This is a genomic window from Gordonia pseudamarae (assembly GCF_025273675.1).
In the GTDB taxonomy this organism is placed as follows: Bacteria; Actinomycetota; Actinomycetes; order Mycobacteriales; family Mycobacteriaceae; genus Gordonia; species Gordonia pseudamarae.
This window is the reverse complement of record NZ_CP045809.1, coordinates 57,672-173,014: the sequence shown is the minus strand read 5'-3', so window position 1 is coordinate 173,014 and position 115,343 is coordinate 57,672. Positions and strand designations below refer to the sequence as shown.

At 65.1% G+C, this 115,343-nt stretch carries 91 protein-coding genes, 3 rRNA genes, 1 pseudogene, 1 CRISPR repeat array and 1 riboswitch (1 of these 97 only partly in view); of the genes and pseudogenes, 48 read left to right on the top strand and 47 right to left on the bottom strand.

The window, feature by feature from the left end:
• The 4 genes from GII31_RS00735 to GII31_RS00720 form a co-directional block, all read left to right on the top strand.
• Positions 1-266: the end of an LGFP repeat-containing protein gene (locus GII31_RS00735; RefSeq protein ID WP_213245889.1), read on the top strand. It extends 349 nt beyond the left edge of the window; 266 of the gene's 615 nt are visible here — the last part of the coding sequence; the start codon falls outside the window, past its left edge; it ends in the stop codon at positions 264-266.
• Between the two features lie 190 nt (positions 267-456).
• Positions 457-1,002: a hypothetical protein gene (locus tag GII31_RS00730; RefSeq protein ID WP_213245887.1), complete on the top strand. Its 546-nt coding sequence runs from the start codon at positions 457-459 to the stop codon at positions 1,000-1,002.
• A gap of 264 nt (positions 1,003-1,266) precedes the next feature.
• A complete protein-coding gene (locus GII31_RS00725; RefSeq protein ID WP_213245885.1) occupies positions 1,267-2,040 on the top strand; it encodes an SDR family oxidoreductase in 774 nt (257 codons plus the stop codon).
• A 91-nt stretch (positions 2,041-2,131) separates the two neighbouring features.
• Entirely contained in the window at positions 2,132-2,947 is an 816-nt protein-coding gene (locus tag GII31_RS00720) for an SHOCT domain-containing protein (protein ID WP_213245883.1), read from the top strand.
• Positions 2,948-2,997: 50 nt separating this feature from the next.
• Here GII31_RS00720 and GII31_RS00715 read toward each other — a convergent pair whose 3' ends face one another.
• The 4 genes from GII31_RS00715 to GII31_RS00700 all read right to left on the bottom strand — a co-directional run bounded on the left by GII31_RS00715 (position 2,998) and on the right by GII31_RS00700 (position 6,573).
• The gene (locus GII31_RS00715; protein ID WP_213245881.1) at positions 2,998-4,533 is read right to left on the bottom strand and encodes an MFS transporter; all 1,536 of its coding nucleotides are present in this window, start codon (positions 4,531-4,533) and stop codon (positions 2,998-3,000) included.
• Positions 4,530-5,075, bottom strand: a complete 546-nt coding sequence (locus GII31_RS00710) for a TetR/AcrR family transcriptional regulator (RefSeq protein WP_246222039.1) — start codon at positions 5,073-5,075, stop codon at positions 4,530-4,532. Before GII31_RS00710 ends, GII31_RS00715 begins: the two co-directional genes overlap by 4 nt.
• A gap of 271 nt (positions 5,076-5,346) precedes the next feature.
• A complete protein-coding gene (locus GII31_RS00705; protein ID WP_213245877.1) occupies positions 5,347-5,988 on the bottom strand; it encodes an MspA family porin in 642 nt (213 codons plus the stop codon).
• Positions 5,989-6,030: 42 nt separating this feature from the next.
• On the bottom strand, positions 6,031-6,573 hold the full coding sequence (locus tag GII31_RS00700; RefSeq protein ID WP_246222038.1) for an MspA family porin: 543 nt from the start codon (positions 6,571-6,573) through the stop codon (positions 6,031-6,033).
• Between the two features lie 235 nt (positions 6,574-6,808).
• Here GII31_RS00700 and GII31_RS00695 point away from each other — a divergent pair, with 235 nt between their 5' ends.
• The 5 genes from GII31_RS00695 (at position 6,809) to GII31_RS00675 (ending at position 12,358) form a co-directional block, all read left to right on the top strand.
• Entirely contained in the window at positions 6,809-7,522 is a 714-nt protein-coding gene (locus tag GII31_RS00695; RefSeq protein WP_260840219.1) for a response regulator transcription factor, read from the top strand.
• A gap of 41 nt (positions 7,523-7,563) precedes the next feature.
• On the top strand, positions 7,564-8,991 hold the full coding sequence (locus GII31_RS00690) for a sensor histidine kinase (RefSeq protein WP_213245875.1): 1,428 nt from the start codon (positions 7,564-7,566) through the stop codon (positions 8,989-8,991).
• A 99-nt stretch (positions 8,992-9,090) separates the two neighbouring features.
• On the top strand, positions 9,091-10,035 hold the full coding sequence (locus tag GII31_RS00685) for a polyphosphate polymerase domain-containing protein (protein ID WP_213245873.1): 945 nt from the start codon (positions 9,091-9,093) through the stop codon (positions 10,033-10,035).
• Between the two features lie 87 nt (positions 10,036-10,122).
• Entirely contained in the window at positions 10,123-10,800 is a 678-nt protein-coding gene (locus GII31_RS00680; protein WP_213245871.1) for a DUF4956 domain-containing protein, read from the top strand.
• Positions 10,801-10,804: 4 nt separating this feature from the next.
• Positions 10,805-12,358 (top strand): CotH kinase family protein, encoded by a 1,554-nt coding sequence (locus tag GII31_RS00675; RefSeq protein WP_213245869.1) that lies wholly within the window; start codon positions 10,805-10,807, stop codon positions 12,356-12,358.
• Between the two features lie 14 nt (positions 12,359-12,372).
• On the opposite strand, the gene GII31_RS00670 is transcribed toward GII31_RS00675, so the two are convergent.
• Both GII31_RS00670 and GII31_RS00665 read right to left on the bottom strand, forming a co-directional pair.
• Positions 12,373-12,573, bottom strand: coding sequence for a hypothetical protein (locus GII31_RS00670; protein ID WP_213245867.1), 201 nt, complete (start codon positions 12,571-12,573; stop codon positions 12,373-12,375).
• Between the two features lie 659 nt (positions 12,574-13,232).
• Positions 13,233-15,086, bottom strand: coding sequence for an ABC transporter ATP-binding protein (locus GII31_RS00665; RefSeq protein WP_213245865.1), 1,854 nt, complete (start codon positions 15,084-15,086; stop codon positions 13,233-13,235).
• A 147-nt stretch (positions 15,087-15,233) separates the two neighbouring features.
• On the opposite strand from GII31_RS00665, the gene GII31_RS00660 reads away from it, so the two are divergent.
• The gene (locus GII31_RS00660) at positions 15,234-16,295 is read left to right on the top strand and encodes an ATP-binding protein (protein ID WP_213245863.1); all 1,062 of its coding nucleotides are present in this window, start codon (positions 15,234-15,236) and stop codon (positions 16,293-16,295) included.
• A 37-nt stretch (positions 16,296-16,332) separates the two neighbouring features.
• Here GII31_RS00660 and dnaB read toward each other — a convergent pair whose 3' ends face one another.
• From dnaB to GII31_RS00645, 3 genes are all read right to left on the bottom strand, one after another.
• Entirely contained in the window at positions 16,333-18,546 is a 2,214-nt protein-coding gene (gene dnaB, locus GII31_RS00655; RefSeq protein WP_213245861.1) for a replicative DNA helicase, read from the bottom strand.
• 462 nt (positions 18,547-19,008) lie between these two features.
• Entirely contained in the window at positions 19,009-19,656 is a 648-nt protein-coding gene (locus GII31_RS00650) for a GNAT family N-acetyltransferase (RefSeq protein WP_213245859.1), read from the bottom strand.
• Positions 19,657-19,668: 12 nt separating this feature from the next.
• Positions 19,669-21,204, bottom strand: a complete 1,536-nt coding sequence (locus tag GII31_RS00645; RefSeq protein ID WP_213245857.1) for a hypothetical protein — start codon at positions 21,202-21,204, stop codon at positions 19,669-19,671.
• A gap of 113 nt (positions 21,205-21,317) precedes the next feature.
• On the opposite strand from GII31_RS00645, the gene GII31_RS00640 reads away from it, so the two are divergent.
• The 5 genes from GII31_RS00640 to rplI all read left to right on the top strand — a co-directional run bounded on the left by GII31_RS00640 (position 21,318) and on the right by rplI (position 23,680).
• A complete protein-coding gene (locus GII31_RS00640) occupies positions 21,318-21,824 on the top strand; it encodes an SRPBCC family protein (RefSeq protein ID WP_260840218.1) in 507 nt (168 codons plus the stop codon).
• 148 nt (positions 21,825-21,972) lie between these two features.
• Complete coding sequence (gene rpsF / locus GII31_RS00635; protein ID WP_213245854.1) at positions 21,973-22,254, top strand: 30S ribosomal protein S6; 282 nt, start codon at positions 21,973-21,975, stop codon at positions 22,252-22,254.
• 137 nt (positions 22,255-22,391) lie between these two features.
• Entirely contained in the window at positions 22,392-22,901 is a 510-nt protein-coding gene (locus tag GII31_RS00630) for a single-stranded DNA-binding protein (protein WP_260840217.1), read from the top strand.
• A gap of 57 nt (positions 22,902-22,958) precedes the next feature.
• Complete coding sequence (rpsR, locus tag GII31_RS00625) at positions 22,959-23,213, top strand: 30S ribosomal protein S18 (protein ID WP_213245849.1); 255 nt, start codon at positions 22,959-22,961, stop codon at positions 23,211-23,213.
• 14 nt (positions 23,214-23,227) lie between these two features.
• Positions 23,228-23,680 (top strand): 50S ribosomal protein L9, encoded by a 453-nt coding sequence (gene rplI / locus GII31_RS00620; RefSeq protein ID WP_213245847.1) that lies wholly within the window; start codon positions 23,228-23,230, stop codon positions 23,678-23,680.
• An 86-nt stretch (positions 23,681-23,766) separates the two neighbouring features.
• Here the strand turns inward: rplI and GII31_RS00615 are convergent, their stop codons facing one another.
• The 4 genes from GII31_RS00615 to GII31_RS00600 all read right to left on the bottom strand — a co-directional run bounded on the left by GII31_RS00615 (position 23,767) and on the right by GII31_RS00600 (position 29,237).
• A complete protein-coding gene (locus tag GII31_RS00615) occupies positions 23,767-24,210 on the bottom strand; it encodes a hypothetical protein (protein WP_213245845.1) in 444 nt (147 codons plus the stop codon).
• Positions 24,211-24,558: 348 nt separating this feature from the next.
• Complete coding sequence (locus GII31_RS00610) at positions 24,559-26,196, bottom strand: glycosyltransferase family 87 protein (protein ID WP_407649866.1); 1,638 nt, start codon at positions 26,194-26,196, stop codon at positions 24,559-24,561.
• A 143-nt stretch (positions 26,197-26,339) separates the two neighbouring features.
• Positions 26,340-28,637 carry a transglycosylase domain-containing protein gene (locus GII31_RS00605; protein WP_213245843.1) on the bottom strand — a complete coding sequence of 766 codons (2,298 nt, stop codon included), beginning with the start codon at positions 28,635-28,637 and terminating at the stop codon, positions 26,340-26,342.
• A gap of 210 nt (positions 28,638-28,847) precedes the next feature.
• Positions 28,848-29,237, bottom strand: coding sequence for a DUF5318 family protein (locus tag GII31_RS00600; RefSeq protein WP_213245841.1), 390 nt, complete (start codon positions 29,235-29,237; stop codon positions 28,848-28,850).
• 276 nt (positions 29,238-29,513) lie between these two features.
• On the opposite strand from GII31_RS00600, the gene GII31_RS00595 reads away from it, so the two are divergent.
• The 3 genes from GII31_RS00595 to GII31_RS00585 all read left to right on the top strand — a co-directional run bounded on the left by GII31_RS00595 (position 29,514) and on the right by GII31_RS00585 (position 32,720).
• On the top strand, positions 29,514-30,260 hold the full coding sequence (locus GII31_RS00595) for a PadR family transcriptional regulator (RefSeq protein WP_213245839.1): 747 nt from the start codon (positions 29,514-29,516) through the stop codon (positions 30,258-30,260).
• Entirely contained in the window at positions 30,253-31,347 is a 1,095-nt protein-coding gene (locus GII31_RS00590; RefSeq protein WP_213245837.1) for an inositol-3-phosphate synthase, read from the top strand. Before GII31_RS00595 ends, GII31_RS00590 begins: the two co-directional genes overlap by 8 nt.
• A gap of 419 nt (positions 31,348-31,766) precedes the next feature.
• Positions 31,767-32,720: an NADP-dependent oxidoreductase gene (locus GII31_RS00585; protein WP_213245835.1), complete on the top strand. Its 954-nt coding sequence runs from the start codon at positions 31,767-31,769 to the stop codon at positions 32,718-32,720.
• On the opposite strand, the gene GII31_RS00580 is transcribed toward GII31_RS00585, so the two are convergent.
• Positions 32,713-32,877: a hypothetical protein gene (locus GII31_RS00580; RefSeq protein WP_213245833.1), complete on the bottom strand. Its 165-nt coding sequence runs from the start codon at positions 32,875-32,877 to the stop codon at positions 32,713-32,715. The genes GII31_RS00585 and GII31_RS00580 overlap by 8 nt on opposite strands.
• Before the next feature lie 74 nt (positions 32,878-32,951).
• Positions 32,952-34,331 carry a hypothetical protein gene (locus GII31_RS00575; protein WP_213245831.1) on the bottom strand — a complete coding sequence of 460 codons (1,380 nt, stop codon included), beginning with the start codon at positions 34,329-34,331 and terminating at the stop codon, positions 32,952-32,954.
• 216 nt (positions 34,332-34,547) lie between these two features.
• Here GII31_RS00575 and GII31_RS00570 point away from each other — a divergent pair, with 216 nt between their 5' ends.
• From GII31_RS00570 to GII31_RS00520, 12 genes are all read left to right on the top strand, one after another.
• Complete coding sequence (locus GII31_RS00570) at positions 34,548-36,347, top strand: Cas10/Cmr2 second palm domain-containing protein (protein WP_213245829.1); 1,800 nt, start codon at positions 34,548-34,550, stop codon at positions 36,345-36,347.
• Positions 36,344-38,644, top strand: a complete 2,301-nt coding sequence (locus tag GII31_RS00565; RefSeq protein WP_213245827.1) for an RAMP superfamily CRISPR-associated protein — start codon at positions 36,344-36,346, stop codon at positions 38,642-38,644. Before GII31_RS00570 ends, GII31_RS00565 begins: the two co-directional genes overlap by 4 nt.
• Complete coding sequence (locus tag GII31_RS00560; protein WP_213245825.1) at positions 38,641-40,275, top strand: RAMP superfamily CRISPR-associated protein; 1,635 nt, start codon at positions 38,641-38,643, stop codon at positions 40,273-40,275. The genes GII31_RS00565 and GII31_RS00560 overlap by 4 nt, the downstream gene beginning before the upstream one ends.
• A complete protein-coding gene (gene csx19 / locus GII31_RS22545) occupies positions 40,268-40,861 on the top strand; it encodes a type III-D CRISPR-associated protein Csx19 (protein WP_353735611.1) in 594 nt (197 codons plus the stop codon). The genes GII31_RS00560 and csx19 overlap by 8 nt, the downstream gene beginning before the upstream one ends.
• Positions 40,803-43,001: a TIGR03986 family type III CRISPR-associated RAMP protein gene (locus GII31_RS00555; RefSeq protein ID WP_407649865.1), complete on the top strand. Its 2,199-nt coding sequence runs from the start codon at positions 40,803-40,805 to the stop codon at positions 42,999-43,001. The genes csx19 and GII31_RS00555 overlap by 59 nt, the downstream gene beginning before the upstream one ends.
• Positions 43,002-43,036: 35 nt before the next feature.
• Positions 43,037-43,462, top strand: coding sequence for a hypothetical protein (locus GII31_RS00550; RefSeq protein WP_213245821.1), 426 nt, complete (start codon positions 43,037-43,039; stop codon positions 43,460-43,462).
• A gap of 2 nt (positions 43,463-43,464) precedes the next feature.
• Positions 43,465-44,205 carry a CRISPR system precrRNA processing endoribonuclease RAMP protein Cas6 gene (cas6, locus tag GII31_RS00545; protein WP_213245819.1) on the top strand — a complete coding sequence of 247 codons (741 nt, stop codon included), beginning with the start codon at positions 43,465-43,467 and terminating at the stop codon, positions 44,203-44,205.
• A 6-nt stretch (positions 44,206-44,211) separates the two neighbouring features.
• The gene (gene cas1, locus GII31_RS00540; RefSeq protein ID WP_213245817.1) at positions 44,212-46,086 is read left to right on the top strand and encodes a CRISPR-associated endonuclease Cas1; all 1,875 of its coding nucleotides are present in this window, start codon (positions 44,212-44,214) and stop codon (positions 46,084-46,086) included.
• The gene (gene cas2, locus GII31_RS00535; RefSeq protein ID WP_213245815.1) at positions 46,077-46,361 is read left to right on the top strand and encodes a CRISPR-associated endonuclease Cas2; all 285 of its coding nucleotides are present in this window, start codon (positions 46,077-46,079) and stop codon (positions 46,359-46,361) included. The genes cas1 and cas2 overlap by 10 nt, the downstream gene beginning before the upstream one ends.
• Before the next feature lie 173 nt (positions 46,362-46,534).
• A CRISPR array of direct repeats spans positions 46,535-47,291; the repeat unit is 37 nt; unit sequence ATCAAGAGCCATGTCTCGCTGAACAGCGAATTGAAAC.
• A 614-nt stretch (positions 47,292-47,905) separates the two neighbouring features.
• Positions 47,906-50,791 carry a CHAT domain-containing tetratricopeptide repeat protein gene (locus tag GII31_RS00530; RefSeq protein WP_260840214.1) on the top strand — a complete coding sequence of 962 codons (2,886 nt, stop codon included), beginning with the start codon at positions 47,906-47,908 and terminating at the stop codon, positions 50,789-50,791.
• A 188-nt stretch (positions 50,792-50,979) separates the two neighbouring features.
• Positions 50,980-51,720, top strand: coding sequence for a hypothetical protein (locus GII31_RS00525; RefSeq protein WP_260840213.1), 741 nt, complete (start codon positions 50,980-50,982; stop codon positions 51,718-51,720).
• 120 nt (positions 51,721-51,840) lie between these two features.
• Entirely contained in the window at positions 51,841-52,455 is a 615-nt protein-coding gene (locus GII31_RS00520; protein WP_213245809.1) for a hypothetical protein, read from the top strand.
• A gap of 71 nt (positions 52,456-52,526) precedes the next feature.
• Here GII31_RS00520 and GII31_RS00515 read toward each other — a convergent pair whose 3' ends face one another.
• Positions 52,527-54,479: a type IV secretory system conjugative DNA transfer family protein gene (locus tag GII31_RS00515; RefSeq protein ID WP_246222034.1), complete on the bottom strand. Its 1,953-nt coding sequence runs from the start codon at positions 54,477-54,479 to the stop codon at positions 52,527-52,529.
• Positions 54,480-55,213: 734 nt separating this feature from the next.
• Positions 55,214-55,831: a helix-turn-helix transcriptional regulator gene (locus tag GII31_RS00510; RefSeq protein WP_213245807.1), complete on the bottom strand. Its 618-nt coding sequence runs from the start codon at positions 55,829-55,831 to the stop codon at positions 55,214-55,216.
• Between the two features lie 229 nt (positions 55,832-56,060).
• Here GII31_RS00510 and GII31_RS00505 point away from each other — a divergent pair, with 229 nt between their 5' ends.
• On the top strand, positions 56,061-56,798 hold the full coding sequence (locus GII31_RS00505) for an MSMEG_1198 family transcriptional regulator (protein WP_213245805.1): 738 nt from the start codon (positions 56,061-56,063) through the stop codon (positions 56,796-56,798).
• Between the two features lie 4 nt (positions 56,799-56,802).
• Here the strand turns inward: GII31_RS00505 and GII31_RS00500 are convergent, their stop codons facing one another.
• Complete coding sequence (locus tag GII31_RS00500) at positions 56,803-57,810, bottom strand: ThiF family adenylyltransferase (protein WP_213245803.1); 1,008 nt, start codon at positions 57,808-57,810, stop codon at positions 56,803-56,805.
• A gap of 39 nt (positions 57,811-57,849) precedes the next feature.
• Positions 57,850-59,280, bottom strand: coding sequence for a phenylacetate--CoA ligase family protein (locus tag GII31_RS00495; RefSeq protein ID WP_246222033.1), 1,431 nt, complete (start codon positions 59,278-59,280; stop codon positions 57,850-57,852).
• A 109-nt stretch (positions 59,281-59,389) separates the two neighbouring features.
• On the opposite strand from GII31_RS00495, the gene GII31_RS00490 reads away from it, so the two are divergent.
• A complete protein-coding gene (locus tag GII31_RS00490; RefSeq protein WP_213245801.1) occupies positions 59,390-60,781 on the top strand; it encodes an acyl-CoA synthetase in 1,392 nt (463 codons plus the stop codon).
• A gap of 159 nt (positions 60,782-60,940) precedes the next feature.
• Here the strand turns inward: GII31_RS00490 and GII31_RS00485 are convergent, their stop codons facing one another.
• The 5 genes from GII31_RS00485 to GII31_RS00465 form a co-directional block, all read right to left on the bottom strand.
• A complete protein-coding gene (locus GII31_RS00485; protein WP_213245799.1) occupies positions 60,941-62,239 on the bottom strand; it encodes a TrpB-like pyridoxal phosphate-dependent enzyme in 1,299 nt (432 codons plus the stop codon).
• A gap of 244 nt (positions 62,240-62,483) precedes the next feature.
• Positions 62,484-62,600 (bottom strand): 5S ribosomal RNA (gene rrf, locus GII31_RS00480).
• Between the two features lie 107 nt (positions 62,601-62,707).
• A 23S ribosomal RNA gene (locus GII31_RS00475) occupies positions 62,708-65,870 on the bottom strand.
• A gap of 476 nt (positions 65,871-66,346) precedes the next feature.
• Positions 66,347-67,868: ribosomal RNA gene (locus GII31_RS00470) — 16S ribosomal RNA — on the bottom strand.
• Together the 16S, 23S and 5S rRNA genes form the textbook arrangement of a ribosomal RNA operon.
• A gap of 745 nt (positions 67,869-68,613) precedes the next feature.
• Positions 68,614-69,774, bottom strand: a complete 1,161-nt coding sequence (locus GII31_RS00465) for a MalY/PatB family protein (RefSeq protein ID WP_246222032.1) — start codon at positions 69,772-69,774, stop codon at positions 68,614-68,616.
• Between the two features lie 70 nt (positions 69,775-69,844).
• On the opposite strand from GII31_RS00465, the gene GII31_RS00460 reads away from it, so the two are divergent.
• Together GII31_RS00460 and GII31_RS00455 are read left to right on the top strand one after the other, a co-directional pair.
• Entirely contained in the window at positions 69,845-70,642 is a 798-nt protein-coding gene (locus GII31_RS00460; RefSeq protein ID WP_213245795.1) for an LLM class F420-dependent oxidoreductase, read from the top strand.
• Positions 70,643-70,716: 74 nt separating this feature from the next.
• Positions 70,717-72,735, top strand: a complete 2,019-nt coding sequence (locus GII31_RS00455) for a TPM domain-containing protein (RefSeq protein WP_213245793.1) — start codon at positions 70,717-70,719, stop codon at positions 72,733-72,735.
• A 156-nt stretch (positions 72,736-72,891) separates the two neighbouring features.
• Here the strand turns inward: GII31_RS00455 and ggh are convergent, their stop codons facing one another.
• Positions 72,892-74,235 carry a glucosylglycerate hydrolase gene (gene ggh, locus GII31_RS00450; RefSeq protein WP_213245791.1) on the bottom strand — a complete coding sequence of 448 codons (1,344 nt, stop codon included), beginning with the start codon at positions 74,233-74,235 and terminating at the stop codon, positions 72,892-72,894.
• Between the two features lie 122 nt (positions 74,236-74,357).
• Entirely contained in the window at positions 74,358-74,759 is a 402-nt protein-coding gene (locus GII31_RS00445) for a nuclear transport factor 2 family protein (RefSeq protein WP_213245789.1), read from the bottom strand.
• Positions 74,760-74,939: 180 nt separating this feature from the next.
• Between GII31_RS00445 and GII31_RS00440 the strand changes: the two genes are divergently transcribed.
• Genes GII31_RS00440 through GII31_RS00420 form a run of 5 tightly spaced genes read left to right on the top strand, consistent with a single transcriptional unit; the run spans position 74,940 to position 80,383 of the window.
• The gene (locus GII31_RS00440; protein WP_213245787.1) at positions 74,940-76,259 is read left to right on the top strand and encodes a glycerophosphoryl diester phosphodiesterase membrane domain-containing protein; all 1,320 of its coding nucleotides are present in this window, start codon (positions 74,940-74,942) and stop codon (positions 76,257-76,259) included.
• Entirely contained in the window at positions 76,256-76,924 is a 669-nt protein-coding gene (locus tag GII31_RS00435) for a DUF4129 domain-containing protein (RefSeq protein WP_213245785.1), read from the top strand. Before GII31_RS00440 ends, GII31_RS00435 begins: the two co-directional genes overlap by 4 nt.
• A gap of 8 nt (positions 76,925-76,932) precedes the next feature.
• Positions 76,933-78,117, top strand: coding sequence for a DUF4350 domain-containing protein (locus tag GII31_RS00430; RefSeq protein WP_213245783.1), 1,185 nt, complete (start codon positions 76,933-76,935; stop codon positions 78,115-78,117).
• Positions 78,114-79,091 carry an AAA family ATPase gene (locus tag GII31_RS00425; RefSeq protein WP_213245781.1) on the top strand — a complete coding sequence of 326 codons (978 nt, stop codon included), beginning with the start codon at positions 78,114-78,116 and terminating at the stop codon, positions 79,089-79,091. The genes GII31_RS00430 and GII31_RS00425 overlap by 4 nt, the downstream gene beginning before the upstream one ends.
• The gene (locus tag GII31_RS00420) at positions 79,091-80,383 is read left to right on the top strand and encodes a DUF58 domain-containing protein (protein ID WP_213245779.1); all 1,293 of its coding nucleotides are present in this window, start codon (positions 79,091-79,093) and stop codon (positions 80,381-80,383) included. The genes GII31_RS00425 and GII31_RS00420 overlap by 1 nt, the downstream gene beginning before the upstream one ends.
• An 8-nt stretch (positions 80,384-80,391) precedes the next feature.
• Here the strand turns inward: GII31_RS00420 and GII31_RS00415 are convergent, their stop codons facing one another.
• A complete protein-coding gene (locus GII31_RS00415; RefSeq protein WP_213245777.1) occupies positions 80,392-81,384 on the bottom strand; it encodes a stage II sporulation protein M in 993 nt (330 codons plus the stop codon).
• 82 nt (positions 81,385-81,466) lie between these two features.
• Here GII31_RS00415 and GII31_RS00410 point away from each other — a divergent pair, with 82 nt between their 5' ends.
• Positions 81,467-82,282 (top strand): RDD family protein, encoded by an 816-nt coding sequence (locus GII31_RS00410; protein ID WP_246222031.1) that lies wholly within the window; start codon positions 81,467-81,469, stop codon positions 82,280-82,282.
• Positions 82,283-82,334: 52 nt separating this feature from the next.
• Here GII31_RS00410 and GII31_RS00405 read toward each other — a convergent pair whose 3' ends face one another.
• The 9 genes from GII31_RS00405 to leuS all read right to left on the bottom strand — a co-directional run bounded on the left by GII31_RS00405 (position 82,335) and on the right by leuS (position 93,014).
• Positions 82,335-83,522 carry an acyl-CoA dehydrogenase family protein gene (locus GII31_RS00405; protein WP_213245773.1) on the bottom strand — a complete coding sequence of 396 codons (1,188 nt, stop codon included), beginning with the start codon at positions 83,520-83,522 and terminating at the stop codon, positions 82,335-82,337.
• A gap of 277 nt (positions 83,523-83,799) precedes the next feature.
• Positions 83,800-84,225, bottom strand: coding sequence for an HIT family protein (locus GII31_RS00400; RefSeq protein ID WP_213245771.1), 426 nt, complete (start codon positions 84,223-84,225; stop codon positions 83,800-83,802).
• A 31-nt stretch (positions 84,226-84,256) separates the two neighbouring features.
• On the bottom strand, positions 84,257-85,963 hold the full coding sequence (locus GII31_RS00395) for an ABC transporter permease subunit (RefSeq protein ID WP_213245769.1): 1,707 nt from the start codon (positions 85,961-85,963) through the stop codon (positions 84,257-84,259).
• Positions 85,960-86,721 carry an ABC transporter ATP-binding protein gene (locus GII31_RS00390; RefSeq protein ID WP_213245767.1) on the bottom strand — a complete coding sequence of 254 codons (762 nt, stop codon included), beginning with the start codon at positions 86,719-86,721 and terminating at the stop codon, positions 85,960-85,962. The genes GII31_RS00395 and GII31_RS00390 overlap by 4 nt, the downstream gene beginning before the upstream one ends.
• Positions 86,718-87,407, bottom strand: a complete 690-nt coding sequence (locus GII31_RS00385; RefSeq protein ID WP_213245765.1) for an ATP-binding cassette domain-containing protein — start codon at positions 87,405-87,407, stop codon at positions 86,718-86,720. The genes GII31_RS00390 and GII31_RS00385 overlap by 4 nt, the downstream gene beginning before the upstream one ends.
• Before the next feature lie 40 nt (positions 87,408-87,447).
• Entirely contained in the window at positions 87,448-88,917 is a 1,470-nt protein-coding gene (locus GII31_RS00380) for an ABC transporter substrate-binding protein (protein ID WP_213245763.1), read from the bottom strand.
• A gap of 56 nt (positions 88,918-88,973) precedes the next feature.
• Positions 88,974-89,151, bottom strand: a riboswitch (cobalamin riboswitch).
• 76 nt (positions 89,152-89,227) lie between these two features.
• Positions 89,228-89,650 (bottom strand): type II toxin-antitoxin system VapC family toxin, encoded by a 423-nt coding sequence (locus GII31_RS00375; RefSeq protein ID WP_213245761.1) that lies wholly within the window; start codon positions 89,648-89,650, stop codon positions 89,228-89,230.
• Complete coding sequence (locus GII31_RS22540) at positions 89,647-89,940, bottom strand: hypothetical protein (protein ID WP_213245759.1); 294 nt, start codon at positions 89,938-89,940, stop codon at positions 89,647-89,649. The genes GII31_RS00375 and GII31_RS22540 overlap by 4 nt, the downstream gene beginning before the upstream one ends.
• A 206-nt stretch (positions 89,941-90,146) precedes the next feature.
• Positions 90,147-93,014: a leucine--tRNA ligase gene (gene leuS / locus GII31_RS00365; protein ID WP_213245757.1), complete on the bottom strand. Its 2,868-nt coding sequence runs from the start codon at positions 93,012-93,014 to the stop codon at positions 90,147-90,149.
• A gap of 100 nt (positions 93,015-93,114) precedes the next feature.
• On the opposite strand from leuS, the gene GII31_RS00360 reads away from it, so the two are divergent.
• On the top strand, positions 93,115-93,630 hold the full coding sequence (locus tag GII31_RS00360) for an SdpI family protein (protein WP_213245755.1): 516 nt from the start codon (positions 93,115-93,117) through the stop codon (positions 93,628-93,630).
• A gap of 87 nt (positions 93,631-93,717) precedes the next feature.
• On the opposite strand, the gene GII31_RS00355 is transcribed toward GII31_RS00360, so the two are convergent.
• Positions 93,718-94,350: a YqgE/AlgH family protein gene (locus GII31_RS00355; protein ID WP_213245753.1), complete on the bottom strand. Its 633-nt coding sequence runs from the start codon at positions 94,348-94,350 to the stop codon at positions 93,718-93,720.
• 49 nt (positions 94,351-94,399) lie between these two features.
• Between GII31_RS00355 and GII31_RS00350 the strand changes: the two genes are divergently transcribed.
• A complete protein-coding gene (locus tag GII31_RS00350; protein WP_213245751.1) occupies positions 94,400-95,710 on the top strand; it encodes an MFS transporter in 1,311 nt (436 codons plus the stop codon).
• 24 nt (positions 95,711-95,734) lie between these two features.
• Here GII31_RS00350 and GII31_RS00345 read toward each other — a convergent pair whose 3' ends face one another.
• Positions 95,735-96,271 (bottom strand): hypothetical protein, encoded by a 537-nt coding sequence (locus GII31_RS00345; protein WP_213245749.1) that lies wholly within the window; start codon positions 96,269-96,271, stop codon positions 95,735-95,737.
• Between the two features lie 122 nt (positions 96,272-96,393).
• Here GII31_RS00345 and GII31_RS00340 point away from each other — a divergent pair, with 122 nt between their 5' ends.
• Both GII31_RS00340 and GII31_RS00335 read left to right on the top strand, forming a co-directional pair.
• Positions 96,394-97,485 carry an aminotransferase class V-fold PLP-dependent enzyme gene (locus GII31_RS00340; protein WP_260840212.1) on the top strand — a complete coding sequence of 364 codons (1,092 nt, stop codon included), beginning with the start codon at positions 96,394-96,396 and terminating at the stop codon, positions 97,483-97,485.
• A gap of 281 nt (positions 97,486-97,766) precedes the next feature.
• The gene (locus tag GII31_RS00335; RefSeq protein ID WP_213245745.1) at positions 97,767-98,243 is read left to right on the top strand and encodes a hypothetical protein; all 477 of its coding nucleotides are present in this window, start codon (positions 97,767-97,769) and stop codon (positions 98,241-98,243) included.
• A 131-nt stretch (positions 98,244-98,374) separates the two neighbouring features.
• On the opposite strand, the gene GII31_RS00330 is transcribed toward GII31_RS00335, so the two are convergent.
• Together GII31_RS00330 and GII31_RS00325 are read right to left on the bottom strand one after the other, a co-directional pair.
• Positions 98,375-99,871, bottom strand: a complete 1,497-nt coding sequence (locus GII31_RS00330) for a glycerol-3-phosphate dehydrogenase/oxidase (protein WP_246222030.1) — start codon at positions 99,869-99,871, stop codon at positions 98,375-98,377.
• A gap of 69 nt (positions 99,872-99,940) precedes the next feature.
• A complete protein-coding gene (locus GII31_RS00325; protein WP_246222029.1) occupies positions 99,941-103,897 on the bottom strand; it encodes an nSTAND1 domain-containing NTPase in 3,957 nt (1,318 codons plus the stop codon).
• Positions 103,898-104,373: 476 nt separating this feature from the next.
• Between GII31_RS00325 and GII31_RS00320 the strand changes: the two genes are divergently transcribed.
• Both GII31_RS00320 and GII31_RS00315 read left to right on the top strand, forming a co-directional pair.
• A complete protein-coding gene (locus tag GII31_RS00320; RefSeq protein ID WP_213245743.1) occupies positions 104,374-105,117 on the top strand; it encodes an ABC transporter permease subunit in 744 nt (247 codons plus the stop codon).
• A complete protein-coding gene (locus GII31_RS00315; protein ID WP_260840211.1) occupies positions 105,114-107,549 on the top strand; it encodes an ATP-binding cassette domain-containing protein in 2,436 nt (811 codons plus the stop codon). The genes GII31_RS00320 and GII31_RS00315 overlap by 4 nt, the downstream gene beginning before the upstream one ends.
• Before the next feature lie 33 nt (positions 107,550-107,582).
• Here the strand turns inward: GII31_RS00315 and GII31_RS00310 are convergent, their stop codons facing one another.
• From GII31_RS00310 to GII31_RS00280, 7 genes and pseudogenes are all read right to left on the bottom strand, one after another.
• Complete coding sequence (locus GII31_RS00310; protein ID WP_213245739.1) at positions 107,583-107,876, bottom strand: hypothetical protein; 294 nt, start codon at positions 107,874-107,876, stop codon at positions 107,583-107,585.
• Positions 107,877-107,899: 23 nt separating this feature from the next.
• Positions 107,900-108,589: a lysophospholipid acyltransferase family protein gene (locus GII31_RS00305; RefSeq protein WP_213245737.1), complete on the bottom strand. Its 690-nt coding sequence runs from the start codon at positions 108,587-108,589 to the stop codon at positions 107,900-107,902.
• An 84-nt stretch (positions 108,590-108,673) separates the two neighbouring features.
• Complete coding sequence (locus tag GII31_RS00300; protein WP_213245735.1) at positions 108,674-109,765, bottom strand: DUF308 domain-containing protein; 1,092 nt, start codon at positions 109,763-109,765, stop codon at positions 108,674-108,676.
• Positions 109,766-109,928: 163 nt separating this feature from the next.
• Positions 109,929-110,417 (bottom strand): MarR family winged helix-turn-helix transcriptional regulator, encoded by a 489-nt coding sequence (locus GII31_RS00295; protein WP_213245733.1) that lies wholly within the window; start codon positions 110,415-110,417, stop codon positions 109,929-109,931.
• 26 nt (positions 110,418-110,443) lie between these two features.
• Complete coding sequence (locus GII31_RS00290; protein WP_213245731.1) at positions 110,444-111,598, bottom strand: CE1758 family FMN-dependent luciferase-like monooxygenase; 1,155 nt, start codon at positions 111,596-111,598, stop codon at positions 110,444-110,446.
• A gap of 105 nt (positions 111,599-111,703) precedes the next feature.
• Positions 111,704-112,751 (bottom strand): annotated as a pseudogene (locus GII31_RS00285) (pirin family protein).
• A 241-nt stretch (positions 112,752-112,992) separates the two neighbouring features.
• A complete protein-coding gene (locus tag GII31_RS00280; protein WP_246222028.1) occupies positions 112,993-113,253 on the bottom strand; it encodes a carboxymuconolactone decarboxylase family protein in 261 nt (86 codons plus the stop codon).
• Positions 113,254-113,369: 116 nt separating this feature from the next.
• Here GII31_RS00280 and GII31_RS00275 point away from each other — a divergent pair, with 116 nt between their 5' ends.
• Together GII31_RS00275 and GII31_RS00270 are read left to right on the top strand one after the other, a co-directional pair.
• Positions 113,370-114,620 carry an oxidoreductase gene (locus GII31_RS00275; RefSeq protein WP_213245729.1) on the top strand — a complete coding sequence of 417 codons (1,251 nt, stop codon included), beginning with the start codon at positions 113,370-113,372 and terminating at the stop codon, positions 114,618-114,620.
• Positions 114,621-114,674: 54 nt separating this feature from the next.
• Positions 114,675-115,316, top strand: coding sequence for a class I SAM-dependent DNA methyltransferase (locus GII31_RS00270; protein ID WP_322973044.1), 642 nt, complete (start codon positions 114,675-114,677; stop codon positions 115,314-115,316).
• Positions 115,317-115,343 lie beyond the last annotated feature (27 nt).

The following is a 115,343-nucleotide window of genomic DNA, read 5'->3' as shown; positions in this document are numbered from 1 at the left end:
GCGGCGTGATCTCTTCCACCGGGGACAGCGCCTTCATCACCTGGGGCAAGATCCGCGACGCCTGGAACGTCAAGCGCGACGACACCGGCGTGCCGTCGGAGTCGGGCAAGGGCGGCTCGACCGGCCCACTCGGCGCACCGACGAGCGATGAGACCGACGAAGGCGGACTCAAACAGTCGACATTCGAGAACGGCAAGATCACCTGGGACCCCGCGACCGACACCATCGAGGTGACGGTCAAGGACAAGGTTGTCGCGGCGGAATAGCCTACGCCACAACAACTTCACACCGCACAAGGCCACACCCCCGCGACCGCCGGGGTGTGGCCTTGCGGCCTTCGGAATCCTCAGCCACCCGAAACGACGGAATGGTCTTGCGCTGCTGAAAGTGATACGAAGATGAACGCTGTTTTGATCGACGACACAGTGTGATCCACGACAACGGGAGGTACAGACGATGGCGTCACGTTTCCGAAAAGCAGTGGTCCCGGTGGGGCTCGGATGTATCATCGCCGCATCATTGACCGCCTGCGGAAGCGACGATTCGGATTCCGACTCGACCGGGAACACCTCAGCAAACTCCACCCAGTCGTCGAGTGACGGCCAGGCTTCCCTGGAGTCCGCGTCAAAGGCACTGTCCGCCATGGGGCTGAATTGCGTCGGGCCCGCCGCACTCGACACCGAATCGGCCGTCTCGCTGCAGTGCACCGACGGCCCCCAATCGACCGACATCCGACTCAACCTCAAGAAGGATGTGCCCAACGCCACCGAGGCGGCCCGCACCTGGTTCGAAAGAATCGAGGGCGGGAAGGTCGACGACGAGTCGCTCCTACAACGACTGATCGACAACGACGGCACGATCGGTGTTCTGGAAACCGCTGACGTCGTCGGCTCCTGCTACGCCGCCGGCGCCGACCAGTGCACGTCAATTGCCACGGAGAACGGCTGGACCTACACCTCCGCCGCGGACCTGGCGAAGGAACTGAACGAGTCCACGGGTTAGATAGAGCCACGGGTTAGATAGAGCCACGGGTTAGATAGAGCCACGGGTTAGAAGGGCATCGGCGGCGACGCTGAACCGGATCGACATCACGTGCGGCAGCAAGCCCGAAGAGATCTCCACGGATTCGGCGGTCGACTGCGACAACGCCCTGCTCACCGTCGGCAACAACATCGGCGACGTCAAATAACCCCTACCGGTGGGTTTCGCATGCGGCGGCCGTCGACTAACTTGAAACCAGGTTCAGGTCAGTCGAAAGGGCACCTCATGGATACAACAACGCTGTTTTCACTCGAAGGCCGGAGCGCCCTGGTGACCGGCGGCTCCCGCGGCATCGGAAAGATGATCGCCGAGGGACTGCTGCGCCAGGGTGCCCGCGTCTACATCACCGCCCGCAAGGCGGAGGCTTGCGACGAGGCCGCCAGGGAACTGTCGGCGATCGGGCCGTGCGTCTCGCTGCCGGTCGACGTGTCCACAACCGAGGGCATCGACGAACTCGTCAAGGCGTACTCGGCACACGAGAAATCCCTCGACATCCTGGTCAACAACGCGGGGGCCGCCTGGGGCGCGGGGTTCGACGAATTCCCCGAAAGCGGCTGGGACAAGGTGATGGACGTGAACGTCAAGGCACCGTTCTTCCTCACCCAGCAACTCAAACCGCTGCTGCTGGCCGGTGCCGCCAACGGGCATCCGGCCAAGGTCATCAACATCGCCTCCATCGACGGTCAGTCACTGAACCCGATGGAGACCTACTCCTATCACGCCAGCAAGGCCGGTCTCATCCATCTCACCAAGCGGATGGCGGTGCGATTGGCACCCGAGGGCATCATCGTCAGCGCAATCGCGCCCGGCGCCTTCGCTTCCAACATGAACAAGGAGGCGCGCGACCACGCCGACGTGGTGAAGGACTTCATCCCATCCGGTCGCGTCGGGGTTCCCGAGGACATGGCAGCTGCCGCGATCTACCTGTCCTCGCGCGCCGGTGATTACGTCGTCGGGTCGACGATCACCGTCGACGGCGGCGTGAACGTGGCGCGCTGACCACCGCGCTCAGAGCGCTCCCACCCGGCAAAACCGGCCGGCGGGCCTAGAATGACTGAAGTCCCTGTCTGCCGGCGAAAGAAGCACACCCATGACTGCCGCCCTCACCCCGGAAGCCGAGCAGTCGGTCGACGACATCGCCCGACGGTACGGATTGTCCACCGACGCGGTTGTGGCCATGCTGTATGCCGTCAACTCCGGCGGCGGCACCATGGCACAGTTCTCCATACCCGAGCTCGGCGGTTCCGGCCAATGGATGCGCGGTGGAATGACCATGGTGGGCAACATGTTCGACAACGCGCTCAAAGCCCGCGTGGACGGCCTGTGCAATGAGCTGTCACAGCTACTCGCCACCACCGTCGTATTTCCGCCCGCCGCCACCTCGCCGGCCGGCGGGTTCACCGCCAACAACTGGTGGCCGGCCGACCTCGGGGTTCCCAGTTCAACGGGGGCGCAGAACGGGTCGCGCTACGCGGTCTTCCCGTCAACAGCCCGACTGGCCGTCGAATCCAATGGTGTGACGAGGGTGTACGACACCGGTCAACACCAGATCGGCGGCGTCCAGCAGCAGCAGGGCGGGCCGGCCGGAACGGTCTCGTTCACCAGCCAGTTCGGCACCTTCGACACCACCGGCCTGGTCGAGGTGACCGGCGGTCAGGTGGCGGCGGCACCGGTCGCGGCATCTGCGCCCGAACCTATCCCGTATGCCGAACCCGGGACATACAGCGAACCCGGGACATACAGCGAACCCGCACCACAATCGGTGGCCGGTACCGCGACCGCTCCGACAGGTGGTCCGGACGACATCTTCACGGCCATAGAATCGCTTGCGGGACTGCATCAGCGGGGAATCCTCACCGACGAGGAGTTCGCGGCAAAGAAATCTGAACTGCTCGGCCGGCTGTAGACGCGTCGAGGGCAGATTACCCTCGGGGAACGCTATTTCACCGGGTTCCGTCAGTGGCCGGCATCAAGGTCGAGGGAACTGGGGGTGAGGAGGTAGACGAGGGCGCCGGCCAGGGCCAGGATCACTGCTCCGGCCAGGCCGACCTTGCCGACGGCGTCGTTGAACGCGGTAATCGCGGTGGCGGCCAGCTCAGGTGAGCCGGTGGCATGGGCGATCTCCAGCGCCCCGGCCAGCGATTCGTCGGCGCCGGGGACGTCGGTGCCGACCTTGGCGCTGAAGGCGACCGCGGCGATCGTCCCGAGCACCGCGACGCCCAGGACATTGCCGATGTCGTAGGCGGTTTCGTCCATCGCGGCGGCGTTGCCCGCCCGGTCGGGCGGGCTGCCGCCCATGATCATCGCCGACGCGATCGCCAGCGACCCGGCACCCGCGCCCTGCAGCACCATCGCCGCGACCACCCAGGGATAGCTGATCGGGTCCGGCGCCAGCCACATCATCAGCAGCCCGATCGCGGGCAGCCACAGTCCAAGCGCGATCACACGGCGAGCACCGAGCAGGTCGACCAGCCATCGGGAGATCACGGAGGTGATCACCGCACCACCGGCGAACGGCAACAACCTGAAGCCGGCCTGCAGCGGGCTGTGTCCTTCCACCAGTTGCAGCCACTGCGCCAGGACCAGTAAGCAACCACCCATCGCCAGCATCGAGAACAACGCCGCCAGGACGCCCGCAGAGAACTGCCGGTTGAGGAACAGCCGCACCTCCAGCAGCGGGTCCTCGCGGGTGCGGCAGCGCTGCACGAACCAGCCGAGCAACGCGAAGGACACCAGCAACGCCGCCCACGCCGCCGGGTTGGCGAGCCCGTCTGCCACGAACTTCTTGCCGAACTCCTTGATCGCCCACACCAGCGACGCCATACCGGCGATCGACAACAGCGACGCGAGCAGGTCCCAGCCGCCCACGCCGGCAACACGCGATTCCGGCATCAGGAACAGGGCCGCGACAATCGCGATCACCATCGGAGGCACGTTCACCAGGAATGCGGCATGCCACGAGAAATGTTCCAGCAGAAAACCACCCACGATGGGGCCGACCGCGGCGCCCGATGCGGACACCCCCGCCCAGATACCGATGGCCAGGGTGCGTTCACGCAGATCGGTGAACACCACCCGCAACATCGACAGGGTGGCGGGCATGATCATCGCGCCCCCCACCCCGAGCAGGGCCCGTAGGGCGATCACCGCCCCGGGCGAGTTGGCGAACAGGACCAGCAGCGAGATCAGCCCGAACAGGGCAAAACCACTGATCAGCATCAGCTTTCGACCCACCCGGTCGGCGAGGGCGCTCATCGTCACCAGCAGCCCGGCCAGCACAAGCGAGTAGGCATCGACCATCCACAGCTGCGCCGTCGACGACGGTCGCAGGTCGGCACTGATCGAGGGTAACGCCACGTTGAGTACGGTCAGATCCATCACGACTGTCAGCAGGGCCACCGACAGCACCGTCAGCACCAGCCACCGCCGCCAGGGCGGTAGTTCGGCGGTGAGCGAACCGTCGTCGTGGTATCCGATACGTGTCTCGTTCATCGGTGGTCTCCTTCGGAGATGATGCGGACCAGGTGCTCGATCCAACTGACCGGAAGTCGCCGATCATGCAGTGCCGCATAGAGAATTGCGCCGTCGGCAAAGACCGCGAGCATCGTCGCCGCCTGCGGTCCCGTGTAGGGGGTGAGAATGTCGACGAGGCCGTTGAACCAGGTCCGGCTCAGTTCGCGCAGTTCGGGTCGTTGCAGGCCGGCGGTATAGATCGCGGTCTCGGTCGCGACGTTGTCGGTGTCCTGCAGGTAGGTGTCGAAGTACGCGGCCAGCCCTGCCGGTGAATGATCACCGTGGGCGAGTTCGTCGGCGAGGTCCGCCAGGTCGTGTTCCACCTTGGCGGTCAGATACTCGATTGCCGCCGTATTCAGGTCGTCGAGGGTGTCGAAGTAGTAGGTGGTCGACCCCAGCGGGACACCGGCCTTCTCTGCGACCATCCGATGGGTGAGTTTGCCGGAATGCCCGCCGCACATGAGTTCGGCGGCCGCTTCGACGATCCGTTGTCGCCGACCTTCCCGGTCACGTACCACCACTGATGCCCCTCTCCGGTCTGTACAAATGTACATGTACGTTTGTACAGAACAGCTCCGGGCATGGCAAGGGCTCACCCGAGATGACCCCCGCGGTACGACCTACGCCGCCGCGCCCGCTGAGTACGGGCGGGAAGCGCTACGTCGGCGACCACACGGATCGTCCACGCACTATTCGGATACTCGGACCAATGCCGTCCCGGGCGCGGATGTCACCTGGTCCGGTGTCAAAATGCCGTACGAGGATATGAATCCGACCCCGACGCGGATCACATCAGCCGATACTGAACGGTTTGCCGTAGACGGCGACCTTCGTCTTCGAGGACTTCTCGTAAGCGGTGACGTTGGCATACAGTCGCGCCTGCGCGTAGCCGGCACACCCGGTCAATCCGAAGGTTTTGTCGGTGAACGTCAGGCTCGCCGAATGTCCGTCGAAAGTGTAGTAGCCGACTCTTTCTGTGTCCCCGTTATCGTCTTTCTGAGTGAACGACAGGACCGGCTGTCGTTCCACGTCACCAGGACCCAACGTGATCTCGCCGCCGGCAGATGCGTCGACTTCCACTGCACTGTCACCGGCTTCGGAGGTGCTCTCGCCATCGGCACCGGCCCCGAATGCAACCTGGCACCCGATGATGTACCCGACCTCCAACCGGCCCTTGGTCATTGTCCTGCTTGCTTTGACCCGCACCGTTCCGGAAACCCAGACATTGCGGTGCAAAGGCGTGCCCCCCATGGACGGTGAGATCCGCGCACGATCATCGGCTGTGACAGTGATGGCGCTACCGTCGGACAGTCGGCTGACGGTCTGCACTCTGGGCAGATCCACCCGGGTGTCGGCGGCGGCCGGAGACGTACCGAGGGACAATCCTGCGACAAATACGGCTCCCGACGCCGAGATGACCATCGGTCGCTTCATGAAAGGATGCATTTTGTGCCCTAATGTAGACGGTGGCGGGGATCAGCCGAGACTGAAGGGTCGGCCATAGAGCCAGCCCACGTATCGGTGCGCGCCCTCGCCTGTTTCGATCTTGGTGACGGATCGGGCCTGCGCGTAGCCCCCGCATCCGGTGATCTCGAGCCCTTGACTCGCGTACCGGATGCTGGCGCGGCCATCGACGAGATCGATATCGGTCACCCTGCTGTACTTGACCTCACCGACCTTCAACGGGATCGACAGTCCTGCGGACAACGCCGACGAATCGAGTGTCAGCTCACCGCCGAGACTTCCCGCCAAGCCGGAGATGTCGACCTGGCAACCGACGATGTAGCCGACCTCCAACTCGGCGTCTACGCCCTTGGGTGCGGTGCCGGAGACGACCCCACTCACCCAGGCGGTCCGTCCGGTGCCGTTCGCATTGAGGGCCGGCGAGATCACGGCCCGTTCGTTGCTCCGCTTGATGGTGTAGCCGTTTTCGCTTCGCCAGCCGCCGGGCAGCCGCACCGTCGTGTCGGCGTTCGCAGACGCAGGACGCGACATCGCCAGCAGACTCGTCGCGGCCACACCCACGATCGTCGCGGCAAGGACGCATTTTCCGGAGAGCCCGAGGCTTGATCGATCATCGAACAATGCAGTCAGTCCTTCGTCGGCGGGCCACACCCGCGTTGCTACATGAATGCATCCACGACACCAGGCGAAACTCTGGTGAACTGATGGTGAATCTGTGAGTTCGCTGTGCAGACCTCCCGCAACTCCCGGGGAGGCCGGTACCGCGCTCATCAGGGCCTATCCTCGGCGTGTGCGTCAGAACCCGGCCCAGGCATTGCCAACGATCCTTGTCGTCGACGACGAACAGTCCATTCGCAACCTGCTGTGCATGTCGTTGCGGATGAGCGGGTTCGAGGTTCTCGAAGCGGCTGACGGCAAGACCGCGCTGGGCGTCGCGATCAGCACCGATCCCGACCTCATCGTGCTGGATGTCATGCTGCCCGATCTCGACGGGTTCGCCGTGGCAAGAACACTGCGCTCCCGCGGCGACGATGTCCCCATCCTGTTCCTGACCGCTCGCGGTACCCAGCAGGACCGCATCGATGGGCTCGAGTCCGGTGGGGACGACTTTGTCGTGAAGCCCTTCAGTATCGCTGAGATCGTCTTGCGCATTCGTGCGATCCTGCGGCGGACGCGCGGCGAGGACACCGGGAGTTCGCGACTCGTCTATCGCGACCTCGAGGTCGACCTCGACGCTCATCGGGTGTTTCGCGGTGGAGACGAGATACGGCTGTCGGCCACCGAGTTCAATGTTCTCGACTACCTGCTCCGGAATGCGGAGAAGGTGATGAGCAAGAACCAGATCTTCGAGCACGTATGGGGATACGGCGAGGGACAAAACGAACGAGTGGTCCAGACTTTCGTCAGTCAACTCCGGCGCAAGATCGACGATGGCCGGACCCCTCTCATCCAGACCGTCCGTGGAATCGGCTACACGATCCGCAGCGAGCCTCCGCGAACGTGAAAGCGATTCGGAGACCGGCAAAATGGAGTATCAGAGGCCGATTGGTCGCCGCGCTCATGGTGGTCACCGTCGTGGGGTTCGTGATCTTCGGGGCTATCAGCACACTCGTGCTCGAGAGGCTCCAGGAGGTTCGGCTCGATGGGCAACTCGACGTGATAGCCACCGACATCAGCGGCACAAGTCAGCCACCACCGAAGTCGCTGCCGGAGGCGGACCAAGCGCCCTCGGAGTTCCGGCTGATGTACTTCGACGGTGACGGCAGACCGATGATCCGACTGGGTGCTCCCGTCGGGAAGAGCACCTACCCCCATCTGCCGGACATGAACACCGAGGCCGTGCGCACGCGGGGGCCGAAGCCGTTCACGGCTCCTGACGAGAAGTCCGACGTACGCTGGCGCGTGCGCACATTCGTGCGTACGGGAGCTGCCGCCGAGAACTCATCGGAGACCGCGGCAGTGGCCATCTCCATGGAGACCGTCGACGGCACCGTCGCGTGGCTGCGATCAATCGAGCTCATCGCCGGAGCCATTCTCCTTCTGGTGATGACCATGGTCGCCATTGTCGTGGTGCGAATAGGCTTGCGCCCCCTGACGAGTATCGAGATCGCTGCGACGTCCATCGCGGACGGCGATCTGGAACGGCGGGTGAGCGTCGACGGTCACACCGAGGTGACTCGCCTCGGCGAGGCATTCAACACGATGCTCGATCGCCTGGCCGACGTGATGCAGCAACTGGCCGGCTCCGAACAACGGATGCGTACTTTCATCGCTGATGCCTCGCACGATTTACGGACACCCTTGACGGCGATCCGCGGATACGCCGAACTGTATCGCCACGGGCCCGGCGATGAAGCGACGCGCCGCGAGATCGTCGCGCGAATCGAAACGGCTGCGCAGCGTATGGGCAGGTTGGTCGACGATCTGGTGGAGCTGGCCGAATACGACGAACGGCCCGCACTCCGCACTGTCGACGTGGACATCGCACAACTCGTCCGCGACACAGCCGACGAGGCGAGATCGGGGGCGCCGACTCGTGACGTCACGGTCACCGGCGCCGAGACGCCCGTGATCGTGCGTGGTGACGACCGCGCCTTGCGGAGGGTGTTCGGCAACCTGATCGGGAACGCGCTGGTCCACACGAATGGTTCCGTTCGCATAGTGATCGCGGAGCCGCACCGATCTCCCGACGAGCGTGCGGCGCTGCCGGCCAGGGCAGTAGCCGGAGCGGCCGGTTCCGCCGAGGATGGCGTGAACGTCTACGTCATCGACGACGGCCCGGGTATTCCGCCGGAAAAATCGGCGCACGTGTTCGAACGCTTCTACCAGGCCGACGAGTCTCGTGAGCGTGGTGTCGGATCCGGGCTCGGACTGTCCATCGTGGCGGCGATCCTCACCGCGCACCGCGGCCGGGTGGAGTTGCTCGACACCGATCGAGGCGCGACGTTCAGGGTCACCCTCCCCTTGGGCTGACAGCAAACTCCAAGCCTCCCCAGACAGTCACCGAATGTTCACCATCTGTACTGATCGTCGTGATGTGGTGTTCATCCGGCCACGACGAGAGAGGTATGTATGGGTGTGAGGGACTGGTTCGCGCGAACTGACGAGCCTTCGACGACGCAGGCCGAAGACTCACCCGTCCCGGCGCGTCCAGCCGGATATCAGCAGACCGCGAGCAAACTGCATGCCTTCAACCGCTACGAGATCAAGTACTTCGTCGACGAGCTTCGCGTGCCGGAGTTGAGGAGCGAACTCACGGCGCGAATGAACTCCGACCCATATTCGCCCATCGGTGGATACCCCGTTACGTCGCTCTACTACGACACGCCGGATCTGCGCTTCTACTGGGAGAAGATCGAAGGTCTCAAGTTCCGCCGGAAGCTCCGGATCCGCCTCTACGGAGATCCTGCCGACTGTACCGAGGAGACCCCGGTTCAGATCGAGATCAAGCAGCGGGTGAACCGCGTCACGCAGAAGCGTCGGACCGCGATGCCCTACGGCATCGCCCGTCGATGGCTGGACGATCGCGAACCCATCGACTGCGATCCGTCGCAGCGTCCGTTCGTCGAGGAGGTCACGACGCTGATCGGCAATCTCGACCTGCGACCGACGGTCACCACCGGCTACCTCCGCGAGGCATTCGTCGGCCGGGACGCCGACCTGGGTCTCCGGGTGACCATCGACCACAAGGTCCACGGCCGCGACCGTGACTTCTACTTCGGCGCACCCGCGGAGAATCGCTTCACGATCCCTCCCAAACTGGCGATCGTCGAGGTCAAGGCAAATGAGCGCGTCCCGTACTGGGTCACCGACCTCACCGCACGGATGGACATGTCCGTTATCCGGGTGTCCAAGTACTGCCAGTCGGTGCAGGCGTTCGGCCTTGCTCCGCGATCCCGGCTCGGAGCACCCGAACTCATCGTGCCGCCCGAGGGATATGACTATGTGCCGACCGATCTGCTGAGTTCCCACCGCGATCTGTCGACCACGTCCGGCACCACCTCAACCACGACATAGCGACCCCGGGTGCCAACGGGTAGTCCGGCACCCGGGGCGTAAGGCCGTCCACGACAATAAAAGAAAGCCGATAATGAAAGAAGGCCCATGAACTTCGATATCCAAGACCTGAGCGGCACATTCACCACCTTCGACATCATCGCCTCGCTGTCCCTGTCGTTCGTGCTCTCGGCGATCATCGGTTGGGTCTATCGGGCCACTCACAAGAATGTCTCGTACAGCCAGTCCTATGTACAGACGTTGGTGCTGTGCGGCATGGTCGTCTCGTTGATCATGCTGGTGGTCGGCTCGAACATCGCGCGTGCCTTCGCCCTGGTCGGTGCACTGTCGGTCATCCGATTCCGTAACGCCGTCAAGGAAACTCGCGATGTCGGGTTCATCTTCCTCGTGATGGCGATCGGTATGACAACCGGCACACGCTTCTACGTTCTCGCCATCGCGGCGACTGTCGCGATCTGCCTCGTGCTGGTACTCATGAGCAAGTTCAACTGGTTCAAGCTCGATGTCCAGCGACAGGTGGTCAAGGTACAGGTGCCACCGGAGCCCGAGTACACCGCACGGGTCGAGGACGTGATGATCGAGAACTGCAAGGAGTACGAGCTGGTGTCCACCGAGTCGGTCCGCTCCGGGGCGTTGTCCGAGTTGTACTACACCGCCCAGCTCAAGAAGGGAAAGAAGCCCGGCGAACTCATCGCGGCGCTCAGCGGGGTCAATACGGGCCAACGGGTCACGGTTCTGACCGGATACGACCAGACCGACATCTGACGCGATGGAGCACGCCGAACAACCGTCGCCGAACCGGCCTCCGCGCTCCCGGCTGCGCCATCGGATACCGAAATCGGTTCGCCAGCACTGGAAGATCCCTGTCATCCTGGCCGCGTTCGTCGCGCTGTCGGCCACGGTCGCCGGCGGCTGGAAGATCAGTCCGATCATCACCGGCGATGAATCGACCATTGCCTCCGAGATCACGACCAACATCGCCGGCACGGTCGACTTGTTCGACACCTCCAGCGAACACCGTCTGACAATAGACATTCCCGATGCCGAATATCGGGATCTGCTCGATTCGTACGAGAAGAACGGCGATAAGGATTGGGTTGCCGCGGATGTGGTCATCGACGGCACGTTCATCAACGACGTAGCAGTCCGCCTCAAAGGCAACTCCACACTGATGGGACTTCGTGGCAACGGATTCCGGCCCGGGGGCGACAAGGGGGACGCGGGTCCGCCGGACGCGGGTCAAGCGGACGGTGCACCGAACACCGCCCAGTTGGAGCGGATGCGCAGGACCATGCCACAGGTGTCGAAAGACGATCCGACGTCGCTCCCGTTGCTGTTGAGCTTCAACGAGTACTACGACGGACGCGCCTACCAGGGTATGACAGAACTCTCGGTCCGACCTGGCACCCCGGTGCTGAATGAGGCCACCGCGTTGTCGGTGACCGCTCGGACCGATCAGCCCACACAGCGCTACTCGTACGTGACCTACCGGATCAACGGCAGTGAGACGGCCTCGAAATTGATCCTGGAACATCCTGATGAGGCATACGCCGACAGCTTGTTCGAGTCGAATGGGTACCTGTACAAGGCCGACGCCAACTCTCGGCTGACGTATGTGGGTGATGATCAGTCCGACTACTCTGAACAGTTCACGCAGATCAACTCTAGTGATGCGGGAAATCTGCAGCCCATCATCAACCTGGCACGTTGGCTCGACCGGGCCGACGACGAGGAATTCGATTCCGACCTTGCGCAGCGGGTGGACGTCGACTCCCTCACGAAGTACGTCGCCACGCAGAATCTGCTGGGTAACGGTGACGACATGAGCGGGCCCGGACAGAACTACTACCTCTGGTACGACCTCGCGACCAAGAAGTTCACCGTCATCTCCTGGGATCTGAACCTGGCCATGAACGGAGACGTCAACGCGGGTCCGTTCGACAAGACCTCGATCGGCCCCGGTGGAGGCAACCGGCAGCAGCAGGAAAAGGCGCAGACTACGGACGCCCAGACCGACACGCGCGCCGGCGCACCGCAGGGACAGGGCGCCGGTCCGGGCGGTGCGATGCGGGACACACAGAATCCGCTCAAGACCCGATTCCTGGCCTCGACCGCGTTCAAGGCCACCTACGAGGAAACCTACTGGAAGCTCTACGAGCAGATCTACCGGGACGGGATGGCCGACTCGATCCTGACCGAGGTGGCTGATCGTGTGCCGATCACCGCCAAACTGTCCGAGAGCGATCGTGACTCGGCGGTGGCGGATCTGCGGTCGTGGATCGCACAGCGGTCGAAAGCACTGGCGGCCAAGCGTTCCGCATGAATAACCAATGACGATCAGCGATGAGCGGTATTGCTCCCCCGGCAACGCCTCCGCCGCCACGCAACATCGCTCACGCCGACGATCAGGCAGATCACGCCGATGCCGACCCAGATCACGATCGTCATACGGGTGCACACGTCATCGACGTCCGCATCGGGCCCGAGTAGTTGGGACAGGATCTTCGTCGCGGTGGCCAGTTTCTGCGCCGACGACACGAACAGTGATCCGGACCGATTCGTTCATGATGTGATCGGACTCCGATCGCTGCAACATGAGCGCGGCTCTGCGATCTCGACCGCGGGGCCGCGCTCCTATCTGTCCGCAACACGATGTGGAGCACTCGGCATAGATTCACAGTAAGTCAGCAGCTTCGCCGCGGTATTCACAGCAAACCGACAGAATCACAGATCAGCGGGATTTTATTTGAAGATTCCGTGCGGCGGATAGTCCGGATATTCCGCCCGAATCGGCAGCTGACGCCATTCGGGCCGGTCGATGCTTGAAGTACCTTTGATTCCGGGGATACCGTCCTTCTCAGTACCGATACTCATCGGCGCTTTCAGTTGTGATGACGTCATCTGACGGTGTCACCGGACGAAGGAGAAATGCCATGCCTCCACTTCGCGGACCCGGCGGACCCGGCGGGCGTCCCGGACCACGTGGCCCTGTCGGCCCTGCCCCTGGTCGTGGCCCTGTCGGCCCTCCCGTGCGTCGCACGCCGATCGCACCGTTTCCGCAGCCCCGCAGGCCACGCCCGTGGTCGTTCCCCTGGGGTAGCTGACCCCGGCAACCGGAAATCGATGGTTTCGAGTCCCCGTCGCAGCAGCGACGGGGACTCGTCGTCATGTCCGGGCGACAATGGCCGTGACCTGGCTCAGCGCCGCCGCAACCGGCCGCTGTCAACCTCCACGGTGTAGTCGGCCAGTGCCGCGACGTGGGGATCATGGGTGATCAGGAGCGTCGTACGGGACTGTGCCAGCCTGCACATGGGCTCGATGACACGTGCGGTGGTGGCGGCGTCGAGGCCGGTGGTCGGTTCATCCAAGATCAGCAGCGGAGTGTCGCGCAGGAACGCCCGCGCCAGGGCGATGCGCTGTCGCTGCCCGCCGGAGAGGTTGGTCCCGCGTTCGGCCAGCCGGGCGTCGAACCCGCCCGGCAGTCGTTCGATGAACTCGGTCGCGTCGGCTGAGGCGGCCGCCCGCCGGATCTGGTCGTCGGTGGCCTCGGGACGGCCGTAGGCGATGTTCTCGGCGACCGTTCCACCGAAGAGGGCCACCTGCTGCGGCAGCATCGCCACATGGGCCCGCAACGTGGGTATGCCCAGCGATCGAATATCGCTGCCGTTCAACAGGATTTCTCCGGTGTCGGGATCGTAGAAGCGCAGCAGCAAGTAGGCCAGGGTGCTCTTGCCCGCGCCGCTGGCACCCAGCACCGACACGAAATCACCATCGTTGATAGTCAGGTCCGCGTGTTCGAGGACGGGGTGTTCGGAATCGGGGTAACTGAAGCCCACATCGCGGAAGACGAGGGACGCCATATCCGCGACGGGACCCATCACCGGCCGGGTGAGCATTGCCTCGGCGGCACCGTCGGAGGCGTCGGCGACAACGGTCGGGTCGTCGAGGGCGGGATCATCGGCGTCGACGATCCCCATGGGCTCGTCGAGCACCTGCGCGACGCGTTCGGCGCTGGCCGTCGCGGACGTGACTTCCACGACCAGCCCGCCGAGCGTCTGGATTTGCGGATAGAGATAGCCGAGATAACCGGTCAGCGCGATGAGCGTACCGATGCTCGCGCGACCGGTGGAGATCTGCCACGCACCGAAGAACAGGACGGCGATCATGCAGAGCACCTCGGCGGTACTGACCGCCTCGGCGAAGGCGGCGTTCGCCTTGATCTCCGCCATTCGGGCATCACGCCACCGTCGGGATTGCCGCAGCACGCGCAGCCGGTCGCTACCGACCTGGTTGTCCGCCTGAATCGCCAACGAGTTGGTCAGGCCTTCCTGGATGAGGGTGCTGATCTTGCCGTTGGCATAGCGTTCCCGGCGGGAGGCACGTTTGACCACGACTCCGAACCATCGTGCGATCACCCACAACAAGGGTGCCAGGACAATCGCGAACAGCGCGAGATCCCACTGTGTTACGAACGCCGCGGTGGCATAGATCACGAGGCTGACGACGGCGACGACGGCGGAGATGATTCCCGACGAGAGGAGGCTGTCGATGGCCTCGACGTCGGAACTGTGGCGTGCGATGAGATCGCCGGTACCGAAGCGGGACCGCGTATGCGGAGCCAGCCGCTGAGTATGGGCGTACAGCTGGTCACGCAGGCGCAGCAATACCTTCTCGGTTACCGCACCACCGATCACGTTGCCGACGTACGAGAACACAGCGCCCAACAGTGACACCGTGACCCAGATCAGCATCGGCCGGGTCAGTGCGCCGAGATCCCCGGCGACCAGCACGTTCTCGACGATGTGGGCGAATAGGGCGACCGTGATGACGGTGGTGCCCACCTCCAGGAGGTACAGCACGATCGCCAGTGCCAATTTCCAGCGTTCCCCGGCAAGCAGCGGCGAGAACCGGCGGATGGTCGTCAGGACGTTGAGTGAATCCGGACGGTCGTCGGCGGGCCCGGTCTCCCTCTCGCCGGGTCTGTTCGCCGTCTCGTCGGCTTCCTCCGGTTCGGGAGCGGCACTCCATCGTGACCTCCGCAATCCGGCCATATCCCCACCCTCTGCCCTACTGTTCGGTCGAACCCCGGCCGTTCGACGGCCCTGGCAGCAGGATATCCATAGTCGGTCCCCGAACCAGGGGTTCCGGGTGCGGACGTTTCGACAGCATCATCGAGATGGGACTGCCGTCGGATCACTATGGCGATCAGAACCGCCATTTATACCAAGATGCCCTACTGTGGCGATTACAATCGCCACAGTAGGAGCTCTCGTGGAACTTGTCGACCGCCCGCTCTACCTGGATCGGATAGAACCGCTCATCGATACCCCTGGGAGAAGCTCGTCAACTCCCTGGTCGCGGAAGGACGAGCCGACCTTTACATCACCGGTTCCAACTCCCATCTGCTGTCCGGTGAGCTCGCAACCTATATCGCCGGCCGCTACGTCTCGATCGAGGTATGGCCGCTTTCGTTCACCGAACATCTGGCCTTCGGCGAAGCATTCTCCCAGCGTGACATGACCCGAATCGACGACGAGTTCGCGAGATACCTGCGCTTCGGCGGCTTCCCGGGCGTTCACGTTGTCTCGTTCGACGAGCCGGATGCCCGGTCCGTCGTCACCGACATCTTCCGGTCGACGCTCGTCCGTGATGTCCTCACCCGGCACAAGATCCGCGATGCGAACATGTTCGAACACGTGGCCACCTTCGCAATCGACAACGTCGGCAACCCCTTCTCAGCTCGACGGGTGGCCGGTTTCATGAAATCCCAACGCCGGTCCATCAGCCACGAAACAGTACTCAACTACCTGTCGGCGCTCGAAGAAGCCTTTGTCATCGCGCGGGTGCCACGATATGACCTTCGCGGACGAGCCTTACTGAGTACAGATGAAAAGCACTATGTCGGCGACCATGGCATCGTCCACGCACTCTTCGGATACTCCGATCAACGACTCCCCGGCGTCCTCGAGAACATCATCTGGATGGAACTTCGGCGCCGGGGATACGACGTCACCATCGGCAAGGTAGGCGCCACCGAAGTGGACTTCGTTGCCACCCGTCAGAACGATGTCCGCTACGTCCAAGTCGCCACCACCATCGCGCTCTCACCGGAAACCCGCCGACGCGAGTACGCCCCGCTCGAAGCGATCAACGACAACCATCCCAAGTACGTGCTCACCCTGGACCCGATGGCCGGCGACAACACCGACGGAATCCGCCACCTGCGAATTCCCGATTTCCTGCTATCCGCCGAGCAATGAGTGTTCTGAACTTGAAAGGCCCGGCGACGACCTGACCCTACCCCCGCGCCATATCGACGAAGCGGCTGAGGTGGAGCTGGTGGGCGACGGTGATGGTGGCGGTCGGGCCGTTGCGGTGTTTACCGACGATAATGTCGGCTTCGCCGGCGCGCGGGTCGTCGCGTTCGATGGAGTCGGGGCGATGGAGCAGGATGACCATGTCGGCGTCCTGCTCCAGTGATCCCGATTCACGCAGGTCCGAGACCTGGGGACGCTTGTCGGTGCGCTGTTCGGGGCCACGGTTGAGCTGCGAGATCGCGACGACGGGGACTTCGAGTTCCTTGGCCAGGAGTTTCAGCGAACGGGAGAACTCGGAGACCTCCTGCTGACGGGATTCGACCTTCTTACCGGAGGTCATCAGCTGCATGTAGTCCACGACAACGAGTTTCAGATCGTGGCGCTGTTTGAGGCGGCGGGCCTTGGCACGAATCTCCATCATCGTCAGGTTGGGTGAGTCGTCGATGAACAGTGGGGCTTCGGAGATCTCGCCCATCCGCCGCGCCAGGCGGCTCCAGTCGTCGTCGCTCATCGAACCCGAACGCATGTCGGCCAGTTTGATCTTCGCCTCCGCCGACAGCAGGCGCATAACAATTTCGATCTTCGACATCTCCAGCGAGAACATCGCCGACGTCAGTTGGTGGCCGATCGCCGCGGACCGAAGGAAATCCATTGCGAGCGTGGAGTTGTGGGTGGGCACCATCGCCTCACCGGCCAGGTACATGGCGTCGTCGTTGTCGACCTGCACGCACCGCACCGGCACGCTCGGCACCGGGCGCACCGACACCACCCGACGCACACCGGCCTTGCGGCGCAGCTCCTTGTGCCGGATCACCTTGTGGTGCAACGTGAAAACGTCGTCGTCCGCATCCACACGAAGCCAGCCGGTGGCCGAGCGCTTGTAATTGTAGCCAAGTCCGGCAACAAGATCAGCCACGACAGCCGTCATGTGGCGGGTGGCGGCCGGAACGATGATCCAACCGTCGTCGTCGACGGTGGCGCGGGCATCGAGCAGTCCGGCGAGCAGCGCTCGGCGCTGGGCGATCGAACCGCGCAGATACTCCAGCGGGATCAGACCACCGAGATCGGCCATCAAGGTCATCACGTCAACCGGGCCCTCGGCGTCGATGCGCATCGCGATCTCGGGGTCGTCGAAAGCCATACCGGCAAGGGCGGCAACCGTATACGGACCGTACGCCACATTCTTGCGGGGTAGCTCCAGCGGTTTGGTGTTGCCGACGATCGCACACCCGACGTGCCCCCGCAGCGCCTCGGTGGTCATCGTGACCCGCTCGCCGTCGACCTTCACCACCCACTGGTGCTGTTCGTCGGCGACGAGCACCGCGCCGTCGTTGAACTCCACCTCGAAACAGGGGCGTTCGGTCATCACGTCCGTGGCCGCGACCACCCGGGTAGGGCGGCCGTCGGCGTCGAGCAGATAATCGCCCACCGAGACCCGGCCCATCGTCGTCCAGCCGTTCGGAGTGGGCAGCGGGGTGTCGAGCGCGAGCGCCTTGCCGACACCCGGTCGAGCCGCGACGATGATCATCTGCCCCGGGTGCAGACCGTTGGTGAGTTTGTCCAGATCCGCGAAACCGGTGGGCACGCCGAGCGAAAGGCCACCTCGGGAGGCTATCGAGTCGATCTCGTCCATCGTCGGTTGCAGCAGCTCTTCGAGGGGCACATAGTCCTCGGCGGTGCGCCGCTCGGTGACCTCGTACACCTCGGCCTGCGCACGGTCGACGACCTCGGCGACATCCTGGCCATCCGCCCCGGCGTAGCCGTACTGGACGATCCTGGTGCCCGCCTCCACCAGCCGGCGCAAGATCGCCTTCTCGGCGACGATCTCGGCGTAGTAGCCGGCGTTGGCCGCCGTGGGGACCGTCGAGATGAGCGTGTGCAGATACGGGGCGCCGCCGATCTTGCGCAGCTCGCCGCGGCGTTCCAGCTCCGCCGACACGGTGACCGCGTCCGCGGGTTCACCCTTGCCGTAGAGCTCCATGATGGCCTCGTACACCGACTGGTGTGCCGGCCGGTAGAAGTCACCCGAGCGCACCCGCTCGATGACGTCGGCGATCGCGTCCTTGGACAGCATCATGCCGCCGAGAACCGACTGTTCGGCCGTCAGATCCTGCGGGGGCTGCCGACCGAAGTCCCGCTCCGGGGGAGCATCGTCCGACCCGGGTACCTGCCCGTGATCATCGATAACTGCCACGTGTGAAACCCCTCAGTACTGCCCGCCGAACTCGCATCCGACCTGTCCCGATCATTCCGACATCCACCGGAACTACGTGTCCCGACATAGATCGCACGGCTCTGAAGATCGCCGCCCCGATCGATCACTACGCGGTCGGTCGAGACACTTCGGGAGACACTAGGCCCTATGGTGCGGCGCTCTCAACCGGGCCTGTGGACAGGGTTGTTGACTGCCTGTGGAGTTTCTGTGCAGACCGTGGGGATGGTTGTGCACACAGTGGGGAAAACCTGGGGAATTCCCTGGGCCAAAATCTTGTTTCAGCAGGTCAGAGCGTCAACGACTTTCCACAGTAGAAAATTCTCGATCGCGCGGCGTGTCGGGATAACCTCGCCGGGCGTGTCTTGCACCGGTCTGGACAACCACACGAGAGCGACCCGGCGGTGAACTCATGACGCCCGTAGTGCCCGCACAACCGAGCGACTACGGCGAACCGCTCATCCGGCCCAGCAACACCGCACGCGCCGCCGGCCAGTCGTCATCGGTCATCGCATACTGCGCGGTGGTCCGCCAGCCGGTTGTATCCCTCGTCGCTACGCCCGGCTCGGTTATATCCCCCGTCGCTCCGCTCGCCCCGGTACCGAACCGCCGGTGCTTGCGCAGCAGGCCCTCGAAGGTGGCACCCAGCTTCGCGATCGCCGCCCGCGATTGCGCGTTCGACTCGTGTGTATGCCACACCACGCGCACCGCGCCGCAATCCTCGAAGGCGTGCGTGAGCAGAAGGTACTTGGCGGTCGGGTTGACCGTCGTGCCCTGCACCTCGGTGGCGTAGTAGGTGTAGCCGATCGACGTCGACAGGTTAGCCGGATCGATCTCGTAGAAACTCGTGGAGCCCAGGATACGACCGCTGTCGTTGTCGACGACTGCGTAGGCGACACGGTACTCAGGGTCGGCCAGTGCCTTCTCGATCCATTGCCGCGCCGACCCGACATCCGTGGGGACACCGCTGGTCCAGCGGTAGGGACCGGGATCGTCGACGACCCGCGCCAGTTGCTCGGCATCGTCGAACGTGAATGGGCGCAGAGTTATTCGCTCCGCAATCAGTTTCTCGGTGCCCAGCCAGCCGCTCACCACATCCCCCGTTCAACGCCTCGACGCAACAATATCCATATCGGAGGTGTCAACGGATTTCCGGGTGAGCATCGACCGGAGTGGTTCGCGGGGCGGGGCTTCGATGAAGGCGAAGATGGCATACGCGAGCACCATCGCATGGACCCACACACCGAAGTTGACGCCGCCGATCACCCACCACTTCATGTCCGAACCCGACGTGTAGATACCGAACAACCGGAAAATGGTGGTATCCAAGACGAAATCGGCGACCAGGTAGGCCACGATGACCGGCCACCGGATCTGCAACAGCACGAAGAACGGCAGGATCCACAACGTGTACTGGGGTGAATGCACCTTGTGAAACAGCATGAAACCGGCCAGCATCGACGCCGCCACCCCGATCCATGGGAACGTGCCCACCCGTTCGTAGTAGCGCAGTCCCAAGTAGATCGTCAGCGCGAACGCCGCCAGGATCAGCATCGGCGACAGGACACCCACGAGACTGTTGTAGGTACTGTTCTGGCCGCCGGTGACATGCCGCAGACCCCAGTACCAGATCGAGTTCGTGTCGACGTCGGCCTTGCGCTGCCCCTGGAACGACAGCGCCGCCTTCCAGCCGTCGAAGCCGAGGATCATGAACGGGAGTTGGACGACGATCACCGTGATGATCGCGGCGGCGGTGACCCAGGCGGCGCCGATCCAGTCGAGGGGGCGGAAATCCTGGGTGTACCGATCCGGTGTCGTCTCACCGGGTTTCGAGGCTCGTCGCTTGCGCTCCTCACACCTCAACCGGCGGGGTTGGACACCCTCGACCGTAGAAGCGTCCCCGGCCTCACCGCGGGTGAGGACGTAGAGGGCCAGGGGGAGGACGAACAGGCCGGGGTAGATCTTGAGGCAAAAGCCCAGGGCCAGCAGGATCGAGGCCAGGATCGCGCTGGTACGCAACGATAATCGCCGTCGGGACGTTTTCGGATTGGTGCCCGCACCCCAGGCCATGACGGCAACCGCGGCGACAGCCGTTGCGGTGACCGGCAATTCCCAGTTATGGAACGAGTACAGCACCAAAGGTGGTGTGGCGGACCAGAACAGCACCCACCAGCGTACCATCAGGGCCAGCATGACCGTGATCGCCAGGCCGAACGGGACCAGCAACAGCACCGAGTGCTGAAAGAACTCGGTATCGGTGTGGGCGCCGATCGCACCGAGCCACATCATCATCCCGGACAGCACCGGATATTCGACGACACCACCGAACAGCTTGCCGTCGGCGTTGATCCCACCGTGGATGTACGGGAAGATGTGCTCGTCGATCCCACGTCCCTTCCACAGGTACATCAGATCCGAGTAGCAGGGCACCACCGCATCGGGGTCGCCGACCGGCCAGTGTGAACTGCGCCCGCCCTCCAGGAACGGTGGGCCACCGCATGTGACCTTGACCCGATACGACCAGTACATCAGCAGCGAGGTCAGCAGCAGCGAGGTCGCAACGATCACGGCGGTGTCGCCGCGACGCGACAATGAGGTGCGCCCGACTCGCAGAACAGGGTGGAAGCTCACGTCGAGCATGCGTTACAGGGTATGTGGTGGCCCGGCGACGGGCAGCACGCACCCATGCCCGCGAACGCCCACACCCACGAAGGCGGCGACATACCCAGGCGCACATCGATAAGGTGGCCGTCATGGCTCAACCACTGGTCCTGAGCAGTTCCCGCGCGGTACCCGTCGACATCGTCACGGCGTTTCAGCACACTCTGCCGGCACCGCTGTCATCGATCTTCCGACGCTGGTACGGCCCGATCGCACCCGTGAAGTCCACCTCAGGCGACGAACCGTGGGGGCACATCGGGCAGATCCGGACCATCACCCAGACCGGTGGCGGCACGATGCGCGAGGAACTCGTCGACGTCGACGCCCCCTACTCGTTCTCCTACCAGCTCACCGTTATCACCGGCCCACTGTCGGTGCTGATCTCGCACATAGGCGGCCGGTGGTCGTTCACGAGCGTCGGCACCGGCACCGAGATCACCTGGCAGTGGCGGCTGCACCCGCGGTCCAGGGTGGCGTCGTACGCGTTTCCCGTGATCGCCCGGCTCTGGCAGGGATACGCGCGCCAAGCCCTCGAAGAACTGTCGACGGTGCTGCTGGCCGACCCGGGCCACGGGGAGCCCGTACCGCACGACCAATAGCCCCCTGTGGCAGTGGCAATAGCGCACCCTGCGGCGATTTCGCAGGTCAACGGTTGGTCGTGTATCTTGGAGCGGTTGCCGACGCAGGCGACCCTCCTGCCACGGACAGTCCGTGGCCGACCTAGCCCATAGGAGGTGATGTGGTCATATGCGTCACTACGAATTGATGGTCATCCTCGATCCCAGTCTGGACGAGCGCACCGTCGCCCCTTCACTCGAAACCTTCCTCAACGTTGTTCGCAACGACGGTGGAAAGGTTGACAACGTCGACATCTGGGGCAAGCGCCGTCTTGCCTACGAGATCGCCAAGCACAGCGAGGGCATCTACGCCGTCATCGATCTCAACGCCGAACCCGCAACCGTCAACGAGCTCGACCGTCAGCTGAAGCTGAACGACTCGGTGCTGCGGACCAAGGTTCTGCGCAAGTAATCCTGGGCGCGGCCTTCCACAGCCGCACGATTGCACCCAGGATTGTCGCAGTCTGGTTCTAGGGTGGAGATCAACTCCACACGGAACCAGGTGCGGCTCGACCTTCGAGTACACACTCACGACACGAGGGGACTCCCATGGCAGGCGACACGGTCATCACCGTCATCGGCAACCTGACCGCCGACCCGGAACTGCGGTTCACACCGTCCGGCGCGGCAGTTGCCAACTTCACGGTGGCATCCACACCGCGCACCTTCGATCGTCAGACCAACGAGTGGAAGGACGGCGAAGCGCTGTTCCTCCGCTGCAACATCTGGCGCGAAGCCGCGGAGAACGTCACCGAAAGCCTGGTCAAGGGCTCCCGCGTCATCGTGCAGGGACGGCTCAAGCAGCACTCCTACGAAACCCGCGAGGGTGAGAAGCGCACCGTCGTCGAACTCGAGGTCGATGAGATCGGTCCCTCCCTGCGGTACGCCACCGCGAAGGTCAACAGGGCCTCGCGCGGCGGAGGCGGCAGCGGAGGCTTCGGATCCCCCGCAGGCGGAAGCCGCGGCGGTTCGAGCCAGCCGGTGGCCGACGATCCGTGGGGCTCCGCCCCCGCGAGCGGATCCTCGTTCAGCGGCGGGGACGACGAACCCCCCTTCTGATATTCGGCGGGCGCCGGGTACACCCGGCCCACCCGCAATGCATAACTGGAGCATCCATTGGCTAAGCAAAAAGGCCGGAAGGTCCGCGTCGAGAAGGTCACCAAGACCAAGGCGTGCACCTTCTGCAAGGACAAGAAGACCGACATCGACTACAAGGACACCGCGCTCCTGCGTCGTTTCCTGTCCGACCGCGGCAAGATCCGTTCGCGGCGCGTGACCGGCAACTGCGTGCAGCACCAGCGCGACGTCGCCGTGGCCGTGAAGAACTCGCGTGAGGTGGCCCTGCTGCCCTTCACCTCGACCAGCCGATAAGCGGGAGGGCTGACATGAAACTCATCCTCACCGCCGCCGTGGAAAACCTCGGCGAAGCAGGCGACACCGTCGAGGTCAAGGACGGCTACGGCCGCAACTACCTGCTGCCCCGCGGCCTGGCCATCAAGGCCACCCGCGGTGCCCAGAAGCAGGTCGACGACATCCGTCGCGTCCAATCCGCCCGCGAGGTCCGCGGCGTGGAACACGCCAACGAGCTCAAGCAGGCCCTCGAAGGCCTCGACAGCGTCTCGCTGACCGTGAAGACCCACGACTCGGGCAAGCTGTTCGGCTCGGTCACCGCGGCCGATGTCGCCGGTGCCATCAAGTCGGCCGGCGGACCCGCCGTGGACAAGCGCAACCTGCAGCTTCCGAAGGCCCACATCAAGGCCACCGGAAACTACCCGATCGCCGTCAAGCTGCACCCGACCGTCACCGCGAAGGTTCAGCTGACCGTCGTCGGTGCCTGACACCCGGCTTTCTCGACAAACGATTCCGCCGGTCGCCCTTTCCGAGGGTGACCGGCGGAATCGTCGTTTCGGGGTACTTCGACATCTCAGAACGTCTGGATCGGACCGGACCCGGTCACGTCCTCCACGACCTCGATCACGCACCGATCGACGCCGGGCCGCACGTAGACGGTACCGGTGAGCGTCCCCGATGTGGAGGCGGACTCCGTCTTGGTGGACACACCTACCGAGTAGTGCACCGGAACACGATCACCGGTCGCCTCGTCGGACATCACCTCCACCGAGGGCGTGCTGGTGGTCTCGGACGACACCCGCATCTCCTCGATGATCACAATGCCCCTACGTGCGTCGCGCTTGTCGGCGGCACCGTCGCAGTAGGTGTCGACGGCCTGCTCGTATCGAGACAGGTTGTCCGGTGAGAACGTGCTGCTGTTGACGATGAACTCTCGGACAAACGCCTCGTGGTCCTGCGGCGGCGTCTTCGCGGCATCCTCGCCACCGGCGAACACAACCACAAGTGTCACGGCCATCGCGACCAGCGCCGCCCCTATCCCCAGCCCGAGCCAGAGTGCGCCCCGGCCTCGGTTGGGCGACGGGGCAGGTGGATAGCCGGGACCGGGTGCATAATACCCGGGTATCGGCTGCGAGATCCCGTACTGCGGCGGCATACCGTACTGCTGGGTCGGCCCGTACTGTTGGGGTGATCCGTACTGTTGGGCTCCGGCCGCTGGGGGGATGTATCCCGACCGACCAGGCGGACCGGACGGTCCCCGGCCATACTGTTCCGGTCCGGTGAAACCAGTCATACCCGCAAGCCTAACCGCGAACCGCCACCGCACCGGCAGCCGACTACACCGGTTGAATGGTCCGGCGAAGTCCTACGGCCGCCCGGACGGTGTGGCGGCGTCCATCATCGTCCATGGCTCGACGACCGGCGACCGACGCCGTGGTGCCCATCTGCCCAGCCGGTCCGCGGCACCATCGAGGATTCCGCCCGCCGGATCGTCGTAACGGACCCCTCCGGCGCGGTCTCGATTCGGTCCGCTCGCCACACTCCCTGCGCCGGTTCTCACCGGGTCGTCGGCCGGGTGCCAGATCTGCCAGAGAACAACGACGCACAGCACGATGACCATCACGGCGCGGACCACGACGGTCGCGGTGAACCACTCGTCCGGGAGCCAACGACGCTCGGAGTCGAGAAACAGAGACATCCGGGGAATCCAGACGAGCGCGTCAACGATCATCCAGGTGAACAGAAGCCGGGTATGCGGGATCGCCAGAACCGCCAGCGGCACCAACCACAGCGAGTACTGCGGACTCCACACCTTGTTGATCAACAGGAATCCCGCCACCGCGAGGAAGGCGACCTGGGCGAGCCGTGGTCTGGTGGGTGCGCGCAGCACGATGATCGCCAACGCGATCGCGAGCAGCACCATACCCAGCAGCGACACCGCGTTCAGAAGGTCGATGTTCCACGTGAAACCAACGGAATCCGAGATGATCCGGTACACCGAATCGGGATCGGCCCCGCGATCGGCGTTGAAGCGGATGAACTCCAGCCACCCCGACGGGTAGAGGATCGCGATCGGCAGGTTCACGACCGCCCAGGTGGCCACCGCGGCAAGCGCCGTTCGTGTGAACTCCCGCACCGCACCCGCACGCCAGCACAGCAACAGCAGGACCAGTAGCAGAATGAGCGGATACAACTTGGCCGCCGTGCCCAGTCCGATGAAGATGCCGGCGAGCCACGGTTTCCGACGCGACCAGGACAGCAGCGCGAGGGCGAGTAATCCGGTGGCGATCGCGTCGAAATTGGTGAATACGTGCACCACGGCCAGCGGTGAGAGCGCCACGATCCACGCCGACCAGATCCTGGTCCGCGCCGTGAGCGCCGTCGCCCAGATGGTGATCAGCCAGAACGCGAGCAGACCCAGCGCGGCGATGTTGAAGTAGCCGACGGAGACGTAGGGAGCGGGAACTCCCCAGTTCTCGTGTGCGGCCTCCCACCACTGGGCGAGTTTGGCGGCGCCGTACATGTAGATCCCGGTGAGCACCGGGTACTCCATGTACCGCTTGACCTGCTCGCTCTGGCCGTCCTTCGCTCCGCCCTCATTCCAGAAGGTCTTGTACGGGAAGGTCTGGCCGCGATCGAGCTTCTCCGCCTGATAGAGCACCAGAACATCTGAGTAACACAGGTTGGTGAACTGACGCTGGTTGTCGTTGGTCAGTCTCGTCTCGGAACCCGCCGAGGTGGTGGTGGTCGTCGTGGTCTGCAGGCAGGCGGACTTGCCGAACCAGCCCAACGCCATCGCGCACAACGCCAGCGCCAGGACCACCCGCAGCGGGGTCACCCACCGACTTCGTCCCACGGCGGCGTGACGTCCCAGGCCACCACCGATCGCCGTCGCGGCGCCCGCCACAACGTCGTCGCTCCACGTGGGCACGACGCGATCGAGCAGGGTTCGGTCGTCCACCGCATACGGCCGTGGTGAGACGAAGCCTCCACCCGCGTCCACGTCGCCGGGCTGCCCGGGAACCAAATCCGTCGCCGAGGGATCCGCAGAAGGGATCCGTTCTGAACCAATCCCCGCGGGCCCGGACCCGGAACCGTCGTCGTGCGCGTCCGTCACCGCGCCGCTGTCCGTGTGGCCGTCATCGATCAGGGAAAGGGTGCCTCGACACCGTCATCGCCACCGGAGTTCTCGTTGCCCGAATTGCCGCCGCCCGAATTTCCGCCACCCGAATTTCCGTTGTCTGGGTTATCGGCGCTGGTGCCGTCATCACCACCAGCGCCTCCCCCGTTTCCCGAATCACCACCACCGGGAATCGTCAGGGTCACACCCGGCGCCAAGGTGATACCACCGTTGTCGTCGACCGTGGGAATCTGCGGTCCGCTGTTGCCGCGGTCCGGTCCACGCGGACTGGTGGTCGACGGGGCGTACGTCTCGGCGGGCGCGGTGTAGGTCACCGGTGGTGGTTCGTAGGGCACGCCTGCCTGGCCACCGACCGCCCCCGGTTCGGGGAAGTCCTCGAGCGGCTCACCCTCGAGCGCGCCGTCCATCGCTGCTTTCCAGATCTGCGACGGAAGACCACTGCCGTAGATGTTGGCGCCGCCATAGTTCAGCAGGGCCGTGCCCTTGTCCGTACCGACCCACACCGCCGTGGACAGCTGCGGGGTGTAGCCGACCATCCAGGCGTCCTTGTTGTTGCCGGTGTCGCCGAGCTGCGCGGTACCGGTCTTGGCCGCCGACTTGCGCGCACCCAGGTTCGGATCGGAGAGCGAGTTTCCGTTGGAGTAGCCCGCGATCGGTTCGAGAGCGGCGGTCACATTGTCGGCGACCTTGGCCGGGAACGCCCGCTTGCCCTTGTTCTTCTCGTGTTCGTAGAGCACCACGCCGTCGGATGTCTCGACCTTTTCCACGAAATACGGTTCGCGGTAGATCCCGGATGCGGCGAGGGTGGCGTACGCGGACGCCATATCGATGACTCGCGACGGATACTGACCGAGAACCACGCCGCCCTCAGGTGTCCCGTTCTCCTCCTGCAGCGTGTGCTCGATGGTGCCGAAGCTCTCGGCGACGCCGGCCCTGTGGGCGGCATCGGCCACATCCTCGGCGCCGTTCTTGAGGTCCATCATCAGCCGGTAGTACACGGTGTTGAGGGACATCTTCATGGCCGTGGCCAGGTTGCAACTGCCGCAGCTTTCGCCGTCGGAGTTGTTGACCGTGAGACCGCCCGGCGCGTTGTACGGCGAGGAATCGTAGATCTGGGACAGCGGAATCCCCTGCTCTAGGGCCGCGACCAGGGCGAACACCTTGAACGAGGAGCCGGTCTGCAGACCGGCCTGCGCGTAGTCCCAGCCCTGACCGTCGTTGCCGCCGAAATAGCCGCGCACCCCGCCCGTCTGGGGATCGATCGACACCACCGCGGTGCGTAGATCGTCCGGTTCGCCTTCGAGCTTGCCGTTGGCGGACTTGACCAGGGAAGTCTGCACCTGCGGGTCGATGGTGGTGGTGATCTTGAGACCCTCGGTGCGGATATCGTCATCGGAGACGACGCCGAGGCGGGTGAGTTCCTCCAGGACCTGCCGTTTGATCAGGCCGTTGGGCCCGGAGGTGGTGTCACCGTTGCTCTTGGGCTGGGACTTGGTCTTGGGAAACTTCTGCTCCGCGCGGTCCGACGGCGACATCGCACCGATATCGACCATGCCGTCGAGGACGTAGTTCCAGCGGATTTTCGCCGACTCCTCGTCGACGGCCGGATCCAGGCGCGACGGTGAGCGGATGATGCCGGCGATCAGTGCGCCCTCCGACGGGGTCAGCTTCTGGACCGGCTTGCGGAAGTACGCCTGCGATGCGGCGGAGATACCGTAGGCGCCGCGACCGAAGTAGATGGTGTTGAGGTAGGCGGCCATGATGTCGTCCTTGGACCACTCATTGGACATCTTGGTCGCGATCGCGAGTTCTTTGAACTTGCGCTTGTACGAGACCTCGTCACCGACGAGGGCGTTCTTGACGTACTGCTGGGTGATGGTCGAACCGCCGCCCGCCGAGTCGTCGCTGGTCACCTTACCCATGACGGCCCGGGAGAGGCCGCGGACGGAGAATCCCGAGTTGGTGCGGAATTCGCGGTCCTCGGCGGCGATCACCGCATCTTGCACCCAGGTGGGCACATCGGAGATCTTGACGTCGGTCCGGTTGCCCTCCTCCGGCACGATCCGCGCGATCGTCCGGCCCTTGGTGTTGACGATCGTCGCGACCTGCGCCTGCTTGATGTCTCCGGGGGCCGGCACGTCGGTGCCCACGTAGACACCGAGAAAGGCCACCACGCCGATGATCAACGCGACCGGGATCATCGCTCCGAGGAGACCGACGGCCCATGCCAGATACCGGTAGCCCGGCCGGCGATTGCCGCCTCCTGAAGCCGATGGACGCGCCGGTCCACTCGTGCTGCTCATGTCAACCTTCCCGACCGGTCGGCACCTCGCCGCCAGTTGTCCATCTCCCCGGCGTCTTCCACACCGTTGCCGTCTATCGCCCGGCCAACACCGATCAGTTACCACTGTGACGCACCGGACCGGCACAGGGCAAAGACCTGTGTACCGGGTCACGGCCGGACGACCACTCCGTCGTCCCGCGTGCGTCGTCCGCTGTTCGGCGATCCGCGTCTATTTGGCGACCCGCCGCCTGCGTGTCGACCGCGGCGGCAAACCCGCAACGTACGACTGCACCAGATGGTTCCAGCTACAGGTTCGGCAGACCTCTACGACATGTACGGAGAACTCCTCGGCGGAGGTGTCGAGGCGGGCGATCTCCTCGGCCGAGCGGGCCGAACCCGATACCTGGCCGAGTGTGTCACCGAACACCCAGGAAACCAGAGTGACCTGCTCTTTTCGGCAGATCGGACACATCGTCGACGACGGGCGTCCGTGAAATTTCGCGGCACGCAGCAGATACGGACTCGCGTCGCACACATCGGCCACGGCACGCCGGCCCGAGTGGACCTCCGCGAGCCTGGCCTTGCGCTGCAGAGCGTAGTCGATGATCTGGCGTTGCACGGCTTTCAGCGTACGTGGTCGGCCCACGCGTCGCCCCGGTACGGGCCCGCGACCGGCGGCTTCGGCGGTGATGACTTCCGCGCACCGACACCCGACCCGCACCCGTTCGGAGCCGCCACGGGGCGGCCGTATCGAAGACCTACGACACAACACGTCGAACCGATGTGGACGTGAACTATATCGGTGCGATACATTGAGCATTACATCGACACGAGCTGTTGTAGCGAGGTGTTGTGCCGACACGACACCGCGGGATCCATGAGATGGGGTGACACGATGCTCGAACTCGCAATACTCGGTTTGCTCATCGAATCCCCGATGCATGGCTACGAGTTGCGCAAACGGCTGACCGGTCTGCTCGGCGCATTCCGCGCCTTCTCGTACGGATCGCTGTATCCCACGCTGAAGCGGATGCAGGCCGAGGGACTGATAGACGAGGCCGTCGGACCGCTCGGACCCAAGGTCCGTCGGGCGCGCCGCGTCTACCAGCTCACCGACAAGGGCCGTGTACGCTTCGCCGAACTCGTCGCCGATACGGGTCCGCAGAACTACACCGACGACGGCTTCGGTGTCCACCTGGCGTTTTTCAGCCGGACACCGGCCGTCGCCCGGATGCGGATCCTTGAGGGCCGGCGCCGGCAGGTCGAGGAACGCCGCGAAGGGCTCCGTGAGCTCATCGGACGTTCCAGCCGATCCGGCGACCGTTACACCCGCCAGCTCCACGAACTGAGCCTGGAATCGAGCGAACGCGAAGTGCGCTGGCTCAACGAACTCATCGCGGCAGAGGCGTCGGACATGAACGATCCCGACACCCAGTACGCCGCGACGCAAGACCGGAGGCCTGCCGACCATCCCGAGGGACGCTCCCCGAGCGCCGACCCCGGCCTGGTCATCGCCGACTTCCATGAAACGGACTCACAGGAGAGCCGTGTCCGGGGCGTTGCCGCCCCATCCCAGAAGGAACCGGTTCCGCAGCAGTCCGCTGTGGCACCGCGAGAAGAAGGAGAACCCGACCGTGGGTGAGCCCAATAAGGTGCGCGTAGCCATTGTGGGCGTAGGAAACTGCGCTTCATCCCTGGTGCAGGGCGTGCAGTACTACAAGGATGCCGACGAGAACTCGACCGTTCCCGGTCTGATGCACGTCAAGTTCGGCCAGTACCACGTGCGCGACGTCGAATTCGTCGCCGCGTTCGACGTGGACGCCAAGAAGGTCGGCTTCGACCTCTCGGACGCGATCTTCGCGAGTGAGAACAACACCATCAAGATCGCCGACGTGCCGCCCACCGGTGTCACCGTCTCGCGCGGCCACACCCTCGACGGTCTCGGCAAGTACTACCGCGAGACCATCACCGAGGCCGACGGCAGCGGTGTCGACGTGGTGCAGGCGCTCAAGGACGCCGAGGTCGACGTCCTGGTCAGCTACCTGCCGGTCGGCTCCGATCAGGCCGACAAGTTCTACGCCCAGTGCGCCATCGACGCCAATGTCGCGTTCGTCAACGCGCTGCCCGTCTTCATCGCCTCCGACCCGGAGTGGGCGCAGAAGTTCCGCGACGCCGGTGTGCCGATCGTCGGCGACGACATCAAGAGCCAGGTGGGCGCCACCATCACCCACCGCGTGATGGCGAAGCTGTTCGAGGATCGCGGTGTGGCCCTCGACCGCACCTACCAGCTCAACGTCGGCGGCAACATGGACTTCAAGAACATGCTCGAGCGTGAGCGTCTGGAGTCCAAGAAGGTCTCCAAGACCCAGGCCGTCACCTCCAACCTGACCGGTTCGCTGGCCGGCAAGGTGCACGACAAGAACGTGCACATCGGCCCGTCGGACCACGTCGAGTGGCTCGACGACCGCAAGTGGGCCTACGTCCGACTCGAAGGCCGCGCCTTCGGCGACGCCCCGCTGAACCTGGAGTACAAGCTCGAGGTGTGGGACTCCCCCAACTCGGCCGGCATCATCATCGACGCCGTGCGCGCCGCCAAGATCGCCAAGGACCGCGGTCTCGGTGGCCCGATCCTCCCGGCCTCGGCCTACCTGATGAAGAGCCCGCCGGAGCAGATCGCCGACGACGTCGCGCGTGCGCAGCTCGAAGCGTTCATCATCGGCGCCGAGTAGATTTCGGCAGCCGCGGGACGACCACAGTCGCGCGGGATCGATCCGAGGGTTGGGGTGCCTTCGGAGAGATTCCGCGCGACTGTTCTGTTCGGGGCGGGTGTTTCCAGCCAGTCGCGTCATCGGAAATCGGCGACGTGCCCGGGCACCGTGCGGTGTGAACACGCACGTGCGCCATCCACAGGCGACGGCCGCCGTCATCGTTGTTTGACAGCCCCGTCACCTGATTTCCGGGATGCACCAGCCGCGCTGTTGACGGCCGACGAGGAATGAGCACTGCCGACCGTCGACGATGCCGACGACGCGGACCAGTTCGGAGCTGTGACGGAAGACCCGGAACCCGGCGCATCCCAAGGGCCTGTGATACCGACGAGACAAGCGAAACGGCGTTCGGGCAGCGGACCAGCCGCTACCGTAGGAGGGTGGGGTGCAAACGCTGGATCGCTACGGGACCTGCCGGAGTGGCCGACTTCGCGTTCGTCGATGCCGACGTGCCGCAGCCCGGACCCGGCGAAGTCACAATCGAAGTCCGTGCCGCCGGCGTGAATCCTGCTGATCTCAAACATGTTTCACGCGCAGCCAAATTTCCGGTACCGATCGGGTACGAGGTGTCCGGGGTGTTGTCGGCGATCGGGCCCGGCACCGAGATCGCCTCCGGCGGCGGCGCTGTCGGCGATGAGGTGCTGGCGTTCCGGGTGAGCGGCGGCTACGCGACGGCACTCACTGTCCCGGCCACGACAGTGTTCGCGAAGCCTCCGACGCTCGACTTCCCGGACGCGGCGGGTCTGCTGCTGGCCGGAGCGACCGCCGCCGACCTGCTGCGCGTCGCCCGGGTCACCAACGGCGACACGATCCTGTTGCACGCGGCGTCAGGGTCGGTGGGCGTCGCTGTGCTGCAACTGGCCCGCAGGCTCGGTGCCACGGTGATCGGCACCGCCGGACCCACCGGTCTGGCGCGCGTCGAGCGGTTCGGCGGGATCGCGATCCCGTACGGTGACGGACTCCTCGAACGGATCGAGACTGCCGCACCACAGGGACTCTCCGTCGCGCTGGACGCCGCCGGCACCGACGAGGCGATCGACGCATCCCTGTCCCTCGTCTACGACCGCTCCCGGATAGTCACCATCGCCGCCCAGACTCGGGCCGCGGCCGACGGATTCGTCGCCATCGGCGGAAACCAGCCCGACTCGATGGCCTTCCGTGACGAGATCCGAGGCGAACTCGTCCAACTCGCCGAACGAGCCGAACTGGTGGTGCCTATCGCCCGCACCTACCCGCTCAGCGAAGCCGTCGCCGCGCTCGCGCTGGTGGCCTCGGGCAAGGCGGGCGGCAAGGTCGCTTTGCTCGCCGGCAACGACACCGGTTCCGTCAGCTGAACACCTCTTCGACTGTCGTCACCGTAACGGCCTGGATGATCCACGTGCTCAATGGTGTGGTGTCCATAGTGATTGTTACCAGGTCACGGATGGCCGACAGCAACGCCAGATCAGCGTCGGCGCGCACCGTGTCGAGGTCGCCGAAGACCGGCAACATCGACGAACCCAACGCAGATGTCCGAGTGGACGCGGGTACTGACTGACTTCGGATCGCCAGGCAACCGATTCCGACTACGGTGATAATTCTAGGCCAGAGACGCCGGCCGGATCGACCTGGTCCCAACGCACACGCATGGGCACCAGTCGATTTTCGGCGAACGCGACCGGAACCAACCGCTGCCACGGATATCTGGCTGCAGAATGCGTTGAACTTAACGGCGCATTGGCAAGATACCAGCCAATTCCGAAGGTAACTGTTTTTGGCGCCTGAATCTGCAGCACAATTGCCGCTTCGGGGTATTCGCTGATTATTCTACGGATGTGGAGTGCCGACTCCTCACAGACACGCTGAAGAGAAATTCCGGCGCCCGAGTCCGCCACCAGCGGCCTTCCGCCACCTGGATCGATATGCGCGAACATCACCTGCCCGTCTTCGACGACCTTCGCAGGGGCCAATTGACCGTTGCGGCCGAAGCCGACCACTTGTGTCACTTGAGATCCAAGCTCCTGCTTAACATTTCGAACCTGGTCCGAAACATTGATACATAGGTGGGCGATCTTGACCGAATCGGGCGGCAGCCGCCTGCCCGGACCGAACTCTTTGACAATTTCGAGGTGCACTCCCATGTTCTCACGAGGGTCGGCCATGCGACCGGGAGTGCACGGATTGTAGGTTGTGGAGTCCCCGTGAAGAATCTTTTCCCACTTGGCTCGGAGGAGGTACCTCCACCTCGGTTTACGTTCGAGCGGAAACTCAAAGTCATGTAATTCCAACCGGCCCTCGCGCCGGTTCATATCAACAAGGACCGCTCCCCTCTCGGGAGACCAACCGTATCCGAGACCTACTGAGGCGGGAGCAAGAATATTGGGCGCATAGCGCGAGCCCGAGTCAGATCGGTCGTCATTCGCCGCGCGCTCCAGTTCAACGGAAATACGCTCAACTTGCCGGCGGACATCAATGATCCTCTCACCTTTGGCGATGTCGAAGGCCTCGGTTGCGCGGCGGTAGTCCATGTGGTCCGCTTCGGCTCGCCGGACGGCTTCTCGGTGGAAGTCGCGTACACCCTCAGGTAGGAGGCGAACGTGATACAAAGTGCCCGTTCCATGTTCGCGTCTCGATCGAGCTGTGATCGCGACGATGAGTAGCATCAGCATCGCGACAGCGACCACGACACGCATGCCATTGGTGACCGGCTGCGCCTCCCAGACCCAGGTCCTGCCTGCTTTGTCACTCTCCTCGGGAGCGGGAAACCAGTCCTCGAGGACCAGGGAGACCAGCGCGATCGTTGCTGCACCCAGGATCGAGATTGCCGCGGTGGACAGTGCTGGCGAATAGTAGCGATAGAACCTCCTGCGCACCCTGTTCGAGCGCCAACAGGCAAGGGCCAGTAATCCCACGACAACCAGAAGTGCAGTCACCGTAGCGAGGACCCACATCTCGCCTGTTCGCATACAACGCCTCCTCGGTTACGACATCGCCCCGTACGCCAAACGCAATGCCACTCACTGCACTGAATCCTCCACCCATAGTGGCGAGATCTGGAACTGTACCGTCCGATTCGGCCTTTTGGGCTACAGCGGCGCCCCCGATACGCGAATATTATGGCCGGGTCGGAGCACAACTGGACACATCTACCCTGAACGGACAGCGACTGCGCGATGTATTGGGTGATCATAGAGACCGGGTCCAACCAACGATACATCTTCGCCACCAACAAGCAGCGGCTACAGGTGGCGGCCTCGGCTGCGGTGTGGCAGCTCGGGTTCGTGTGGATCGAAGAGGCCATCAGGGGAGTCGCCCTCTCCTACTGCCGCGACCTCGCCGAGTTCGAGTACAACGCGCGGGACAAGCGAAGCGTGATGCACGTGGTGAAGGCGTCCGGCCGCGCCGTGCTGCTCGTCCACACCGCCGAGGACGGCAGAGCCATCATCACGGCCGTCACTCGCCGGGCACTCGAGGAGAAGACCGGTATCGACGTGTGGGGACGTGTCAGCGAGCCGATAGACGCCGGGTTCGAGACCGCCGGAGACAGATTTTTTGAGACGGACGTATTACTACGTGAGCAGCGGACCAAGCGGCTGCCCCCGACGGTCCGGTTCCCCACGTTGCCGTTTCATGAGCAGTGCGCGTACACCGGCCTGCCTGCGGCGACCGTCGGGAAGGAGGTCGTCGGCGAGAATCCGAAGGCCCGCTCTGATGTGACGGAGTTCTTATTCGAGAAGGCCACCGGAGCACGGCAGCGTCTGCTCAATGAACTGCACGGCGAGGAGGTCGGCCTCACATCCGAGGAGCAGACCACTGCAAAACGGTGCACCGTGCAGATGGACCAGATGTGGGACGGTGTGCGCAACAACGGCTGGGTGGCGGCGATCCATGCCGACGGCAACGGTATCGGCAAGATCTTCGCCAACCTGCGGATTACGTATCCGGATGGTCGCACCTTCGTCGAGAAGCAGAAGGAGCTGTCCGACGCGCTGGAAAAGCTGACGTGGAAGGCGCTCCGCGACACCGTGCTCGGTATCGACCGGACCGATCAGAACAAGGGACGCACGGTGTGGCCGAACAGGTCGATCCTGCCGATCATCGTAGGCGGCGACGATATCTCAGCAGCAGCCCATGGGGGAATCGCCTTCGAGTTCGCCGCGCTGCTCGTCGCCAATTTCGGCCACTACGCACGGGCCGACGAGCTAGGACTACCGTTCATCACGGCCTTTGACGATATCCGGGCGAAGCTGCCCACCCTCGACGATGTTCCCAAACAGCTCAGCCTCGCAGTCGGTTTGGTGTTCACCAAGCCAAATCATCCGTTTTCCCATTCGATTTCCTTGGCCGAGGAGCTGACGTCCTCGGCCAAGAAGCATTCGAAACGCCGGACGGGGGCCATCGACAGTCTCGTGCTGTACGAGTCCGCCGTACGTGGCCTCGCCGACATCCGCGACCTGATGACGATCCCGGAAGGACGGACCGAGGACGATGACACCAACCCGCCGACGACTGCCGAAGCACCGGGCAAACCTGTGTTCAGCTACGCAGGCAAGCCGATCATCGTGAACGACGAACACGGCGAACTGATGACGGTCGGTGAGGTCCGGAAACTCATCGATGAATTGAGTCCGCGCCCCGACGCGGATCGGCCCGCTGAGCAGCTACCCGGTCAACACCATGCGGCCGACTCGGTAAAGACACTGTCACGTCGGCAGATTCAGGATCTCCGCCCGGCACTGACCGAACCCAGGACCCTCGCCGGGGTCACCGATCAGCTCAGGTTGGTCCGCGCGCGAATCGACCTGTCCGGAAACCAGATCCCCGGCATCGTCGCCGAAGAACTGCGGATCGACCCCGCCGCGGGTAAGGATTCGACGATGTTCGTGACCGCATTGGATCTTGCGGTGGTCCGTGCGGGAACCGTCGAGGGTAACGCCCGGGCGAACGACGACAACCCCGTACCTACGGCGGCGACGACATGACCGGTACGGCAGTGCTCAACGTGTCGATCACGTTTGAGTCCGACTGGATTATCGGAGCCGGCTACTCCCGCAGCAAACACCTTGATCAGTCGGTGCTCGTCGATGACCTCGGTCTGCCCTATGTTCCGGCGAAGACGCTGGTGGGCTTGCTCCGGCACCGCGCTGCACAGGTCGCCGACGCACTCGACGAAGGCACCGCCGGAGTATGGCATCGGTGGCATACGTTCGTTTTCGGCAGCAAGATCCCCGACAACGAGACCGCGGCGTCGCATAGTCGCAATCGGCCGATTCCGGCAGCGCTGTTCTCACAGCCGCTCACGATGACAGCGGCATTCCACAAAGAATTCGAGGCCGGTTCCTTCGGTGAGCTGACGGCCAAGGAGTTGGCGCAATACTCGACCGTCATCCGGGCCTCGTCGGCTATGGATCGGGAGTCGGGAACCGTCAAGGCAGACATGTTGCGATTCGAGGAACGCGCACGCGGCGGCCTGACGGTGAGCGCCATGTGGGAACTGCAGGATTCCACAGTCGACGGGAACTGGCCCGCGCTGCTACTACTGGGGAGTGCGGCCAAGCTGGTGTTCGCGGTCGGCGGCAATCGGCGGCGCGGCGCCGGCCAGGCGACGGTGGACGTCGGTGTCACCGATGACGACCTCAAGAAGTACTTCACGAAAGTCGATAACGTCCCGCGACCGGAACGCAGGCCGATCGCTGCCGGCACAGCGTCCGGCGCGGCACAAGGTCGGAAATTCGATATCCGGATCACACTGTTGCAGCCTGCCATCATCGACGCGTCGGCAACCGCGAACAGCATCACGTCGAAGGCGGTGCTTCCCGGCTCGGTGTTGTTACCGATCGTCCTCCCGCTACTGACCGACGGTGACGACGTCGTGCGCGATTCGCTTCTGTCGGTGTCGGATGCGACGATTGAGGTCGATCGCTACCGTTCAGTGCCTTGGCCGGCGTCGTTGGCGATCGACAAGACAGCCGACGATCCCAAAGCCGAGAACATAGCCCGACTTCACGTCTCCAATCCCAAGAACAAGCCTGAACAGGACCACTATGTGGCCGCCGACGGTGCGTCGATATCTGCGGAGAAGGTGGAGCTGCGGCAACGGCTGCACGCTGTTGTCGGCGACGAGACGCAGGGTCCGGAGAACTTATTCTCCACCAATGCGTTACAAACGGGAACAGTACTTCGTGCCGAGCTGGATCTCAGCGAGGGCGTTTCCCTGCGAGACGATGTTCTCAGCGCGGATCGTCCGGTGCGGCTGGGCCGATCGAGCAAGGACGACTACGGCTCGGCGACCCTCACGGTGACACCCGCGGAGCGTCCCGACGAGCATCGGACCGCGGTCGACGCGGGTGAGAGTTTTCCGGTCTACCTTGAATCCGACGCGATTCTGACCCGGGACGGCGCCTATGCGCCGACCGCCGGGCAGTTGATCGCCGAGCTCAACACCCGGTTGACCGGCACGACACTGGCCATCGCCGAACCGGAACACGAAGCCGGACAAGGTGAGGCAAGCTTCCCGAATTGTGTGTCGGTGATCCGCATCGACGGCTGGCAAACTCGTTGGGGTGTACCGAAACCGAGCGTGCTGGGGTTGGCCGCGGGATCGGTGATCAGCGTGAAGGCCGACAGGGCCCTCACCGTTGCCGATCTGGCCACGCTCGACGCGGCGCCGGTAGGTGTTCGTACGGTGGAAGGCAAGGGCCGGATACGTGTCGCCCCGCAGTGGCTGCGAGCAGCAGCTGTGGACGTCCCCCTGCGAACCAATCGACCCACACCGGCCGAACCTTGGGGTGACGCCGCAGGCACCGTGAATATCGGCCCGATGGTCAGTTCCTGGCTACGCGCCAAGATCGACGACGCGGCTCTCCGCGCGGCACTCGACGACGGCATCAGCAACACCTATATCCCCAATACCGTCACCAATACACAGCTTGGTGCCCTGCGCGCGCTGGTGGCGAACCTCCATACGCGTGAGGGACGTACCGCCTACGAGCGATGGTTGGACGATGACAAGCGAACCAAGGACTGGCCGGGTATCCCGGCGAGACTCCGTGCCCTTGAATCGGCAGCCGATGACTCCATATGGAGGGTCTTGTCCGAATCGTCCAACCCCGGCGCCACCGATACCGCGACGGCGCCCGGGACCGCACCAGCGCTACCGGTTCCCCACGATTCGCCTTTGCTCACCGACGATCTCAAAGTCACAGCGATTCAGGAGTTTCTGATCTACGCGATCCGTAAGCAAGCCCAGCTCAATCAGGCCCCCGAAGAGGTGTTATGAGCACCACTATCTTTGAACTCGACGGTGTGCTGCGCACACAGAGCCCGATGCACATCGGTGCCGACGCCGACGGCAATGCGGTTGATATGGTCCAGTTCGTCGATGGCCAGGGCCGGATCACCATTCCGGGTACCTCTCTTGCGGGAGCATTGCGGTCGGCGATGGGTTCCGACGCCGACGACACCGGGTGGGGCTCCGGGGGTCGAACCGGTGTCCATTCTCTCGACGGCCGGGCCAGCAACATCACCGTGTTCGACGCACCCGCCCGAAACTCTCCGACGCTGATACTGCGCACTCAGGTGGCAATCGACCGCAACCTCGGTACTGCTGCCGATCAGTATCTGTACACCCGCCAGTTGGTTCCGTCAGGCATCGACTTCGATGTACGAATCATCGTCGAAACCCGGGCCGGGTACTCCGCGGCCGACGCGTTGGACGATCTAACCCGGATAGTGCACCAGTTGTCGAGCAACGGATTCAGCCTCGGGGCGGCGACGTCTCAGGGCCTGGGTGAGGTGAAATTGCTGTCCTGCTTCACAGTCAAGGAACGTTCGCTGACCAAGGATTCGATCCAAGCGGCGGTCTTCGGGACGATGACCCGGAATATCTCGCACGCCAATGACGACCCGATTCCGGCGGGCACCTTACGGATCACCGTACCGTGGACTCCGCTGGGCGCGGTAATGAGCAAGGTGGAACTCGACGGAGGTGTCGTCAACGCATGTCCCCTCGCCGAGAAGGGTGCCGACGGCAAGATCCACATGGTTATTCCGGGTTCATCGGTCAAGGGAATGCTGCGGTCACACGCCGAGCGAATTGCCCGAGTCGCGGCCGGCATCAAGGATATCGATGAAAAGTTCATTGACCAGATGAAGGACCGTAGGCTTGCATGCATCGGCGACCTGTTCGGTCTGGCCGCTGATGAGCAAAGACCCGAGCTGCCCGGCCGGCGGGGGGTTCTCACCTGCCGGGAGGTTCGGACTGCCGCCGGTGCCGAGCCGTCTCTGTGGAACGCGATCCGCGGTGCCGCTGCCGACGCCATGCAAGGTCCGGCACCTGCCACACACAACGTGCAGGCCGGGGCCACCCATGGCGCCAACCTCCTTGAACTCGCCAACAAGGTCACCGACTTCAACAACGCCTGTCACGAACACGGTCTATGGCTGGACGTCATATCGCGAAACAGTATCGATCGTTGGACGGGTGGCACCGCCGACGGACGACTCTTCTCTACCATTGAACCTCACGCCGACTGGACACCGATCGTCCTCGACGTGGACATCGCACGCCTCCGGAGTCGCGCACGCGATCAGCCGGGCCTGGTTGATGCGGCACTCGCATTGGTTCTCTTCACCCTCATCGACGCCTGCTCGGGTCTGCTCTCCCTCGGATTCGGAACGACCCGGGGACTCGGCGCGTTCACCGTTGACCCCGAACAGGTCGCGTTCGCGAACGGCAGCACCGCGTCGACCGAACAACCCGATCCCGGCCTGTCGCCACCGGGAGACCACGCGGACGGCTTCAATGGAAAATCGCTCAGCGACGTGCTCGGTGATCCGGGACTCCTGGATACCTTGTCGGGGTCCTGGACCCGCATAGTCACACTATCGCAGGAGACTATCGATGCCTGAATCCGCCAAGCGCCTCACGATCACCGAACATCCGGGGCTCACTGCCGAGGAGTCCGCCGGTCTCTTGGCCGCCGATGGCGCCGTAGGCTTCATCTACTCACCCCGGGCGGCGCGGTTCGTGAAGCACCGGGACGGCGGTTGGCGGATGGCACGCCACACGTCCCGGTCGCATTCCACGTTCATAGAGTCGACCGCCGATTTCACAGACGTCTTCGAACTGTGTTGTTTCACCGCCGACAGCGAAGTCAGATGGGCACAGCACCGTGAGGGCAGGGGCACCGCGTATGTGCGTACCGAAGCGACCTCCGAATCGGGACCTGCCCCGTTCGGTCAACCGTCTGTGCACATGATCTGGGGGCAGGTGAATGCCGCCCGGGAAGTTCCCGAGGGCTGGACCAGCACCGAAAGTGGCCGGGTCGGGCCAGTTCTCGTTCCGGTCGCTACCAATACCGCATCATGTGACCACCTGTACATCCTGTCCCAGGAGTACAGCGATACTGACGACCAGGGGAACGTCTTTGTCTGCGATGTCCGGTACATCGGACTTTCCGCAACGATCAGCGACGGAGGAAACACCCATGGTTGAGATCCCCAACCCTCCGACCCGACCGGCCCCTGGCAACAACAACAATCAATTCGTCAACCCGTACAACTTTGTCTCAACCCCGACACGAAACCTCGCAGGCCAGTTCGGGGATGGACCGTCGGCATCTCACGGCACTGTCACTCCCGGCACGTACTCCGCCCGCATACCCGTCAGACTGACCACCAAGAGCCCCTTGCTCCTACCGGATCATCCCAGTGCCGTCCGGCAGGAAGGGGAACCGGCTACGTTGTCGACGCGCACCGACCCGGCGGGCACACCTATCCTCACCGGCTCTACAATCAAAGGCGTTCTGCGCGCATCCTATGAGGCTATCACCAATTCCAGGTACGGCGTCTTTGATAGCCGACATGAACTACCCGGTGCTATCCGGGCGTTGCCCAACGAGGCGCTGGGGCTGAGACCCGCCGTAGTCATACGTGGTTCCAACGGACTGATGGCAATGACGGTCAAGTCGTTGGTCCCACTCGGTGAGGATGGAAATCCCTATCCTGACATCACTCCTCAGCCCGCGGCATGGCTGCCAATCAGCAAAGGCCGATCATTTGCGCAGCGAATCCACCGTGCCGCATGGACGTTGGACAAGATGCCTGTCGTCGCCTGGATTCACCTGCAAAGGCACACGAACCCGAATTTTTACATGTGGCGTGTGAGCAATCTGGCCTCCGACTTCGATGCCCTGCCGGAATATCCGGACCCACCACCGCAGGCGCATCTGAACGAGGGCTTCGAAGCTGTCCGCGTTCGCGGCTACATACATTGGACCGGTGGCACCTTTGATGGAAAAAATGACGAACGACTGGTTGTCACAAAGGTATTCGAGGAAGACCATGCCTTCGCACGGGTCGACTTGGACCCGAAGACCATCAGCTCCGATAATGTTCGTGAATGGAAAGCAACAATTGACTCGTACGCACGTGCGAACGAGCATCGTTCCGAGGAGGCACAACAGGGCCTCGCCTCGTATATTCTGCGCAAAGACCAATGGAAGCTCGAGGTCGGCAGAACTCTGCATGCACGCGTCGAACGAGACCGGATCACCCAGGTGACGCCGGCGATGGTGGGACGTTCTGTTTTCGGAAATTCCCCACACGATCTCACTGCCGCAAATCATCTACCTGCCCAGACGCTCGGTGAATTATCGCCGGCCGACCGTGTTTTCGGCTGGGTTGCCGATGGTCGCGAGGAGCGGAGTGCGGCAGCAGTCAAAGGGCATCTGCGTATCGCACCGCCGCGTGTCACCCACTGCCCCGCCGGCGGTGCTGTCGAACACATCCCCGGTGGCCCGCTGCCGTTGACGGTTCTCAACGGGCCGAAGTCAAGTCAATACCGCTTCTACACCTCCGCCGCCGACAATGCGCCAATTGGAAGCGGTCCCCGCCGAGGTGTGAACGGATTCCGCGATACTGACAAGTTGCGTGGTCGCAAGTTCTACCTGCCCCATCGCGATGTGATCGGCGAAGCGCAGCGGGTGAATGACTACTGGCGCAGCAGGACGCCACAACAGAGGGTGCAGGTGCAAGGCCGCCATCGTTACCCAGAACATGTGGCGGTGGAGGGAACTCCGGCAAATGTCTCGGTATCGGTCACCGATTGGGTGGCGATCGGAGTCCAGTTCGCGACCGAGATCATTGTTGACAATCTCACCGCCACAGAACTGGGTGCGCTGCTGTGGCTGCTGGCGTTACCAGAGGACGCCGTGTACACGGTCGGGATGGGTCGGCCCCTCGGTTTCGGGGCGACCCGCATCGAGGCCATATGGGAACGTGTCCGCATCGAGGGCCCCGACGATATCACCGAACGCTATCGCTCACTGACGCGGGCGGCAACTCAGCTCGACGCCGCTCCCGACAGTGGCGCCACCGCGCAGGACCTCATCAATGATTTCGATCGCCTGCTGTTCGCGGACCAAGATTTGCGCGCAGTTCGGACCGAGTTCCTCAATGCCGTGATCGGTTACCGTGGCTTCCCTGTTCATTACCCGCGCGTTCGCACAGGAAATACCACACCACCCCGCAACAATGGCTACGAATGGTGGACAAATAATGAGACGCCGACCAACCGGAAGGCGTTGAAACGCATGCACACGAACCAGCAAGCACCGACGCTTCCCTACCTATAAGCGACCGACCCGGTTAGGAGGCCCTGATAGTGCCAATGTCGCTGAGAAACCTCACCCCTCACGACTTCGCTCTCTACGACGGCGACAACGCGGTACTGGAAGTACCGCGTAGCGGTCTCGTGTGCCGGATCGGGGAAGTATACACCCGCCGATCAACATTAGATATTTCCGGTGTCACAGCACCGGTCGGCGACATCGTGCAGAACACCACGTCATCGAACGTTCCGGACACGTCGGGTGGGATCATCCCCAGCGCGCACCTCACCGACCTGGCGGGCAATTACGTAACCGCGTTCCCCGACCCGGAACCCGATGTGCTGCTGCTGGTGTCTCGGCTGAGTGCGATGACACTCACAGACCGCGTAGATGTGGTGTTCCCCGCCGACGAGGTCCGGGACGGTGGGCGGATCGTCGGTTGCCGGACACTCGGCCGAATTGTTGTGTTACCGCAGGAGGATTGAGGATGATCACGCATTGGGCTGTTCCGGTTGGTGGCATCGACGCCAGGCATGTGAAAGACATCCATGTTCATGCGGTGGTCACATCGTGGCTCGGTCATGATCCGCTGGTTCCGTGGACGTCGGCGACGATGGTGAATATCGACGGTGTCGACGCCATTCACGTGGTCGGATTGTCCGACCGGGCAGATCAGATGCTCGACTCGGTTGCGGTGGCAACACGACCGGTGCGGCTGGGTTCACAGACCGGACATTTTCTGACCGACCCGATTCCGTTGGAAACGCGTAGTTACGAAGAACTTTTCGACTGTCCGGTGGAGGCCGCGCACTGTGTCCGTTTCGTGACACCCACATCGGTACGTGACGGGAATATTTCGTCGCCGTTCCTGGAACCTTCGCGGCTGGCGAAATCTGCGGTGAAGCGGTGGAACAAGCTCGTCGACAATCCGACGCTGCTGCTCGATCATAGACATGCCGCCGGGACGTGGGTCTCAGATCTGGACGGCCGTAACGGCATCGTCACACGACACCGTATCACCATCTCCGGCTTCGTAGGACGGATGCGATTCGTCTGCCCCACAAAGGATTCAGCACGACTGTTCAGTACCGTCTGGGCGTTCGCCGAACACGCCGGAATCGGCTCCTACACGACTTCCGGGCTTGGGAGGATTCTACGTGAACCTACCTGGCAGCCGACCAACGCTACTACGCCGCCGCGGTCGACGGAACCGGCGCCGGTGAGGTAGCCGACGATGCCGCCCACGTCTCTACGACAACGCGCGATCGCCCCTGACCAGTTAATGGCGGCGTGGCGGCGCATTCTGAGCAAACCCGGCGACAGGCCATCTGAGAAGGTGCAACGTTTCGTCGACGACGGCAAACTCGACATCCTCGCGTCCGAACTGGCCGCCGGAACGTACGAGCCGGTCTCGTTGACCCTGTTCGACGTCCCGAAAAAGGACGGGACCACCCGGGAACTGAATGTGCCGGCCCTGCGTGACCGGATCGCCGAACGTGCAATCCTCGACGTGGTCTCCCCATATGTCGATCCTCATCTGGGTCCGGCGTCGTACGCGTACCGGGAGGGGCTCGGTGTGGTGGACGCTGTTGCCGCTGTTGTCGGCCTGCGCGACGAAGGTCTCCACTGGGTGTTGCACGCCGACATCGACGACTGTTTCAACACCATTCCCCGTGACACGGCCGTCCGCCGGCTCAAAGCGCTACTGCCCGATGATTCACTCGACCCGCTGATCGATTTGCTCACTCATCGGCTCGTCGCCACCCGACGCGGCCTCAAGGAAACGCGCGGTGTTCCGCAGGGCACCGCACTCTCACCGATGCTCGCGAACCTGATACTCGTCGATCTCGACGACGCGCTGCTCGACAGGGGCCTACCGGTGGTCCGCTATGCCGATGACTTCGTTGTTCTCGGCGTTTCCCGCGACACGGTGCTGGAGGCGGCACGGGTCGCGACCGACGCATTGGAGGGGATCGGCATGTCGCTTGGTGAGGACAAAACCGAAGTGATGAACTTCGATGACGGATTCTGCTTTCTGGGCGAGGATTTCGGTAGCCGATACCCTCCGAGTACCGACAGCCACCGGGTGGAGGTACCGACAAGGCGCATACTGTATTGCGGCCGCCAAGGCAGTCGTGTGTTCACCAAGAATGGGCGCGTCGTCGTAGAGTCCAAGGACAACACCACGTTGGCGGACGTTCCAAAAAATCTTGTGTCACGGATAGTGTGCTTCGGAGCTGTCAGTCTTGCAGCCGGAACGCGGTCGTGGACTCTCGATGAGGGCACCGACGTGGTGTTTCTGTCACGGCGCGGAAACTATCAGGGGCAGCAACTCGCCGCGGCCGACGGCAGTCGCGTCGCTCGGCTGTGCGCACAGTTGAAGTTCGTCTCCGATCCCGCTCTGACTTTACCTGTCGCCCGTCGTATCGTCGACGCCAAGATCAGCCACCAGATCACCCTGTTGCAGCGGTTCACCCGACCCGAAGATGCGGAATCGGTCGAATCAGCGTTGCGGACCGCGCGGGAGATGCGGCGAATGCTGGTCGACGCGTCCACCGTCGACGAGGTTTTCGGTCTCGAAGGCGCGGCTGCCGGCGCCTACTTCAAGGCGTACGGGCAACTGCTACCCGATGACCTGGCATTCACGGTGCGTAGCCGCCGGCCACCGATGGATGTCGCGAACTCGGCGCTGGGGTACGGCTACGCCATACTGGTATCCGAATGCGTTTCGGCGCTCGTCGCAGCCGGTCTCGACCCCAACATCGGGGTGCTGCACAAGGCCAGTGGCCGCCGTCCCGGCCTGGCACTGGACCTGATGGAAGAATTTCGGCCCCTCATCATCGATCAGGTGGTGCTTACCGCCGCACGGCAGTTCGCGCTGACCGCCGAACACGGCTCGGCCATCACCGGTGAACGGGGTATTTACCTGACGAAGGCGGGAAAGAGCTCACTCGTACGCGCTTACGAACGGCGAATGCTGCAGGTCACAGCAGGAGCAATCCCAGGCTTCCGGGGCAGTTGGCGCCGGCACCTGTATCGGCAGGCGAAACTGCTGATGCGAACAGTCATGAACCCCGACGAGCAGTGGACCGGCCTGTCGTGGCGGTAACCGTTCTCGTCGCCTACGATGTCACCCAGGACCGGCGACGCGCCCGACTCGCCGCACTCCTCCAATCGTGGGGTGACCGCATCCAGTACTCGGTGTTCATCTGCCGGATCGGCACCGAACAACTCGGTCCCCTCACCGACGAAATCACCCGCATCGTCGACCTCGACGAAGACTCCATCTTCATCGTCCGCCAATGCAAAACGTGCTGGTCAGACATCGCCACACTCGGTCAAGGCGAACCCCCACGAACCGACCTCTGCTGGGAGGCGTTCTGACCGCGGAGGATGGTGCGCGGTCCGCCACACCCCCCGAGGTGTGTGCATTCGCTCTGACATGCGAAAACACGCTAATTAGGACCGAATATGTCCCCATTCGAACCAGCCCCTCGCAGGGGTGTGTGCAAACCCGCCGCATCGTGGCTGGTCAGACCCGCCAATTGCCTGGTACCATCAAGAGCCATGTCTCGCTGAACAGCGAATTGAAACCAGACGTAGCGGAACATCACCGTCGAATTTGAGTTCGAATCAAGAGCCATGTCTCGCTGAACAGCGAATTGAAACTGTATCGATTTCTTTTCCGTCGGCATCACGTGATCAAGAGCCATGTCTCGCTGAACAGCGAATTGAAACCCGAGTTGGCGCGCCAGATTTTCGAGTTGCTGCTGCAATCAAGAGCCATGTCTCGCTGAACAGCGAATTGAAACAGTCTGCGGGTCACTGACGTATTGCAGATTGATATCAAGAGCCATGTCTCGCTGAACAGCGAATTGAAACTTGAACACTTGTATGACACGAGCATCGATTTCTTCCCCGTCGATCAAGAGCCATGTCTCGCTGAACAGCGAATTGAAACGGTGTCACGGGTGATGGTGATCTTGTGTTTTCATCAAGAGCCATGTCTCGCTGAACAGCGAATTGAAACACAGTCACAGTGACATCCACCTTCAAGACCCCATCAAGAGCCATGTCTCGCTGAACAGCGAATTGAAACGTCCGAGAGGAAACGTACGACCTCTCTGTCTGGTATCAAGAGCCATGTCTCGCTGAACAGCGAATTGAAACAGTACCGCACCTGGTCTTCAATGCACTTGAGGAGTGATCAAGAACCATGTCTCGCTGAACAGCGAATTGAAACGCGCTCCGTAGACGAATCCTGAAAGCAGTGCGAGATCAAGAGCCATGTCTCGCTGAACAGCGAATCGAAACAGCTTGCTCGGTGGAGTAACCCGTGAGTTGGCCCACGAACTAAATATTTATGTCCTGTTCAATCGAGAGTCGAGACAAGAACAATACTTGAATACCTCCGTCGTCATCGAGTTTCAGGTAATATTCTTTGGGACGCGAAATTGGGTTGCACTTGTTGACGACGGCGATGGTCCACGGACCGTGACGGTGGCGTGCGAGTAGTGCCCCCATAGAGTGGTGTAGCACCGGCGTGCGGGATCGCGTTCGACCTCGCTGCCGCGGTCGCGTCCGGTGGCCAGCGCCTGGCCGACATCAATCGTGCCCCGACCGATCCGGGAGTGTTCGGGCCGGTAGCCTCGGACCCAACGGTGTCGCGGCTGGTCTCGACGCCGGCCGCCGATACACCCGCAGCACTGTCGGCGATCACCACCGCACGGTCCGCGGACCGCGCACGGTGCTGAATCCGGGCCGGCGCCAAGGTGCCCGAGCACGCCCGAGACGCACGTCATCGGCCGATCGTCAATCTCGACGCTACCCTGATGACCGCGCACTCCGACAAAGAGCAGGTAACCCCGAACCGGACGATGGACTTCGGGTTCAACGACGACCGCAAAACACATGGCATAGTTCTCTGAATGACGACCGATGACACGCTGCTGATCCGGGCTTTTGATGCCGGTGACACATATATGTCGTTTCGGTGGCTGGACCAGCCCGATGCTCCGGTGGTACATCGGGTGACCGCGGATGCACGGGATCGGTGCCTGGCGATGCTGAATCGGGCGCTGATCGCCGAGACCGACGAGGCTGCCGGTGCGGAACCGGTACGGGCGGCGGTGTTGGGACTGTTCTCCCAGCTGGAAAGCGAATTGGCGCTTGCGACGGAACTGGGCAGTCTGCTGCTGCCGGGTGAGGTTCTCAGGAAGTTGCTTGCCAGGGCCGAGCATTGCCCGATTCGGGCTCGGATCATTCCGAGCAAGCTGCTGGCACGGGTGCCGTTCGAACTTCTCGCGGTCGACGGTGATCGGCGCCTCATCGAAGTCGCCGACCTGTGTTACGAGCCGCCGGCGGCTATCCATGTCCGGCGGGCGCGGATTCCCGAGCCGTGGCAGGCGGAATCGACCGGACGCCCCGTCCTGTACGTCATCGACCCGCATGTGAATGAGGCTTCCGGGCTACAGAGAATTCTGTCTCACGACGAATTCCAAGGTTCGGTAACAAACACCGATCTATTCGTCCGCAGGATGGCTAATCGTGCAACCACCAGGCATTCTGGCGTCGGCGAGGTGATCAGCCGGCGAGATCTGAGTTCGGCCCTGCAATCGGGTCCCCGGCGGTTCGTGTACTTCGGGCATGCGTCATCGACCATCGATGAACCGGGGTCGGCGTCACTTCATCTGTCCGACGATGCCGCCGAATGGGGACTGGCCGAAGTGGTCAACCAGGCCCACCGCCCACTGTCGGCACTGGACCTGTTCCTGGGAACCGAGTACCCGCACCTCGGGCCACGCGGCGCGGCAACACTTCGCCACAAGGCACGTGGTCATCAGTTGTGGCCGATGCCGGCGCGGGTCGCACTCATCGCTTGCGAAAGTGGCGTCGACTTCCGTAGTTCGGAGACGTTCGGCCTGGTCACGGCCATGTTCCATGCGGGTGCGCAGGTGGTTACCTCCACTCGGTGGGTGCTGCCGTCCGACGCCGCGTTCACGATGTACGCCGGCATCACCGACATCCCCGGACCTACTACGGAATTGGCGCTCGCGGTCGACGAAACACATGAGCAGGACGATCCGGTGCGCGCCCTTGCCGAGTGGCAGCGGCACAAACTACGGATTTGGCAATCGGATCCGGGTCCGGCCACCTCACCGCTGACGTGGGCCACCATCGTCTGCAACGTGTGCGAACCCCGTAGGGTGCGACCATCGCGGCAGATCACCCGTGATCGGATCGACATGGTCGAGTCGTTGAGTTGGCCGATGACGAAACATCATCGCGCCGCCGCTGACGAGCGGTTCCCCGATGATGACAATGCGGAGGGTGACGCCGACATCGACGATTCGCCGCGCGCCGATGTCGACGACAGGTTCGCTCGCTGGGAACAGCGTTGGGATGAGCTCGACGCCCGATCCGAAGCCGCCAACGACAGTGGTGATCGGCAAGCGATCGGCTCGGCGTATGCCGTCCTCGCCGACCACCTCGTCGACGTCGGTGCCGCCGAGGACGTCATCGGTCTCCTGCTGATCGCGTACGACGCATATCACGGTGTCGACCGGGGCGCGGCAATTCGCTGCCTGATCGCGGCGGGACTCGTCGCCCTCGATGACGGCGAATACGACGAGGCACAAGACCTGTTCGAAGCCGCCAACGAAGAATCCACACAGTTTCAGGACAGCGCACTGATGGCCATCACCGGCAACTACCTCGGCGTGACCGCGATCCAGACCGGTGAATACCATGTGGCCGAATCGTCCCTACAGGCGGCGATGACGATACTTCTCCCAAATAATTCGAAGGATCTGACCGATCTGCTCGCCGATATCCGTATCAACCGTGCCAACGTAGACCGGTTGATCGGCCGCCGGGGCCGTGCCGAACTCCATCTACGCACCGAACTCGAACAGGTACCACCAGAAACCCTGGTGGCCGCTAAATGCGCTGCATCCCTGGGGTTTCTGTACGCAGACAACGTACAATACGCCGATGCCCTAGCACTACTGGAGGAGGCCCGATCGGCTTTCGAGAATCTGGGCGCTGCCGACGACGCGACCGACTGCGAGATCGTCCCCGCCCACGTGCGGGCGCTGAACGATGACATCGACGGAGCCATCCGAAGCACACTGGACCTGCGCGAACTACTTGTCGCCGACGACCGACCAGACAAGGTCGCCTACTGCGACTACAACCTGGCGAACCTGTACGGACTCTCACACAAGTTCACGGACGCCGACGATGCGTACGACAGAGCGCTACGCGGACTGGCAGACACCGGGCAACACCACCGGATCCCGTATCTGCTCCGGAATCGCAGTCAACGGCTTCTGCTGGAGGCCAAGACCCACCCACAGTATCAGAACGCATTGACGCAGGATGCGCTCGATATTTCCATCGTGGCATTAATAGTTCTGTCCCATAAGCGCTTTCAGTTTCCCGATGCTCGCCGCCGCTCGGACTGGTCCGGCGCCTTCGCCGAACTGCTGACCACCATCTTCGAAATGGCGTTCGACTTCGGCGGTGACGACCTGGTCGCCGACCTCATCGAGTCCGGAATCAACGAGGGCGTGTACGGCCATACCCACGGTGTCCGCCCGAACGGACCGATTCAATACCCGATGGCCGCCGCACCGATCGTGCGGCGTGGTGGCCATCGGGACGTCGCAATCACGCTGGGCGCAGCCGCGGCCCTGCTCACCAGTGCCGCGCTGCCGCTCACCTCACCCCCCCCCCCGCACTCATCGCCGACACCGACCGCATCCTGTTCCGCCACCACCGCGCCCACGCGGCGATCACCGACCCCGATCTGACCGATATTCTCGCCAACAGCCCCGAGGTCCCGCTGTGGTAGGTCCCACTGTGGTGAGCACTCAGATCCTCGTACCCGATCGCTGTTCGCGCACACTTGTGAGGAAACGGATATTCCGGTGAACGGTTGACGCCGACGATTCAGCCAAACGGCCGCTCTCATCGCGCACCGTGAGCCAGTACCATCCGGATGAGCGCACTCACCACCAGGAGGACACCAGTGGAACGCCTCACCCCGCCGGTGATCCCCGCACCCGGTCAGGTGCCGCCGTCGATCGACTCGTTCACCATCCCACCGGAAGGCATCCGGCGCAACGCACTGCTCGACCAATGGCGTGAACGAATGATGACACCCAGGCCTGAGAAGAAGCTGCTGGACAACGAACTCCATTCATGGTCGAGCCAGCTCGGCTACCTGGACTGGGTTGTCCGTGAATACCACAGTGGCGCAATGATGATGAGGTCATCGCAAGTCGACCTCGCCGACCCCACCGAAATTGAGCACGTATTGACCGCACTCACACGGCTCATCGAACCACTCAGCCGCTACTCGGGCGGCTGGAGTGCTGCGGTTGCCGCGGTCCGCCCGCCCCGTGCCGCCAAAGACCTGTACACCTCCATCCGCGAGGGTGCCCGTAGAGCCCCTAGAGAGGTCCGGTTGTCGATCATCACCGACGGCGATGTGCTCGGTGACGCCGAGAGCGCGCGGGCCTTTGTCCAGGACCAAAGCCGGCGACATGCCAAGGACACCCGGGTCGCACTCGAAACCTACCTCGGCCACGTCCGGAAGTTGCTGCACAGCCGGAACCTGACGACCAAGGAGACCGACGAACTCGCCATCTGCGACGGCAAAGTACGGCATTGTGCTGCCCGACGTCCGCTCCGACAGCACACTCGCGGAATTGGACAGATACGCCCAAGGTGTCCTTGATGAGGTTCTCTCGGATACGGGCAGCCGGCTGCCACTCTCGGCGGCGGGTCGTCGGTAATCGGCCAGCTCAACGATCTGGGCGCATTCCTTCCCCGGACGCTCCGTTTCACCAAACCCGACATGCCCGACCTGGTGATCACCGCAACAGAGGGCGCGATCTCGCTGCGAGGGCCGTTGCGCGAGGACGTCATCCCCGACACAATCGAAATACAGGAAACGCTTGCCGTCGCCGCCGATGCGTCGACCGGAACAATCCTTGCCGTCTCACCATGCACAGTCTCCAGTGACGTGATCAGCGCTGAACTGTACCCCGGAACCAACGATCCGGCGGAACTTCGGTTCGCATTGATCTCCGCTGACACGCCACTGGAGGCGCTGAGACTCGACTGGCTGGGCGTGGGGCTCACCCTCGTCGACCGCTACTGCCGATACGCCTGGTCACTATACCGCGAATCGGGAGCGCTGCTCGCCAGCGCCGCCCTCACCGACGACGAAGCCGAATTGGCGTGGCGGCAAGCACAATCCCATACAACTCGGACCAGGACGATCGCGGCCGCCAGGGTGGCAGTGGGCCAGCCGCGAATGCTGGGTGAACGTACCGACGGCACCGACGAGGCTCTCGTCCGCTACAGTGACGCCGTCGGAGAGTTTTCGCGGATTCCGCTGGAAGCACCCGAAACCGGTGGGCCCTCGGGTCCTACCCTGACCGAGTTGCTCGCTACCGGGATGAGTTGACCGCCCAAAAAGCCGTGGTGGCAACCCGGGTACGGCAATCGCCGATCTGAGTCGTCACCAGTGACGCGCGTCTACCGTTCCGAGGCTGTCCGCACCACCACGGCGTTGAAGATGGGCAGATTTGCCAGAGTGGTGGCGTCGATCTCCCTTCCCATCGCGGTGGCCTGTTCGTCGGAGTGGCGGCCGCCGACCCGGAACATGACGGTGGTGCCGACGTTGCCCGACAAGCCGTTGCGGATGCCGGTGTCGAGTTGGTCGCGGTACTGGTGTGCGACAGTCACCGACAAGCCGAACTTCCGTCCCTCCGAAAGCATGTTCACCAGCGATCCGGCCATCACCTCGTGTGCCTCGTCGACGATAACGTGGAATCGGCGGTCAGTGCTGCGGTTCATCGCCGCCACCCAGAAGCGGTTGAGCAGCAGGTAGCCGAGCAACCGCGCAGCGGTCGAACCGATCTGGCCTTTCGCCAGATCCACGAGGATGAGCCGGCCGTCGTCCATCGCGCCGACCGGGTCGTAGGCGTCCGCGCCGGATCCGAGGATCGCCCGCAATGCCGGTGACGCCGAGAACCGTTCGAACTTACAAGTCGTCCAGGAGACGAGATCGGCATACTCGCTCGACTTCATGTTCCGTACATCGTTGTCCCACCACTGCTTGACCCGCGGATCGGTCAGCTCCTTGCGCAGTGCCATGCGCATACCCTTGTGGCCCAGGATGGTCGGTACATCCAGCAGGCTGGACCGGCTACCTCGCAAACTCGCCAGACCACGCAACGCGTATCCGAGACGTTCTTCGAATCGGGGCCCGACGATACCGGTACGGCCCGGGTCGTACAGTTCGTAGAACATCTCGCACATGTCGGAAATAGCGGTATCTAGCTGCGTATCGCTGCCTACGGCAAGGGGATTGAGTGGAACCACATGCTCCAGGTCGTCGGCGCGGATCACCTGAACACGGTCCGCCGCACATTCGGGCAACTCGTCGACGATCCGGTCGACGAGGGTGCCATGCGGGTCGAGCACCAATGCACCGTGGCCGCTGTGGGCGAGCTGATGCACCATATCGGCCAGCAGGGTGCTCTTGCCCGTTCCCGTGGCACCGACGACATGCACGTGCCTGCGCAGTTCCTCATCCTCCAGCGCCGCATCGACCGTTTCGTGTGCGTCGGTCCGGGCATCGCCGATCCGCACGGCATCCCCTCCGGCATGCCGCGCCCCGAACGCCCCGAACGTCATCGACACCGGGAGTGGCGCCGGAGAACCAGACAGAAACCCCACCGGCAGAACATCGTTGACCGGTAGCGGGAGGAGCAGCGCCAATTGGGTGTCCGCTGCTACGCAACGCAGCTCAGCCACGTCGCCGGCCGCCGCGACCGCCCGCAAACCGGGAAACCAATTCTCGACGGCGGCCCGCACGCCCAGTGGCGGACCCGAGACGCCGGCGAGGGTAATTGTCACCCGAAAGGTGTCCGCCTGCGCACCCGCGCGCACCGTCACATCGATGCGCCCGTCCGGCCACGAGGACAACGTCCGCCACAGCCGGTGGTAGTCATCGTGTGCTACAGCGCTTTCCGGCGTCCACTCGTAGGCGCGGACGGCAGCTTCCCCGGTTCCACCGTTTTCTCCGGTGATGAAACCGAAACGGCTTGCCTCCGGCCGCAGGATCCACCGGCGCTCGGCCGGCCGGGTCCCGGCAGGAACATCCGGCCACGACGACATCGTCTCCACATACGGAGCCAGCACGGCCGCCATCTCGTCGAGAAGCTCACCGGACCCGTCGGGACCGGTGACGTACGCCCGTACCGTCGTGGTCGGTGATGCGGGACCGCCACCGGCACCCCGTCCCACCGACAGGTGCAGCACGGCTTCGGGCACCATGCCGATCATCGAGGTGATCGAATCGAGCACGTCGGACCGGACCCTCGTGCCGGTGGCCGGGCGCACGCCCACGATCAGCAGGTCTCCGCGTTCGGCGGTCTCGTGATCGGTGACAACGTCGACCGTGTTGAGATTCTGCCTTCTCATACATGTCCTTTCTCGCTGTGTACCCATAGATCCGTTTCCCCAGCAACAGAAGAGCGGTTCGCCGACCGCCTCGCCACCACCTTCGGCATGGCCCACCGGTTCGGGAGGCACGACCCGGCGGCCGAACTCATCAGATCCGGTGTCAACGCGGCCGTACACGGCGGTCACGCCGATAGATCCTCCAGTTCTCTTGTACCGTTAGATAATTCGGCACCATTGCGCCTCAGCTCGAAACACACGACGACGAAGACTCCACCCCGACGCTCCAGTTCGCCGTACGTCGGCCTCTCAATCTCGAGAACGTCCTCATCGCTGAACGCTCGCGGCAGCCGTTCTGGCAGCATACCGACCAACGAGATCGGCGAATCGTTCGTCGCATCTGAGATTCCGGTGCGGCCCTCGGTCGGCTGAACAGCGGGCCGAAATCGAGGGCGAAGTCAGCAGAACTCGTGGTCACCGTATCGCTACGAGATTCGCCCAAAAGGGCGACATGACGCAGCCTCGTCCCCGGCTACCGTGAACACGAACAGCCGAGGGGTCGAATATTGGGGTGGCGAGGACAAACGATGTGTGCCTGTGAACGGTGCTCGGAGCCGCTGGTCCCGTGCCCGGACTGTGCCGGTCAAGCCGGCGGTTACAGCATCGCCGGTCTGCTCACCTGCCGGCGATGCCGCAACAGCGGACGGTTGTGCCCCATTCACGAGGCACGGTGGCGATCGCCCGGGGCAGTCCTGTCATCGCCCGAGATTATCGCGGTCGAGCCAGCCGTCGGCGATCAGCTCGATGAGCAGCTGTGACTTGTTGTTCACCGTTCGCCCCGCGTTGCCGTATCGGGTGACGACACGGCGGAAATGAGTGCGGACCGTGCTCTCGGAGATGAAGTGATGCCGTGCTGTCTCATACACGGTCGCTCCCAAAACGTATGTCGACAACACGTCCCGTTCCCGCTCGCTGAGGTGGACCTTGACATGATTCGACGTGGAATGCGTGCATGCATCGCCGAGAACGGCGCGCAACTGTAGCGCCGACGCGGCCGCGTCGGGCAGAACGACGGCATCGAACGCTTCCCCGGCACCGACACCGATACCGATGAGCAGCGCACCCGGGGCCGCGGCCCGTGCCCGATGCAGGCGAAGCGTGCTGCGCGCGACGACCGCGCGGGTTTCGGACAATGCTCTCCCCCCGGTGTGGAAGGTGTCGAGGTCAACCGTGGCGCAGCCATGACCGAATCCCCGGATCAGAGCGACCAGGGCGATGTCGGCGAGATCATGTTCGGCGACCACCGCCACGTCGCAGCCGGTGGGCAACGGATGTACAGGGATCTGAAGATCCATATTGATGTCTGTCGTCATATTGGTCTCCTTCGCGATAGGACACCGCGGTACTGGTGTCATCGCCACGCCTGACCCGCCCGCCGGACGCCGTGGCCCACTTCTGGTGTTCTAGATTCATCTGATCGGGAACCAAATACAGCCATCTGAACGACACGCATCACGACGCTCAGCGTGTACAGCCGCCTCCTCCGGTGACTTTTGTCTCTGATCACGCATCAGAATCGGGTTGTCGGGCATGATTACGCATATGCCATCGGGATTGCGCATCCTCATCGCCTCACCTCTCGGCGACGTCATCGCCGCCCCCCTGAACGCCGTCTTCGATGGCGCGAGCATCACCGTCGCCCGCGACGAGACCGAATTCCGGACGAGCATCGCCGCGCGGGTCCGGTTCGACGTCGTCTCCGCCGATCTCGTCTTCAATCGCGCCGAACTCGAGTGGACCTTCGACGGACTCGACGTGATCGACGGCCTCCGGGATGCCAATCGTCTCGCCCCGGTGTTGCTGGCTACCCAAGGACATTCGATGGAAGAGGACCACCTCGCCGAAGCACGGCTCCGTGATGACGTGTCGGGAGTCGTCGCCAAAGCGGACGGATTCGCCACGTTCGCCGACTCGCTACAAGCCGTGGCTCTCGGACGGACGATCGGCAAACAGACCCCGGCACCCGTCCGACCATCACTGTTCGAGTTGTTCGAGGGCCGCAGAGGCACGACGACGGCCCGGTTGGCAGGCGCCATCGCCTCGGGCCACGCCTCCGACAACGCCACACTCGCCGCGATGGCCAAGGTGTCCACCAACACCGCCAACAAGGTCGCCACCACCTACATCGGTCCGCTCATGCGGGCCCGAAACGAGCACGACGATCGACTTCCGCTGACCCAGCCCTCGGTGTACCGCTGGTGCGGTATGCACGCGCGGTACATCGTGAGCTGGTGCCGGCGACACGGTCACTCGGACGTTCTTGCGCCACCCGTGGATTAGGGGATCAGAGGTCATCGATGGTGATCCGATGCCGCCCCGACGGCACCTCGGCATCGCACAGGATGCGGCGGGCGGTGGCCGCGCCGACAGCACCGGCAAGCGTCGACGCGGTACCCAGTTGCGGCCACGACGGGATCGTTCTACCCACCTGACCGAGTGCGACCGACATCCGCGGACTGATGTCACCGCCGACGATGGCCCCGGCAATCCGTACGCGCTGATCCGGATCTCGCAGGGCCGCCGGATCCAGATCGGTGGTATCGCCGGCCCGGCCATGGAACAGCGGATAGCCCGGGTCCAGATCGTAGCGTTCTACATCGACGATCACGTTGTCGCCATCATCTGTCACCATCACCACCGGGATGCCGCGAGCCCTTGCCTGGCGACGAATCTCGACCTTCATCGCCAGATCATCGACTTCCTCGAGCACGATATCGACGGGCCGTTGTCCATCTCCGCCGAGGAATGCCCCGATATTGCCGACCGTGACTCCGTCGCCGAAGGCGGTGACATCGGCGTACGGGTCCGTCTCCAGAAGACGACGCGCCGCGAGCGTCGCCTTGGGCACCCCCAGATCGCACACCGATCCGGCGAGCCGGTTCAGGTTGGTGGGCCCGAGCGTGTCCGAATCGGCGATCCGGAGCGTACGTGCACCGGTCATGGCACATGCGTGCAAGACCGATGCCCCCACGCTCAGCCCGGCGACTGCGACCACCGCGTCACGCCATCGCCGCTGCTCGTCATCGGTGATCAGATACCGGTTCCGTGCCGTGCGCAACCTGTAGAAGGTCTCCGCATCGGGTAACCGCACCAGCGTCTTTCGCCACGGGTACGCGACGTATCGGGTGATCAGATCGGGGTCGCCGATGTCCGGGTATCGGCTCACCGTGTCATATGTGCCCAGTTCGATGAGTTCGTCACGGGCTGCCTCCCAAGGATCGACGACGTCGTAACGTGACGCGAGTTCGGCGATGCGGATCTTGTCGTCAACGGGATGAAGAATCTCTATCATGCTGTCTTCCTTGAATTCTGACTGGTTCAATGCGCAACTTCAGCCGACCGGGCGGGCATAGTCGTTCTTGGGCCCGCCCGGCAGGAACGGACCGGTCCCGTAGGTGTAGAACCTGATCTGTGGCGTGGTTCGCTCTCCGTAGTGGCTTCGCAGCGCCCGGAATTCGTTGTTGTTACGGGTAAGGGCGGCCACGCACTCGGCTATCAACGCCTGGTCGAGAGTGTCGGAGTAGTCGCTCGATTCTCCGAGTTCCACTGCGATGACAAGGATCTGGTTCAGATCGCCGTCCTCGGCGGGGTCCATGACGAACCGTCCGGTGACGTGATCGACAACCTCATCGGCGTCGAACGCCTCATGCAGATCGCCGGGATAGATGTTGAGTCCGTAGAAGGACGCCGCGACATCCGGGCGGCCCGCCAGGACCAGAAAACCGGCCGCCGGATCGATCCACTCGCCCAGATCCTCGTGTCCGCAGGCATCGACGATCCGGCGAAGATCCAACCCCGACAGCACGTTGCCCTTGTCGTTGATCCGGTACCGGATCAACGGCAGCGACGAATCTATGGTGAACAACAGGAATCCTTCGTCGTCGGTTTCGGTGAACCGGCTCTGCGGATCGAACTCGACGAATGTCGGCTGCCGGGTGGCGTTCTCCCCGAACAACTGTGCGTTCAGCACCGGGTCGACGGTCGCGCGGCGGCGCAGCTGAGCGGTCAGCGGCGTCTCATGACCCATCACACCCGCCTCGGCGGTGCCGTAGATCAGGCAGACCCGCTCGGGTTGATCACTCCGACCGATCCGGCCCAGCACATGATCACGCCACGATTCGGTAATCGCCTCACCGGCGAGCAGTATCTTGATGTCCTGGGCGAGGGCATCCTGGCCGGACCGGTCGAGAACATCCTTGATCGAGGCCGGATAGCCGGCCAGCACGACCTGCTCGTATTGTGGCCCGAGTTCGGTGAGAATCCTTACCGCCGCGTCGACATCGATGCCGGGGGTGATCACCGACAGGCGATACCCGCGTTCCCGCAAACCCACCATGCCCTGATAGGTGTACGTGCCCCCGATCCAGGTGCCCATCGCGAAACAGACGACGACCAGCGTCGACCGCGTGTGTGCCGAGAAGCCGTCCCGGAAGATGCGTTCGTATGCGGACACGCAGTCACCGAGTGCGATCGTGTCGCGAGGGAAGAAGGTGGGCGAACCCGACGAACCCGAGGTCGAGGACCAGGTACCGGCCGCGCTCATGTCGCCGTACCACATCAGTTCGCCGGTCGGGTATCGGCGCAGGTAGTCCGTCTTGGTCATGGGCGGGAGCCCGGCGAATCCGCCCGGTCCGTCAATCGAGGCCGTGAGGTAGCCGTTCACCCGCAGATGGGCTGCGTAGGCGGGGACGTTCCTCATCGCACGGTTGGCGATGTCTATGGCGCGGTCGAGACCTGCCCGTACCGCCGGCATCTGGGTCATCTGCTGCTCCTTCAGTTCGATGGTCACAACCCTTCAGCCGTTTCCCCACCCGGCGGGTGAGTAGCAGGCCACGCACGCCCGGCCGGCCGGCCGTGGCAGAGTGAACGACATGCTGCTGCCCTACCTGAACCCCGCCGCACCCGACGCCCCCGACACCCTGCGCATCGGCGGCGACAGCCTCTCGCGGGAGGACCTGTCAGGTGTGGCGACGGCCGTCGCCGAACGGATCGCCGGGGCCCATACGGTCGCTGTACTCGCCCGGCCGACGACCGAGACGGTGCTGGCCGTGCTGGGCGGGTTGATCGCCGGGGTCACCGTGGTGCCGGTGCCACCGGATTCGGGGCCGCGCGAGGTCGCGCACATTCTTGGCGATTCGGGCGCCCAGGGCTGGCTCGGCGCGGCGCCTGATTCCCCGACACTGCCGGTCGTGCCGGTACGCCGCTACGCCAAATCGTGGCATCGGCACCCGGAGCCGCCCGCCGACTCCACCGCTCTCATCCTGTACACCTCGGGCACCACCGGACTGCCCAAGGGTGTGCCCATCACCCGCCGGGCAATCGCCGCAGGCCTGGATGCCCTCGCCGATGCCTGGCAGTGGACCGGTGACGACGTTCTGGCGCACGGGCTTCCGCTGTTCCATGTGCACGGGCTGATCCTGGGGATCCTGGGCCCGCTCCGGCGGGGCGGGTCGGTGATCCACACCGGCTCACCCACACCCTCCCTCTACGCCGCCGCGGCCGACGCCGGTGCGTCGATCTTCTTCGGGGTACCCACGGTGTGGTCGCGTATCGCCGATGATGCCGCCGCGGCGCAGGCATTGTCGTCGGCGCGGCTGCTCGTCTCCGGCAGTGCCCCCCTGCCGGTACCCACCTTCGACGCCATCCGGTCACTGACCGGACACCAGTTGGTGGAACGCTATGGGATGACCGAAACGTTGATCACCGTGAGCACCCGCGCCGACGGCGAACGACGGCCCGGCTGGGTGGGGCAGCCGCTGGCCGGTGTCGAAACCCGTCTGCGCGAAGGCGACACCGATCTGCCCCACGACGGCGAGTCGGTCGGTGATCTGCTCGTACGTGGGCCGATGGTGGGCACCGGATACCTGAACCGGCCCGAGGCGACCACCGAATCATGGATCGGGGACGGCTGGTTCGCCACCGGCGATGTGGCCGTTATCGACCCGGCCGGCATGCACCGGATCGTCGGACGCCGCTCCACCGACCTCATCAAATCCGGGGGCTTCCGCATCGGGGCCGGCGAGATCGAAACCGTCCTCCTCGGCCATGATTCGGTACGGGAGGTCGCGGTGATCGGTGTTCCCGACGACGACCTCGGCCAACGGATCGTCGCCTACGTCGTCGGCGAGCCCGTCGAGGAGGCCGTACTCATCGACCTGGTGGCATCCGAACTGTCACACCACAAGCGGCCCAGAGAAATCCGGTACATGGACGCACTCCCGCGCAACGCAATGGGCAAGGTGCAGAAGAAGCTGCTGGAGTAGCCCCTCCCTTCGCCGGTTGAGGTGCGGGGTCGCCCGGCGACCGAGCCTCGAAACCTCGTGAGAGGTCAATGCCATCTTGCGAGGTTTCGAGGCTCGTCGCTTACGCTCCTCACACCTCAACCGGCGAAGGGGTGACAACCGGTGAGGGGACGCGGCGAGTCAGAACTTGCCGTCGAGGAACTCGGCGTAGGCCGGTAGATCGAGTTGGCCGTGGCCGGACAGTCCGATCACCACGACCTCTTCCTTGTCGCTGTTCGCGACATGTCTGGCGCAGGCGGCGATGGCGTGCGTCGACTCCGGTGCCGGGACGATTCCCTGGGTGCGGGCGAACTGCACACCGGCGCTGAACGCGTCGTGCTGGCTGATCGCCACCCCCCGCACCAGGCCGAGTTCGACGGTGTGGCTGAGTGCCGGTGCCATGCCGTGATAGCGCAGGCCACCGGCGTGGATCGGGTCGGGAACAAAGTCCATTCCGAGCGTGTGCATCTTGAGCAGCGGGGTGAGTCCGGCCACGTCACCGTGGTCATAACGGTATTCGCCTTCGGTGATCGACGGGCACGCCGACGGTTCGGCGGCGATGATCGTCGGGTCGCTGCGGCCGTGGATCTTCTCCCGCAGGAACGGGAATGACAACCCGGCCAGGTTGGAACCACCACCGGCGCAACCGAACACCACGTCGGCGCCGGCCTCCACCGCGGCGAGTTGGGCGACCGCCTCCTGACCGATCACACTCTGGTGCAGCACAACATGATTGAGCACACTGCCCAGCGCGTACCGAGTATCGGGATTCTGCGCGGCGACCTCGACCGCCTCACTGACGGCCATGCCGAGCGAGCCGGTGGTGTTGGGGTCCTTCGCGAGCATCGCCCGGCCGGATTCGGTGAGATCGGAGGGGCTCGGGTGCAGGGTTCCGCCGTAGGTGCGGATCAGGAACCCGCGGTACGGCTTCGAATCGTATGATGCCCGGACCTGCCACACCTCGATGTCGATGCCGAACTGGGCCCCCGCGAATGCCAGCGCACTACCCCACTGTCCGGCACCGGTTTCCGTCGTGAGCCGCTTCACCCCGTCGATGCTGTTGTAATAGGCCTGCGCCACAGCCGAATTGGTCTTGTGGCTACCCACCGGGCTGACCCCCTCGTACTTGACGTAGATCCGCGCCTTGGTGTTGAGAGACTCCTCGAACCTCCGCGCCCGGATCAGCGGCGACGGACGCCACATCGTGTAGATCTCCCGCACCGGCTCGGGGATCTCGATGTACGGATCGGCGGACACCTCCTGCGCGATCAGGCCGGCCGGGAACAACGCGGCCAGATCGTCGGGGCCGACCGGTTCCCTGGTACCCGGATGCAGATGCGGCGGAATCGGCTCGTCGAGTTCGGCAGCCAGGTTGTACCAGTGAGTCGGCACCTGGGAGGGGATCAGATCGGGGGTGGTGGCGTGGTCGTGCACAGTCATGTCCTCACCATAGTGTGACGTGCGCCTCGATGCGCGAGTGGTTGCGTTCAGTCCGGCAGTATCGGGGCATCGTCGCCGTGCTGTCCGTTGCCGCGGCCTGCCGCCGATGTCCTCGGGTTCGTCGATCTTCCGCAGACCCGCCGACGTCGAAAGGCGCCTTTTCAACGGAGATGCCCTCCACATGCATTGAGGCACATGCATTGAGGCCCCAACACGAGTGTGTTGGGGCCTCAATGGGGTGTGATTGCGGCGGTGTCCTACTCTCCCACACTGGTTAGGGTGCAGTACCATCGGCGCTGGTGGGCTTAGCTTCCGGGTTCGGAATGGGTCCGGGCGTTTCCCCACCGCTATAGCCGCCGCAAAATTTGTGAAATTGTCACACACACACTTGTGTGTGTTGTGTGTTGTTTCAGAGGTGCATAGTGGATGCGTTACATGGTCATTATGGCCCACACTGTGTGTGGGTGTTGTTGTAAGTCCTCGGCCGATTAGTACCAGTCACCTGAACACATTACTGTGCTTACAGTTCTGGCCTATCAACCCCATGGTCTGTGGGGGGCCTTAACCCCTCTAAGGGGGTGAGAAACCTCATCTTGGAACAGGCTTCCCGCTTAGATGCTTTCAGCGGTTATCCCTTCCGAACGTAGCTAACCAGCAGTGCTCCTGGCGGAACAACTGGCACACCAGAGGTTCGTCCGTCCCGGTCCTCTCGTACTAGGGACAGGTTTCCTCAAGTTTCTAACGCGCGCGGCGGATAGAGACCGAACTGTCTCACGACGTTCTAAACCCAGCTCGCGTGCCGCTTTAATGGGCGAACAGCCCAACCCTTGGGACCTACTCCAGCCCCAGGATGCGACGAGCCGACATCGAGGTGCCAAACCATCCCGTCGATATGGACTCTTGGGGAAGATCAGCCTGTTATCCCCGGGGTACCTTTTATCCGTTGAGCGACACCACTTCCACTCGTAGGTGCCGGATCACTAGTCCCGACTTTCGTCCCTGCTCGACATGTACGTCTCACAGTCAAGCTCCCTTGTGCACTTACACTCAACACCTGATTGCCAACCAGGCTGAGGGAACCTTTGGGCGCCTCCGTTACATTTTGGGAGGCAACCGCCCCAGTTAAACTACCCACCAGGCACTGTCCCTGAACCCGATCAGGGTCCGAGGTTAGAAGTCCAATACGATCAGAGTGGTATTTCAACAACGACTCCACGACCACTGGCGTGACCGCTTCACAGTCTCCCACCTATCCTACACAAACCGAACCGAACACCAATACCAAGCTATAGTGAAGGTCCCGGGGTCTTTTCGTCCTGCCGCGCGTAACGAGCATCTTTACTCGTACTGCAATTTCGCCGAGTCTGTGGTTGAGACAGCAGAGAAGTCGTTACGCCATTCGTGCAGGTCGGAACTTACCCGACAAGGAATTTCGCTACCTTAGGATGGTTATAGTTACCACCGCCGTTTACTGGGGCTTAAATTCTCAGCTTCGCACCCACAAGGGGCACTAACCGGTCCTCTTAACCTTCCAGCACCGGGCAGGCGTCAGTCCGTATACATCGTCTTACGACTTCGCACGGACCTGTGTTTTTAATAAACAGTCGCTTCTCTCTGGTCTCTGCGACCACCACCAGCTCCCACCGAACAGTGTTCACCAGCAGTGGTCCCCCTTCTCCCGAAGTTACGGGGGTATTTTGCCGAGTTCCTTAACCACAGTTCACTCGATCGCCTTAGTATTCTCTACCTGACCACCTGTGTTGGTTTGGGGTACGGGCCATGTACCAACTCACTAGAGGCTTTTCTCGGCAGCATAGGATCATGGAATTCGCCTCACCGGCTACGCATCACCTCTCAGGCACACAAGACACGGATTTGCCTATGTCTCGCCCTACAGGCTTACACCAGTACAACCACTCACTGGCCCCACTACCTTCCTGCGTCACCCCATCGCTTAACTACTACAACCAAGGTCGTGCGCAGCACCCGCCAGCCACCCGAAGGCGGTCTCTTGGGATTTGGGCACTTAGTACAATTGCCTCGCTATTGGGCGCGGATACACGGGTACGGGAATATCAACCCGTTGTCCATCGACTACGCCTGTCGGCCTCGCCTTAGGTCCCGACTCACCCTGGGCGGATTAACCTGCCCCAGGAACCCTTGGTCATCCGGCGGACAAGTTTCTCACTTGTCTTTCGCTACTCATGCCTGCATTCTCACTCCCACACCCTCCACACCTGGATCACTCCGGCGCTTCCACGGATGCAGGACGCTCCCCTACCCACCCACACCACTACACACACCCCCGCAAGGATGTGCCGATGACTTGTGTGAGTGCCGCGGCTTCGGCGGTGTACTTGAGCCCCGCTACATTGTCGGCGCAGGATCACTTGACCAGTGAGCTATTACGCACTCTTTCAAGGGTGGCTGCTTCTAAGCCAACCTCCTGGTTGTCTTCGCGACCCCACATCCTTTTCCACTTAGTACACGCTTAGGGGCCTTAGCCGGCGATCTGGGCTGTTTCCCTCTCGACTACGAACCTTATCGCCCGCAGTCTCACTGCCACACTCTCACTTACCGGCATTCGGAGTTTGGCTGACGTCAGTAACCTGATAGGGCCCATCGGCCATCCAGTAGCTCTACCTCCAGCAAGAAACATGTGACGCTGCACCTAAATGCATTTCGGGGAGAACCAGCTATCACGGAGTTTGATTGGCCTTTCACCCCTACCCACAGCTCATCCCCTCCATTTTCAACTGAAGTGGGTTCGGGCCTCCACAACATCTTACTGCTGCTTCACCCTGGCCATGGGTAGATCACTCCGCTTCGGGTCTAGACCCGGCGACTACAGTCACAAGACATAATGTCTCCGACATTGCGCCCTATTCAGACTCGCTTTCGCTACGGCTACCCCACACGGGTTAACCTTGCCACCGAGCACTAACTCGCAGGCTCATTCTTCAAAAGGCACGCCATCACCCACAGTCCACTCAAGAACTCACAGGCTTTGACGGATTGTAAGCGTCCGGTTTCAGGTACTATTTCACTCCCCTCCCGGGGTACTTTTCACCTTTCCCTCACGGTACTAGTCCGCTATCGGTCACCAGGAAGTATTCAGGCTTACCGGGTGGTCCCGGCAGATTCACAGCAGATTCCACGAGCCCGCTGCTACTTGGGCATCCATCACGCAAGACCACAGGCTTTCGACTACCGGACTCTCACCGTCTACGGCGGACCATTCCAGGCCACTTCACCTAACCCATGATTTTATCACTCACGCCCGGACAGGTAGATCCGGGAAGATGAACCCCACAACCCCACACACACAACCCCTACCCGGTTACACATGCGCATGGTTTAGCCTCATCCGCTTTCGCTCGCCACTACTCACGGAATCACACTTGTTTTCTCTTCCTATGGGTACTGAGATGTTTCACTTCCCCACGTTCCCTCCACACCCGCTATACATTCACGGGCGGGTAACACCACATAACTGGTGCTGAGTTTCCTCATTCGGACACCCTCGGATCACAGCTCGTTTGACAACTCCCCGAGGACTATCGCGGCCTACCACGTCCTTCATCGGCCCCTGGTGCCAAGGCATCCACCGAACGCCCTAAAACACTTACAACAACACCTACAAACACACCCCCACCACACAACCCGAAGACTGCCGGCAAAGACACGAATGTAGACGCCAAAAAAGCACTATCTCAAAAAATGAAATTGCAATATTCATACCATCAACAACAACCAACAACCCCTCACAGGGCACATCGATCATCACTGATGAGATGCTCGCATCCACTATGCACTTCTCAAACAACACACACCCACCACCAGCCACCAACTCCGGCCCCCATCACAGGAACCCTCACCACCAGCAACCCAACAGCAGGCCAAGACAACCCGCATCACTGCGTGTTCCCTCAGAACCCCGATAGTGTGCAACAACCAGCATCCCAGTCACCCAGAACACTCACCCCACCCACCACACACGTCTAGTGCACAGCCGGCATAACAGGATGTGTTTGATGTTTCACCCATGAACATGACCGCGGCACACCACATTCGGGCATGATCCACGACAGTGCCAATGCTCCTTAGAAAGGAGGTGATCCAGCCGCACCTTCCGGTACGGCTACCTTGTTACGACTTCGTCCCAATCGCCGATCCCACCTTCGACAGCTCCCTCCCACACAGGGGTTAGGCCACCGGCTTCGGGTGTTACCGACTTTCATGACGTGACGGGCGGTGTGTACAAGGCCCGGGAACGTATTCACCGCAGCGTTGCTGATCTGCGATTACTAGCGACTCCGACTTCATGGGGTCGAGTTGCAGACCCCAATCCGAACTGAGACGCGCTTTAAGGGATTCGCTCCACCTCACGGTCTCGCAGCCCTCTGTACGCGCCATTGTAGCATGTGTGAAGCCCTGGACATAAGGGGCATGATGACTTGACGTCATCCCCACCTTCCTCCGAGTTGACCCCGGCAGTCTCCTGCAAGTCCCCGGCATAACCCGCTGGCAATACAGGACAAGGGTTGCGCTCGTTGCGGGACTTAACCCAACATCTCACGACACGAGCTGACGACAGCCATGCACCACCTGTACACCAACCACAAGGGAACCGACATCTCTGCCAGCGTCTGGTGTATGTCAAACCCAGGTAAGGTTCTTCGCGTTGCATCGAATTAATCCACATGCTCCGCCGCTTGTGCGGGCCCCCGTCAATTCCTTTGAGTTTTAGCCTTGCGGCCGTACTCCCCAGGCGGGGTACTTAATGCGTTAGCTACGGCACGGATCCCGTGAAAAGGAACCCACACCTAGTACCCACCGTTTACGGCGTGGACTACCAGGGTATCTAATCCTGTTCGCTACCCACGCTTTCGCTCCTCAGCGTCAGTTACTACCCAGAGACCCGCCTTCGCCACCGGTGTTCCTCCTGATATCTGCGCATTTCACCGCTACACCAGGAATTCCAGTCTCCCCTGTAGTACTCAAGTCTGCCCGTATCGCCTGCACGCCTACAATTGAGTTGCAGAATTTCACAGACGACGCGACAAACCGCCTACGAGCTCTTTACGCCCAGTAATTCCGGACAACGCTCGCACCCTACGTATTACCGCGGCTGCTGGCACGTAGTTGGCCGGTGCTTCTTCTCCAGGTACCGTCACTCGCGCTTCGTCCCTGGTGAAAGAGGTTTACAACCCGAAGGCCGTCATCCCTCACGCGGCGTCGCTGCATCAGGCTTGCGCCCATTGTGCAATATTCCCCACTGCTGCCTCCCGTAGGAGTCTGGGCCGTGTCTCAGTCCCAGTGTGGCCGATCACCCTCTCAGGTCGGCTACCCGTCGTCGCCTTGGTAGGCCATTACCCCACCAACAAGCTGATAGGCCGCGGGCCCATCCCTGACCGCAAAAGCTTTCCACCAACCCCCATGCAAGGGCAGGTCATATCCGGTATTAGACCCAGTTTCCCAGGCTTATCCCAAAGTCAGGGGCAGATCACCCACGTGTTACTCACCCGTTCGCCACTCGAGTACCCCCGAAGGAGCCTTTCCGTTCGACTTGCATGTGTTAAGCACGCCGCCAGCGTTCGTCCTGAGCCAGGATCAAACTCTCCATGAAAAAACACTGAAACCAAACAGTTTCAACACAATTCTTCAGACCAGAGAGAAAAACCTGACCAAAAAATCCTCAAAAAAACAAACTGGCATTCAAAAATATTTTGACTACCAAAAAAATTTGGCATCAAACAAAGTTTGTCACACACTATCGAGTTCTCAAAGAACACACACCCACCAACACCACCCCACAAAGAGGCAACCATCAGCAAGCACTGCTCACAAACACTTGGAAACCGCCACCCACTCCGGGGCAACTTCTCCAGTGTGCCATATCCGTTCGGCGGCGTCAAACCCGAGGGCTTTCGACCAGCCGGACCGTATCCAGCAGATCCCGCAAGTATTCGCCACACCAAAGTGTGGTTAATAAGACTCAAGGGGTTGCCAGCCGCTACTCGGTTTCCCTTCCCCGCAGTCCCTTTCGGGTCTGTAGTCCCTGTCGGGCCTGTCCGGGGCGGCGCCGTGGCGCGCTGACTTGGAATAAGTTACGCACTGATTGCCGCAAAAGCAAATTGCCTGGTCAGAGACGTGTTCACGGGCCGTCGCCCACGTGATGGGGGCACAAGGACATCCGGCGGGCCGGCTGATGCGTTGTCCGGAGGTGCGACGCCGGCCTCGTTGCCGACGACGCGTGCTCGATTTCCACGCGGGTGACGAGATCGGAGACGGCGTCGACGCGGCACGTGTTCCACGCCACCGACGTCGGGGTGCCGGCTACCGTCTCGTCGTCGCGGGTGATCGGCGAATGGTCAGCCGAGCACCACCCGGGCGATCCGGTCGACGGCCTCGGTGAGGACCTCCGGGGAACAAGCGGTGTTGAGGCGCGCGAAACCCGCGCCCTGCGTGCCGAACGCCGGCCCGTGGTGCAGCCCGACGCGACCTTGTTCGAGGATCGGCAGGCCGGGATCGTCGCCGAGGTCGGTCGCACGGAAATCGAGCCAGGCCAGGTAAGAGGCCGCGGGCCGACGCATCGTGACCGAAGGGATCCCCAGCGCCAGGTGCTCCTCCAGGAGAGTCAGGTTGTCACCGATGAGGGCGAGTACCGCATCGAGCCAGGCATCGCCGTGTTCGAAGGCGGCCTCGGTGGCGGCCCGGCCGAGGATGCTCGTGCGGAAACCCACCTCCTCGGGCTGCCGGTCGAGCAGCGCGCCCACCCTCTCCCCCGCCGACACGGTGAGCGCGCACTTGGCGCCCGCGATGTTGAACCCCTTGCTCGCCGAATGCGCGGCCACCCCGACCTCGCGGGCGGCATCGCCCACCGCCAGGAACGGCACGAAGTCCCCGGGCCGGTGCACCAGCGGCGCGTGGATCTCGTCACTGACCACGAACGCCCCGTGTTCGGCGGCCGACTCGGCGATACGGGCCAGTTCGTCGGCGGTGTGCACCCGTCCGACCGGATTGTGCGGGCTGCACAACAACAGGGCCCGCGCGCCGTCGGCAAACGCCTGCCCGATGCCGTCGACATCGAGGCGATAGCCGGCATCGTCACTGATCAGCGGCACCTCCACGACCCGGCCGCCGGCTTCGGGAATCATGTCGAAGAACGGCGGATAGACGGGTGGGTTGATGATCACCGTGTCGCCCGGCTCGATCAGCACGCGCAACGCCTCCACGATGACGACGCTGACATCGGTGGTCAGCCGCACCCCGGCCGGATCGGGCCGCCAGCCCCAGCGGCGCTCCGCGAAACCGGCGAACACCTCACCGACCCGGCCGACACTGCCCGCGTACCCGATATCGGAGGTCCGCACCTGCCCGATGATGGCGTCGGCGACCACATCGGCGATGGTGAAGTCCATCTCGGCGACGAACAGCGGCAACACGTCGTCGGGGTAAGTGCGCCACTTCTCGCTGGTACGGCGGCGGAGTTCGTCCAGGGTGGGGGTGGTCGGGATTCGCGTGGGCGGCACACCTCCCTTTGTATCCGAACGTGCGGGTGCCGACCGACGACAGTGGTCCGTTGGTGCTAGGACTGGATGTATGACACTTGAGTCACGTGGGTTTCCTGTCCGCATCGGTGTGCAACTGCAGCCGCAGCACGCGCCCGACTACGCGCTGATCCGGGATGCGGTGCGCCGCGCCGAGGACCTCGGCGCCGACATCGCGTTCAACTGGGATCACTTCTATCCGCTGTACGGCGACGGCGACGGCGCGCACTTCGAGTGTTGGACGATGCTCGGGGCGTGGGCGGAACAGACCTCGCGGATCGAGATCGGCGCGCTGGTCACCTGCAACTCGTACCGCAATCCCGAACTGTTGGCCGACATGGCCCGCACCGTCGACCACATCAGCGGCGGACGGCTCATCCTCGGTATCGGGTCGGGCTGGTTCCGCAAGGACTACGACGAATACGGCTACGAGTTCGGCACCGCAGGATCGCGCCTGAACGATCTCGGCGACGCGCTGCCCCGGATCGACGCGCGGCTGACGAAACTGAACCCGGCACCCACCCGCGACATCCCGATCCTCATCGGTGGCGGCGGCGAGAAGAAGACCCTGCGGCATGTGGCCGGACACGCCGACCTGTGGCACAGCTTCGCCGACAAGGACACCTACCCACGCAAGGCCGAGATCCTGGCCGGACACTGCACCGACGTCGGCCGCGACCCGGCCACCATCGAACACTCGGCGGCCATCAAACACGGCGCGTCCCCCGACGAGGCCGTACGCCAGGCCGAGGAGCTGGCCGAGCTCGGATTGTCGGTGATCACGATCGGCGTCGGCGGTCCGGACTACGATCTCACCGCCCTCGACGCGCTGTGTCGTTGGCGGGGCTGACCCGGACCGGATCCCGCGATCGGGGACCGGCGAGCTGTCGTACGTTCGTGCGGTCGACCACTAGTGTTTATCCCATGCGTTCTCCCGTTCTCCGCGTGACCGCTGTGGGGCTGACCACACTCGCGTTCCTGGTTTCCGTCTTCGCGACGCTCGCCGTCGTGCTCGCCGGACCCGCGCACGCCGAACCGCCGTCACGGCTGCCCAACCAGGTGTACGACCCGGCGGACGTACTCGACACCGCGCAGGCGCAGCAGTTGCAGGACGCGGTCGACAAGCTGCAGGAGGATCACGACATCACCCTGTGGGTGGCCTACGTCAACACCTTCGACGACCTGACCGCCGAGCAGTGGGCGCACCAGACCATCACCAGCAGCGACCTGGGGTTCCGGGATGTGCTGCTGGCCGTGGCCACCGAGTCGCGTTCGTACTATTTCGATTCGCCGGAGGCCATCGACGACATCACCCGCGACGACCTTAAATCCATCGCCACCGACGACATCGTGCCCGCCCTGCGCAAGAACGAGTGGATGAACGCGGGCCTGGGCGCGGTCGACGGGCTCGCCGGAACGGACGAGAGTTCGGGCGTCGGCCTGATCGTCGGGGTGGTCGGCGGGGTCGCCGTCCTCGGCGGCGGCGGTGCGCTGTTGTATTCGCGCAGGCAGCGACGCAAGCGCATCGACGACGTACTCGACACGGTCCGCGAACAGGAACTGACCGGCGACCAGCTGGTGTCTCAGCCGCTCGACGTGCTCGACCCGTGGTCTCGTGAGGTGCTCACCGACACCGACAACGCGATCCGCACCAGCGAGGAGGAACTGCGGCTGGCGGTCGGCGAGTTCGGGACCGTCGAAACCGAGCCGTTCACCCGTGCGCTCGACGCGGCCAAGAAGGGCCTGGCGGCGTCGTTCGCGTTGCGTCAGCGTCTGGACGACAACATCCCCGAAACCCCCGACCAGCGCCGGTCGATGCTGGTGCAGATCATCACCACCTGCACCGACGTCGACAACGATCTCGACGAACAGGTCGAACAGTTCGACACGATGCGCAACCTGCTCATCAACGCCGACAGCCGCCTGTCCGAGCTGACCCGTGAGCTGGTCGGACTACGGACCCGCCTGCAGAGCTCGTGCACCACGCTCGAGAACCTGACCGGCAAGTACGGCGCGGCCACACTCGTCTCGATCACTCACAACCCGGAGCTGGCCGAGCAGCAGATCTCATTCGCCGAATCGAGCACCGACCAGGGCCGAGAGGCACTCGGGCTGCCGGTCGGCGAGCAGGGTCAGGCGGTCGCCGCGATCCGATCGGCCGAGGGCGCCATCACACAGGCGGCGACACTGCTCGACGCCATCGACCGGGCCGAGGAGAACCTGCGGGTCGCACGTGTGCGGATGCCGGCGCTGATCGAGGAGGTACGCGGTGAACTCGCCGAGGCCGACGGGCTGACCGTCGACGGCGGCCCCGACCTGGCCGCCGCGACGTCGATCGCGCGCGATGCCCTCGGCCGCGCCGAGACCGACTTCGCCACCGACCCGCTGGGCACGTTCACCGCGCTCGTCGACGCCGACGCCGACCTTGACGACGCACTGGCCACCGCCCGTTCGGCGGCCGGTGAACGTACCCGCCGCACCGAGCTGCTCAACTCCTCACTCGCATCGGCGACGGCGAAGGTGGACGCGGCGGCCGACTTCATCGGTACCCGGCGCGGCGCGGTGCAATCGACGGCGCGCACCCGGCTGGCCGAATCGCAGCGCCTGCTGGCCGTCGCGAACGCCGACGCCGGAGGGGACCCGGTGACCGCCATCGACACCGCCCGCCGGGCGGGCACGCTCGCCGACGAGGCGTTGATGGCCGCCCAGGGCGATGTGGTGCAGTGGGAGTCCAGCCAGGCACCCCGCCAGTCGTCGGGCGGTTCGGCCGCCGGTGCGGTCCTCGCCGGGGTGCTCGTCGACAGCTTCCTGCGCGGGTCGATGCGCGGGGGCGGTTTCAGCGGGGGTTTCGGGGGTGGCGGATTCAGCAGCGGCGGACGCAGCCCCGGATCCTTCGGCGGATCGCAGAGCTCGGGGCGTATCGGAGTCGGCGGCAGATTCTGATCCCTCCGCATGTGGGGGTGCGAGCTTCGAAAGGCAGTCGGTTCACCAGGTTTCGAGGCTCGGTCGCCGGGCGACCTCACACCTCAACCGGCGAAGGCGGCAGGTTCGAGACCCGGCGACCTCACACCTCAACCGGCGAAGGGGGGTTCGCGGTGTTCAGTCCAGCCAGTCGAGGACCGAGGCGGCGGTCCAGCTTTGTTGCATGCTGCCGAGGGGTTCTCCGGTGAATGGTTCGTAGTACTCGGCGAAGTGGCCGTCGGTGACCTGGCGCAGACCTTCGGCTCGGAGCCGGGCCGATTTCTCGGGCCAGCCACGATGGGCGAAGGCCCAGCTGAACAGCCAGGTCATGACGGGCCAGACGGGGCCGCGCCAGTATTCACGGGCACGGAAGTCCGGGGAAATCGGCGAGGTGGACGGCGGTACGGCGAAGCGCAGGTCGGGGTGGCCGCAGAAGTGCGGGCCCTCGAACAGTCGCAGCAGGGCGCGTTCGCGGTCGCGGGGCAGGCCGCCACATAGCAGCGGGGCGAAGCAGGCGATGGTTTCGGTATTGATCCACGACCCTGCCCGAACATCGAAATCTCTTGCGGCACCGTTACGTTCGTTGGTGGCGGCGACAACCCCGGACCGGAAGCGGGCAGCCCAGCCGCGGAGTTCGCGGACGTCGGACAGCGGTTTGGCATGGTCTTCTCCGATCTCGGCGAGCACGTCACAGGCGACGGCCAGGATCGCGCTGACGAACACGTCTTCGACGGCGAAGTCCATGGTGCCGGAGAGGATCTCGTCGTCGTAGGCGGCGCGCTTCATCTGTTCGACGAGCCAGATGTAGCGATCGTACTCGAGGTCGGACGGGCGCATCGACACGTCGCCGCCGACATGATCGAGATCGGCCCGTACGTATGGCGGAAGATCCTGCCCCGGAATGACGTTGGCGTAGGCGGAATCCCAGCGCGGGGAGTTGTCCATCCCCGATTCCCACCCGTGGTAGATGGTGACGCGGCCGCGGCCGTGTGGGTCGCGGGCGGTGGCGAGCCAGCGATGCCAGCGCACCAGATCACCCCAACGGCGATCGATGAACTCGTTGGCCACACCGCGCGTGGTGCGGCCGTGCCGGCGGGCGTGGTCGAGGATGCGGGCGACGGCGATCGCGTGCACCGGCGGCTGGGTGATGCCCGAGGTGTCCCGGCCGAGCGGGGCACACTTGGCCAGCCGGGCGCATTCCCAGCGCGCCGGTCCGGGAAAGTAGCCGTCGCGGCCGTTCGCGAACACGATGTGCGGGATCATGCCGTTGGTCCATTGTGCCGACAGCAGGGTGTCCATCTCGACGACGGCGCGCTCCACCGACAGCGGGGCGAGCCCGACGGTGACGAACGCGGCGTCCCAGCTCCACATGTGCGGGTACAGCTTCGGGGCCGCACTGGTCATCGTGCCCAGGTCGTTACCGCGCAGCAGGTAGGCAGCCCGAGCCGAGAGTTGCGTCGGGGTGAATCCGTAGCGTGCCACAAGTGGATTCTGCCTTGCGCCGGGATGTCGTGCTCGCCGAGATGAACACAATGTCGTCCGATATAGCAGTCCTCACGGGCATATGCCCCCGCGAGCCGCCATATCGGACAAAAGTTGCGGGATCAGACCTGCTTGAGGTCCGAGGGCTGCCAGACGGCGCGCATGGATACGATCTTGCCCTCGTCGTCGAACACCATGATGTCGACGGGGGTGATCTCGAAGGTCATGCCACCGGTGCCGGTGGTGAGCACGAACTCGAAGACGGCGGTGTCGCCGGCGATCTTCTTCCAGTTCAGCACGGTGGTGCGGGTTTCCATGTTCGCGATGACGCCGTAGAACTCGACGATCTCCTCGCGGGTGGTGCGCACCGGCGTGCCGATGGGGTCCTCGACCGTGCCGCCGGCCGCGAACAGATCCGCGATCTGCTCGCCGGTGCCCGAGCTGACGAGTCGGACGTACGTGTCGACGGTCGCGGCGATCTTGTCGACCAGCGAGTCCTGCGCTGATTCTTGTTCGACGGTCATTCCTGCCTCCAAAACTAGAACATGTTCTATTCGAGAACGTATCACGGTCAGGCCGCGACCGGAACGGTTCGTCGCCGCGAATCGGCAGGTCCGTACATCTGCGTCAACTGATCCGACGACAACCGACACAGCACCGACATCCGGATTTGGTACCGTCGCCGGACAGGAGGGACAACACACGTGACCAGCAATAACCCGATCGGGCAAGGCGACGGCGCCGACCAGGGACCGCCCACGTGGGCCGCGCCCGGCTCGGCTCCGGACGCGGCCCCCGGACCGCCCGAAGGATGGTCCGCCGTCCCCACTCCGGCCGTGCCCGGCGCATGGCCGGTACCCGGACCACCCGCCGGCTATCCCGCCCCTGGTTACGGTCCGGTGGGCCACAGTCCGGTCGGCTACGGTCCGGTGGGCTACGGTCCGGCCGGATACGGTGGCCACCCCGTCCCCGGCTGGGGTTCGCTCAACCCGATGCTGATGCACAAGCCCGGAATTCTGCCGCTGCGACCGCTCAACGTCGGCGACGTGCTGTCCGCCGCGTTCACCGCGATACGGAACGCACCCCGCGTCTATTTCGGCCTCGTACTGCTCATGCAGCTGTTCACCCTGCTGGTGTGTGTGGTGATCGCCCTCGCCGTCGCGGCCGTCGCGTTCGGCTCGAACTTCGACAATTCGCTCGCCGAACTGCTGCTGGGCGTCGGTGCGGGTGGATTCGTGTTGGTCTCCACCACCGTGTCGGGGATGTGCGCGGGCATCCTGGCGTACCCGCTGAATCAACAGGCCGTGGGCCGCAGGCCCGGACTCGGCGAAACCTGGCGGATGACCCGTGGCCGCATTCCGGCGTTTCTCGGCTTCGTCGGCCTGATGGTGGTGGGCTGGGTGGCGCTGCTGATACCCACGGTCGCGGTGTTCGTGGCGGCGGCGGTCGCGCAGGAGCCCGCGGTGGTGGTCGTCGCGGTGCTGGTGGTCGTCGCGACGATGGTCCTGTCCGTGTGGCTGGCGGTGCGGATATCGCTGTCGCTGCCCGCGCTGTTCACCGAACGCCTGGGCCCCGTCGCCGCGGTGCGGCGCTCGTGGACACTGACCGACCGATTGTTCTGGCGCACCCTAGGCAACCTGGCGTTGATGTATCTGGTCGTGGCCGTGATCCAGTGGGTCATCCAGTTCGGTTTCCAGATGCTCGCCGTCATCGTGATCCTCGTCGACAACGGTTCGGAGTCGAACGGCGCCATGGTCGCCACAATCAGCATCTACCTGCTCGGGATGATACTGGCCATCGTCCTGACCCAGCCGTTCATGGCCGTCACCACCGCTGTGCTGCATCTGGATTCGCGCACCCGCAAGGACGGTTTCGATCTGGATCTCGGGCAGGTCGCGGCCGAGGTGGCCGCCGGGCAGCACACCGACGGCTGGCCGCCGCTGTCCCGGAACGTCGCCCCGGCATTCCCCCACGGTCAACCTGTGCCGCCGTCGCCGTACCCGGGCCGGTACCCGCAGCCATGACCGGCGGTGTCATCGTCCTGGCCGCCGGCCCGAACCCGAGCAACGACGAAGCGCGCCGATGGGTACGCTACGAACTCGGGAAGGTACGCTACCGGGAGGCCGAACCCGGTCTGATCGAGCGGATCTCGGACTGGCTCAGCGACCGGCTCTCGTCGCTGACCGACGCGATCAGCACCTCCTCCCCGCATCTGCCGAACATCGTGGTTGTGCTGGTGGTGCTCGCGCTGATCGCCGGGGTCGCCTTCTCGATGCGGTTCGTCCGGCGCACCCGGCGGGTGCGCGGTGGCGGCGATCCGGGCGCGCTCGGCCCGGGTACGCTCAGCGCCGCCGAACTGCGGGCACTGGCCGAGCGCGCACTGGCCGGCGGCGACCACGACCAGGTGATCCACCTGGCGATGCGGGCGATCGCGGCCGGGGCACGCGAACGCACACTGCTGCCCGGCGAGGCGACGATGACCGCCCACGAGGTGAGTACCGCGCTGGCCCGCTACTTCCCGTCGCAGAGCCGGGAAATATTCTGGTTGGCAACGGTTTTCGATGACGTCGCCTATGGTTCGGCCCATGCGGTCCCCGACGATGCCCGGCGCGCGCTCGAGCTCGACCGGATACTGTCGCGCACCCCGCCGCACACGCGCACCGCACCGACCGCCGAGCTCGTGTCATGACCGCGTCCATGGTGACACGGACTCCCGGCACACCGACCACATCACCCAGGCGAGGCCGATGGTGGTGGTACTCCGGTGTCGCTCTGCTGGTGGCCGTGGTCGTGGCCGCCGTCGTGATGATCGCCGCCCGGAACACCGACCGCGGAGGCCTGTTCGACCCCGACAACCCCGGTCCCACGGGCGCGGCCGCACTGAGCGAGGTGATCGACGCGCACGGCGTCGACGTCCAGGTCGTGCGCACCCACCGCGCACTGGCCCGCACCCGCATCGACTCCGGTACCACCGTGGTGGTGGGTGGCATCATCGACACGAATGAGGCCTGGGCGCCGAGGCTGCTGTCCGAGGTACGCGCCGCACGGCGCCTGGTCCTGATCGAGCCGTCGAGTACACAGTTGGGCTCACTGGGCCTGCCGGTGGGCACCGCGCACACCACCGGCACCCGCGACACGGTGCCCGCCCGCTGTTCAACCGGGTTCGTGTCCCCCTCCGACACCGTGCGGGCAGACGACAGCGGCTACCGGTCCTTCCAGCTGGATTCGGCCACGGAGTGTTTCATCGACGGCGACGCAGCACAGCTGGTGGTGCTGCCCACGGCGGCGGATCGGCCCGAGACGGTGGTGCTGTCGGGCACCATGCTGCGCAACGACGAAATCAGCCGCGTCGACAACGCGGGCGTCGCGATCCGCGCGCTCGCCCCCACCGACCGGGTCGTCTGGTACGTACCGGACTGGACCGATACTCCGGACTCCGGATCCACCGCCGCCGACGACGACATCCCGGACGCGCTCGCACCACTGGTACTGCTCGCCGGTTTCGGGCTGCTCGCGGCGATGGTGTGGCGGGGCAGGCGATTCGGCGCATTGGTGGTCGAGCCGCTGCCGGTGGTCGTCAGGTCCGACGAAACCACCCGGGCCCGCGGCCGGCTGTACCACCGTTCCCGCGCCGCCGACCGGGCCGCCGCCGCACTGCGCACCCACACTCTCCAGAAGATCAGTGTCACAGTCGGGTTACCGTACGATCCGCGTTCCGGCGCACCGGTCGAGGCCATCGTCGATGCTGCGGCCGCCGCATCGGGCCGGGACCCGCGCCAGATCTATCCGCTGCTGGCCGGACCGCTGCCCACCGACGACGGTCTGGTCCTGTTCGCCCGTGCCCTGTCCGACCTCGAAAAGGAAGTCCGTTTCACACCATGACATCTGAGATGAAGCACCCCGGCGAGCACGCCGCCCGGGCCGCGCTCGGCGCGGTACGCACCGAGGTCGCCAAAGCCGTCGTCGGGCAGGATGCCGCGGTCGCCGGGATCTTGATCGCATTGCTGTGCCGCGGCCATATCCTGCTCGAAGGCGTTCCGGGAGTGGCCAAGACACTGCTGGTACGCACGCTTGCCGACACACTGTCCGTTGACACCAAGCGGGTACAGTTCACCCCTGACCTGATGCCCGGTGACATCACCGGATCCCTCGTCTTCGACAGTGCCGCTTCGGAGTTCACCTTCCGGGAGGGTCCGGTGTTCACCAATCTGATGCTGGCCGACGAGATCAACCGCACCCCACCGAAGACGCAGGCGGCGCTGCTGGAGGCGATGGAGGAACGGCAGGTGTCGATCGACGGCCGGCCCCGCCCGTTGCCGACGCCGTTCCTGGTGGCGGCCACCCAGAATCCCGTCGAATACGAGGGCACCTACCCGCTGCCGGAGGCACAGCTCGACCGGTTCCTGCTCAAGGTGATCCTCCCGGTGCCGCCCCGCAACGACGAGATCACCATCCTGTCCCGGCACGCAGCCGGATTCGATCCCCGAAATCTCGGTGCGGCAGGGATTTCCGCGGTCGCCTCAGCTGACGACATCGAGGTAGGCGCCGACGCGGTCCGACGCGTCGCGGTCGCCCCGGCGGTGCTGGCATACATCGTCGACATCGCCCGCGCCACCAGGATGTCACCATCGCTGTCGCTGGGGGTCAGCCCGCGCGGTGCGACGGCGCTGCTGTCGACGAGCCGCGCCTGGGCGTGGCTCAACGGCCGCGACTACGTCACCCCCGACGACGTCAAGGCACTCGCTCAATCGACACTGGCGCATCGTCTTTCGTTGCGGCCGGAGGCCGAGCTGGAAGGCGTGTCGGTGGCGGCGGTGCTCGAGAGCGCCATCGGTTCCGTCCCCGTGCCGCGCTGATGTTCGTCACCGGACGGTATTTCGGCCTGGTCCTGCTCGGGGCGGTGCCCGTCGTGCTGTCACCGTCGTATGCCACGGTGCTGTGGTGGGTGCTCGCCGTGCTGACGCTGCTGGCCCTGGACGTACTGTCGGCAGGACAGCCGCTGGCGGTGGAGCTGACCCGCCTGCCCGTCACACCGATTCGGCTCGGCGAGACCACCACCTCCACGCTGCTGGTGCACAACCCCGGAAGCCGGAGATTCCGTGGCACACTAAAGGATTCGTGGCAGCCGTCGGCGGGTGCCGGATCACCGGTACATCCCCTCGACGTGCCCGCGGGCGAACGTCGGGCCGTCACGACACGACTACACCCGACACGGCGTGGTGATCGGCTCGCCATCCGGGTCACGGTGCGGCGAAATGGGATCCTCGGGCTCGGGGGACGGCAGCGGTCGGCGTCCACCGGCGGCGCGGTGCGCGCCCTGCCACCGTTCGACTCGCGCAAACATCTGCCGTCGCGGCTGGCCCGATTGCGGCAGCTCGACGGCCGATCGGCCGTCCGAATCCGGGGTCAGGGCACCGAATTCGATTCGCTGCGCGACTATGTGGAGGGCGACGATGTGCGCAGCATCGACTGGCGGGCCACCGCGCGCCGGCGGTCGACGGTGGTGCGCACCTGGCAGCCCGAACGGGACCGGCACATCGTGATGGTGCTGGACACCTCACGGACCAGCGCCGCCCGTGTCGGCGACGCACCCCGGCTCGACGCGTCGATGGACACCGCCCTGCTGCTGGCCGCGCTGGCCTCGCACGCCGGTGACCGGGTGGACCTGATCGCCGGTGACCGGGCGGTGCGGCGGCGGGTGGTCAATTCGTCGCGATCGACTCTCCTGAACGATCTGGTGAACGGCATGGCGCCACTGGAACCGGCACTGCTCGAAGCGGATTGGCCGCTGCTCAGTGCCGAGGTAACCAAGATCAGCCGCCATCGGGCGCTCCTGGTGCTGCTGACCGCGCTCGAACCGGCCGCGGTCGAGGAGTCATTGCTGGCACCGCTGTCGGTGCTCGCGCAACGCTATCGGGTGGTGATCGCCTCGGTCACCGACCCCGCGATCGCGGCGATGGTGGACGAGCGGGAGGATCTGCGGCAGGTGTACCACGCCGCTGCCGCCGTCCGCACCGGACTGCTGCGCGAACGCACCACCGCCGCGGTCGGCAGACTCGGCGTCGACGTGGTCGCCGCCGACCCGGAGTCACTGCCCGCCGCGCTTGCCGACCACTATCTGATGCTCAAGTCCCGGGGGCTGCTCTAGTCCGGGGATCACGCCACGGGCACCGAGTAGCCGCGCTCGAACTCCTCGACGTCGCCGGTGTGGGAGGCGTCGTGCGCCCAGCGGCCGACGGTGAACACGTACACCCAAAAACCCGCCCAGACCACCACACCGACACCGATCCGCGCCCAGGTGGGCAACCCGGACGGGGTGACGAAGGCCTCGATGATGCCGCAGATCAGCAACAGCACAACCAGACCCAGCGACACACCGATCGCGGCGCGACCCTCCTCGCCGAGCGCCTGCACTCGTGTCCGGTCACCCGGCGACACCCACGCCCAGAACAGCCGCAGACCCACCCCGCCGGCGACGAACAGGCAGGTGAGCTCGAGCAGCCCGTGCGGGGTGATGAGGCCGAAGAACAGATCGCCGCGGCCGTGGTTGATCATGATCGCGGCGACAACCACCAGATTGACCACGTTCAGATACAGCATGTACACGACGGGAAGGCCGAACACCCCGAGCGCGATACACGTTGCGGCGAGCCAGAAGTTGTTGGTCCACACGCGGAAGGCGAACGACTGCGCCGCATATTCGGAGTAGTAGTTCTCGAAGTCGTTGTTGACCAGTTCCTCGATCTGCCCGGGTGAGACCAGCGACGATTCGATGCGCGGATGCTCCAGCATCCACCACGTCATCACCACTGCGGCGACGGTGCACGCCACCATCACCCCGATCCACCACCAGCGCATCCGATAGAGCGCTGCCGGGAACGAGCGTGCGAAGAATGTGCCCAGATCCGACCACGACGCCGACCGCGACCCGGCCGCGCGCGAACGGGCCCGCGCCAGCAGAGCCGACAGGTATCCGACGAGTTCGGCGTCGGGGGTGGCCGAACGGATCACCGAAAGATGGGTGGCGACGCGCTGATAGAGATCGATCAGTTCGTCGGCCTCGGCGCCGGTCAGCGTACGGGTACGCGCGAGCGTGTCGAGCCGCTGCCAGGAGGGCGAGTGTTCGCCGACGTAGGCGTCCAGATCCATACGGGTCAGCGTATCCGCGCACCTGCCGGCAAGCACCGATCCGACCCGCCGGACTGCGAATGGACGCAATATCATGGCGGCTATGTACGAATCCGGGGCGGGCAGCGGGACCATCGGCGTCGGCGTCGACGACCTGGTGTCCGGCGAGGCCGTCGCCCTGGATCTGCCGCCCGCCAACATCGGGCTGCGCGTGCTGTCCGGGCTGATCGACATCATCGCCGGGACGGCGCTGTGGTTCGCGTTGCGGTACGCCGGAACCGCCCTGGCCGGAGATACCGACACCGCGATGCTGGTCGCCACGCTGACGCTGGCAACCATCGTGGCCCTCGTCGCGTTCCCCACCGCGATGGAAACGGCGACCCGCGGGAAGACGCTCGGCCATCTGGCGCTCGGATTACGTACCGTGCGCGACGACGCCGGTCCCATCAGCTTCCGCCACGCGGTGACCCGGGCGCTCCTGGGGAGCGTCGAACTGTACGGCTGCCTGGGTTTTCCGGCGCTCGCGGCGAGCGTGGTGAACACCAAGGGCAAGCGGCTCGGCGATCTGTTGGCCGGCACGTACGTGATCCGTGACCGCTACACACTGAAGATGCCGCAGCCGGTGCCGATGCCGCCGTATCTGGAGCCGTGGGCCCGCACCGCCGACATCGCGACGCTGCCGCCACAACTGACGCTGGGTATCCGGCAGTACTTCGCGCGGCGGTTCTCGCTCACACCGTCCTCACGTGCGGTGGTGTTGCAGCGGCTGGTCGTCGAGACGGGGCGGTACGTAGCACCGCCACCGCCCCGGGGAACGCCTGGTGAGGATCTGCTGGCGGCCGTTCTCGCCGAGCGGCGGCGCCGGGACACCGAACGGATCGCGCGCGAGAACATGCTGCGGCAGCGACTGTTGGGCTGAGCACCGCTCTCGCTCGCCGGAGCCCCTCACACCTCGACCGGCGGTGACAGTGTTACTTGAGTTCGGCGCTGGACTTTCCGAGCAGACGGCGGGCGATGATCAGCTGCTGAATCTGCTGGGTGCCCTCGAAGATGTCGAGGATCTTGGCATCGCGGGCCCACTTCTCCAGCAGGCTCGTCTCCGAGAAGCCTGCCGTGGCAGCGAGTTCCACGGCCTTGTTGGTGAGGTCGTTGACCACCCGGCCGGCCTTGGCCTTGGACATCGAGGCCTCGGTGGAGTTGGGCTGCTTGTTGTCGGCCATCCACGCGGCGCGGATGGTGAGCAACCACGAGGCCTCCCAATCGGATTCGAGGCGGATGAACTCACTGACCGCGGCATGCTGGACGGCGGCCGGCTTGTCGTAATCAATGACATGCCCGGCTGATTCGAGGATGCCGCGCAGCTCTTCGAGAGCGGCGCGGCCGAGCCCGACGGCCATCGCGGCGACCACCGGACGGGTGTTGTCGAAGGTCTGCATGACCCCGCCGAAACCCTTCTTGGTGTCGATCTCCGGCGAGCCGAGCAGGTTGTCCTTCCGGACGCGCGCGTTCTCGAACCGCAGGACCGCGGTGTCGGAGGCCTTGATGCCGAGCTTGTGCTCGAGTCGGGCGACAGTCACCCCTTCGGTGTCCATCGGGACCACGAAACTCTTGATGGCGGCGCGACCGGCACTGCGGTCGAGCGTCGCCCACACCACGACGTGGTCGGCGCGTGAACCGGCCGTCACGAAGATCTTCTCGCCGTTGATGACGTAGTCGTCGCCGTCGAGCACCGCGGTGGTGGAGACGGCTGCCGAGTCCGATCCGAAGCTGGGTTCGGTGATGGCCATCGACGCCCACACATCGGCGAACCGCTCGAGCTGTTCGTCGTTGGCGACGGCGGCGATCGCGGCGTTGCCCAGGCCGTTGTACGGAACCGACAGTGCCAGGCCCACGTCGCCCCAGCTGGTTTCCAGGGTGTTGAGCACCGAGATCATGTTGATCCCGTTCTTCGACGGCCCCTCGTCGGGCGTACCCGCCGTCGCCGCGCGCTTCTTCTTGGACTCCTTGACGAGTTTGCCGAGGCCGTCGAGCTCGGAGGGGGTTTCGTGCTCGGCCTTGTCGTACTTGCGCGACACCGGCCGGAAGATGTGCTCGCCCACCGCGTGGGCCTGCTCCACAGCCGCGTCCAGCTTCGACGGGAGCTCAAGGTTGATCGCCATGGCGGCAATCTTACTGCTCAGTAAGTTAGTTGCCAACCCTTGTCGCCGGAGTCCGACGGCCAGCCGTCCGCCGGCACCGCCACGCTCCGAGGTTCCGCGGGCTACGCAAGTTTCGTCCGATATAGCCGTTGGCTCGGACATATGCCCTGACGAACGGCTATATCGGACGAAATTTGCGGGCCGGTCAGAAGCAACGACCACGATGTCAGGCACCGCTGCGGACGATGCCGTGCGATGGGCTGAGCGGCTGTACGACACTGCGGCCGAGGCCGTGCGGTCAGTTCAGACCTGAGCGTAGCCGGGTGCCGATCTTCTCCAGGACGGCCGGGCGTTCGCCCATGCCGGGGCGCCACGGGAGGGTGAGGCGGTCCTTGGTCTTGTCGGTGTAGCGCGGGATGACGTGCAGGTGGAAGTGAAACACCGTCTGCCAGGCGGGGGCTTTGCAGCAGTTGAGGAGGTTAACGCCGTCGGCGCCGAGTTCGGACACGGCGGCCTTCGCGGCGCGCTGCGCGGACAGGGTGACCGCGGTGAGGTCCTCGGCGTCGATCTCCAGCAGATCCTCGGAGTGGAACTTCGGAATCACCAGCATGTGGCCGTCGGCGGCCGGGTTGATATCCATGAACGTCAACGTCAGATCGTCCTCGGCCACCTTCGTTCCCGGTACATGGCCGCTGACGATGCCGCAGAACACACAATTCTCCATACGGTCATCTTGACGGACGGTGGTTGCGAAGTCACCGCGTGGCCACCCGGACCGTCCCTGCAGCCAGGCCCAGCGCGACGATAACCCCGCCCGGTGCGGCGACCACCCACGGCTCGGTGGTCAGGTAGTCAAGGCCGCCGGTGAGCATGGCGCCGAGTTCGGCGTTGTCGACGTCGGCGCCGAGGCCGATGAAGCTGAGCCCGGCGATACCCAGCGCCGTTGCCGGTACCCGCACCAGTGCGTGCCGGAGCAGCGGGCCGGCGATCGCCGGCAGCACATGCGTCACGGTCACCGCGACCGGCCCCACCCCGGCCAGTGCCGCCGCCTCCACATAGCCCGCCGCACGTGCCGTCACCGCGAGGGTCCGCGCGTGGACCGCCAGCGGAATCCAGGCGACCGCCAGCACCGCGATGCAGGCGCTGAACAGGCTCTGACCGAGGATCGCGGCCAGTATGATCCCGGCCACCGTCGATGGCACCGTGTTGAACACGTCGACCGCGCCCGCCCGCGCCGACCGCACCAGCAGCCCGATCGCCAGCGCGACGAGCAGCGCCGCGAACGTGATGATCAGCGCCAGCCCGACGGTGCGGACCGTCCCCGCCGACACCCGCCCGAGAAGATCGTGGCCGACGGCATCGGTGCCCAGGGGATGCCGCAGGCTCGGAGCCTGCAGCCGCAGGTCGAGGTCGGTGGAGTCGCCGTCGCGAAACAGTCCGGCGATCACCACCATCGCGACCGCCGCCAGCGTCACCGGTGCTATCGCGGTCGAGGGCGGTGCTGCCGTCACCGCCGTACCTGTGGCCTCGGCCGACAACGCGGGCCGCAGCAGGATCCCGTGCAGCATCGCCGCGCCGGCGGCGCAGGCCAGCCCAGCCCCGATGAACGCGGCCAGGCACGTTTGTAGCACCGGAAGGTCTTGCGACAAAACAGAATTAACGGCGAGAGTACCGGCGCCGCGGATCGCGAACACTTTCTCCACCGCTACCGACGACCCGAACACCGTCACCGCCACCACCACGGCCTGCGGTGCACCGACCGCCACCACCCGCCGCGCCACCGCACCCGTGATCGCCGGGCGTCCGATGTGGTTGGCCCGCCAGGTGGTGACCCAGGGTTCGGCGAGCGCCTGTTCGGCTGTCGCGGTGACGATCCGGGCCAGCAGTCCGCCCGCCGGGATGCCCAGGGCCAGCGCGGGCAGGACCAGATGGTGAGGCGAACCCCAGCCGATCGCCGGAAGTAGCTGCCAGCCGACTGCGAACACCGCCACGCCGGTGATCGCCAGAATGACCTCGGGCAGCGCGGCGAGGGTCCCGCAGAGGGCACCGAGCCGGGCACTGAACGGTCCCGAATCGGCGGTGGCCCGCCACACCGGGTACGCGAGCAACGTCGTCACCACCAGTACCGCGACGACCAGCGCCGAACCGGACAGTGTCGCCGACCGGAGCAAGGCCGGACCGACGATCTCGGTGACCGGCCGGCCGCTCGACCAGCTCTCCCCGAAATCGCCACCGACCGCCGAACTCAACCAGCGCCACACCCCCGACCACGGATCGGCGGGCAGGTCGAGCTGTCGGCGCAACGCCTCCACGGCCTCCGGGTCGTCGCCCCGGGCGTGGAAACGTACCCGGAGCGCGGCCTGGGCGGGATCCTCGTCGCGCAGCCACGGCAACGCCGCCACCAGTACGAGCAACCCGATCGCGGCGACGGCAGCGGTGACGACCGAACCGGCTGCCCTCATGCGGTAACCGGACCTGCGGCGTCGAGCAACGACCGGGTGAGCGGATGCGTGGGCCGGGCCAGCACCTTCTCGCACGGCCCGTGTTCGACGATCCGCCCGCCATCCAGGACGGCGACGTCGTCGCAGAGTCGGCGGGCGACGCCCAGATCGTGCGAGACCAACACGATCGTCGTGCGTTCGGTGTCGGCGACCCGCGCCAACATGTCGACGACCGACAGCCGGCTGCCGGCGTCGAGGGCGCTGAACATCTCGTCGCCGATGAGCAGGGCGGGCCGTGCGGCCAGGGCGCGGGCAATCACGACGCGCTGACGCTGACCGCCGGACAGTTCGGCGGGTCGGCGGTTGAGCAGGCCGGCGTCGAGTCCGACGAGTTCGAGCAGTTCGGTGGACCGGGTGACCGGGTCGTCGGGCAGTCCGAGGGCGTGGATCGGTTCGGCGAGGGTGCGGGCCACCGGGAAGCGGGGGCTCAGTGAACCCGACGCGTGCTGCGAAACGGCCTGGACCAGCCTGGCCCGCTCGACCCTGGAGAGGGTGTCGACGGGCTGCCCGAACAGCAGGATCTGCCCGGTGTCGGGCCGGATCAGGCCCAGCATCGCCCGCACCAGGGTGCTCTTACCGGCCCCGGACGGCCCGATCAGCGCCAGGTGACGATGCTGTTCGACCCGCAGATACAGTGTGTCCAGCGCGCTGTTCCGCGGCCCCCACCGGCGGCGACGGTAGTGCACGGTCACCCCGTCGGCCACCACTATCGCGCTCACGCCGTCACCCCGAGGGTGCGGGCGGCATCGACGAGGCGGGCCGACGTCGGGTGCTGCGGTTCGGCCAGGATGTCGGCCGTCGGTCCTTCCTCCACAATCCGTCCGCCGCCCAGAACGACGACCCGCTCACACAGCCGCGCCACCAGCGCCAAGTCATGACTGATCAGGATCAGCGCCGTGGCCCGCGCGTCGAGGATGCGGCGCAGCATCAGCAAGATCTCGTTCTGGGTCAGCGCGTCGAGGGCGGCGGTAGGTTCATCGGCGACAACCAGCTCCGGTTCGGTGACCAGCGCCAGTCCGAGCGCAGCACGCTGACGCTGCCCGCCGGACAGGTGCAGCGGCCACGCCCGGCGGGTGTCGGCGTCGAGGGCGAGTTCTTTCAGTTGCCGGTCGATCCGTTCGCGACGTTCGGCGCGCGGCACGCCGGCCCCCCGCAACGCCAGATCGTACTGGCGGCCGACCCGCATCAACGGGTTCAGCGCCGACGCCGACTCCTGTAACAACGCGCCCGTCCGCGGCGACAGATACCGATCACCGCTGACCCTCAGTCCCGGTAACGGCAGCCCCAGGAGGGCACCGGCGGTCAGGGTCTTGCCCGACCCGGACGGTCCGACGATGCCGAGCCGCTCACCCGATTCCACGGTCAGGTCGAGGCCACTGATCAGCGGCCCGGCCGGGCCGTCCACGCACAGACCTTGTAACCGGGCCTCTGGGTGCGGCACCGGCTCAGTCAAACTTGGTGTCGACGGTGATCACCGCACGTTCCCACGGGTCCTCGGCCAGACCCGTGAGCCCCTTGCCGATGCCGAACTGGGTGCGGTCGTGGATCAGCGGGATCACCGCAACCGTCGACAGCAGCCGGTGCTCGACGTCCACGGCCACCCGGTAGCGGGCGGCGGCGTCGGTCTTGGTGGCCGCATCCGCCAGGTCGGCGTCGATGGTGCGGTCACAGAAGCGGCTGATGTTGTAGCTGCCGGCGCAGCCGAAGTCGCTCTGCAGGTAGCCGATCGGATCGGGATTGTCGTAGCCGTAGGAGCGGCTCATGATCACCGCGTCGAACTTGCCGGACAGGAAATCGCCTTCGAGCTGGTCGTAGTCACCGACGGTGACTTTGACGTCCAAGCCCACCGACCGCCACGTGTCGGCGATGACGGTGGCCATCTCGGACATCTCCGGGCGGTTGGAGAACGTCGCCAGCGACACCGATTTGCCCTTGACTGCGGTGCTGTTCGGGAAGCGCGTCGCGGGCCGGTTCGCCGCCCACGTCGACACCTTCGGTGCGAACAGGCCGTCGGCGTCGTCGGCGAAACCGTCGTAGACGGTGGCGGCGAAATCGAGTTCGTCGATGGCGGCGCGGGCGGTCTCCCGCGCGCCGGGATCGGAGAACACCGGCGAGGACTGCGTCAGGTGCAGCGCCACCGTGCGCGGCAACGGCACCGCGATCAGCTCGTCGGCGGAGAAAGTCCGCAGTTTCGACGCGGGCAGGCTGAACGCCACATCCACCTGGCCGGCCTTCAGCGCCGATGACCGCGAATCACCATCGGCGACGAAGCTGACGTCGACACCCTCGAAGCCCGGATCACCGCCCCAATAGTCATCGAAGGCAGCGAGGGTGGCACCGCTGGTGCCGTCAAGTTTGGTGATCTGGTACGGGCCGGTACCCATGCCGACCGGGCTCGGTTGGTTCGGGTTCGAGTAGGCACCTTCGGCGAGAATCACCAGCTCGGGCGAGGACATCCGCGACACCAGCACCGGGTCGGGCTCCTTGGTGGTGATCGCCACCGTCTTGTCGTCGACGACGGCGACCGACATCTCGATTCCGGTCAGTGCCCGCGGCTGAGGTTCTGCCTTAACGGCGTGGGTGAGCGAATCAGCGACAGCCCGCGCGGTCATCGCGGTGCCGTCGTGAAATCTCACCCCGTCGCGGATGACGAAATTCCAAGTGGTGGAATTGATCTGAGTCCAACTCTCGGCGAGTCGCGGCTTCGCTGTGCCGTCGGGATCAAGGAACACCAGCGATTCGGTGGCACCGATTCCGTAGGTGGTGGCGGCGTCGTCGCTGTACGGGGACAGCGCCGCGACCGGGGAGAAACCGTAGGCGTAACGCAGTCGCTCAGGACCGGGATCGTCACCACCGCAACCGGCGACGATCAGGAGTGCGGCGACAGCAAGACAAACCGAACGCAAGGAACGCATGGGCGAGCCCTTCGTGTCGAGGCTCGTTGCGCGGAGCCTGCGGCGGGACACTCCGACGGCTGCCGGAGGTGCCAGCAGGTCTTCGGACTCGGGTTCATCCGGCTCGGGCGCCTTCCCGGACCTGTCCCGGTCCAGTGGCGATGTGCCCGGCCGTCCCCTTACCGCTGCGCGTCAGTTCCGGGTTCGCACCGGATTCCCTGCCCAGGTGGGTTGACTGGCACCGGCATCGTACCGCGCAGGCGCAGCCGTGGCCCCGGTCGGACTTCTCACCCTGGACCGAGCCATCGTCTTCTCTCCTTGGTGGCTGGATTCAAGCCTCGTCGGGGCGTGAGACCGGAACTACCGTGACAGCCCCTTCAGTTCCGATGAAGTCGTCGGGGTTGGTGGTGAACAGTGGCAACCGCCGTGCGGAGGCAACCGAGGCGATCATGAGGTCGGCGGAACGTCGTCGAGGTTTACGACCGACGGCGACCACGCCTGCGGCGATCAATCCGTACCGACGTGCTGCCTCGGCATCGAACGGCAAGGGATCAAACATGGCCTCGGTCCGTTGCAATCGAGCGACACGAAGCGCTCGCTCGAGTGGATCCTCGGTTTGGTGAATGCCTGCTGACAGTTCGGCCAGAGTTACGGTGCTGATCAGGACCTCACCGGGGAGCGAATCCTTTGGCAACCGCTCCAGATGGATGATGATGTTGGTGTCTATCAAACCACGTAGATGCGTGCGGATCATGTCGATTGTTCGGACTGCGCGGCTCGTAGGTAAGCGTCGAAATGCGCCGCATTGTCGATGTGCTCGCCCTGGTCGGCTCTGAACCGGCCACGGTCCATCGGCGGTAAGTCGCCGAAGGCCGTGAACAGTTCGTCAACGGGTACAGCCGTTCGGCGCCCCGGAGTCGCCGGTGTGCCGAGGTAGGTGTCGATTGCGGTCAAGGCCACTTGCTGCATTGAGGTGTGCTCGACCTCCGCACGCCGCCGAAGGGCGTCGGCCTGTTCGTCCGATAGCCGCAGGGTCATCGCCATGCCGCGATGATACCGCACGGTATCAGCAGGTACCCTTGCGACAGATGACGTTGACCATCCAGCATCGGCCTGTTCGTCGGACAGGCCCGGGGCCATTGCCGTCCAATGATGACACCGCTCGGCATCAATATGACCGATAGCCAAAGCCGTTATCGGGGGTGCGATGCGACTTGGACCCACCCCGAAATGAAACGGCGCCACCGCGCCTACGGGACGATGTTGACCATCCGGCCGGGGACGACGATCACCTTGCGCGGTTCACCGTCGAGGAGGGCGGCGATCTTCTCGTCGGCCAGGGCGACGGCGCGCAGGGTGGCTTCATCGGCGTCGGCGGCGACCTGAATGCGGCTGCGCACCTTGCCTTTCACCTGCACCGGGATCTCGACGGTGTCCTCCACCAACAATGCCGGATCGGCCTCGGGGAACGGGCCGCGCACCAGGAGGGTGTCGTGACCGAGCCGTTCCCACAGTTCCTCGGCGATATGCGGGGCCAGCGGCGACAGCATCGTCACCAACGACTCCACCACTGCCCGAGGGGCGCCGTCACCATAGAACTTGGTCAGGTGCCCGGTCAGCTCCATCAGTTTGGCGACGGCGGTGTTGTCGCGCAGCTCCGAGAAGTCTTCGCGCACACCGTCGATCGTCTTGTGCAGCAGCTTGAGGGTGTCCTGGGACGGCTCGACGTCGGTGACGCGCACCGCACCGGTCTCCTCGTCGACCACCAGGCGCCACACCCGCTGCAGGAAGCGCTGCGAGCCGACGACGTCCTTGGTGGCCCACGGCCGGGACTGATCGAGCGGACCCATGAACATCTCGTAGACGCGCAGCGTATCGGCACCGTAGTCGCGGCAGATATCGTCGGGGGCAACGGAATTCTTAAGCGACTTGCCCATCTTCCCGTATTCCTGGTTGACCTGTTCGCCGTTGTAGAAGAACGTGCCGCCGCGCTCCTCCACCTCTTCGGCGGGCACATAGATGCCACGAGAATCGGTGTAGGCGTACGCCTGAATCATGCCCTGGTTGAACAGCTTCCGATACGGTTCGGCACTGGTGACATAACCCAGGTCGAACAGCACCTTGTGCCAGAACCGCGAATACAGCAGGTGCAGCACAGCATGCTCGACACCGCCGATGTACAGGTCCAGGCCGCCCGGGTCGTTCGCGCCGTGCAGCGCGGGCCGCGGCCCCATCCAGTACGCCTCGTTCTCCTTGGCGCACAAGGTTTCTTCATTGGTGGGGTCGATGTAGCGCAGCTGGTACCAGGAACTGCCCGCCCACTGCGGCATCACGTTGGTGTCACGACGGTACTTCTTGACGCCGTCACCCAGATCCAGTTCCACCTCAACCCATTCGGTGGCCTTCGCCAGCGGCGGCGACGGCTCCGAGTCGGCGTCGTCCGGGTCGAACGAGACAGGTGCGTAATCCTCGACCTCCGGAAGTTCCACCGGCAGCATCGATTCGGGTAGAGAGTGCGCACGGCCCGCATCGTCGTAGACGATCGGGAACGGCTCGCCCCAGTACCGCTGGCGGGCGAACAGCCAGTCACGCAACTTGTATTGCACAGTGCCGGTGGCGACTCCGTCGGCCTCCAGCTTCTCCACGATCTTCACCTTGGCCTCATCGACGCGCAGACCGTCCAGAAAGCCCGAGTTGACCAGCGGGCCGTCGCCGGTGAACGCCTCCGCCGCGACGCCCTGGTCCGAGCCGATGACCTCGATGATCGGCAGGCCGAACACGGTGGCGAATTCGTAGTCGCGGGTGTCGTGGGCGGGCACCGCCATGATGGCACCGGTACCGTAACCCATCAGCACGTAGTCGGCGATGAACACCGGGATCTGCCGACCGTCCACCGGATTGGTGGCGTAGGAGCCGGTGAAGACGCCCGTCTTCTCCTTGTTTTCCTGTCGCTCCAGATCCGACTTGGCCGCGATCGACGCGCGGTACGCCGCGATCGCCTCCGCCGGGGTGGCGACGCCACCGGTCCAGCGGGCGTCGACGTCATCGGGGTAGGCGTCGGCGGTCAGCGCGGCGACCAGCGGATGCTCCGGCGACAGCACCATGTACGTCGCACCGAACAGGGTGTCGGGGCGGGTGGTGAACACCTCGATACCGGCATCGGGCGTGGCGAAGGTGACCCGGGCGCCACGCGAACGTCCGATCCAGTTGCGCTGCATCGTCTTGACCTTGTCCGGCCAGTCCAGCAGGTCCAGATCGTCGAGCAGCCGGTCCGAATACGCGGTGATGCGCATCATCCACTGCCGCAACTGCTTACGGAACACCGGGAAGTTGCCGCGGTCGCTGCGACCGTCGGCGGTCACCTCCTCGTTGGCCAGTACCGTGCCCAGTCCCGGACACCAGTTGACCAGCGAATCGCTCAAGTACACCAGGCGGTGGGCGTCGACGATGTCGGCGCGCTGCTCGGCGGACAGGTCCGACCACGAGCCGCCGCCGGGCACCTCGCGGGTACCGTTCTCGAATTCGGCGACGAGTTCATCGATACGACGCGCCTTCGCGGCCGATTCGTCGTACCAGGCGTTGTAGATCTGCAGGAAGATCCACTGCGTCCACCGGTAGAAGTCGACGTCGGTGGTGGCGACACGGCGCCGCTCGTCGTGACCGAGACCCAGTCGGCGGATCTGCCCCAGATACCGCTCGATGTTGGCCTCGGTGGTGGCGCGCGGATGGGTGCCGGTCTGCACCGCGTACTGCTCGGCGGGCAGACCGAACGAGTCGAAGCCCATCGTGTGCAGCACGTTGCGGCCGATCATCCGCTGGTAACGGGCGAACACGTCGGAGCTGATGAAACCCAGCGGGTGCCCGACATGCAGACCGGCGCCCGACGGGTACGGGAACATGTCCTGCACGAACAGCTTGTCCGGGGCGTCGGCCGCCCCACCGCCGAACGGGGTCAGGTCACCGGAGAGCGGACCCACCGGGTTGGGGGCCTCGAACGCATGGCGGTCCTGCCAGGCCTGCTGCCAGCGCGCCTCGATCCGGCCGGCGAGCTCGGCGGTGTACCGATGTTCGGGCACGGTCTGATCGGCAGCGGGTGATGACGTGTCTGCGGAAGTCACCCGACCAGCGTAAATCGTGGGCCGTCGTGAGCCGAATCGCCTCCTTGGTTGCCGATGGCGACTGGTGTGTCGACGACGCCGAGTCGTAGACTGGCTGACCGTGGGTGTCCTGAGTGTCGTCGCTGCCGTCCTGGTGTTCGCGTGTGCCGCGGTGTGGGGCACCGTCGGGGTGCTCGGTGTCACCGGCAAACTTCCCGGAAACCGCTGGTTCGGTGTCCGCTCGCCCGAGACCGGCAGGAGCGAGGCCGCGTTCGTGCTGGCCAACCGGGTCGCCGGGCCCGGTTACATCGGCGCCGCCGTCATCCTCGCGATGGGCGGGCTGCTGACCCTCGGCGTGGACAGCGACTGGTCGGTGCTGTTCGCGCTCGCCGCGCTCGTCGTGGCCGTCGGCACCGTCGGCATCGTCAGCGGACTCGGCATCAAGGCCGCCCAGGGGTTGCCCGCCGAATCAACCGGCGGCTGCGACTGCTGCTCCGGCGGCGACGACCACGTCCCGGCATCGGGCTGCGCCGACGACAAGGCCGACTCCCCCGCCGATGACTGCGGGCAATCGAGCTGCGGGTCGTGCGCCTTGCAGGGAATGTGCGAAACCGACACCGCCGCGACCAAGCGATAGATCGCGTCCTGGAGTCCCCGGTTCCCGGCGACGGGCCGGGCGCCGGATCAGCGGCGCAAAACGTCGATCAGATACACAGAACGCCGCTCAGTTGCGCAGAACGTCGATCGGGTGGGTGGCGAGCAGCCCCAGCGGCCACGGCTGACGACGCAACACCGAAAACCACAGGTCCGCGGCCGGTGGTGCCAGCAGATCGGCGGGCAGGGCCGACGCGACCAGCCAGCTGCCGTCGGCGAGCTCACCGTCGAGCTGGCCGGGACCCCAACCCGCGTAACCGGCGAAGATGCGCAGCCCTTCGAGACGGTCGGCCAGCGCTTCGGGGTCGGCGTCGAGGTCGATCAACACGACCCTCCCGTCCACCGGACGCACACCCAACTCCTCGTCATCGGACATCCCGGGCTTGAGCACACCCAGGCAGAGCGCGGCATCACGTTTGACCGGGCCGCCGACGAACAGCGCCCGCGGAGAACTGGCCAGGTCGGTCCACTGGGGCAGCAGGTTGTGCACCGCCGCCTGACTCATCTGGTTGATGACGACCCCGAGGCTTCCCGCCGCGTTGTGTTCCATCATGTAGATCACCGACCGGCGGAAGGTGGGTTCGATCAGGTCCGTCGACGCGATCAGCAGCGAACCCGGTCGGACCTTGCGCGGGAGTTGCCCCGAACCCGCCTCGGGCGAGCTGTCGGGAGTCGGATCTTGCGCATCGTCACCGCCTGTCACCACACCATCATCGCACGCGATACACAGCTCCGGTCGGTACTCTGATCCGATGGTCTCTGGTTCGGTGAGCGACGGGAAACACGGCACGGCACGGGCGTTTCTGCGCGCCATGCGACTGCCCGGATTGCGTCGCCTGCTGGCGGTCCGGCTGGCCAGCCAGCTCACCGACGGCGTGTTCCAGGCAGGCCTGTTCGGTGCGATCCTGTTCAACCCGGAACGGCACGCCGACCCGCTCGCGATCGCGGGCGGCCTGGCCGTGCTGCTGCTCCCGTACTCGGTGATCGGACCGTTCGCCGGCGCGCTGCTCGACCATTGGGACCGCCGGGTCGTACTGATGGTCGCCAACACCCTGCGGGCACTGCTCATCGGCCTGGTGGCCATAGCGATCGCCTCCGGCTCCCCCGACACCGTGGTGCTGATCTGTGCCCTCGCCGTCACCGGCGCCAGCCGGTTCGTGGCCTCCGGTCTGTCGGCCGGCCTGCCGCATGTGGCTCCGCGCGAGGTGATCGTGGCGGTCAACGCGACGTTCGTCACCCTGGGGGCGGCGATGCTGGCGGTGGGCGCCGGAATCGCCGCCGGGCTGCGCGCCGTCTTCGGCTCCGACAACACCGGCAGTGCCCTGACCGAACTCGGTGCGGTCGTGCTGGCACTGGTCGCCGCGGCGATCGCCCAGGGCTTCCACCCCCGCCAACTCGGACCCGACCATGCCGACGATCCGGGCAGTTCGGTGACGCACGCCGTGGTGGTGGGCCTGTGGCACGGGCTGCGTGAGGTGATCCACACCCCGACGGTGTCGGCGGCGTTGTCGGCGATCGGCATGCACCGGCTGGTGTTCGGGATGAACACACTCACCCTCCTGGTCTTCAGCAAGGAGGTCAGCAAGGGCGACGGCCTCGAAGTGGTCGCGGCGGTGGGCAGCGCCACCGCCGCCGGAGCCCTGCTCGCCGCCATCACCACCCCGATGGTCGTCGACCGATACGGCAGACGCACCACCCTGGTGACCTCACTCGTCGTCGGCGCACTGGTGGAACTGTGTCTGCTCACCTATTCGCTGCCCGTCATCTACGCGGCGGCGATCGTGCTCGGCCTGGTGGGGCAGACGGTCAAACTGTGCGGCGACGTCGCCATGCAGTGCGATATCCGCGACTGGGTCCGCGGGCAGGTGTTCTCCGTCCAGGACGCCATCTTCAACGTCGCCTACGTGTGCGCCATCACCGTGGCCGCGCTGGCCATCCCATCGGACGGGCGCACCGTCGTCCTGCCACTGGTGGGCACCGTGCTGTACCTGCTCGGTATCGTCCTGGTTCGGACGTTGCACCCACCTGTGACGACGCCCCGGCTTCCCGCGCCCGCCCACTGACCCTCGCCTGTCCCTGACCGACCGTCACCTGTCGAATCCGGGTTCTCCCCGGCGGCGCATGGTGTCGGCACGGCCGTCGCCGTCTGAATCGATCAGCACCTGATCGAAGGTCCCGTCGCCGTCGGCGTCGAGGTACAGCCGGCCACCCCGACCACCGATCACCGACAGTTCGACGTCGGCACGCCCGTCACCGTCGAGGTCATGCGAGTCGGTACCGGTCGTCGAATCGGTATCGGTCGTCGGGTTGATACCGGTCGTCGGGCGCGCGCCCTCCCGGACGTCCCACAGTCCGCGGCCCGAATCCGAGTAGAACCGTGACCCGTGCGAATCCAGGTCCGATTCACCTCCCAGGCCCGATTCGCCGAGATCGATCACCACCAGATCGGCGACACCGTCGGCGTCGGTGTCCCACAGCGCGTCGTCACGACGTCCGTCGCCGTCGAAATCGAGACGCACGGCGTCGGCCGCCCCGTTGCCGTCAAGATCGAGGTCGGCACGGCTGGACCACGTGGTGGTGCTGCCGTCGCCGGTCCCGAAGATGTAGTCGATGAGCGAATCCATGGGAATTGGACGCAGCCCGACACCAAATGGTTCCAAATTCGACGAAATCAATGTTCTTGCGGATATACCGAACGGCCGATGCCGGTGAACTCGGGTATCGCACGGCTGAGTAGGTTAGGCCCATGTACGTGAGCCCGCTCGGGGAGGAATGGCACCGCGCACGGGTCGAACCCGACATCATTCATCTCGACTCGGCGGCCGCCGGACGTTCCTCCGACAGCACCATCAACGCCGTCACCGACCATCTGTGGCGCGAATCACGGTCCGGTTCGTACGTCGCCGCGGCCGCCTGCGGCGACCAGATGCGCCACGACCTGCGCGGTCTGGCGTCGTTGATCGGACACACCCCCGACGAGCTCACATTCCGGGAAAGTGCCCGCGCGTGCCTACGGGCGCTGCTGACGCACTGGTCACTTCCGGTGGCCTCCACCGTGTGGGTGGCCAAGAACGAGTTCGGGCCCAACCTCGATGAGTTCGAACGACGCGGCTATGCCGTCCGGCCCCTGCCCGACGGCGACGTGTACGGGCATGTCGACACCGACGCCCTGGAAAACATGCTGCAGTTCGAGCAGCCCGCTTTCATCCACCTGTGCCATATCGGCTCGATGTCGGGTGCCGTACAGCCCGCCGTGCGGGTCGTGGAGGTGGCGCACGCGGTGGGGGTGCCGGTGGTGATCGACATGTCGCAATCCGTCGGCCACGTCCCCACCGTCACCGGGGCCGACATCGTCTATGGCACCAGCCGCAAATGGCTCACCGGCCCCCGAGGCATCGGCTTCATCGCGGTACGGCGCGACTCCCTGCGCGAGGTGCGGATCCCCGACTCCGATGCCTTCATCGCCGGCCGCGTCGGACTGCACAACGCCGTACACGAACTCCTCGCCGTCGGCCAGCAACGCGTGTTCCGCGAACTGGCGACGGTCGGCCGCATCACCCGCGAACGACTCAACGGAATCGGCAGCTGGGAGGTTCTCGAAGCCGTCGATGAACCGTCGGCCCTGGTGACCCTCGCCCCACCACCGGGCTGGCAACCCGATGACGTCCGCGCCGCCGCCGACAAACTCAGGGCCACCGGAATCCTGGTCACCGCGGCCGACTCGTGGCGGGCGCCCCTGGCCACCGAACATTCCGTGCTTCGGGTCAGCCCACATCTCGACGTTCGTCGCGAAGACCTCGATCTGCTCGCCGTGAACCTACGGACAATGGGTTACTGACCGGACCCTTCCGGCAGCGAGGATACTCCGGCACTACAGCCGGACTTACCCGTTGCAGTGTTCTAACCTGCGGTTTTGGTGGCACATCTCGGCCCGGGGATTTTTCGGGTAGTCAACTACTCGTTGCTTGCGGCCGCGCCGAGTCTACCGTCAGGAGGTGTCGTCCGGACATCATGACGACACCCGCCACGTCGGGATTCCACCGAGTCAAAGGTCTATGCCACACCCGACGGAGCGGCCGGCACGTGTGATTTCTGAGAGGTGAACCGATGCTGAGAAGAATGATAGTGGTCGTGACGGTGTTCATCATGGTGGTCGGCGGGGCGGCATTCGCCGCCGGAGGCGCCGAGGCGAAGCCGATACCGACATTGAAGGTGGATCCCACAACGACAGTGACCACATGCAAGCTGTGCCCGGGTAAGGCTCCCATCGGCCAGGTCCAGTTCGTCGTCAGGGCCGAGATATTGGCGGTGAGCAACTGGGGAAAGCCGACCGCGAAGCTCTACAAGAAGAATCCAGGAAACTCGAACTGGAGACTTGAGGTCCCAGGCGGGGTCCGCTTCACGGACCAACTGGCCAGCAACCTGTACAAGTTCACCACCACGGTCAAGCTGGAGGCAGGCCAGACATATGCCATCGGATTCTCGATTCCGAAGGACACTTGGGTATCGGGTGGTACCAAGGATTTCACGACCAAGTCGGCAAAACCGGTGTATCGGGAGACCGTGACACTCGTCAAGCATCCCGCCATCAACTGACCCGGGCCCCGCTGATGGTCGACTCCTCATACGGGAGCCGACCATCGGTGTCGTCAACGATCCCGTCGCCAACGATCCCAGGGCACACGTCGTCGTCCGGCTCAGGGTCTGGGCTACGCAGGCGTCCGAGGTTACAGCGCGGCGAGGGTTTCGGTGACGATGTCGGTGACGGCGTGCCGGGCGGCATCGGCGTCGGCGGCGACAAGGCCTATGCGAGTGCGCCGGTCGAGGACGTCGTCGACGTGGAGAGCACCCTCGTGGCGGACGGCGAACTCGATTTCGGCGCGGGTGACGTCGATGCCGGGCGCGATGAGACCGAACGGGTCGGTCACCCGGGCGTGCTCGAATACGGCAGCGGTCTCCGAACCGTAGCGGGCAACGGCGGAGGCCGGCAGCGAGCCGCCGGCAATGAAACCGGAGGCACCGATCAGCGCGGTGGTGTCCGTGATGCACGGCCCCGCGGAGAGTTCACCGACGGCGACGGCGGCGTCGACCGTGTCCTGCGCCCGGCTCCGATACGTGGTCAGGGTGCCGCCGACGACGCTCACCATCGCGCCGGAGATCCGGATCCGGTGCCGCCGTGCGGGGTCGGCGAGATCACTACCACCGGGGAAGGTGCCCAGGATGTCCGTCGAGGTGAGCGGTACGCGCAACGCCGTGTTGACCACCGACAGCAAGGTGTCCACATCCGATGAACTCTGCTGCGACTCAACCGAACCCACGGACGGAAAGTCACCGCGGGTGAAGCCGATGTACGCCCGGCCGAGTTGCGCGGGCAGGATCGACACCAGGTCGGACAACGAATCACCGAGCGGCACCGACAGTCCCGCGGTGGGATGACCGAGCCGGGCGGCGTCGACTACCAGATGGGTGCCGCCGCCGATATCGAACCGGGCGGTACTGTCGATACCCTCGGCCCACCGGCCTGCCGCGTTGACCACCGTCCGCGCGTACACGTCGAAACTCTCACCGGTGAGGGTATCGACGAGGCGCGCACCGTAATCGGTGATGTTCTCGGCGCGAGTGTAGGTACACACCGAGGCGCCGAACGCTGCCGCCGTACGGGCCAGCGCCACCACCAGCCGGGCGTCGTCGACCAGCTGCCCGTCGACGCTGCTCTGCGCGCCGCGCAATCCGTCGCGCCGGACCTCCGGGAACAATCTGATCGTCTCGAGCGCATCGATCCGCGCCGGTGGCGGCAACAACTCGGCCGGGGTACCCGACACCTTGCCCAGCGCCCTGCCCAGACCGGTACCGAGTCGCACCCGCATCGCCCGCCGCTGCGGGCCGTACAGCGGGTACACGTGCCGCAACGGTGACGCCAGATGCGGGGCCACCGCCGTCATCAGGATCCGCCGCTCGCGCGCACTCTCCAGCACCATCGGCAGATGACCGCTCGTCACGAAGCTCAGACCGCTGTGCAGCAGTTTGTTGCTCCACCGGGATGTGCCGAAGGCCAGGTCGTTGGCCTCCACCAGCGCCACCCTCAGCCCACGCGAGGCGGCGTCGAGGGCGGCACCGACACCGGTGACGCCGGCACCGATCACGAGCATGTCCAGCGGCGAGTTCAGCTCGGCGAGGGCCGCCAGATCGGCGCGGCGGCGGGCGGCGTTGAGGCTGGTGGTCACGATCCGAGACTAGCCGTTGATGCACCGACCCCGGTCCGAACCGACCGGGCTTGCGCACCACACTCCACGTCAACAGGTGGCGACGTCGGCGTCGTGCGGAAGCAGATCCTTGCGCTGCTGCTCCGTCAACGGTGGGGTGCCCGCACAGATCCACCGCTTTGCGGCGTCCACCTCCACCGCCTGCCAGTACAGCGATCCGGAGCTGTCTCCGGAGGTGAGGATCGCCTCGTCGGTGGTGGCCTTGGGGGCCAGCAGCCAGGCCGGCACAGGATCGGCCTGCGGCATCAGCGGAACCACCGCGACCGATGGCTCCCACGCCCGGTCCGTGAGCGTGAAGGTGCGCAGTTGGTGCGTACTGGTGCCCACCACCACCCGCGTCGGGGTGACCGACAGTGTCGCGGCGTATAACTCGCTCACCCGGGCCCGTTCGGTGGCGGTGCCGGCGGCCTTGTCCACCCGCCAGGCACTCAGATCGCGGGCGGCCAGCACCACGGTGTCGTCCGGGGTGAACACCACCTGCGAGGCGGGATTCGTATCCTTGATCACCACAACGGGATTGGTGGGCTCGGTGGGCCGCACCGCGGTCAGATCGTAGATGTAGGTGTTACCGTCGTCGGAACTGACCGCGAGCATGGTGCCGTCGGTGGTGAAGGCGATGCTCCGGATCAAATCACCCGGACCGACCAGGTGGCCGGAGATCGCTTGCGGCGAACCGGCATTGCTGACACTCCATAGTCTGACCGAGGTGTCGGTGACGCCGGTGGCGAGAACATCGGCGCGGGGCGAAAAGGCCAGTGCCGAGGTGTATCTGGTCTGGGTGGTGAGCGACCCGGACGAGCGCGGCCGGTTGGGGTCGGTGATGTCCCACAGCTGCACCATGCCGCCGTTGTTGTTGGCCGTGGCCACCCGCGTGCCGTCGTGGTTGACACTGATCCTGGGCTTGTCGTTCACCTTGCGCTGCAGGGCGACACGACCTCTGAGGTTGATCTTTCCCTCGGCCATCGTCCATACCGACAGCATCGCGTCGGTACCCGCACTCGCGATCACCTTCCCGTCGCCGGAGGTGTCCAGGCTGCTGATCGCGCCGCCCTGACCGGTACTCACCCCGGGCGGGAACCGCCAGACGTCGATCAGTCCGTCGTCGCGGCCGACCACCATCGCCGAGCCGTCGGGTGAGACCGCACCGGCGAACGTGCGCAGTGTGCCCTCGCCGGGCGAATTCTCCATCGACCACAATGTGTTCGGCGCCCGCGCGTCGACGGTGTTCCACACCTGCACCGAACCGTCCAGGCGCGGCGACATCACCCGCAGGCCGTCGGGGCTGAAACCGATCCACCACGAACCGCCGGGTGCGTGCGGCAGGGCCGAGCTCAGCGGCCGGGGCCGCTGCGGATCGGCGACATCCCAGATCTGCGCGTTGGAGCTGTCACCGGTGACAGCAAGTTCGCGGCCACTCGGACTGAATGCCACCGAGTGGGTGATCGACGGGAACCCGGTCATCACCGGACCGGCCTCGACGGGCGCGGCAGGATCGGCCACGTTCCACAGGTGCACCACCTGATCGTCACCGCCACTGGCCAGGACCCTCCCGTCCCCGCGGTACGACAAAGTGCGCACCGGGCCCGAATGGGCACGCAGAACGCCCGCCGGCCGGTCGGCCACACCGGTGCCGGTCACCCGGAACAACGCGATCGTCCCGTTGTCCGACGAGGTCGCGAGCTGGTCGCCGGTGGGCGAGAAGCGCGCCATGTACACCGTCGAGCCGTCGGCCGGTTTCAGGGTCGACACCAGACGCGGTGAGCGCACCTCGGTGATGTCCCACACCCGGACCGTCCCGTCGCCGCTGGCCGCGGCGAGCAGCGGCTTGCTGGGATGGAAGGTCACCGCGGTGACAAAGTTCTCGAAACCAGTCAGCGTCACAACAGGTTTGAGCGGTTCGGCGGACTCCTCTCCCGTCTGCCACACCCGCACCGTCCGGTCGCCGGCGGCGGAGGCGACCAGATCGCCTGCCCGCGAATACGCCAGATCGTAGACCGCCGAGGTGTGCCCGGACACCGACGTTGCCAGCGGACTCGACACGGCACCGAGCATCCGTTCGACGATCGCGCCGTCGTCCGGGTACAGCTTGTGCCCGGACAACAAAACGCGGGCCGCCACCGACGGATTGGAGTTCTGCAGGCTCAACACATTCGACATCATCGCCGTGTATTCGGCGGCGTTGCGCTCGCGCGCCAGCTCTCGGGCCTGCCGCAACGAGATCCCCGCGGCGATCATCGAGACGATAGCCAGCAACGCGACCACGCCGATGCCGATCGACCGCAACCGCCGGCTGTGCCTGCGATCGGCCACCGCGGCGTCGAGAAACCGATCGTTGTCGGCCGACAGCAGATTCCGGTAGGTCTGGTTGACCTTGTCACGCTGATACAACGACAACTCCAGTCGCGCACCGGTGTACAGGAACGACTTGTGCCGGGCGGCGTCCACCCACGCATCGGTGTCGACGTCAAGCTGCTGACGCCAGACGAGCGCGTCCTTGCCGGCGATGATCCAGCCGCGCAGCCGCGGCCACGCCGTGAGCACCACGTCGTGGATCAACATGATCACCTCGTCGGAGACCGTGATCAGGCGTGCCTGCGCGAAGACGTCGATGATCGCAGAGACGTCCTCGCCGAAGCGGGTACCGACCGTCGCCAGATCGAGGGGGGCGCGCAGCGCAGCCCCGTCGGCGCGGACGTGGACCAGCGCCATCAGGACCGTGCGCGCCAGGTCACGATCCTCCGGGCCGATCGAGGACCAGGCGCTCTCGGCGGTGTCGGCGACCGCGCGGGCGATGCCGCCGGCTGCCCGATACCCCGAGATGGTCATCCGGTTGCCGGTGCGGCGCGACCAGGTCACCGCCAGCACGTGCGCGAGCAGCGGCAGCCTGCCCGCCCGGTCGCCGGAGTCCGCGGCCGCGTGCAGATCGTTGAGCAGTACATCGGCCAGACCCGACTCGATACGGCCACCGACCAGCTTCACCGGGGCGGTGATCGCCACCCGCAGCTGGGCGTCGGACATCTCGGTGACGATCACACAGTGCCGCCGCCAGGCGCGGGCGAGCGCCGGGAACTCGACGCAGTTGCCGAAGAAGTCGGCGCGCACCCCGACGACAACCACACCGGTGTCGGTGGCGTACTTCTCCAGGGCACCGACGATGCCACGGACATCGCCTTCCGAACGGGTGAACACACTTTCGAACTGGTCGACCACCAGGATGCGCTCGAGGGGGTCGTCGCCGGCGGGGCCGGGGGCAGCGCCGGCGGATGTCGCATCGGCCTCACTGTCCGGGTCACCGCTGTCCGGGTCACCGCTGTCCGGGTCACCGCCGTCCGCCTCGTCGTCGTCCGCATGGTGGTCGGCAGCCTGGTCCGACCCGACGGCGTAGATGACGGTGGTCTCCCCGTCCGGCCCGACGACCCGCAGGCCGTCGTCGTCGAAGGTAGCCCTGCGCGGGGTGGGTACACCCTCGGCCCGCGCCAGACCGGCACCGAGCAGCGACGATTTGCCCGACCCGGACACCCCGGCCACGATCACCACCCGGGGCCCGTCATCGACCGCCGCGGCACGGATCGTGCCGGCGAGTTCGTCGATGAGGTCGTCGCGCCCGAAGTACACCTCGGCGTCGTCCTCGGTCAGCGACGACAGACCCGCGAACGGACGCAACTGCGATGACGGCGGCGCCGGTGGGTCCACGTCGTCGTCGGGGGTCCACAACTGTTTCCAGTCGGGGATCGACAACACGCCGGATTCGCCGGCGCGCAGGGCTCTGGTCGTGAGCCAGACCAGCAGCGGTTCGACCGTCGAGAACTCTCTCGGCAGGTGCCGCCCGTTCCGCCAGTCACTGATCCGTTGGGGCGACACCGACGCCCCGGCCACCTTGCATCCGGATGACGCCGCCCGCAGCGTGGGATTGCCCGCACGAACGAACAGCCGGGCAAGCGCCTCACCGAACGCCGCCTCCCGGCGGCCCACTCCCTTACCTGCCACCAGGCCAGCGTAGTGATCCACCCCACCGGTCGCGCACCCACTGCCGGTGACGGCAGTCATATCCACCGGGTCCCGCTCCGGTCCGGAATTTTCAAAATCGCCGCTGCCTGCGATTTTGCCGATAGATTCGGCGGGAACCTTGGTGCGGACGCGCAAGGCTGGTCAACTTGTTCTCAAGCAACGTACGGCCGCCGGACACGCGCAGCATGTGGTGAGGCGGGGGACACCAAAGTCGGGGGTGCGCGACCGGCGGCCGTACGTTGCAGATTCGATCTCGTGCGTGAGCCGCGCTCGCCCGGTAAGCCCGCACGCTCTTCTGGTCACGCCTGCACTCTCGTCCGGCAAGCCCACCACGCTTCGGGCAGGCCGACGCCCCCGGCAAGCCCAGCACGCTTCTGTCAAGTATTGCGTTCGGCCGTATCCGCGTGACCGTCACGGCTCGGTCCCGATGCGGTCGGCTCAGTAGCGTCGGCCCGATGACTCTCCATCTACGCCGGCTGTCGGCGACAGCCGCGATACCGGCCGTCGGATCGCTGACGGCGATCGTCGTGGCCGGTGTGCTCGCGCCCGACGCCGCGCCCGGGACCGCACCGGCCCGCGGGATCGGCGCGGCAGCCGCGTCCACCTTCTCCCTGCTGCTGGTGTCGGGTGTCACGACGATCATGATCGTGGGAGTCGCGGCGGTGGCGGGTCGGGCGCTGCCCGCCGTCGGCACCCTCATGTCGGCGGCCTGGCGGATCCTGCCGCTGCTGATCGTGGCGGCAGCGGTGGTGGTGACGATCCTTGCCCGCGGCGGACCGCTGCACGTCGTACCGCTCGGCGTGATTCTGGCCGTACCCGCCGGTCTGGCCGTGGGCTCACGGCTCACCGGGGCACTCGCCGAACAACTCGCACATACCTCGGTGACAATGGCGCGCACGCTCGGCGTCGACGCCCGGCGGCTGCTGATCCGGCGCGCCCTGCCCGCCGCATCGCTGGACTCGCTGCCCGTGGTCGCCGCCGCGCTCGGCGGGCTTGCGGTCGGCGCCGTGGTCGCCGAGCCGCTGACGGGCCGGTCCGGACTGGGTCTGTTCATCGTCGACGCGGTCGCCGACGGAGATGCCGCCCGGCAACAGGTCGCGGCCGCGGTCACGGTCATCGCGGTCACCGTCGCCGGTGTTCTCGGCGCATCCGCCCGGGCCGCGGCCGACCCTCGTATCCGGCTGACGGGACACCCATGAGTACCGCGGTGGCGACCACCGCGGGCTACGACGTCCTGACGGTGGTCGCCGGCGTACTCCTGGGAGCGGTCGTGGGCGCCGCCGGCGGGTTCGCCGCCGCGCTGCGCGGCAGCACCCGGCCCGGCTGGGGCGTCGCCGAAGCGGCCGCCGTCCCGGTCGGGTGGACGGCCCTGCTGGCGGTGACCTTCGGGGCACGGCCCGGCGTCTGGACCACTCTGACGACGGTGGCGGCGGTGACGTTCGTGTGGTTCGGGCACCGGGTGCGGACCCGGCTCGGCGAGGTGCTGGACCGGCCGTCGGTGCAGGTGCTGTTCGTCTCGGGGGCACCCACCGGTGCGATCACCGGCCGGCATGTGCTGCCCGCCGTGGCCGCCCCGCTGGGCCGCGACCTCGTTGCCGCGCTGTCGACGGGAACGTTCGTGTCGGCGATCGCCGGGTACGTCGGTCTCGGCCGTGACGGGGCGAACCTCGGCGCGCTGTTCGCTGAGCGGGTCGCCGCGGGCGACGATCTGCCCGCCGTACTCGCGCCGCTGATCGCCGTCGGGGTGATTGCGCAGGTGTTCCGGTCGGCGTCGGACGCGATACCCGTCCCACCGCCGGCGCCCGCACAGTCCCTCGCCCTCAACGGGCCCGGCGACCAGCGCCCGATCAGACGTTCGGCACGACCGGTGGACGCCTTCGGCGACGACGACGGATTCGACATCCACCTGTACGCCCACCCGGCCCTCGACATCGACCATCTGGCCATCGATTTCGCCGGAACCAGACCGGCCGTCAAGGACATCTCGCTGCGGGTGGACCGCGCCCAGATCCTCGCGCTCGTCGGCGAAACCGGTTCGGGTAAGACGATGACCGCCCACGCGATCATCGGACTGTTGCCGCCGACCGCGACGGCCACCGGATCGATCCGTGTCGACGGCGTCGAAGTGCTGCGCGAGGTCGAAGTGGTGCGCGAGGTCGAAGTGGTGCGCGGGGTCGAAGTAGTGCGCGGCGTCGAGACATCCGATCCGGAAGTACGCCAACGCTGTTCACCCACCTCGGCGGCCTCTGCGCTGCTGCTGCGCGACCCTCGATCGACGCTGGACCCCCGCCACACCATCGGTGCGCAACTCGGTGAGGTGCTGCGCGCCCACCGCAAGACCCCGCGTCGCGACCGGCGCGCCCGCGCACTGGATCTGCTTGACCTGGTGGACTTCCCGGATCCGCAACGCTACGTCGACGCCTACCCGCACCAGCTCACGGCCGGTGACCGTCAGCGAGCGGCGATCGCACTGGCAATGGCCACCGAACCGGCGTTGCTGGTGGCCGACGAACCGACCGCCACCCTCGACATCGGTGAGCAGGCCGCGCTGCTGGCCCTGCTGCGTCGCCTTCGGGACCGTACGGACGTCGGAATCCTGTTGATCACACACGATCTGGGCGTGGTCGCCGACGTGGCCGACCGCGCCGTCGTCGTACGCGGCGGACAGGTGGTGGAGCGGGCCGGGGTGTTCGAGTGGTTCGCCCGACCGAATGCCCCGTACGCCAAGCAGTTACATGCGATCACACCGAAACTGCCGGCCGCGATGTACGGCGAAGATCCGCTGCCCGAACTGCGCACTCCCATTCTCGAGGTGAATCACCTGCACGTCGCCGCGGCCGCCGGGTTCGGGTCCGACCGGCGAGCCGCCGGCGCGATTCCCGCGCTGCGGGATGTCTCACTCCGGATCGGCCCTGGGTCCGTACTCGGGGTGGTCGGCGAATCAGGTTCGGGCAAAAGCGTTCTCGGACGGGTCGTCGCGGGCCTGACGCCGGTCGGACTCGGTCGCATCACCTTCGCCGGGATCGACCCCGACTCCCTCGACCGCCCCGGCCGACGTGAGCTGCGCCGACGGACGGCTCTCCTGCCACAGGATCCGGCCACCACGCTCGATCCCCGGCTCACGGTGGCCGAATCCGTCGCCGAACCGCTGTTGCTGTGGGGCGAGGACGGTGCCGTCGCCAAAGCCCGGGTCGCGGAGATGCTCGACGCGGTCGGTGTGGGCGGCCGGGACGCCGACAAACGTCCCGGCGAACTCACCGACGGCCACCGCCAGCGCATCGCACTGGCCCGCGCCCTGGTCCTGGCACCCGATCTGATCGTCACCGACGACCCCACCCGCGGGCTCGACGTGTCTGTGCAGGCGTCGTTCCTGCGGTTGTTCACCGAGTTGCGGCACCGTCTCGGGTTCGCCGCGCTCTACAGCGCACACGACATCGCCGTCGTCGCCCAGATCGCGGACGATGTGGTGATCCTGCGACGTGGCCGCGTCGTCGAATCCGGCCCGGCCCGGCGGGTGCTGACGGTGCCCGTCGAGGACTACACGCAGCGCCTCGTCGACACCGTCCCGTACCCGGATCCGGTGGTGCAGCGCGACCGGCACGTCGCCGAATCGGGCAGCCCCTGGGTCTAGAGATCCGGGTCTGGACGATCCGGGTCCGCCGGCTCAGTCCCGGGTGGCCGCGTAGGTGGCGCCCGTCGCGACCGCGGTCACCGCGAACACCGCAGGCCAGGCGCCGATCCTTTTCGCGAGCGGATGCGACACCCCGAACGCCCCCAGGTAGGTGGCGAGCAACCCGGCCGCCACCGCCGGCGACCGCGCCGACCATTCACGTGTCGCGTACGCGCCGGCCACGCCGTGGACCACTCCACCGAGCGGACGCTGACCACTGAACCGGGCGGTCGCGTAACCACCGATCAGACCGGCGGCGACCACCGGAACCGTTGGACTCACAGACATGGATCCGAGGATAGCCGGACCGCTCAACCGAGTGCGTCGACGCTCCAGCGCAACTCACGCAACAGGTCGCCGGGCGTCGGGTAGTCCTCCGGATCGAGCGGGGTACCGAAGTACAGGGTGACCTGTTTGCTGCGGTCGAAACTCTTGCCATCCCGGCGGAACCTCTTGAGCGGCAGCAGGTCACCGGATCCGACGATCTTCACCGGAATGATCGGGGTACGGGTACGGAAGGCCAGCACCGCCGCACCCGGTTTGAACCGCACCGACTCCCCCGGCGGAACCACCCTGCCCTCCGGGTAGATGATCACCGCACCGCCGTGACGCAACGCATTCTCCATCCGGGCCAGCGCGTCGTTGCCCGACGCGGCGTCGCCACGCCGCACCGGGATGAAATCTGCCTTGGTGACCAGAAATCCGACGATGGGCCACTTCCACAGTTCGGCCATCGCGATGGCCTGCGCGCGGCGGCGCAACGCTCCCCACAGGAACACTCCGTCGAGCATCGAGATGTGATTGGAGGCCAGGATCACCGGCCCCGACGCGGGAACGACGTCACGATTGACCACACGCACCCGGACGATCTTGAGTGTGGCGATGATCCGCAGAATGCGGCGCACGAACCGGGTCCACAGACCCGCCCGAAAGCCCAGACCGGCGGGCCGGGGACCGGCTGCGGGCGCCGGGGTATCGAGCCCGAGGTGGTCGTTGTTCACCGTTCCGACACTATCGGGGTGCGGCCGACGCGGCGGCGCGGTTGCGTACGCACCTGTTCAACAGAACGACGGCCGACCACCGTGTCAGCGCCGTTTGACGATGCCCGCGATCCCGAGGACGACCAGGAAGATTCCCAGCACCAACGTCGCCCACAGCCCATAGCCCACCGAGACGTCGGCGAACGTCGTCGGCTGGTCGTTGACGTCGGCGACGTCGATGATCCCGATCAGCGCGATACCCAGACCACCCAGCAGGGTGACGATCCCGGACACCAAATGTATCGGTGATACCTTGGCGACGGCCACGCTCACCAGAGCGAACACGGCCACGATAATCGCCGCTATCAGGGTGAGAACACCGTCCTTGGCCTCCCGATCGGAATCGAAGTCCGAGATGTCGAGGCTGCTGTCGACCGACACGGTGCCCAGTCCGGTGACCGTAACCTTCACTCCCGCGGCCTCGGACACCACCCATGGCAGGAACGCCGCGATACCCACGCCGATCGCGAAGATCAGGGTCAGGGCGGCGATCGCCTTGACCGCACCCGACACCCGGCCGCCGGGAGTCGGCCCCACCGGCGCGCCGAACGGCGACGTGCCGACGCCCGCGTGGGGCGGCTGCGGATACCCGGGCTGCTGGTACGGGCTGCTCGGTGCTGGCTGGGCGGCGCCGTACGAGTTCTGACCGTAGGCGGGCGGACCGGGCTGATACTGCTGTCCGAATCCGGGCTGACCCGCGTCCGGCCGGCCGAACGGGGCCTGACCCGACTGCGACTGCCCAGGCTGCCCGTATGGGGACTGGCCGTACGGGCTCTGTCCGTGTGGGGGCTGGGCCGGACCGGGCTGATACCGGGGCTGACCGATCTGGGTCTCGCCGTACTGCGCCGCGGGCTGCGCGTACGGGGACTGCCCCGGCTGCGGCCCGCCGTACGGGGCCGGACCGGGCTGACCCTGACCGGGCTGACCGAACGGGGACGGGCTCAGTTGCGTCGGACCGTACGGCGAATGACCATGCGGGGCAGGATTCCGGCCGGGACCGTCCTGCGACGGCGGAGCCGAGGGAGCACCCGCCGGTGGCCGACCATGCGCAGTCGGATCCTGCCGTGGGTCATTCGCGGCTGGGCCGTCCTGCCCCTGCCCGGACGATGTCCGATTGTGGGGCTCCGGGTGGGTCATGTGTCCCTCGTCCTGTTCCGGCTGTCGGTCAGCCAACGCGTCGATTGGCCTGACGATAGACGACTATCTCCCCGAACGCCCGGGTTGTACCCGCATCGATTCGGTATTTCATCCACCCGATGTCGGTCGGGTGGATGAAATACCGTTCGCCGGTCGCGGCCGCCTACTTCTGTGTCACGGACTCTGTCGCGAGTCCGCGACACAGGTTCTCTAACACCCTCAGCTCGTCGGCGGTGAGCCGGGATCCGACGACCTCGGCGACATCGACGGCGTGTCGGCCGCCGACGCGGCGTTGCGTGGCGCGGCCGTCGTCGGTGAGCGAGAGCAGCACACCCCGACGATCGGCCGGATCTGGTTCTCGGGCGACGAGACCACGGTCGGCCAGCCTGTCGACGAGCCGCGACAACGCCGGCTGACTGAGCAGCACGTGCTTGGTGAGTTCCCGGGCCCGCACCGGGCCGGAGGACTTGGCCAGCGTGTACAGCACGTCGTATTCCCGCATCGACACCTCCGACCACACGTCGTCGCGTGAGATCCGTTTCAGCACCGCAGCATGCGCGGTCAGCAGCGATTCCCAGGCGTCGTTGGCGAGTCTGCTGGTCGAACGCGCATCGGTCGCGGGGATCCCCCGTCGCTCCGCTCGCCCCGACATCCCCCGTCGTTCCGCTCGCCCCGACATCACGCGTCCAGGTATGGAGACCCGCCGGTGACGTTGTCGCCGCGGTTGGCACCCGGGCGTGCCTGCCGGACCGGTCCGTCGCCGTAGCGGGCGCGCACCAGCGAATCGTGGGTGGGAGCATCGGCCGATGCCGGATCGCGGCGGACGGCGAGCTCCTTGCGCAGCACCGGAATCACCTCCCCGCCGAGAAGCTCCAACTGGTTGAGGACCGTCTTGAGGGGAAGCCCGGCGTGATCGATGAGGAACAGCTGCCGCTGGTAGTCGCCGAACGCGTCATGGAAGGTGAGCGTCTTGTCGATGACCTCCTGCGGGCTGCCCACCGACAGCGGCGTCGACGACGCGAATTCCTCCAGCGACGGCCCGTGCCCGTACACCGGCGCCGCGTTGAAGTACGGCCGGAACTCGCGGAAGGCGTCCTGGGAACGCTTGGCGATGTAGGCGTGGCCGCCGAGACCGACGATGGCGTCCTTGGCGGTGCCGTGACCGTGATGTTCGAAACGCTGCCGATAGAACTCGATCAGCTGCCTGGAATGCTCCGTGGGCCAGAAGATGTGGTTGGCGAAGTAACCATTGCCGTAGTACGCGGCCTGCTCGGCGATCTGCGGGGTGCGGATCGAACCGTGCCACACGAACGGCGGGACACCGTCGAGCGGGCGGGGTACCGAAGTGAATCCCTTGAGCGGGGTACGGAATTCGCCTTCCCAGTCGACGACATCCTCTCGCCAGAGCCGGTGCAGCAGATCGTAGTTCTGCAGCGCCAGCGACAACCCCTGACTGATGTCCTGGCCGAACCACGGATACACCGGCGCGGTGTTGCCGCGACCGATCATCAGATCCATCCGTCCCTTCGAGATGTGTTGGAGCATCGCGTATTCCTCAGCGACACGGACCGGGTCGTTGGTGGTGATGAGCGTCGTCGACGTGGTGACGACGAGATCTTTCGTGGTGGCGGCGATCGCGGCGAGCAGTGTGCTCGGCGAGGAGGAGAAGAACGGCGGATTGTGGTGCTCGCCGATCGCGAACACGTCCAGCCCGACCTCCTCGGTCTTGCGGGCGATCTGCCCGATCGCGTCGATGCGCTGCGCCTCGCTCGGCGTCTCACCGGTGACCGGGTCGCGGGTGATGTCGCTGACCGAGAAGACCCCGAACTGCATGATGACTCCTAATATCGATGCGTTTGCATGTATCTGCAACGCCCGATCGGCAAGGCTATTCCCGCGACATGTCCCACCGGCCGGGGCTGCGACAGGCAGACAGACCTACGGACGGGCGTACGGCGGCGGGTTCCGTCTCGGCCGTAGCGGAACCGACGGCAATTCCGGCGCCGGCAACCACGACATACCTTGGGCGTTGCGGTCCGGCCCACCGTGCCCGAGGTAGCCCTCGACGCGCCCGAACCGGTCTCCCCCGGCCTGCCACTCGTCCCGGAACCGCCGGATCTCCTCCGTCGACCGGCCGAGGAAATTCCAGAACATCACAAGTTCTTCGGTGAACGGGGTGCCGCCGAGCAGTATCAGCCGGGCGGACCCGTCGCCGTTGTTGCCGACGCGCAGGGCGTGGGCGCCGATCCCGGTGTAGCCGACGGCGTCCTTGGGCACATGTACCCCTTCGAGCGCCACCGCATCACCGGTGTCGACGAGCAGGCCGTGCTCAAAATCGGGGTCCACGTCGAGGGTGATCGAGGAGTGCGGATCAAGGCGCAGCTCGGCGCCCAGCAGCGGGGTGTGCGTGATGACCGGCGAGGTGCTGCCCAGCAGCGAACCGATGAACACCAGCGCCGACCCGCCGGCGAACCTGGTCAACGGCGGCCTGTGATTCTCGAACGCTCTCGGGCCGTTGCGTGATTCGGATGGCAGCGCGATCCACAACTGCACCCCGTGCAGGACGGTGGTGTCCGCCGTGGATGTCTCCGAGTGGCAGATCCCGGCACCGGAGGTCATCAGATTGATTTCCCCGGGCAGCACATCAGCCGCCATGCCACCGGAGTCCCGGTGTGCGACGGTGCCTTCGAACAACCAAGAACAACCAACTGGCCGTCTGTAGTCCGGTGTGCGGATGCGGCGCCACGTCCATCCCGCCGGTGGCCGCGACATCGTCGGGACCGTAGTGGTCGGCAAAGCACCACGCGCCGATGGTCGATCGCAGGCGCTGCGGCAGGGTGCGCCGCACGTTCATCGCGCGCGGTCCACCGAGCGGCACGTCGCGGGCTGTGATGATTTCCACGGGAACAGAACCGTCACAGGCAGATCCGGGTCCGCCGCCGTCGGCGCACACGTAAGAGGCCGGGTCGAGCTCGGTGTTACTCATGGGCTGTGTCGCTTTCGTGCCCTGGCTCAGGAGCGCGCGGGGTCGGAGGTGACCGTCGTCGCCGGGGTTGTCGGCGACAGTCACTTCACTCATGACGTGATCCTTTCTCAGAGCTTACTCGGGGATGTGGTGCGGCGGGCTGCGATGCGGCGGGTGACGGGGTGCTCGGAGGCGATTGAGATCCGGTTGAAGGTGTTCATCAGGATCGCCGACCATTCGACGGCGGCCAGCTGGTCACCGGTCAGCTGCCTGCGGCCTTCGCGGTACGCCCGTCGGCGCCGGCGTTCCGCGCCCGCAGGGTGTGCAGGTCGGTGCAATAGGCGCAGCCGTTGCGCTGGGAAATCACCACGTTGAGCAGCTCGATGTCGACGCGATCGAGCCCTGCCCCCGCGCAGGCCGCGCTCACCTGCCCGGCGACACCGCCCAGGGCGGCGAACACGTCGGGATTCGTCTTGTCCAGGAAGAGCGGGCGATCGTCCTGGGGCCGGGCTGGTGTGCTCATGTGTACCTCGTGGCCACCGTAGCCGCAGCGGGGCGCGAAGTCTTTCTGTCGGGTCTGTCGGCCCGAACCGGGAGCACCGGTGGTGCCGGATTCCCCGGCTGTGAGAATGTGATCTGATGCATAATCACGCAGCCCCCGCCGACCCGTTCGCCGCCGCGACCCTGGGCCCGCTCACCCTGCGCAACCGGTTGATCAAGTGCGCCACCTTCGAGGGCATGACCCCCGATGCGCTGGTGACCGACGAACTCATCGACTTCCACCGCACCCACGCCGCCGGTGGCGTCGCCATCAGTACCGTCGCGTACTGCGCGATCTCGCCGGAAGGCCGCACCGACCGGCACCAGATCTGGATGCGGCCCGAGGCGGTACCGGGTCTGCGCCGGTTGACCGACGCCATCCATTCCGAGGGCGCCCTGGCCGCGGCCCAGCTCGGTCACGCGGGTGCCGTCGCCAACTCGGTGTCCAACCGGGCCAAAGCTCTCGGGCCAAGCCGCATTCCGGCACCTATGGGAATGTCCCTGACCCACAAGGTGGGCATCGACGAGATCCCGGCACTCCGGGCCACGTTCTCCGACGCGGCCAAGCTGGCCGTCGACTCCGGCTTCGATGCTCTCGAAATCCACTGCGGACACAACTACCTGATCAGTTCATTCCTCTCGCCGCTGCTCAACCGCCGACGCGATGCCTACGGCGGATCGCTGGCCAACCGGGCCCGGCTGGCGCGTGAGGTTCTCGAAACGGTGCGTGAGGCAGTCGGACCCGACGTGGCGATCTGGGCCAAACTCAACATGTTCGACGGTGTCGGCACACCCGGACCCGGCCACTCCTCCTCGCTGAGTGGCTTCAACATCGACGAGGCCTGTCAGGTGGCGCAGTGGATGGAGTCCGACGGTTTCCTCGACGCCATCGAACCGACCGCCGGATCCTCGCTGCTCAACCCGATGTACCTGTTCCACGGCCAGGCGCCGCGAAAGGCATTCGCACAGGCCTTCCACGGCGTGATGAAGCTGGGCCTGCAGGCCGGCGGGCCGGTGTTCCTCAAGCAGTACCGGTACACTGACGCCTATCTGCTGCCGCTGGCCCGCGAACTCCGCAAGGCCGTCGACCTGCCGCTCATCCTGCTCGGCGGTATCACCGGCGTCGACTCGATGAAACTGGCTCTCGCCGAAGGATTCCAGTTCATGGCGATGGGCCGGGCCCTGCTCCGCGAACCCGACCTGCCGCTGATCCTGCAGAACGATCCCACCGCGCATTCGCAGTGCACCCACTGCAACCTGTGCATGCCCACCATCTACAGCACCACTCGCTGCCCCATCCGTACCGGTGAGGTCACCGGATCGGGGTGGCCGGCGAACGTCGCCGGCTGAAACCCTCATGCGGGCAGGACTGAGGATGCGGGCAGGACTGCTCGTGGAGGTTTGGTGGACAAGCCGGGATATGACGTGATGGCCGATGCCTACGCCGAGCTGTTGCCGGAGGCGTTCAGCACACCGCTGGAACGGCGGGTCGTCGATGCGTTCATCGGCCTGCTCGACGATGCCGACGCTACGGTGTGCGATATCGGTTGTGGTACAGGTCACGTCGCGGGATATCTGCGGAACGGGGGCATCGACGTCATCGGCGTGGATCCGAGCCTGGCGATGCTGACACACGCGCGGAACACCTACCCGGACGTGTCGTTCATCGAGGACGACGCGTGGGCATCGACCGTTGCGCTGGATGACTGTGCCGGAATCATCGCCAGGTTCAGTGTGATTCATGTTGATCCCGAGCAGGTTCCGGTGATCTTCGCATCCTGGTTCAGGCGACTGCGCGAAGGAAGTCACATCCTCGTCGCCTGTCAGAGCAGCGACGATCCCGGGGCTCACGAGTTCGACCACGCCGTCGCCCGTGCCTGGCGCTGGCACCCCGACACCCTCGCCGACGCACTCACCTCCGCCGGCTTCACTGAGGTATTCCGGACGGTCAGTCGTCCCAGCGAAGGTTTCCACCGGTTTCCCGAAGTGCACATTGCCGCGAGAAGGTCGGTGACTCAGGATAACTGGGACGGTTTTCGGTCGTAGAAGCGACGTAGCGGGCGACATAGATGA

Bases quoted from the DNA above. Each gene is read 5' to 3' on its own strand.
- GII31_RS00730 (WP_213245887.1), top strand. From the start codon at position 457: ATGGCGTCACGTTTCCGAAAAGCAGTGGTCCCGGTGGGGCTCGGATGT.
- GII31_RS00725 (WP_213245885.1), top strand. From the start codon at position 1,267: ATGGATACAACAACGCTGTTTTCACTCGAAGGCCGGAGCGCCCTGGTG.
- GII31_RS00720 (WP_213245883.1), top strand. From the start codon at position 2,132: ATGACTGCCGCCCTCACCCCGGAAGCCGAGCAGTCGGTCGACGACATC.
- GII31_RS00715 (WP_213245881.1), bottom strand. From the start codon at position 4,533: ATGAACGAGACACGTATCGGATACCACGACGACGGTTCGCTCACCGCC.
- GII31_RS00705 (WP_213245877.1), bottom strand. From the start codon at position 5,988: ATGAAGCGACCGATGGTCATCTCGGCGTCGGGAGCCGTATTTGTCGCA.
- GII31_RS00685 (WP_213245873.1), top strand. From the start codon at position 9,091: ATGGGTGTGAGGGACTGGTTCGCGCGAACTGACGAGCCTTCGACGACG.
- GII31_RS00680 (WP_213245871.1), top strand. From the start codon at position 10,123: ATGAACTTCGATATCCAAGACCTGAGCGGCACATTCACCACCTTCGAC.
- GII31_RS00675 (WP_213245869.1), top strand. From the start codon at position 10,805: ATGGAGCACGCCGAACAACCGTCGCCGAACCGGCCTCCGCGCTCCCGG.
- GII31_RS00665 (WP_213245865.1), bottom strand. From the start codon at position 15,086: ATGGCCGGATTGCGGAGGTCACGATGGAGTGCCGCTCCCGAACCGGAG.
- GII31_RS00660 (WP_213245863.1), top strand. From the start codon at position 15,234: ATGGCGATCAGAACCGCCATTTATACCAAGATGCCCTACTGTGGCGAT.
- GII31_RS00645 (WP_213245857.1), bottom strand. From the start codon at position 21,204: ATGCTCGACGTGAGCTTCCACCCTGTTCTGCGAGTCGGGCGCACCTCA.
- GII31_RS00640 (WP_260840218.1), top strand. From the start codon at position 21,318: ATGGCTCAACCACTGGTCCTGAGCAGTTCCCGCGCGGTACCCGTCGAC.
- rpsF (WP_213245854.1), top strand. From the start codon at position 21,973: ATGCGTCACTACGAATTGATGGTCATCCTCGATCCCAGTCTGGACGAG.
- GII31_RS00630 (WP_260840217.1), top strand. From the start codon at position 22,392: ATGGCAGGCGACACGGTCATCACCGTCATCGGCAACCTGACCGCCGAC.
- rplI (WP_213245847.1), top strand. From the start codon at position 23,228: ATGAAACTCATCCTCACCGCCGCCGTGGAAAACCTCGGCGAAGCAGGC.
- GII31_RS00615 (WP_213245845.1), bottom strand. From the start codon at position 24,210: ATGGCCGTGACACTTGTGGTTGTGTTCGCCGGTGGCGAGGATGCCGCG.
- GII31_RS00605 (WP_213245843.1), bottom strand. From the start codon at position 28,637: ATGAGCAGCACGAGTGGACCGGCGCGTCCATCGGCTTCAGGAGGCGGC.
- GII31_RS00595 (WP_213245839.1), top strand. From the start codon at position 29,514: ATGCTCGAACTCGCAATACTCGGTTTGCTCATCGAATCCCCGATGCAT.
- GII31_RS00580 (WP_213245833.1), bottom strand. From the start codon at position 32,877: ATGTTGCCGGTCTTCGGCGACCTCGACACGGTGCGCGCCGACGCTGAT.
- GII31_RS00575 (WP_213245831.1), bottom strand. From the start codon at position 34,331: ATGCGAACAGGCGAGATGTGGGTCCTCGCTACGGTGACTGCACTTCTG.
- GII31_RS00565 (WP_213245827.1), top strand. From the start codon at position 36,344: ATGACCGGTACGGCAGTGCTCAACGTGTCGATCACGTTTGAGTCCGAC.
- GII31_RS00560 (WP_213245825.1), top strand. From the start codon at position 38,641: ATGAGCACCACTATCTTTGAACTCGACGGTGTGCTGCGCACACAGAGC.
- csx19 (WP_353735611.1), top strand. From the start codon at position 40,268: ATGCCTGAATCCGCCAAGCGCCTCACGATCACCGAACATCCGGGGCTC.
- GII31_RS00555 (WP_407649865.1), top strand. From the start codon at position 40,803: ATGTCCGGTACATCGGACTTTCCGCAACGATCAGCGACGGAGGAAACA.
- GII31_RS00550 (WP_213245821.1), top strand. From the start codon at position 43,037: ATGTCGCTGAGAAACCTCACCCCTCACGACTTCGCTCTCTACGACGGC.
- cas6 (WP_213245819.1), top strand. From the start codon at position 43,465: ATGATCACGCATTGGGCTGTTCCGGTTGGTGGCATCGACGCCAGGCAT.
- cas1 (WP_213245817.1), top strand. From the start codon at position 44,212: ATGCCGCCCACGTCTCTACGACAACGCGCGATCGCCCCTGACCAGTTA.
- GII31_RS00530 (WP_260840214.1), top strand. From the start codon at position 47,906: ATGACGACCGATGACACGCTGCTGATCCGGGCTTTTGATGCCGGTGAC.
- GII31_RS00525 (WP_260840213.1), top strand. From the start codon at position 50,980: ATGAGCGCACTCACCACCAGGAGGACACCAGTGGAACGCCTCACCCCG.
- GII31_RS00520 (WP_213245809.1), top strand. From the start codon at position 51,841: ATGCCCGACCTGGTGATCACCGCAACAGAGGGCGCGATCTCGCTGCGA.
- GII31_RS00515 (WP_246222034.1), bottom strand. From the start codon at position 54,479: ATGAGAAGGCAGAATCTCAACACGGTCGACGTTGTCACCGATCACGAG.
- GII31_RS00510 (WP_213245807.1), bottom strand. From the start codon at position 55,831: ATGACGACAGACATCAATATGGATCTTCAGATCCCTGTACATCCGTTG.
- GII31_RS00505 (WP_213245805.1), top strand. From the start codon at position 56,061: ATGCCATCGGGATTGCGCATCCTCATCGCCTCACCTCTCGGCGACGTC.
- GII31_RS00500 (WP_213245803.1), bottom strand. From the start codon at position 57,810: ATGATAGAGATTCTTCATCCCGTTGACGACAAGATCCGCATCGCCGAA.
- GII31_RS00495 (WP_246222033.1), bottom strand. From the start codon at position 59,280: ATGACCCAGATGCCGGCGGTACGGGCAGGTCTCGACCGCGCCATAGAC.
- GII31_RS00490 (WP_213245801.1), top strand. From the start codon at position 59,390: ATGCTGCTGCCCTACCTGAACCCCGCCGCACCCGACGCCCCCGACACC.
- GII31_RS00485 (WP_213245799.1), bottom strand. From the start codon at position 62,239: ATGACTGTGCACGACCACGCCACCACCCCCGATCTGATCCCCTCCCAG.
- GII31_RS00460 (WP_213245795.1), top strand. From the start codon at position 69,845: ATGACACTTGAGTCACGTGGGTTTCCTGTCCGCATCGGTGTGCAACTG.
- GII31_RS00455 (WP_213245793.1), top strand. From the start codon at position 70,717: ATGCGTTCTCCCGTTCTCCGCGTGACCGCTGTGGGGCTGACCACACTC.
- GII31_RS00445 (WP_213245789.1), bottom strand. From the start codon at position 74,759: ATGACCGTCGAACAAGAATCAGCGCAGGACTCGCTGGTCGACAAGATC.
- GII31_RS00435 (WP_213245785.1), top strand. From the start codon at position 76,256: ATGACCGGCGGTGTCATCGTCCTGGCCGCCGGCCCGAACCCGAGCAAC.
- GII31_RS00430 (WP_213245783.1), top strand. From the start codon at position 76,933: ATGGTGACACGGACTCCCGGCACACCGACCACATCACCCAGGCGAGGC.
- GII31_RS00425 (WP_213245781.1), top strand. From the start codon at position 78,114: ATGACATCTGAGATGAAGCACCCCGGCGAGCACGCCGCCCGGGCCGCG.
- GII31_RS00420 (WP_213245779.1), top strand. From the start codon at position 79,091: ATGTTCGTCACCGGACGGTATTTCGGCCTGGTCCTGCTCGGGGCGGTG.
- GII31_RS00415 (WP_213245777.1), bottom strand. From the start codon at position 81,384: ATGGATCTGGACGCCTACGTCGGCGAACACTCGCCCTCCTGGCAGCGG.
- GII31_RS00410 (WP_246222031.1), top strand. From the start codon at position 81,467: ATGTACGAATCCGGGGCGGGCAGCGGGACCATCGGCGTCGGCGTCGAC.
- GII31_RS00405 (WP_213245773.1), bottom strand. From the start codon at position 83,522: ATGGCGATCAACCTTGAGCTCCCGTCGAAGCTGGACGCGGCTGTGGAG.
- GII31_RS00400 (WP_213245771.1), bottom strand. From the start codon at position 84,225: ATGGAGAATTGTGTGTTCTGCGGCATCGTCAGCGGCCATGTACCGGGA.
- GII31_RS00395 (WP_213245769.1), bottom strand. From the start codon at position 85,963: ATGAGGGCAGCCGGTTCGGTCGTCACCGCTGCCGTCGCCGCGATCGGG.
- GII31_RS00380 (WP_213245763.1), bottom strand. From the start codon at position 88,917: ATGCGTTCCTTGCGTTCGGTTTGTCTTGCTGTCGCCGCACTCCTGATC.
- GII31_RS00375 (WP_213245761.1), bottom strand. From the start codon at position 89,650: ATGATCCGCACGCATCTACGTGGTTTGATAGACACCAACATCATCATC.
- GII31_RS22540 (WP_213245759.1), bottom strand. From the start codon at position 89,940: ATGGCGATGACCCTGCGGCTATCGGACGAACAGGCCGACGCCCTTCGG.
- GII31_RS00350 (WP_213245751.1), top strand. From the start codon at position 94,400: ATGGTCTCTGGTTCGGTGAGCGACGGGAAACACGGCACGGCACGGGCG.
- GII31_RS00345 (WP_213245749.1), bottom strand. From the start codon at position 96,271: ATGGATTCGCTCATCGACTACATCTTCGGGACCGGCGACGGCAGCACC.
- GII31_RS00340 (WP_260840212.1), top strand. From the start codon at position 96,394: ATGTACGTGAGCCCGCTCGGGGAGGAATGGCACCGCGCACGGGTCGAA.
- GII31_RS00335 (WP_213245745.1), top strand. From the start codon at position 97,767: ATGATAGTGGTCGTGACGGTGTTCATCATGGTGGTCGGCGGGGCGGCA.
- GII31_RS00320 (WP_213245743.1), top strand. From the start codon at position 104,374: ATGACTCTCCATCTACGCCGGCTGTCGGCGACAGCCGCGATACCGGCC.
- GII31_RS00315 (WP_260840211.1), top strand. From the start codon at position 105,114: ATGAGTACCGCGGTGGCGACCACCGCGGGCTACGACGTCCTGACGGTG.
- GII31_RS00310 (WP_213245739.1), bottom strand. From the start codon at position 107,876: ATGTCTGTGAGTCCAACGGTTCCGGTGGTCGCCGCCGGTCTGATCGGT.
- GII31_RS00300 (WP_213245735.1), bottom strand. From the start codon at position 109,765: ATGACCCACCCGGAGCCCCACAATCGGACATCGTCCGGGCAGGGGCAG.
- GII31_RS00295 (WP_213245733.1), bottom strand. From the start codon at position 110,417: ATGTCGGGGCGAGCGGAGCGACGGGGGATCCCCGCGACCGATGCGCGT.
- GII31_RS00290 (WP_213245731.1), bottom strand. From the start codon at position 111,598: ATGCAGTTCGGGGTCTTCTCGGTCAGCGACATCACCCGCGACCCGGTC.
- GII31_RS00280 (WP_246222028.1), bottom strand. From the start codon at position 113,253: ATGAGCACACCAGCCCGGCCCCAGGACGATCGCCCGCTCTTCCTGGAC.
- GII31_RS00275 (WP_213245729.1), top strand. From the start codon at position 113,370: ATGCATAATCACGCAGCCCCCGCCGACCCGTTCGCCGCCGCGACCCTG.